Source organism: Actinomycetospora sp. CA-101289 (genome assembly GCF_050955895.1).
Lineage (GTDB): Bacteria > Actinomycetota > Actinomycetes > Mycobacteriales > Pseudonocardiaceae > Actinomycetospora.
Window position 1 is genome coordinate 5,680,981 of the sequence record NZ_CP192093.1, and the last position, 112,454, is coordinate 5,793,434.

Sequence of the window (112,454 nt, forward strand, 5' to 3'; positions counted from 1 at the left end):
CCCGGCGGCGGCGGGGTTGTCGCCGGTCAGCAGCACCGGGCGAAGCCCGCGCGCCCGCATCCGGGCGACGGCCTCCGCCGATCCCTCGCGCACGGCGTCGGCGACGGCCAGGACCGCGCGGGCCCGGAGCTCTCCGTCGCCGTCGTCCCACGCCACCAGCACCGTCGTCGCGCCCCGCTCGGCGGCGTCGTCGAGCGCGCCCTGTAGCTCGTCGGGCACCTCGACACCCTGCTCGTCGAGCAGGCGGCGGCGGCCGGCGAGCACGCGCGTCCCGTCGACGGTGCCGACGACGCCGAGCCCGTCGAGCGTCCGCACCTCGCGGGCCTCGGCGAGCGGGGCGGACAGCTCCTCGCGCGCGGCGGCCGCGATCGCGCGGGCCACCGGGTGCTCGAGGCGCGCCTCGAGCGCGCCGGCGCGGGCGAGCACCTCGTCGCGCCCGACGCCGCCGGTGGTGCGGACGGTCTGCAGCGCCATGCGCCCGGTGGTGACCGTGCCCGTCTTGTCCAGCACGATCGTGTCGACGCGGCGCGTGGACTCGAGCACCTCGGGCCCGCGCAGCAGGATGCCGAGCTGGGCGCCGCGCCCGGTGGCCACCGCCAGCGCGGTCGGCGTGGCGAGCCCCAGCGCGCACGGGCAGGCGACGACGAGCACGGCCATGCCGGCGGCGATCGCGAAGCCCCAGCCCGCGCCCGAGACGCCCCAGAACAGCAGGGTGTTGAGCGCGACGAGCATGACGACGGGCACGAACCACGCCGAGATGCGGTCGGCGAGGCGCTGGATCGCGGTCTTGCCGGCCTGGGCGTCCTGGACGCGGCGGGCCATGCGGGCCCACTGCGTGTCGCCCGAGGCCCGCGTGGTCTCGACGACGACGCGGGCGGTCTCGTTGCGGGTGCCGGCGAGGACCTCGGCGCCGGGCTCGACGTCGACGGGCGCCGACTCGCCGGTCATCGACCCGGCGTCGACGCTCGAGCGGCCCGCGACGACCCGGCCGTCGAGCGGGAAGGGCTCGCCCGCCTCGACCGCGATGTGGTCGCCGGGCTGCACGCGATCGACCGGCACCGGCAGCTCGCGGTCGCCGACCACGACCCGCGCCTCGGTGGCCGGGGGCGCGAGCATCGCCGCCGAGACCCCGAGCGCGCGCCGCCGGCCCCGGCGCTCGATCCAGCGCCCGAGCAGCGCCGCGGTGGTGATCGCGGCCGCGGTCTCGAGGTAGACGGTGCGCGCCCCGTCGAACTGGTCGGGGGTCGGCAGGAGGTAGAGCCCGTGACGCATCCCGCCGAGCCCCGCGCCGCCGAAGAACAGCGTCCACAACGACCAGCCGAAGGCCGCGAGCGTGCCCACCGAGACGAGCGTGTCCATCGTCGCCGAGAAGTGACGCAGGTGGCGCGCGGCGTTGCGGTGGAACCGCCAGCCGCCCCAGACCACCACGGGCGCGGCGAGCACGAGCGAGAACCACTGCCAGTACCGGAACTGCCAGTCGGGGTTCATCGCGACCGCGATGACCGGCAGCGTCAGCGCGAGGCAGACCAGCGCGCGGTGGCGCAGCTCGCCGATCTCGGGGTCCTCGGCCGCCGGAGCCGGGTTCGCCGTCGCCGCCTCGGGCGCGCGACGCGGCGCCGGCACGCTCGCCGCGCCGGCCGCGCCGGCCGCGCCGGCCGCGGGGACGAGGGGCGCGACGGGCGCGGCCCCGAAGCCCAGGGCGGTGACGGCCGCGACGAGCTCGGCGGGGTCCTGCTCGGCGGGGTGCGTCACGCGGGCACGGCCGGTGGCGTAGTTGACGCTGGCCTCGACACCGGGCAGGCGGCCCAGGCGCCGCTGGATGCGCGCCGCGCAGGTCCCGCACGTCATGCCGCTCACGGCCAGCTCGGTCGTCAGCGCGGTGTCCGCACCGCCGACGGCCGGTCCCGCACTCTCCGCGACGTCCGTCGCCACGCCACCATCTCCTCGGTGTCCGGATTCGACGGCGCGACGCTAGGGGTCGCCTCAGCGCGCGCACCCGGAGCTGAGAACCGCCCACGGCCCGTCCGCCGACCGCCGTGATCGGGCACGACGAGCGGTCGTCCGACACGCCGGACGGGTGGCCGGGCGCCGCCGAACGGACCAGCCCCGGTTCTCAGCCGCGGTGTGGGCCGCCCCTACCAACGGGTAGGTACGGCACGACCGTCGAACACCCCGACCGAGGGAGCCAACCATGGCCGAGGACACCGCTGCCGAGGACCTGAAGGGTCGCGCCAAGGAGGCCGTCGGCGCCGTCACGGGCCAGGACGACTGGGCCCGCGAGGGCAAGGAGCAGCAGAAGAAGGCCGACGCCGAGGACACCGCCCGCGACAAGGAGGCGGAGGCCCAGAAGGCCCGCGCCGAGGCGGACAAGAAGGAAGCCGACCAGCGCAAGCAGCAGTAGGCCGGCACGGGTGCCGGGCCGTCCGCGGGGGCGACCCGGCACCGTTCCGCCCATCACGGGCACGCGCGATAACGAAACCTCCTTCACCCCGATGAGGCGACCCGTCACGTCGGGTCGTCGAAGGGGCAACGGTGCTGGTGCTCGTCGTGCTGGGTGCGGTGGCGGTGGGGCTCGCCCTGGCCTGGGAGCTGCGCTTCGTCGCCCTCTGGCTGATGGTGCGCGCCGTCGACGCGGTCGAGGGTGTCGATTCCCCGGGCCGCCGCCGCTACGCCGACTTCCGCCGCGTCGTCGCCGAGCAGGGCCCCTCCGGCCTCGACCTGACCTGGCGCCAGGAACCCGACGACGAGCGCACCGGCGTCGCCGACCGCGCCGACTGGCAGGTGCGCAGCGCCTGCTGATCCGCGACCGGCGGTCCCGGCACTGGGATCGCGGAACGCACCGGGTGTGTACTTCAACGATGACCCTCGATCCCGCCGGCGACACCTCCGACTCCGGCGAGCGGATCGGCGCCGCCCTGGCCCGGGTCCTCGACCGGTCGGCCCGCGACCTCATGGCCCGCGGCGACGACGACGTCGAGCACACGCTGGACGTCATCGTGCGCGGCGCCATCCGCACCGTGCCGCACGCCGAGCAGGCCGGCATCTCGCTCGTCGAGCGCCGCGGTGGCGTGCAGTCCACCGCGCCGAGCAGCCAGGTCGTGCGCGACCTGGACGAGCTGCAGAGCTCGCTGCGCGAGGGACCGTGCCTCGACGCGATCTGGAACGAGCGCCGCACCGTCGTCCACGACATGGCCGCCGCCCACGACCGCTGGCCCCGCTGGGCCGTCGCCGCCCGGGAGCGCGGGGTCGGGTCGCTGATCGCGTTCCAGCTGTTCGCGACGGCGGGCAGCGCCGGCGCGCTCAACCTCTACGCCGCCCGCCCGCACGTGTTCGACGACGACACGGCGGACACGGGCGCCCTGTTCGCCGCCCAGGCCGCCCTCGTGCTCCAGGGCGCCCAGCGCGCCGCCGGCCTGCTGGTCGCCCTCGAGAACCGCGACGTGATCGGGCAGGCCAAGGGCATCCTCATGGAGCGCTTCGGCGTCGGGCAGTCCGCGGCGTTCGCGATGCTCGTCGAGTCGTCGCAGCACACGAACATGAAGCTCGTGGACGTCGCTTCGTGGCTCGCGACGGAGGCCGAGCACCGCGGCAGCAAGCGCGTCCCGGCACGTTAGTGAGGCTTCCCTGCGCGGGTACCACCGCGCGCAGGTCGGCTAGGACCCGCGGGTGCAACGTCGATCCAGGTCCCGCCGGTTCTCCTTCACGTGCCGGCGGGACCGCCCCCCACCTCGCGAGACGCACCGACGGGCCGCACCCTGCCCGGTGCGGCCCGTCAGCCCGTTCGGTGTCCGCCGCGACACGGCGGAACTGCTCCGGGAGTCGCCCCGCAGGCGCCGGCTGTTAGCCGCCGTTCAGGTGAAGCAGATGGTCCTGATGCCGACGACTTCGCGGCCGGACGGCGTCGGGGTTTCGCGACGCAGTAGGAGTCAGGGCCGCGGGTCCGCCGTGCCGAACAGGCGCGTCGACCGTGCCTGGAATCGGCGCTCGGTGACCGCGAGGATCCCCCGCAGCGGCGGCGGGGCGTCGGCGACCAGCGCCCGGCGCTCGTCCGGGGTGGCGTGGCCGACGACCCACGGCACGACGAACGTCAGCACCGCGAGTCCGAGGGTGCCGCGGAACCGTTCCTGCAAGCGGGCGTAGTCCTCGACGGTGACCCGCTCGGCGATGATCGGGAAGACGTCGCGTTCCTCGTCGGCGATGTGGCGGGCGAGCAGGTCGGCGAGCTCGTGCAGGACCGCGGCGAGCTCCGGGGTCGCGGTGCCGCCGGCGAGATCGCCGGCGCGGGCGAGCAGGGGGTCGAGGCGCTCGTGGTCCTCGGTCAGCGCGACCAGCGCGGTCAGGTCGCCGGCGACCGCCTCGAGCAGGGGCCAGACGTCGTCGTCCTCGACGCGGTGGTGGTTGACGATCTCGGCGGTCACCCCGCGCAGGTAGCGGCGCAGCAGCCGCAGACGCCGCCGGTCCGGGGACCGGACGAGCTCGTCGGCGACGGTGGCGAGCCGGGCGAGGTCGCGGGTCATCGCGCGGTGCACCACCCGGTAGTCGACCAGGTCGGGCACGGGCTGCCCCGGCCCGCGGGGCGTGGCGGTGGGGATCTCGCGTGTGGTGTCCATTCGTCGAGCGTCGCCACGCGACGAGGCGCGCGAATCCGTGCAGCACACGGAGTCAGGGGGCGACGACGACCACGGGGAGAGCCGGTGGCACCGCCCGAGCGCCTACGCTTCCCGACGTGAAGGCCCTGCTGCTGGAGAACATCCACCCCGTCGCCGCCGAAGCCCTAGGTGGCCAGGGTCTCGAGGTCGACGCGCGCGCGGCCTCGATGAGCGGGCCCGAGCTCGCCGACGCGCTGTCCGGGGTCTCGCTGCTCGGGATCCGGTCCAACACCACGATCACGCCCGAGGTGCTCGAGGCCGGCAAGGACCTCCTCGCGGTGGGGTGCTTCTGCATCGGCACCAACCAGGTCGACCTCGCCGCCGCCGCCGAGCGCGGGGTCGCGGTGTTCAACGCGCCGTTCTCGAACACGCGCAGCGTCGTCGAGCTGGTGCTCGGCGAGATCATCGCGCTGGTGCGGCGGCTGCCGGAGAAGACCCAGCGCATGCACGAGGGCGTCTGGGACAAGTCGGCGCGCGGCAGCCACGAGTTCCGCGGGCGGACCCTCGGCATCGTCGGCTACGGCAACATCGGGACCCAGCTGTCCAACATCGCCGAGGCCGTCGGCCTGCGGGTGATCTTCTACGACACCGCCGACCGCCTCGCCCACGGCAACGCGCGCAAGGTCGGCTCCCTCGAGGAGCTGCTGGCCGAGGCCGACGTCGTGAGCCTGCACGTCGACGGCCGGCCCGGGAACGCGGGGCTCTTCGGCGCCGAACAGTTCGCGCTGATGAAGCCGCGCTCGATCTTCATCAACGCCTCGCGCGGCATGGTGATCGACGACGAGTCGCTGCGGGAGAACATCCTGTCCGGACACCTCGCCGGCGCCGCAATCGACGTCTTCCCGGTCGAGCCCAAGGCGCAGGGCGACACCTTCGAGTCACCGCTGCGCGGGCTCGACAACGTCATCCTGACCCCGCACGTCGGCGGCTCCACGCAGGAGGCGCAGGAGGAGATCGGCGGCTTCGTCGCCACCAAGCTGCTGAGCTTCGTGAACACCGGCGTCACCGCGCTGTCGGTGAACCTCCCGGAGGTCGCCCTGCCCGCGGTGCCGACCTCCTTCCGGATGGGCTACCTGCACGTGAACACCCCGGGCGTGCTGGCCGGCATCAACCAGGTCCTGCTCGACAGCGGGGTGAACGTCGTGAGCCAGGCGCTGTCCACGCGCGGCGAGCGCGGCTACGTCCTCACCGACACCGAGACCGCGATCCCCGAGGAGGCGCTCGCCGAGCTGCGCCGCTCACCCCACACCGTGTGGCTGCGGACTTGGGGCCCGTGACTCCACCAGCACCGGCGTCCGGCGGTATCTTCACCTTCCCCTCGACCCCAGGAGGAGCGTCATGGTCATCCTCGGCCTTGCCCTGAAGGCCCTCGGCTTCGGCTCGCGCGTCGCCGCGATGGTGGCGGCCCCGGTGGTCGCCGTCCTCGCGTGGGGAGCGATCGAGGACGGGATCGACAAGCGCAAGAACAAGACCATCGAGACCGGCGAGGGCTTCTGACCACGGTCACTGGCTGGAGAAGCCGCCGTCCATGACGAGCGTGGTCGCCACCATGTAGCGCGCCGCGGGGTCGAGCAGGAACCGGACCGCGGTGGCGAGCTCGGGCATCGGCAGCATCCTCCGGGCGGGGATGGACGCGAGCGCCTGCTCCGGCGTCGCGTCGACGTGCTCGAAGAAGCGCTGGAACATCCCGCCCGGCACGTCGGCGGCGATGAACGCCAGCGAGTTGACGCTGATCCCCTCGGCGGCGAGCTCGATGCCGGCCGACTTCGTCAGCGCGTCCACGCCGCCCTTCGACGTCCCGTAGAGGCCGTTGCCGACCGCGGCGGTCAGCCCGCTGGTCACCGACGAGACGTTGACGATCGCCCCGCCGTCGCCCTGGCGCCGCATCGCCAGCGCCTCGTGCTTGAGGCAACGGAAGACGCCGATCAGGTTGACGTCGAGCACCTCCTGGAACGTCGCGACGTCGGCGTCGAGCAGGGCCATCGGCGCCTCGGTGCCCGCGTTGTTGACCGCGCCGTCGAGGCGCCCGAAGCGCTGCACCACCTCGTCGACGGCGGCGGCGACCTCGGACTCGACCCGCACGTCGGCGTGCCGGTAGAAGGCCTGCCCGCCCGCGTCGGCGATGTGGGCGACGGTCTCGTCGCCGTGCGCGTCGTCCACGTCGATCACGCCGACCGACGCCCCGTGCGCGGCGAGGTCGATGGCCAGGGCACGGCCGACGGCCGTCGCACCCCCGGTCACCAGCACCGCGCGACCCTCGACTCCCGCCACATCGCCCCCTCCGCAGGGGACGCCGCCACGGGGTCCCGGCGAGCTGATCCTCACCACCGGTGATCTCGGGCGCAAGCGTCGTCGGCGCGACCTAAACCAAGATCGACTCGGCGGCCCTCCTGATCGAATCCAACGCGTGGCCGATCACGGGCTGCGCGGCGCCGCCCGCGCGGGTCATGGCCACGATCCGCCGGACCGGGGCCGCCGTCCCGCTCAGGCGCAGGCGCACCACGTCGGTGCCGGGGTGCACCGGGGCCAGCCGGGGGAGCATGAAGATCCCGAAGCCGTGCGCGACCAGCGCCGTGCCGGCGTCCCACTCGTCGGCGTAGTGGGCGACGTGCGGGCGGAAGCCGGCCGCCTGGCACGCGGACAGGGTGAGGCGGTGGTACGCGCTGTCGGGACGGCAGGTGATCCACGATTCGGACGCGGCGTCGCGCAGCGTCACCTCGGGCTGCGTGGTCAGGTGGTGCCCCACGGGGACGGCGAGGTCGATCGGGTCGTCGAGCACGGGGTGCTGCTCGAAGCGCTGGTCGGTCTCGGGCGGGACGCGGTCGTCGACCACGAGCAGCGCGAGGTCGCAGTCGCCGGCGAGCAACAGGTCGATGCAGCGCGCCGGCTCCGCCTCCACGACCTGGATCACCAGTCCGGGATAGCGCTCGCGCAGCACAGAGGCCGTGGGGACGAGGAACCTCGCCGCGGCGGTGGAGAACCCGCACAGACCGATCATGCCCGGCGAGTCCTCGGCGCCGGCCAGCTCCGCGCGCGCGACCTCGGCGCGGGCGTGCAGCGCCTCGGCGTGACGCAGCAGGATGTGGCCGGCCGCCGTGGGTTCCATGCGCCGCCCGACCTGTCGCACCAGCGCCACCCCGAGCTCGTCGGAGAGCCCGCGCAACTGCTGGGACACCGCGGACGAGGTGAAGTGCAACGCCCTGGCCGCCGCGCTCACCGAGCCGTGGTGGGCCACGAGCTGCAGCGTCCTCAACCGCGGATCGATCATGAAGTGATGCTACGCGCTCGGTGAAGAAGCGTGCGCTGGTGCTGAACGATCGCGGCACGCATCGTCGGGGTCATGAGCGCCGCTGCGTCCCACCCGGTCACGACGGATGCTTCGCGAAGTCCGTCGTGGACACCGTCACGCGCCGCGCGGGCGTGGGCACTCGCGCTGCTCGCCCTGGGCGCCGCCGGCGCCGGCATCCCGAGCCCGCTCTACCCCGCCTACCAGGCGCAGCTCGGCTTCAGCGACGCGACGCTGACGGCCGTCTACGCCGTGTACCCGCTGGTCAGCGTGCCCGCGGTGTACCTGCTCGGCCCCCTGGGCGACCGACTGCCCCCGCGCCGGGTCATGCGCTGGGGCATCGCCATCGCCGCCGCCGGATCGGTCGCTCTCGCCCTCGCGACGAGCACCGGCTGGCTGATCACCGGTCGTGTCGCCTACGGCGTCGCGCTCGCCGTCATGACCGGTGCCGGCGTCGCGGTCGCGACCAGCGGGGCGGACAAGGTGCGCGCAGGCCTGGTGTCGGCGACGGTGTTCATCCTCGGCACGGGCCTGGGCCCCGTCCTCGGGGGCGCGCTCACCCGGTACGGCCCGGGTCCCGGCGTCCTGCCCTTCGGCGTGAACCTGGTGCTGCTCGCCATCGTGTTCCTCGGGCTCGGCACCGTGCGCGACCCCGAGTCCCGGCCCTCGAGCGACGGCGCGGCGCCCGCCGGCGACGACGAACCCGGGATGACCCGCACCGTCCGGCGGGCCCTCGTCGTCGCCGCCGTCAACGGATTCCTCGGCTGGGCCGTGGTCGGCCTCTTCCTCGGGCTGATCTCCTCCGTCGCCGAACGCTTCCTCGGTCTGCGTGACCCGCTCGTGGCCGGAGGTCTCGCCGGGGCGCTCCTGGTCTGTTCGACGCTGACCGTCCCCGCGGTCACCCGACTCGGACCTCGCCGCGCCCAGCTCGTGGGCCTGGTCGCCCTGGCAGTGTCGCTCGTGGTCCTCGCGCCCGGCGTGAACTCCCTCCTCGCGGTCGTGATCGCCTGCGTCATCGCGGGTCTGGCCAACGGCCTGCTCTACAGCGGGGCGACCACCATCGTCGCCACGATGGCCCCGCCCCAGCGAGCCAGTGGCACCGCCGCCGCCGTCTACTCCGCCTTCTTCCTGGGCGCCGGGCTCCCGGCCCTGCTGGTCGGCCTCCTCACGAACGCACTCCCCCTCGACACGGCGCTGGCGACCATCGCCGTCGGGACGCTCGCACTCACCGCGGTCATGATCGTTCTCTCCGCCGTCGACAGCCGCCGCGCCGGACGACGTCGGGCACCCGCACTCCGGTAGGGCCGGGCATCGGTGTGGCGGCTCATCCGGCGACGAGGGGGCGGACGCGCTCGGCGACGACCTCGAGCTGCCCGAGGGGGTCGCGCAGGGGCCAGAGCAGGACCGCCCCGGCCCCCGCGGCGGCGTACTCCGACAGTACGGACGCGCAGTGCTCGACGGAGCCGATCGGTAGGTGCGCGGCGAGGCCCTCGGCGTCGCGCCGGAGCAGTGGCGCGAGCAGGTCCTCGACCATGTGGTGGGCGGCGGCGGGGTCGTCGGTGACGTACAGCCACGTGGTCGCGACCAGGTCGCCGAAGACGGTCGGGTCGCGGCCGGCCGCACGCAGATGGGTATCCAGCTCCGCCCGTGTTGCCCGGAACCGGATGGGATCGGTGTTGTAGGCCGAGGCGACCCAGCCGTCGGCCTCGCGGGCCAGCGTCCGCAGGCGCACCGGGGACCCCCAGCTGGCCGACCAGACCGAGACGGCACCCGTGACGGGCTCGAGTCGGGCCTCCGTGCTGCTGTAGAAGTGCCCCTCGGCCACGGCCTCGCCCGCGATCAGCGCCCGGACCACGCGGAAGGCCTCGTCGAACCGCGCCCACCGCTGCTCGAACGGGACCCCGACCAGCTGGTGGTCCTCCCGCGACGATCCCGCGCCCAGCCCGGCCACGACCGGTCCCTGCGCGAGTGTCGCCAGCGACGCCAGCGCCTTGGCGAGCACCACCGGGTGCCGGATCACCGGGAGAGCCACGCTCGTCACCAGCCGCGCATCCGCGGTGTGGCCACTGACCACCGCGAGGGCGGTGAGCCCGTCGAGCCACGGCGTGCGCCAGACGAGGTGGTCGTTGGCGGCGACCGCGGTGAAGCCCAGCTCGACGGCCGCCGCGGCGTAGGTCCGCAGCTCCGGCCCAGTGGGCAGACCTTCACCCAGGTCGGCGAGCGGCAGGTGGACCCCGAGCTCCATCCGGCCCACCTCCGCCCCACCACGGTCTGAGCAGCATCGATGCCGCCGCGGCTCGCGACAAGCGGGTCGGGCACACGCCGCGCTCAGCCGTCCGTGCCGGGCCCCGCGATCTCGTGGGTGCGCTGCTCGCGGAGGGCCCGGAGGTGGACGACGGCCCAGGTGCGGAACGGGCGCCACGCCTCGGCGACCTCCGTGAGGTCGCGTCCGGGTCCGTAGCGTTCGGCGATCTCGGCCTCGACGCGGCGTTCGTGACGGGGCAGGGCGTCGGGAGCGTTGGCGCCGCGCAGCACGACGAGCTCGGCGGCGAACGGTCCCAGGCCCTGGATCTCCCGGACGCTGCGGACGGCCACGTCCGGGTCGGACAAGCGCAGGGCCGCGGCGTCGAGCCGTCCTTCGAGGGCGGCGTCGGCGACGGCGCGCAGGTACTCGGGCTTGCGCCCGGGCAGGTCGAGGTCGGCGCCGCGCAGCGCCGCCGGCGCCGGGAACGCGCCATCAGCGCCGAACCGTGCGACGAGGTCGGCGCGCAGGGCGGCGGCCTGCACGATGCGCACCCGCTGGGAGAGCACCGCCCAGGCCGCGGCCTCGTAGGGGGAGTGGAAGCCGCACGGCCGCAGGCCGGGGAGCCGGCGCTGGGCGTCGGCGATGACGGGGTCGCGTCGGGCGACCTCCGGCCACCCGCGGGCGTCGACGTCGAGGGAGAGGAACCGGCGGACCTGGGCCACGGCGGCGTCAGGGTCCCCGTCGCCGCGGACCGCGATGTGGGCCTGGTCGTCCTGCTGGGTCACGACGACCTCGGCGCGCCGCCAGTCGCCCTCGACGCAGAACACCGACCGCAACCCGGTGGTGGAGGCGGGCTGGGCCATGAGCGCGGAGGGCGCGAAGCCCTCCCAGAACGCCCGGCTCGTCGCCAGCGACCACGGCCCGAGGACCTCGACGCGGGTCTCGTACTGGTTCACGGTGTCACGGCTCGCCGTGGAGGGTGATGGCGTAGCCGTCGGGGTCGGTGAAGGTGAATTGACGACCGAACGGGCCGTCGACGGGCGCGGCCACGATCGGGACGTCGGCCTCGCTGAGTCGGTCGTGCAGGGCCTGGGCGTCGTCGGTGCGCAGCCACAGCGCGACACCGAGACCGGGGCGGGGCGAGGCCGCGTCCAGGTCGACACCGGGCAGCGGCTCGCGCACGGCGAACGCGATCGGGGCGGTGGCGAACACGACGGCACCGGGCGGGCCGGCAGCCCGCGTCAGGCCGAGGTGGGTCTCGTAGAAGGTGGCGGCGCGTTCGAGGTCTCGCACCTGCAGGGCGACGAAAGACGGTCCCGTCACGGTCATCGGAGCCTCCTTATGTCAGTTTGTTGACATGCATGAGTGTGTCAGGATGTTGACATGCGTCAAGGGGAGGCTGTCGGAGACCTCGAGGTGTCGGTGGGCTACGTCCTCAAGCAGGCCCAGGCCGCTCTCCGCGTCGCGATGGACGAAGCGCTGGGGCCCGTAGGGCTGACCGTGTCCCAGTACTCGTGTCTCGAACTGCTCGGGCAGCGCCCGGGCCTGTCCGGCTCGGAGCTCGCTCGCGGCGCGTTCGTCAGCCGCCAGTCCATGAACCAGGTCCTGCGCGGGCTCGAGGACCGCGGCCTGCTCGCGCGGCCGCCCACCGCCGCCCACGGTCGGGCGCTGCCCACCGAGCTCACGAGCGCCGGCCGAGCCGCGCTGCGCACCGCGAGCAGCGCCGTCGCCGACGTCGAGCAGCGGATGCTCACGTCTCTCGACGAGGAGCGACGGCGGCGCCTGTGCCACGACCTCGCGGCCTGTGCCCGCGCCCTCACCGAGGGCCGTGGTGTCGCTGGGCGGGACGGTGTCGGCGTCGCGCACCCCACGCCGACGGAGCAGGATGCGGCGCCATGACGGTGGCACTGGTGCACGGCAATCCGGAGAGCGCGGCCGTGTGGGACCCGCTCGTCGCCGAGTTGGCCCGCGCAGGCGTCGACGACATCGTCCGGCTCTCCCCGCCCGGTTTCGGCGTGCCGCTGCCGGCCGGCTTCCCCGCGACCGTGACGGCGTACCGCGACTGGCTGATCAGCGAGCTGGAGCGCTTCGACGGGCCTGTCGACCTCCTGGGCCACGACTGGGGCGGTGCCCACGTCGTGACCGCTCTCATGCAGCGCCCGGAGCTGGTGCGCAGCTGGGCCAGCGACGCCCTGAGCCTCTTCGAGCCCGACTACGTGTGGCACGACCTCGCCCAGACCTGGCAGACGCCCGGCGACGGTGAGGCCAGCCTCGACGAGATGCTCGGCGGGACCATCGAGCAGCGGGCCGAGCAGATGCAGGCCTTCGGCATCGGTCGGGCCGAGGCCCTGCAGATCGCCGGGGTGCAGGGCGAGGAGATGAAGCAGGCGATCCTCGCGCTCTACCGCTCCGCCGCCCAACCGGCGATGGCCGAGCTCGGCAAGGGATTGTCGGCCCTGGCGGCTCGCCCGGGCCTCGCGCTCGTCGCCACCGCGGACCCCTTCGGCGGCACCGAGGAGCTCCGTCGACGCGCTGCGGAGCGTGCAGGCGCCGAGGTCTCGGTGCTCGACGGGCTGGGCCACTGGTGGATGGCCGAAGACCCGGCCCGCGGCGCGCGCGTGCTCACCGCCTTCTGGCGCGCTCGGGCCTGGAGCCCTGGGAGCCACACCAGCTGATCGCGCTCGGCGGCAGGCCGGCGGGCACTGAATGCCCGTCAGGTCTCGAAGGCGCGGGCCGCGGGTCATGCTGCGGGCGGGAACTCGCTGCCGTCACCGCGTGCGCAGGGGACGAGGTAGAACGCGGGCGCGAGTTCGACCCACCGGCTCCGGACCGTCCCGCCGGAGGGTCATAAGGCCGACCTTCTCCAACCAGTGGCGTTGCGCATCGGCCGCGTGCCGCCGTGCCGGCCCGCCGAGGGCGATCCTGGGGCCGTTGCTGACGCGGAAGCGAGACCGTGATGACCGTTCCCCAGGCGATGCCGGAGTCCCACCGCGGTCCCGGCCTGAGCGCGCGACTGGCGGCCGGGCCGGTGGTGTGCGGCGAGGGCTACCTGTTCGAGCTCGAGCGGCGGGGCTACCTGCAGGCCGGGGCCTTCGTCCCGGAAGTGGTCCTCGACCATCCCGAGGAGGTCGCCGCGCTGCACCGGCAGTTCGTGCACGCCGGCTCCGACGTCGTCGAGGCGTTCACGTACTACGCGCACCGCGAGAAGCTGCGTGTGATCGGCAAGGACGGGATTCTCGAACCCCTCAACCGCCAGGCGCTCGAGATCGCCCGGGAGGTGGCCGACGGCAGCGGCACGCTGCTGGCGGGCAACATCTGCAACACCGGGGTCTACGACCCGGCCGACCCGGCGACGCACACCGCCGTCCGTGAGATGTTCACCGAGCAGGTCGGCTGGGCCGCCGAAGCCGGCGTGGACTTCGTCATCGCCGAGACGTTTCGCTTCCTCGGGGAGGCCCGCATCGCCCTCGAGGTGATCCGCGAAGCGGGGCTGCCCTCGGCGGTGCTGCTGGTCGCCGGGCACGAGCCGGTGACCCGTGACGACGTGCCGGTCTCGCAGGCCTGCCGCGAGCTGGCCTCCCGGGGCGCGGACGTCGTCGGCCTCAACTGCGTGCGCGGCCCGGCCACGATGCTGCCGTTGCTGGCGCCGATCGTCGCCGCGGTGGACGTCCCGGTCGCCGCGCTGCCGGTGCCCTACCGCACCCACCCCGAGCAACTGACCTTCCACGCGCTGCGCGACCCGGGTCCGACACCGCCGCCCGAGGGGCTCCCGTTCCCGACCGCGCTCGACCCGTTCACCTGCCACCGGTACGAGATCGCCGACTTCACCCGCCGAGCCCGGGCCGCCGGTGTGCGCTATTTCGGCCTGTGCTGCGGGGCAGCCCCGCACCACCTGCGGGCGATGGCCGAGACGTTGGGTCGCACCCCACCGGCGAGCAGGTACTCCCCGGACATGTCCAAGCACGTCTACCTCGGCGCCGACCCCCGGCTGCGGGCAGCGAACCAGGAGTACCGCAGCTTGCTGTAGCGGGCTCGGGCGATGCCGACCCCTGATCGGCCGCGCGACGGGTGGCCGTCACCGACCGTGCGATCAGGGCCCGCCACGGGCCGGCCCGGACGGCGTGGGAACCTCCGGTCATGCGCGTGGGCATCCTCACCGGCGGCGGCGACTGCCCGGGTCTCAACGCCGTCATCCGGGCGATCGTGCGCCGCGGGGTCCCGGAGTACGGCTATGAGTTCCTGGGTTTCCGGGACGGCTGGCGCGGGCCCCTGGAGGCCGTCGCCCGGCCGCTGGACATCCCGGCCGTGCGTGGTCTGCTCCCGCGCGGGGGCACGATCCTCGGGTCGTCGCGGACCAACCCCTTCGCGATCGAGGACGGGGTCGGACGCATCAAGAAGAACCTCCAGGACCTCGGGGTCAACGCGCTGGTGGCCATCGGCGGGGAGGACACCCTCGGCGTCGCCAGCGAGCTCCACGACGCGGGCGTCAACGTCGTCGGGGTGCCGAAGACGATCGACAACGACCTCTCGGGCACCGACTACACCTTCGGCTTCGACACCGCGGTCAACATCGCGACCGAGGCGATCGACCGCCTGCACACCACCGCCGAGTCCCACCACCGCACGCTCATCGTGGAGGTCATGGGCCGCCACGCCGGCTGGATCGCGCTGCACTCCGGCATGGCGGGCGGCGCCAACGCCATCCTCATCCCCGAGGTCCGCTTCGACATCGACCAGGTCTGCGAGTGGGTCCAGAACCGCTTCCGGCTCGACTACGCGCCGATCATCGTCGTCTCCGAGGGCGCGATGCCCCAGGACGGTGAGGAAAGGCTGCTCACCGGGGAGAAGGACGCCTTCGGCCACGTCCGGCTCGGCGGTGTCGGCGAGTGGTTGGGCCGCGAGATCGAGGCCCGGACGGGCAAGGAGGCCCGCACGACCGTGCTCGGGCACGTCCAGCGCGGCGGCACCCCCACCGCGCGCGACCGGTGGCTCGCCACCCGGTTCGGCCTGCACGCGATCGACGCGGTCGCGGCCGGGCAGTGGGGCCAGATGACCGCCCTGCGCGGCACCGACATCGTCACGGTCCCGCTGCACGAGGCGACGCAGCAGCTCAAGCTCGTCGACCCGGCCCTCTACGCCGAGGCCGCGGTCTTCTTCGGCTGAGGCGTCCTGGAACCCGACGCGGGCGGTGTCGAGAACGTGACGCCGGCTCCGTCCCCGGCACACAGCGGCCACGCCGGCCGCGCCAGGACGAGGAGACCGCCATGACGATGAGTGCCGACGCCGTCGCCGCCGAGCTCGACAAGCCCCTGGCCGGGCAGCTCCTGCGCGGCTCGCCCCTGATGCGCCTGGCCTACGTGGGCCTCGACGCCGCGCCCCGCGTCGTCCCCATCGGATTCGTGTGGCGAGACCGCCGCATCGTGGTCTGCACGATCCCGACCAGCGCGAAGGTCCGGGCGCTCCGCGTCAACCCCTCTGTCGCGATCACCATCGACACCGACGGTCAACCGCCGCGAGCGCTCCTGCTGCGGGGCCGGGCCGACATCGAGATCGTCGACGGCGTCCCGCAGGACTACCTCGACGCCAGCCTCAAGACACAGAGCGCCCGCGGCGCCGAGGACTTCGCCGGCGGCGTCCGTGCGCTCTACGACCAGATGGCGCGGATCACGATCAAGCCCACCTGGGCCCGCCTCAACGACTTCGAGACCACCCTGCCCCGGGACGTCGAGCGGGTCGTGGCCCGCAAGGGTCTCCACAGCTGACCCGAGCGTCGCCGCCGAGGTGCGGGCGGGCGCCGACGGCCGAACGTGGAGTCCGCCCGATGGTCACGACGAGAGTGTGGGCCCCGTGGGACTCGAACCCACAACCAACAGATCGAGAGATTCCCGTGCTCGGCCACACACAGCCTCTACCAGCAACTCTGGTTGCCGCGCGAGCCTCGCTGACCTCCTCCACGCACACCAGTTGACACCGCTGTTCTCCACGCGCGCGGTGCCACCCACGACGGCCCGTCTGGGCCGACTTGACCATGCGACGTAGCCCTCACGATGAAGGCGGGTGCCCGGGCCCCTCTCAGCGGCACCCATTGCCGCTACCAGGGTGGCCGACTCGTCAGCCTTCGCCGCCCCCACGGCTGTAGACACAGTAGATTCCTATCGGCAGGATTGCCGGCTACGTAGGCCAAGAAACAATGGAAACTGAGGTATCCCTGGGAGGTGTGAATTGGCTGAGGACGAGACTCGCGAACTGATCAGCAAGGTTGATCAAGCGATAAATCGGTTCGTCAACGGAGACGCTGAGCCCTACAAGGCGTGCTGGCTCCGTGAGGCGCAGGTGAGCATTTTCGGGGGGCGAGGCGCTCACGAAGTGGGGTGGGAGCAGGTCAGTGCCCGCTTGGAATGGGCCGCGTCCGGGTTCAAGAGCGGCTGGACCGTGCAGGAGGTGATCGCAAGTGACTTCGGGCCTGATTTCGGCTACACCGTCAGCCTGGAACGGGGCGAGCAAACTGTGGTCGGACGCGCCGAGCCGTCGCCGAGCGTCTTGCGAGTCACGCACATCTTCCGTCGAGGCGGCGGTGGCTGGGGAATCGTCCATCGGCACGCTGATCCGGTCATCGAGAAGACCGCACCCGCAGCTGTCCTCCTCCCTGGCGAGGCCTAGTCCACTCAGATGACTGGCCGTCCTCGCCCATTCGGTGATATCCGAACGCCATCACCTCGCGAGGTGCTACAGGGCAGACCGAGAGCACCTCGTCTCGCGCACGAGCACATCGCCTTCGGCAGCGGACATACAAGCCGGTCATCGGGCTGAGCCGGTCCTACTGGAGCCTTCGCCACCCGTGTCCGGCAGTGGTCGGCCCGACGCCTCCAACTACCGCCGCCCACGAAACCGGCATCTTCAGGACGGATCCGGTGGTCAGCTCCCGGGGCCGAGAAAGCGCCGGACTTCGGCGTTGAATGCCTCGGGCACCTCGAGGTTGACGTAGTGACCCACCCCAGGGAGCACGACGAGCTCGGAACCGGGGATGCCGGCGTGCAGCGCCTCCGCGACACGGCGAGGCGCGCGAACGTCGGACTCTCCGTAGAGCAGAAGGGTGGGAACGGCGATGGTCGGCAACACCGCCGTGAGATCGGCCTCGGCGAACGCGGTCAGCATCGCCAGCAGCCCAGCCGGTCGGACATCCGACATCATCGAGCGAACATCGTCGATCACCTCGGCGGGCATCGTGCGGGCGAAGAACCCAGGCAGGTAGCCGTCGATCCATTCCGCCGGCGGCCGCTCGCACTCGACCTGCGCCCGCCGCAGGCGGGCCTCGACCTCCTCGGGAGCTAGAGAACCCTTCCAGCCGGCGTACGCCCCCGCAGCGATGAGCGACCGAATCAGCTCCGGGTGGCGCTGGTACACGGCCAACGCGAGGCCACCGCCGAAGGAGAGCCCGCCCAGGTGCGGCCGATCCACGTCGAGGGCGACGATCAGATCGGCCACAGCGTCGGCGTAGTCGGCGATCGTCGGCCGACCGGGGAGCTCGTCCGAGCCGCCGCAACCAGGGGCGTCCCACGCGATCACATCGAAGGCATCGGACAGCCCCGCAAGCTGCGGTCGCCACGCACGGCCGTCGCTCCAGCCCCCGTGCAGCAGCACGAGCGGCGGCCCGTCACCGGCGCGATGATAGGCGACCGATCTGCCCGCGACCCTGACCGCCACCATCGCTCCGGCCCCTGTCCTCGTCCGCTCCCCGGCGTCGGACCGACCACACATCCGACGTCCTCGGACTGTGGCCCGCCAGCACCCCCGCCACAACCAAGGTCGGCGAAGCCGGACCCACGACGGCCGTAGTCCGGGGTCACCCTCACGCGCCAGCGGTTCCTCGCCCGCGGGCACCGCAGCCCGCACCACGCGTTCTCGGCGCAGAGTTCGAGCGCGCCGAGCTCCCCCTGAGAGCGAGAACACAGCTGCGCCTGACTCGCAGTCAGATTCGCAGTCATCTAATCGATCATGCAGCGAGGGCCGGCCCGTGGAACTGCCACCCAAAGCAGCGTGCAGTCCGCGGTGGGAGCACCCACATGGTGCTATCCCTCTGGACTGTTGGCCTCGATACCAATGCGCGACCCTGCCACCCCGACTCGCCGACTCCTCGGCGCACCCACCACGCCGCGAGCCGTCTGGCAGGCGGCGACAGTCACCCTGTTCGCGACCGATCCGGACGACATCACCGGGCCTACTTCCACCACGTCAAAGACCCCCGACTGGCCCGGTTCTGAGAACGCCCTACTGCAAGACCGGCAGCCGCACTTCGCGGGCGTGATCGTCGAGCTCGGCCACCGGCAGCCCGTCGTGGCGCAGGGCCGCCAGCGCGACCGCTTGGGCGTCGATCGGGTCGTACCTGCCTGGCTCGCGTCCGTCGCGGCGGGCGCCGGCCAACAGCCGCGTCGGGACGCTCACCACCCTCGCGCCGGCGCCGAGCAGGTCACGCTCGAGGCGACGGGTCAGGCGCCGGCAGCCCTCGAGCGCGAAGCTGACCTGGTCCCACTGTCCGGACCACGCGAGCAGCTTCAGGATCCCCTCCGCGTTCGCTGGGACCGTCAGCTCTCCGAGCCGATCTCCGACGTCGTCGAGCGCGACGACGGTTTGGGGTGCGCTTATGGGAGTGGCTCCGATCATCACCACGTGGGCTGCTCCAGTAGGGACGCGTCCTCAGGATCGTCCGGGAGCGGGCACGCCTCAGTCGGGCCGAGCGCACGCCGCGTGTCCCTCGCCGGGTGGGAGTGGGCCACGGGAAGTGCTGCCGACGTCGTCCGAACTCAGCGGCGCAGAGTGGTCTCCCGCTCCAGATGCGACAGCTTCTCGGGATTGCGCACGGCGTAGAGCCCGGTGATGAGGCCGTTGTCGATGCGTACCGCCAGCACGGTGTCGATCCTGCCGGCGAGCCGGATGACCAGCGCCGGGTGACCGTTGACCTGTGTCGGCTGCAGTGGCGCCGCGACGGCGCCCTCCCCGCTGAGCCGGCTGGTGACCAACAGAGGGGCCACCCGGTCGGCCCCCACAATGGGCGACAGCGCCGCTTGCACCACTCCGCCACCGTCACCCAAGAAGACGACATCCGGCGCGAGGATGTCGAGCAGTCCCTGCAGATCGCCTGTTTCGACCGCTCGCCGGAAAGCCTCGATCGCGTCTCGGGTCTCGGCCGGAGAAGTGGCCCCGCGCGGACGGCGAGCGGCCACGTGGGTCCGTGCCCGGTGGGCGACCTGGTAGACGGCGGCCGGGGTCTTGTCGACGGCCTCGGCGATCTCGTCGTAATCGAGGTCGAACACCTCGCGCAGCACGAACACCGCCCGCTCGGTCGGCGTGAGTGTCTCGAGCACCAGCAACATCGCCATCGAAACGCTGTCGGCGAGTTCGACGTCCTCGGCCACGTCGGGCGCGATGAGCAGCGGTTCGGGCAACCAGGGCCCGACGTAGGACTCCTTGCGACGGCCGAGCGTGCGCAGTCGGGTGAGCGCCTGGCGGGTGGTGGTCCGGACCAGGTATGCGCGCGCGTCGCGAACCGCAGCGAGATCAACGCCGATCCACCGCATCCAGGTCTCCTGTAGGACGTCTTCGGCGTCGGCGGCCGAGCCGAGCATCTCGTAGGCGACGGTGAACAGCAGGTTGCGGTGGGCAACGAACACGCCGGTTGCGGGGTCCGGGCCCCCGTCGCGGCTCGCTCCGCGCTCGTTGGGCATCGGTGGCTCCTGCTCGTTCTCGACGGTGTTGCCCAGCAGACGCCGGTCCGCATCGTTCCCTGACACTGCGCGGTTGTGGCGCGCGTCACGTGGCCTGGCTGTCAGAAGGTTCGGGTCGTCGGCATCTCTTGTCGTCCGCTTCAGCACGCGCCACAACGAGTTAGGACATGTCATGGACACCCGTCTCGACCTGAACGACAACGAGCTCGGCGCCAAGATCGGCAAGAGGTTCGCCAACGTCAGTACGGCGATCATGGAGTCGACGCTGCCGAAGTCCACGCAAAAATTGGTGGAGCTGCGCGCCAGCCAGATCAACGGCTGTGGCTTCTGCGTCGACGCCCACGCCAAGGAGCTGGCGGCCGCCGGTGAACCCGCGCTCCGGATCAACCTGGTCGCCGCGTGGCGCGAGTCCACCGTGTTCACCAAGGCCGAGCAGGCGGCGCTGGCGTTGGCCGAAGAGGGGTCCCGGCTCGCCGACGCCCACCTGGGTGTGTCCGACGAGACCTGGTCCCAGGTGCGCAAGCACTACGACGACGACCAGATCGCCGCGCTGGTCTACCTGGTCGCTGTGATCAACGCAGCCAACCGGCTCCTCGTGATCACCCACACCAAGGGCGGTTCTTACGAACCCGGCACGTTCGCCAAGACGGCAAGCTGATCGTCGGCCGGGAGTCCCGGCCCGGCCCGACGCCGGCCGGTGAGCTACACCGAAGCGGCCCCGCCGGCCCCAGGACCTCACAGGAACGCCTCGGATAGGCGCCGGATTTCGGACTGCATCCACAGGACCTCGGACGGGAGCGACCGCGGACAGTGCCCGGCCGCGCGATGTTATGCAGACTCCGATGGCACGTGAACGTCCAATGCGACGGAAAGGGAACAGATGAACACGCCGCCTGCCGTTTCCCCGCTGACGTGGGAGCACGCGCATCAGCAACTGCTGGTCAAGGAGAAGGAGATGACGCGGGCCCGCGACGCGCTCGCCGCCGAGCGTCGCCGGATGCCCTGGATGGAGGTGGAGAAGGACTACCAGTTCGCCGGGCCCCAGGGAACCATGCGACTGATCGACCTGTTCGAGGGGCGCCGTCAGCTGATCGTCTACCGCGCCTTCTTTGAACCCGACGTGCACGGCTGGCCCGAGCACGCCTGCATGGGATGCTCTTTCGTCACCGCCGACCAGATCGGCAATCTCGCGCACCTCAACGCTCGCGACACAACATTGGCCTTCGTTTCGCGCGCTCCCCAACCCGACATCGAGAGACTGAAGGCGCGAATGGGCTGGACGATGCCCTGGTACACGATGCTCAACGGGTTCGACACCCACTTCGGGGTCGACGAATGGCATGGAACGAACGTCTTCATCCACCACGACGGCCGGGTGTACCGAACCTACTTCGTTAATGGCCGAGGGGACGAGGCTCTGAGCAACACCTTCAGCTACCTCGACATCACCCCGCTCGGGCGCCAGGAACTCTGGGAAGACTCCCCGGAAGGCTATCCTCAGGGCCCCGCCTACGAGTGGTGGAACTGGCACGACGAGTACACCGCCAACGGCTCGGAGCCCTCCGAGGAGTACCTGGTCCAGATTCGCCGGGGCGTCCAGGCGCAACAACGGTAAGCGCCGCGCGGGCCTCTCGATTGCGGTTCCCGCTTCCGCGCTTCCGGCATCAAGGCGACCGACGGCTCATGCCCAAACAGGAGATTGTCCAGAATGCGTGCAGTCATCATCCCGACTTTCGGTGGTGCCGACGTACTCACCGTCACCGACCTCCCCGCCCCGAGCCCCGCTCCCGGTCAGGTCGCCGTTGATGTCACCCACGCCGGAGTGAACTACGCCGAGATCATCTTCCGCCGCGGCGTCGTCCCGGTCGACCTGCCCTACGTCCCCGGCATCGAGATCGCGGGATACGTATGGGAACTCGGCGACGGTGTCACCGGCCTCGCCGTGGGTGAACCCGTGGCCGCGTTGACCATGGTCGACGGCGGGGGCTATGCCGAGGTTGCGGTCACCGATGCTCGTTTGGTCGCTCGCCTCCCCGGAGAGCCGACCGACCAGCAGCGTGCGGAATACGCCGCGACCGGCTCCAACACCACCACCGCGTTCCTCGCCCTCGAGCAGGTCGCCCAGCTGCGGCTCGGCGAGCACGTTCTCGTGCACGCCGCGGCAGGTGGGCTAGGCAGCCAGGTCACCCAGGTCGCTCGCCGTCTCGGGGCCGGCCGGGTGGTCGGCACGGTCGGCAGCCTGGCTAAGAGCGGCGCGACCCGTGCCTGCGACGAGGTTCTGCTCCGCGGCGAGCTCGCCGGCCATCACGACCGATACGACGTCATCGTCGACCCCGTCGGCGGCACAGCGCGTGCCCAGAGCCTTCGGCTGCTGCACCTGGGTGGACGGCTTCTCGCTGTGGGGAACGCGTCGGACGCCGAGGACACCCGCGTGGGCACCAACGACCTGTGGTTCGCCAGCTCTGGGGTTCTCGGCCACCAGACCGGTGCCTGGGCGGCCGGGCGCCCCAGCGACGTCGGCGCAGCCCTCGCCCGAGCCGTCGCTGCGGTTGCCGCGGGCGAGATCATCGTCGACGTCACCTCTCACCTGCCGCTCGACAGGGCTGAGACCGCCCACCGCGAGCTCGAGCGGGGTAGGACCACCGGCAAGCTGGTTCTCGAAACCGGACGTCGTGCACTGTCGTGACTCGATGCGCAGCACGACGCTCTTCTGCCCTCGCGCCGCCGCGAATGTCGGCGCCGCCCGCGAATCGTCGAGATCAGATCTTCCTCGACGACGACGGTTCCGATCCGGCTTTCTTTCAGGGTCCGCGGTACAACGATGCGAGACGAGGTCAACTGAAGGAGGCCAACGAGTGATGGCTACCAGGCGATCCGACCAAACGAACTCCAGTCGATCCTCACCGAGCCGCAGCTGGATACTTTTCCTTACGTGTCTCGCCATGCTGATCGTATCGCTCGACCAGTACATCGTGATCGTCGCACTGCCGGATATCGGGCGCGCCCTCGGCTACTCTGTTCAGACGTTGCAGTTGGTGGTGTCCGCTTACGCCATCGCATCGAGTGGATTTCTCCTGTTCGGGGGGCGTGCCACCGATCTGCTTGGGCGACGGCGGGTACTCGCGGCCGGACTCGTCCTGTACGGGCTGGCCTCCTTCGCCGGCGGTGCCGCAACCAGTCCGGCGGCTCAGCTCGCTGCGAGGTTCGTCCAGGGGGTCGGTGGGGCGCTGGTATTCCCTGCGACCCTCGCTGTCATCAACACGACCTACGAACAGGGCCAGGACCGCAACCGGGCTCTGAGCATCTGGGGCGCCTCTGGTGCGGCGGGGCTGGTCGTCGGTGTCTTGTTCGGTGGGCTGCTGACGAGGGCTTTCGGTTGGTCGTCGGTGTTCTATGTCAATGTCCCCCTCGCTGCGGCCGTCTTGTTGGGTCTGCTCGTGGTGGCGCCGAAGGACCCCGCGCGTGAGACGGCACGACGTTTTGACCTGGCCGGAGCGCTCACAGCGACCGCAGCGGTGGTGTGTGTCGTATGGGCCCTGGTCCGGGGCCCCGAATTCGGGTGGAGCACCCCGACGGTACTCGGGCCAGTGGTGGGTGGAGTGGCCTTCGCGGCGCTGTTCGCCGCCGTCGAGCACCGAGCCATCGATCCGCTGCTTCCCACCGTCCTGGTGACCAACGCCTTTGTGCGCTTGTCGGTGATGTTGGCGTTCATGTTCATGGCGACCTTCGGGTCGCTGTTGTACTTCGTCTCGATCTACCTGCAGGACGTCTTGAACTATGACGCGCTGCAAACTGGGCTCGGCTTCCTCGCGCCCACCGTCGCCGTGGTCGTCGCCTCCGCGCTGGCAGGCCCGATCTCCACGCGAGTCGGCCTGAAGGTGGTGTGTATCGGCGCCCTGTCGGTTGGAGCCCTGGGCGCGCTCGCGCTGTGGCTGGCCATGAGAGCGGACAGTCGCTACGTGGATCTGCTACCCGGCCTGCTACTGATCAGTATCGGCGACGGCTTGATGTTCACAGCGATGTTCATCGCCGCGGCTATCGGCGTGGCGCCCTCCTCGCAAGGGGTGGCCTCCGCGATCTCATCGACTGGCGCCGGTACGGGCGCGGCGATCGGGCTGGCGCTGTTGATGATGGTGGCCAACCCGGGCAACGAGTTCGTCGATCCCGAAGCTGTTCGCGTCGCGACCGCCGAGGGCATCCGTAGCGCAGTGCTCGCCATCGCGTGCGGCATCGCCGCCACGATATGTGCGACGTTCGCTCTCTACCCGCATACGCCTGATCAAATACAGGTCCTGACGCCCAGAAGTCCAGCTCCGGCCTGCGGGCCGAGCGCTGGCATCACCTGCCCCGAAGGGGAAGGCAAGGCGTGAGGCCGGCATCGCAACTGAACGGCGAGCGCGATGACCGAGGTCATCGGGCGCCATCTACGGCTGACAGGGATCGAGCCGGTCGGTCTTGCTCGCGCTCGTTGATGTCATGGAACCGGGTGATCGGTCGTAACCCACCCGACGGCTCTTCTTGTTGGGCGAGCGCACGTACGGTTACCGCTTCGACAACGTCCTTGGGCTGGCGGGCCGCACCGGGGAGAGGATCACGGTCCCGACGGCGGGGTCAGGCCGAAGCGGGCGACGATGTCCGGCAGCCACGGAGGGTTCCCGAACTCCAGCCCGTAACGCGTGGCGAGTTCGCCCATGATCTCAGGTGTCGGGGGACCAGACTCAACGATGTCGGCCATCTCGCGGAAGAAGTCCTCGAACCCCGCCGGGCTGATGATCTCGATCATGCGTGCCGGTACTGCGCCGGCATTCCACATCGTGTGCATCTCTCCGCGCGGCTTGGTGATGTAGCCGCCAGCGGGTAGGACGACCTCACGATCGCCGGACCGGAACCCGATCTCGCCCTCAGTAACGATGGAGTACTCGTCCTCGCGGGTGTGAAGGTGTGGGGGTACTAACGCGCCGACCGCGAAGGGGTGCTCGACCACCGATACGGCGCCACCCGTATCCTGGGCCCACAGCTTGAACACGACGCCGATCGTTCCGAGGCTTCCCTCCCGCCCTTCGCCCGGCGGCACAACTGTGAGCGAAGGGGCCACATCGGACGTCAATTCGATCACCTCTCCCATCGGCACTGATCCAGCACATGGTCCTCGCGGTCGGCCCGTGCCAGGAAGGGCTGCAGCGCAATCGAAATCGCCCGATAGCAGCTGGCTGTCAGCTGGCTACTCCCTGCTACCGTGCAACCCCTTCCGCCGCGTCCGGCTGGGCGGCGTGATGTGCACGCCGACGACGGGCGCGTCGGCGCCGGTGCCGCCCTTGACGAGCTTGACCGCGCCGGCGGTCTTGAGGATCTGGGACTTGCCGTTGCCGGCGAGGTAGTGGGTGAGGGTCTCGACCTCGCCGTGGACCTCCTTGGCCTGGGCCTCGGTGAGCCCCACCGACGCGACCTCGGGCTCGCATTTCGCAGGGTCGTCGCACAACGCCTCCAACGCGTCCCGGCGTTGTGCAGGAGGGCTCGTAGAACGCGTCAATGTCTCCCGACACGATCGGGTAGGCGCCGACCGTCGACGACAGACAGATTTGCGCCGGAGCGCCCTCCGCGGAGTTCTGGCCTCACGCGGAGCGCCGGGCCAGGTGCAGTCGACGAAGCCGGCACGCAGTTCTCCGACTTGGGCAAGCGGTCACGTCGCTGTATCCATCCCTCCCACTTTTCTCGGGACAAGGCGGGAATGGACCGGGCGGCCTCGTCCACGGTTGCCTACAACCACGACATCGAAGATCATCTGTTGACCGATCGTTCCTTGCCCGTAACCTCTTCCAGCGCGACGCCACCGCCCCGTCCATCACCCTGACGGTGAGGCGTCGGCGACGGCACTGGGGGCGCACGTCAGCGGTGCGTGACCGGTCAGCACGAGGGGGTGAGCGTGGTCGAGGCAGTGTCGTCGCCGCGTACGTCGACGCGGACGTTCCCGGGCCAGGGTGCGAGCGTGCGCCCGACGTTCCTCGAACGGTACGAGCTCGGTCGGAGGCTTGAGCGGAACCCGGCCGGGGAGGTGTACGCCGGCTACGACCACCTCCGGCAACGGGCGGTGGCCATCGAATTGTTCACCGTCCCCGAGACCGGCGTGGTCCGCTACCGGCGCCGACGACACGTCCAGCTCCTGGCCGGATTCGACCACCCCGCTCTGCTGTCGGTCCACGACGTCGGCCAGGACGAGGACGGCCGCGACTACGTCGTCTGGCAGCTCGTCGAGGGGCTGACCCTCGCGGAGCGGATCGCGCTCGGGCCCCAGCCGCTGCCTCGGGTCCTCGGCATCGGCGCCGCTCTGGCCGACGCCCTCGCGCACGTGCACGCCGCGGGCCTGATCCACCGGGAGGTCACCCCCGCAGCGGTCCGCCTCCAAGGCGCCGACCGCCCGGTCCTGCACGACCTGCGCGGCGCCGCGCGCAGTGACACCGACGCCGTGACTCTCGAGGGGCCCCTGCGCTTCCAGGCCCGGTATCTGGCCCCCGAACAGACCGCCGGCGGCCATGTCGGAGCCCCCGCCGACATCTACGCCCTCGGCCAGGTGCTCCTCGCATGCCTGCACCACGAGCCGGGCGAGCTCGAGCACCCCGCGCCCACCCGACGGGCCCGCCCCTGGTGCGTTCCCTCCACGCCGGTGCCGGCCCCGGTCGCCGCGCTGCTGGCGGCCATGACCGCCGCCGACCCCGCGGAACGGCCCACGGCCGCCGAAGCCGCCGCGGAGCTCGACGCCCTGGCCCAGGCCCGACTCACCGCCCGTTCGGAATCAACGACCTCCCACGACGACCCACCGGCCACAGGAACGCCCGACCCCGACCAGACGGCACCCGGCGGCGGCCCGGGACACCCAACGACCGGTCCCGCCGGCTCCGATCCGCCGCCCGATCGACCTGTCAAGGCTGCCCCCGCAGGCCGACCGCGGCGCGCCGCAGCCGGCCGCTCGTCCCGCCGCCGGCGCGGTACCGCGGTCGCGCTCATCGTCGCGGCCTTCGCCTTCGGGTTTGCCGGAAGCGCGCCCACCCCCCACCCATCCGCGCCTGTTCCCGGTGCTCCGCACTGACCCGTCGACCTTCGCGAGCCTGAAAACCCCTCCGATGAAGCAGGTTCCTGCCGCCCGTGAGGGTCGCGGGACAACGACACGGTCGGGCCCGGCGTGGTGGTGTTCCCGGACCGGTGGGCGCCGCCGGCGACGACCATTGCGTCGATCAGCCGGTCGTTAAGATCGTCTACGCCCGTGCGGCGCAGACGCCGCTGAAGGCGTCTCTGGCTGGCGGCCCGGCACTACGATCCGGCCCGTGCCACGGAGCGTCCTCGTCGTCGGCGCTGGCATCGCCGGCTCGGCCCTCGCCGCCCTGCTCGGCCGCGCCGGGCACCGGGTCACGCTCGTCGAGCGGGACAGCCGGCAGCGTTCCAGCGGCAGCCCGGTCGACGTCCGGGGCGCCGCGCTTCCGGTGGTGGATCGGCTCGGTATCACCGACGCGCTGCGCAAGGCCGACACCGGCGTCGCCTACGTCGAGTTCGTCGACGAGCGCGGCCGCCGGCGGGCTCGCGCGGCCATGCGGCGGAACTCGGCCATGGACGTCGAGATCAGTCGCAGCGCGCTGAACCGGGTCCTCTCCGACGCTGCCGCCGACGTCGCGGATCTCGTCTACGGCGATGGCCCGGCGGGTCTGGAGGCCAGCGCGGCCGGCGTCGACGTGGCGTTCGAGAGCGGGCGCCGATCCCGGTTCGACCTCGTCGTCGGCGCGGACGGCCAACACTCGACAATCCGCCGCCTGGCCTTCGGCCCGGAGTCGCAGTACGCGAGCCCGGTGGGGCTCCTCATCGCCACCACCCCGGTCAACGACACCCTGGTGCCGGAGCGGGACGCGGTGCAGATGTGCAACATGCCGGGCGCGTCCCTGAGCGTCCACCCCGCCGGCGGCCACCCCGTCGCGGCGTTCATCTTCCGCGCCGGCACCAGCCGGCCACGCGACCGCGAAGGGCAGCAACGCGAGCTGGAGCAGCGCTACGCCGGCGGCTGGCTCTCAACCGAGCTGCTTGCCGCCGCGCGCGAGGCCGAGGACCTCTACTTCGACGCTGTCAACAGGGTGTCGGTGCCGTCCTGGTCGCGCGGGCGGATCGTGCTGTTGGGGGACGCGGCGTCGAGCATCACGATCCTCGGTGAGGGCGCCAGCATGGCCCTCGCCGGGGCCAACGCCCTCGCCGACGCGATTGCCGAGACGCACGACGTCGACGACGCTGTCGCCGCTTACGAACGCGAACACCGGCCGCGCGTCACCGCTGCACAGCGCGGCGCGGGCTACGGCGCATCGATGCTGGTACCGAAGACCGCGCGCGGTATCGCGCTGCGCAACCTCCTGGTCCGGGTGGCCCGGCGGGTCTGACATGGAGCCTGAGTTCCGCGAAACCTCGTATCGACCCAGCACTGTCGCCATCTTCGCGTCATGACATCCGAGCGACCCAATCTCGCTCAATCACCTGGTAGCCCACTGGCATTGAAGCCGGTTATCGGTGCTGCGAGTGGGCCCCGTGGGACTCGAACCCACAACCAACGGATTAAAAGAGCGCAGTCCGGTGCACGCTGCGGCGGTCGTTGCTGCTCACGCTGACCTACGCGCTGGCGATGCTGCCTGTGCTGCCCACAGACGCATCTGACTCGCAGTCAGTTTCGCAGTCATCAAATCGATCATGCTTCGGCGCGGGCGCTCGTGAACCACGACGGTGACCGTGCTGCCCCGCGACGGAGGCGCGTTACGGGCACGCCGTGACGGACTCGCTTGGACGGGCATGGTTCCACCGATGACACACAGCCCTGGCCGTCACCGGTACGGGTGACGCCGGCACCCTGCCGTCTGGTCTTCAACACCGGAGGGGCGGACTCGGCTGTGCAGCCGGCGATGGCCGTCCGCCGGTCGGGCGCACGTCTTCGTTCCGGCCCCGCGATCGCTAGCCTCGCGCCCCGTAGCTATCCAGCGACAACCGGCCCCGAAGAAGGAGTCGCTTGCGTCCTCCGTCGCGCTCCGCCCGAGACACGTCGATCGGTGACGTGATCAGCCGTGACGGCACCGGTCTGCGCACCTGGAGCAACGGCGCCGACGGCGTGCCGCTCGTGATCAGCAACGGGTTCGGGGCGCCTCCGGCGGCGTGGCCGCGGCTGGCCGAGGCCGACTGCGGTTTCGCGGCCGTGTCCTGGTGGCACCGCGGCCTCGGTGGATCCGAGCGCCCCCAGGACCCGAAACGTATCCTCGTCGAGGACCACGTCGCTGACCTCGAAGCGACCATGGACGGCGCGGGCTTCGAGCGCGCGGTGTTGCTCGGGTGGTCGTTCGGGGTCAACGTGGCCTTCGAGTTCGCCCGCGCCCATCCCGAACGAGTGGCGGGCATCCTGGGGGTGGGCGGTGTGCCCGGCGGGTCGTTCCGGGCGTTCGGCGCACCGGTGGCGCCCGGGGTCCTGCGTGAAGGGGCCGGCCGGGCCGCCGCGTGGCTGCTGCGCCTGGTGGGGCCGCCCGCCGCGGCGCTGGCCTGCCCGACGGTGGACTCCGCACGCGCGCTCGGGGCCGGCCACGTCCCCCCGCTGCCCGACCCGGCCACCTCGGCAGCGGTTGCGCGGCAGTTCGCGGCACACCCGTGGACCTGGTACTCCGAACTCCTGCTCGCCGCCGGAGATCACCCCGCGATGGACACCGGCTTCGTGTCCTTCCCGGTCACCCTGGTGGGCGGCACCTTCGACGTCGCCGCCGCGGCCCCCGACATCCGCGCGGCGACCACGACCATCCCGCACGCCCGGTTTGTGCCCCTCGTCGGAACCCACTTCCTGCCCCTCGAACAGCCCGACCGTCTCCACCAGGAACTCGTCGCGCTCGCCGCAGGTGCCGGACTCCCCCGCGTCTAGCACCGACCCTCGGCACCGGGCACCGCTTGTCTCGCTCAGCAACTGATAGCGGGCCGCCAGTTCCTCCGCGTCACAGGGCTCGACACTGCGCACCAACGTGGTGCCATCCGACAGGGCCACGTCCTCCGACACCACCCGCGCAGGACCGTCACCGGCACTTGGCGCGCCGTCGTCGTCGCCGTCGATTGCCGACGGGTCCGGGACGGGCACCGGAAGCCGGGAGGTTCGGCACTCGACCGTCAGACGGCCCCCAGGACAAGGACACGGCGCCCGCGAGGCGGGGACCGAGGTCCTCAACCAGACCGGCCACTGGAGACGCTGGGGCAGACGTGCCGGGTCCCGCGAAGGCATGAGACCCGCTGTTCGGCGGCGCCAGGCGGATGATCTCGCGGCCCGACGAGTGGCGACAGGCCGTGAGTTCGCCGCGCCGGGATGGTCGAGCCGGCCCCGCCGGTCGGGCTCCCGGTGGGGGTACTGAGAGGCCAGGGGCTGGGGCCGACTCACCATCACTGTCCCCGGTCCCTGACCGGTCCGCGAGGCCCGAACAGTCGCTCTTCCGCACGATGCCGACGTCTCGCGGGCTCGTGACCGTCACCCGTTCGGTGGTGGTCGCCGCCCGCCCGGACGGCTGGGAGGGGTGGGGCGACGCCCCGGCCGAGGGGCAGGATCGCACGGTGCGTGTTCGACCGATCGCTGCACGTTAGGTACCGTCGAGCCTTCGACATCACGGTGTCGCCCCGGTCCCCGGCGACCCGCCCACCCTCGGGGTGGGGTCCTGGGGAGATCTTTTGAGACACCAACACCCGACGCACAGCCGACTCGCCGTCACGGGCCTCGTCGGGCCTGAAGTCGACGGCCCCGAGCAGGCCCTGACCGCGCGACGCAGCGACACCTCCATCGTCGCAGGAGGTCAGCAGGCCGATCCGGGTCGGACGCAGTGACCGGGCTGAACACCTCGTGGCGGGTGACGGCCGACGTGCTCGACGTCGGGGCCGAAGCCAGCACCGCGCTCGCCACCCTCACCGCCACCGCGCTGACCGCGCTCCTGGCACCCCCGAACCACACCACCCTCACAGGGGTGCCGGACCTGGCGGGCGGCTTGGACCGACACCCGTCCCGCCCCGGAGAAGACATCCTCGCCATGCCGTCCCGTGTCCCGACGCGCCCGCCCCGCCGGCCGGGGCCTACGCGCGAGCGTGGCGCCGAGACGGTCGCCGCGATCGTCCTGCACGCCGCCGCGCTCGCGGTGGGCGCCGCCGCCGCCCTCGCTTCGCCGGTGCAGACCACCGTCCGGGTGGCGACCTGGCCCCTGCGCGCCGCCACCACAGACCCCGACCCGGTGCCCGACCCGGTCCGTGCCGCCGCCCATGTCACCGACCTCGCCGCGGCGAGGATCGAGCGGTGGGCCCACCCCTCCACCACACCAGTGGCGACATCAACACCGCCCGACCGCGCACCCGGGGGTCTGACCGTGGCCGCCCTCGGCGCGGTCGCCGGCACCGTGCAGCGAGTTCGGAGGAACGCCCGATGAGCAACGACGACAAGCGCCCGACGCTGGGCTTCGACGGCCGCACGGTGAACCCGAGCGACCTCGAGCGGATGGCGCTCGAGCAGCTGGCCGCCGAGGTCGCCGGCGAGCAGCAGAGCGACGACAACACCGTCGAGGTGGTCGTGACCCGCGGAATGCTGCGCCGCTGAGCCCTCGAGCTCGACCGTGGCGCCGAGTTCGAGGGCGGCGGGCCGGCCGCGAAGGCCGCAGACGTCGTGGCCCGCGGGATGCGCGCGGTGCTCGCCGACCAGCCGGAGTTGACGAGCGGATGGCCTTCGGTGACTTCAGCGCCGGCACGATCGCCACCACGCGCAACGTCGAGAGCGGCACCGACGACGGGACGATCGGCGCAGGAGCCGGCGACCGACAGCGTGCCGCCGAGCGTCCCCACCGGCAGCATGTTCGCGCGCCGAACAAGGGCCGCGCCGTCGTCGTCCTGCCGATCCTCGGGTGACCCGGCAGGTTTGTCCCGCTCGCGAATCACCCACCTTGTCCACCGGTCGTGAACGCACCCCTCGACCCCGTGGAGGATCGATGAGCCAGGAATCGAGCCAGGACACCGACGACACCCAAGACCAGGACCCGGACTCCGGCCACGAGGGCGAATCGATGACCCTCGCCCTCGGGAACCAGGAGCTCGTGCTGCGCCAGCGCTACGAGCTGCTCAGCGTCGTCAACGACATCGGCATCTTCCTGGCCTTCACCATCGGCAGTGTCGCCTTCTTCTGGACGGAGCTGTTCAATGTGGGCGTGACGCTGTTCGTGATCGGCAGCGTGATGCTCGGCTTCCGGCCGATCATGCGGCTGTCCCGCCGCATCCAGCTGCGCGGGTTGACACAGGGCACGCCCAACGAGGTCGCCCGGGACTTTTGACGGGCCGTTGCGGCGTCGCCGGCGTCGAGTGAGCGACCGGGCCGCCGCCGGCCCGGCGCCGGCACCAGCTCAACGTCCGCCCGACCTGCGGTGCCGGCCGTGCTCGCCGTCGTCTACGGCGGGCTCCGGCTCGTCGAGGCGTCGCTCCCGGCGCCGATCGCGTCGGCCTGTGCTGCGGCGCGGCCCCGCACCACCTGCGGGCGATGACCGAGACGTTGGGCCGCATCCCACCGGCGAGCAGGTACTCCCCGGACATGTCCAAGCACGTCTACCTCGGCGCCGACCCCCGGCTGCGGCCGACGAACAAGGATTACCGCAGCTCGCTGTACCGATCACGCCGGGATGCTGGCCCTGCCGCCGGTCGCGCCGAGCTCGGGGTGGACCACCAGTCTGCGGCTGCCGCGGGACCACTACGTCCGTCTCGACGGCAACGACTACTCCGTGGACCCGGCCGCGGTCGGTCGCCGCGTGCTGGTCAGCGCCGACCTCGAGCAGGTCGTGGGCACCCTCGACGGGGCCCGGGTCGCCAACCATGTCCGCTGCTGGGCGCGGCACCAGACCATCACCGCCAAATATCTCACCTCATTCCTCGGCCCACCAGGAAGTCCAGACCGAGTTGTCGAACCCGAAGGCGAACAGATCGATGTTGCCCGGCGCCCGCGACACCACGGCCACCTGCTGGGAGGCGTGGTCGAACTGAGTCTCCGGGTGCAACCGAATCCACCCCTCAGGATTCCAACCGCCACCGGCCTCGTTCCAGAAGGTCGTATAGAGGGCGTTGTCGAACCCGAAGGCGAACAGATCGATGTTGCCCGGCGCCCGCGACACCACGGCCACCTGCTGGGAGGCGTGGTCGAACTGAGTCTCCGGGTGCAACCGAATCCACCCCTCAGGATTCCAACCGCCACCGGCCTCGTTCCAGAAGGTCGTATAGAGGGCGTTGTCGAACCCGAAGGCGAACAGATCGATGTTGCCCGGCGCCCGCGACACCACGGCCACCTGCTGGGAGGCGTGGTCGAACTGAGTCTCCGGGTGCAGCTGGAACCACCGACGCCACGGCTGATATCCTTGCTCCGGGGTAACCGGGATATCTATTGACGCCCACTCCGAGCAGTTCGAGTGAAAATCGATGAGGCCCTTCCTGCACCTTTGGATGGAGAATCTGTAGGTTCGACCGCCCTGAACCTTCCGCTCCGTGAACGACCGGTCCCCGCCGTCTAGCTCCCTCTGTCCCTCGAATGGCTCTCCAGGGAAAGAGCCTCCAATAGGTGTGAGTCTTACATTGAATTGATTCGTCTCAAATGCATCCCAGGTGATGGTAACTCTGCCAGTATCCACCTTCGTGCCAGTGATGCGGGGAGCGGCTACTTGTGCGGCTGGTGTTGCAGGTCGGGCTTTGTCCAAACACAGAGATTGAACCTTATTCTCAGCACTCGCTCGCTCGAAGGTGAACGTTTTGTTGACATAGCCGCCGCCTTCAACGAACACCGTGTACTGACTAAAGATGTCTGGCACGACAACCGTGAATTGACCGGAGGAATCTGACGCCCACGTCGTTTGCCCATCGGTCACCAGTGCAACCACCTTCTTGCTGGATGCGCAGTCCGTCACAGATAGTGAAGCCTTCCACGGCATGGGTCCTCCATCGGTAGCTTTAGTGCAACTATTTCGTTAACGCGGAGAACGAGCAAGCTCTTCACTCACCTGTTACCAATCGTCCATTAGCTGTGCGGCTCAAGTTGCCGAGAACAAGGTCTGCCACTCTTGAGGAGGCATACAGGCCCTCCTGATCGGTGGCAGACGTGCTGGCCGAAAGGTGGGTCCTGTCATCTAGCGGAGTGCTCAGCTACAAGGCCTCGGCCTCCACCTTTAGGATGGGACCCGGAAGATCGGTCACCTCGACCGTGAAGCGGACGTTCCCGGCAGGTTCAACGCCGGTCGCGCCGGCCCCGACTTTTTGCTTGAACTGCAGCGCCATAAGGTAGGCCGGGCGCTCGCCGGTGCCGGGTATGTCGACCATCCGACGGATCAGGAGGTAGGGGCTGCCCGGGACACCTTGATTCCATCCGGTTGGGGCGCAGAACTCGAGGTAGTAGTCCCAGGGCGGGCTTGCCCGCACGTTCGAAAGACGTATTCCGAGATTGGCGGCCGCTTCCGGGTGTGCGATAGGAGCTAGCGGGATTGTAGCGCCGACGCTCATCCAGTGACCGTCATCCACATAGAGGCGGCCCGGTAACAACCAATCCTTCTCGACGAGATGAGGCAGACATACGGCTGGACCGAACGCTACGTTCCACGGGGGTCTACTGAAGGGGCCGTTCTGGCTCATGATGCAAGCAGGGTCCGAGTAGTCTGATGCAGTCGTGAGGTCGGGGCCGACATCGTGGTTCATCCCGAAGCCGTGGCCCATCTCGTGAGCCGTGATGTTCCCGTTGAAAGGTGGGGTGAGGCAGACCTTTCCCCGTGAGTCGGCACTACCGTCGATCCAGTATGGCGCCCATTCCGGATTCCTCCAGTCGGCGCCCGAGGGTGCCCGTCTTTCGCCCAGTTGTGGGGATAGACCGCCATTTGGCTGTGGAATCCCGAGAGCGGGTCATCACCACCGAGTCGAACTGCCCGTATCGCGGCATCGATCAACGCAGTTCTGCCGATGCCTCCAGCCTTGATTCTCGGGATGTCGATCTCGACCCAATCGATGACCCGACTACCAGTGACATCAATCGACCCTAGGGAGACATCGCGCCAGTACTCCACGAGCCCACCGGCCCCCGGCGTGAACGCCTCTCGGAAGAAGTTTGCTACGGGAGCCTCCCGCGTGGCGTCCGGCGCCTCGCCCTGGAATCGGCAGAGTATAATGGACCACGGTCGGTCAGCCCGATGTTGGCCCCAGTACTGGGTCCAGATGTGGTTGTCGAAGCCGACCACAAACAGGTCGAGATTGCCCTCGGCCCGCGACACCGCCGCCACCTGCTGCTTGTCCCGATCGAACACCGCCCCGCCGGGCAGCACGGTCCAGTCCGTGTTCCAACCGCCGGCGTCGGTCCAGTACTGGGTCCAGACGCGGTTGTCGAAGCCGACCACAAACAGGTCGAGATTGCCCTCGGCCCGCGACACCGCCGCCACCTGCTGCTTGTCCCGATCGAACACCGCCCCGCCGGGCAGCACGGTCCAGTCCGTGTTCCAACCGCCGGCGTCGGTCCAGTACTGGGTCCAGACGCGGTTGTCGAAGCCGACCACAAACAGGTCGAGATTGCCCTCGGCCCGCGACACCGCCGCCACCTGCTGCTTGTCCCGATCGAACACCGCCCCGCCGGGCAGCACGGTCCAGTCCGTGTTCCAACCGCCGGCGTCGGTCCAGTACTGGGTCCAGACGCGGTTGTCGAAGCCGACCACAAACAGGTCGAGATTGCCCTCGGCCCGCGACACCGCCGCCACCTGCTGCTTGTCCCGATCGAACACCGCCCCGCCGGGCAGCACGGTCCAGTCCGTGTTCCAACCGCCGGCGTCGGTCCAGTACTGGGTCCAGACGCGGTTGTCGAAGCCGACCACAAACAGGTCGAGATTGCCCTCGGCCCGCGACACCGCCGCCACCTGCTGCTTGTCCCGATCGAACACCGCCCCGCCGGGCAGCACGGTCCAGTCCGTGTTCCAACCGCCGGCGTCGGTCCAGTACTGGGTCCAGACGCGGTTGTCGAAGCCGACCACAAACAGGTCGAGATTGCCCTCGGCCCGCGACACCGCCGCCACCTGCTGCTTGTCCCGATCGAACACCGCCCCGCCGGGCAGCACGGTCCAGTCACCGTTCCACCGCTGGCTCATGAGTCCTCTCCCGTCAAATCTGGATCGTTCCAAAGATTGCTAGCGGTTCACCGCGCCGGCATCTTCGCCAACCCCGTCACTGGTCGTAGTGCTTGTTCGTCGGAGGTAGTCGGACTATCGCTCGTGGTGCTCCTCCGCCTCCATGAGGGCTGTCAGGTTCGGCGTGCGCGAATGTCAACCAGCCCAACCGACCACCGTGAGCGGATTCTGCGGCTGTCGGAGTACGTCGCCCCACGATCGACGGTCCCTGGATCGCGCGTGTGCAGCGCCGTGGAGAGCCGTGAGGGCCGTGAGGGCCGTGAGGGCCGTCGCGCTAGCTGACTCAGAACGCTGGTCCTCGGCCCAGATTCGAGCCCGTTGCAGCTTTTCGTAGGGCGAATGGTGCCCGCCCGGGGTCCTGTATGCCCCTCTTTCAAAGAGCGCTGTCGCTCGGCGGAGCCGTTGCGGGGTAAGCGTCAGGCTGTGGCCGGCACGCCGACCGCCGACCAGAATCGGGTGACGTTCTCGCGGTCGGTGTCGAGGGTCCGCAGCTCGGTGTAGCGGGCGTCGCGGATCCGCATGAGGTAGATCGCGCGGTTGTCGTAATGTTGCCCGCGTGCGCTCCCGTGCTCGTGGATGAACAGCACGACGCGGTCGTCCTCGGCGAAGACGTTGGTGATGTCCTGGCGGAAGGTGTTGTCGAACAGCTCCATCCAGCGGGTCCAGAAGTCGAGGACCGCCGCCTTGCCATGCAGCTCTCGCCAGGGTCCTGCGCCCTCGTCGTTGACCATCAGGAAGTCGTCGGTCATCCGGGCGAACACCGGCTCGATGTTCCCCGCGGACAGGGCGGCGAAGTCGCCTCGCACCAGGTCGGCGTTCGGGTGTTCCATGGTGGTCTCCTCGGCCTCGGTGGGTCGAGACCCAGGCTAGGAAGACCGCCCGGGTGGAACATCTGCCGATCGGCAGAGGGAGTTCACCGGTCGAGCCGGGCGAGGCGCGCGGCAAGTTCGGTCCGCCCAGTGACTCCGAGCTTGCCGAACACGCTGCGCAGATGGGTCCGCACGGTCCCCACAGCGATCAGGAGGTGCTCGCCGACGACCCTGTTGCTCAGCCCCCGCCCGACGAGTTCGGCGACGGCCTGTTCGGTCGGGGTGAGGCTGTCCCATCCCACGCGGGGACGTTGCCGCCGGCCCCGGGCGCGGGCGGCGTAGGCGACCGCGGCCGGAAGGTCGAGTCGGGCACCTTCGATACGGGCGCAGGCCGCCTCCCTAGTGTCGAGGGCCTCGGCGACGGCACGCTCGTCCTCGGGGCGGACGAGCAGCACCAGGGGCGACCGCTCGGCACCGTCTTCCTGTCGGATGCGGTCGGCGGCGGTGTGCAGGCGGGCGGCGTGCCCTGGCCGGCCGGCGTCGAGGGCCTTGCCCGCGATGAGGTCGAGGGCGTCGGGCACGACTACGCGCAGGCCGAGCGCGGCGAGGTCGGCCAGCGCGACGTGAACCTGATCGCCTGCGTGCGGTCGTTCCGCAGCACAGCGCACCAGCTCCGCGGCCGCGACGGCTCCGCGGTCACCGATCGCCGCCGCGGTGTTCGCCGCCTCCCCTGCGGCCCGGACCGCGCCCGCTCGGTCGCCGCGGGCCAGCGCGGATACCGCGAGCAGCGTGCCGATCTCAGCGGCCGTCGACGGCAGCTCGCGCGTGCCGTCGCGCAGTGCCTTGAGGTCGTCGTGGGAGGCCGCGGGGTCCGCCCAGCACGCGGTGATCGCGGTGGCGAGGCAGAGGGAGGCCTCGGTCGCGGCGGCGGGCCGCTCGGCGAAGAACGGTCGCAGGCTCTCGACGAGCTCGCTCGCCTCGCCAGCCCGGCCCAAACGGACGAGGGCCCGGACCAGCGGCATCAGCGCGCCACCCGTGCTCACCGGCTCCTGAACGGCCAGCGCCCGATCGAGCCCGCGACGAGCGTGATCGCGGGCGGCGGTAAGGCGCCCGTCCCGCACGGCCAGCTCCGCGCGGATGGCGTCATCCCAAGCCCACAGCTGGTCATGTCCTAGTCGTTCCAGGGCGGCTGCCGAGGCGTCGACGCAGGAGAGGGCCTCAGTGGCCTCGGACCGAAAGAGGTGGCAGTACGCGAGCATCTGGCGGCCCTCGACACGGCCCCAGTCGTCGCAGGCTGCGTCGGCGAGGGCGACCGCCTCGGTCAGAACGGGGTGCGCCCCCGCGGGATCCACAAACATGACGATCATGCCGACGAGGATTAGGCAGCGCCCGCGGGTGCCGGGATCGTCCTGCTCGGCGGCGAGGTCGGCGGCGGCGAGGGCAAGCTCCACGCCCGCCTCCATGTCACCCGCGTACGCAGTGAGGAAGGCCGTGGCCCACGCGAGCCGGTGCGGCGGATCGGCGAGGTGGTCGCCGACTCGCCGCGCGTGGTCGCGACCGACCGCGCAGCGCCCACGCAGCGACCAGGCGAACGCGAGGTCAACCACGATTCCCGCGGCGGTCTCGGGGCGCGCCACGGCGGCATGCTCAAGGGCGGCCCGCAGCCCGGACTCGTCCCGGTCCACACGGTGGAGGGCCTCGGGATCGGCGTGATCGAGACCGTTGCTCACCCCCTGGGCAAGGTCGGCGGCCCAGTCAACGAGCCGGTCGTGCACCGCGTCGACCTCGGGCGAGCCGGCCAACGTCCGCCGCGCATGCTCCCGGATGGTGTCAAGCAGGAGGTACCGCCCGTCGTCGGCGGTGAAGACGACCAGCGAGTGGGCCACCAGCGTCTCGAGCACCGCGCGCTCGTCGGCGGTGACGGCCAGCGCCGCCCCGAGGCTGAAGCGCCCGCCCAGCACCGACAGCGCCGCCAGGGCCCGCCCGGCCCGGGCGCCGGCCAGGTCCACGCTCCAGGCAACGCACGCCTGCAGCGACCTGTGCTGAGGGATCGCCCCGGGATCCCGCGAGACCAGGAAGCGCGTCCGGTCGGCCATCCCCGCCTCGATCTCGGGCAGCGACAGAGCGAGGGCGTGCGCCGCGGCAAGCTCGATGGCCAGCGGCAGCCCGTCGGTGAGCCGGCAGATCGCCCAAGCGGTGTCCCGGCTCGCCGGGCCCGCCGGCAGGCCCGGCTGAACCCGCCGAGCACGGTCGAGGAACAGGACGACCCCGTCGGCGTCGATGTCGGCGACCGGGAGACCGCCAACCGCGAGGATCGTCTCCGCCGTCCCACCTGTCGCCACCCGGCTGGTCAGCACCACCCGCAGCCGGGGACAGCGGCGCAACAGCTGGCCGACCAGATCGGCGACCTCGTCACGCACCTGCTCGCAGTTGTCCAGGACCAGCACGTCCTCGCAGTCGCGCCAGCGGTCGGCAAGCCGGTCGAGAGGCCCGCGCTCCGGATCTTCCCAAATGCCGCACTCGGCGAGCACCGTGGCCGCCAAGTCATCGCCGGCGTCGACGCCCGCGAGTTCCACGAAGCCGCACGGCACCAGCACGCCCCGCCGTGCGGCCTCGACCGCCAGCCGCGTCTTGCCACTCCCGCCCGGACCGAGCAGCGTCACCCACCGCTCGCGCTCAATCAGGTCAACGAGAACCTTCAGCTCAGAAGCACGCCCCACAAAAGACGACGGCACCTCTGGCGCGGCCTGCATGCCCCCCATCCACGGGAGTCTGCTCCCGAGGCTGGGGCAACGACAGGGCCCGCGGTCCGGGCTCTCTTCGTGATCGACGGCAGAACGGCCGATTAGTCCCAGGTTATGACCGGACGCCCGGTTCCCGATGCGGAGGCGCGCGCGCCCTCAGCGGAAACCAGAAGTAGGCCGCGCTCGACGGTGTGGCCGGGTCGTGGAACACGCGCGGAGAACTCCATCGAGCCTGGGCGGACACCGACAGCTCAGTGAGCTCACACGGGCAGCCCCAATCAGCACCTCGGCGCCCCTCGTGGCAGCGCACCACCACGAACTCGACCTCAGCATTCGTTCAAGCCTGATCAGCTGCCATGGGACGCCACCCCACGAAGTGGCGATCACTAACCGGCGGTATCCCACCGACCTATACGCGATCGCGGTCGGAAGGTCAAGCCGCACGATCACCGACATAGAACCGGGTTATCGGCCGGCCTCGTCCTGTCCTTGACCTGGCCTTCGACCTGCCAGACGGCGGCGGATCTATCCGCGACGTCGAGACGCGCCAGTTCCAATGACGACGAGCGGTCCTACGAAGGCGCCGCCCCAACACGCCAGTTGGATAGTCAGCTCCCGTCGAGCGCGTCCCCGTACTGCTTGGCCTGGTCCGGGGTCAGGGTCTTCGTGACGCGCACGAGTACCGGGCCGGACACATAGTCGTACTCAACCGCGATTGGCAGTGTCGTCGCGAGCTCCTGGATGCGGTCCCGGCGAGCGCTGGCCTCTTCTTCGCTCGGAAAGATCTCGACCCTGCCGCCGTTGTCGGCCGAGAGCGGGTCGGGGTTCCTGTCCTCGCCCGGGACACGCGAGTCGGTGAAGTATGCGGCCGAGGTGTACTGGCCGGGACGGCCCAGGAGCTTGTTTGGGTCGTTCTCAGCAGTCCCCACCGGACCAGGAGCCGCGGGCGGCACCCTCGCAACCAGGTCGGCGACTACCTGCTCTGCGGTGCGCGGCGGAGCCTCCGAGGACGAGCAGCCAGCCAGGAGGAAGGCCATCGCTACAAACAGGACGGAGACGAGGCGACCAGGAGGAAACGACACGCACGCCCTGTCTCTACTAAGGCTCGCTGTGTTACTTCCTGCTTCTCAGGCGCAGGACCACCATGCCCCCCGACGACGGCGAGGCTGTCGACCTGCGCCCGCCGCGCCTTCCCGATGGAGCACGGCTGAGGCCGGACGGAAGCAGAGCCTCCTGGCAGCGTGGCCGCCCGAGGTGTTGACGCACGGCCTGCGACGCTCGATCGTTCGACCACGACGGCGCATCGGGGGGCACGAATGGATGAGGTCCGGCAGTTCCGCTTCGACCGCATCAGGGCGCAACAGTTCGCGGCGGATCACAGGTATGAGGAGATGCGCGAAGCGCGGGAGAACGCGACGGCCCGGTACCTCAACGACCCGACCGAGGAGAACCGGCAGGCGGCCCTCGTCGCGGTGCGCGCGACGATTGAGGCGCTGGAAGACCTCTACTCGCTGGACCTGCACGTCGCCGCGCTCGCGAAGGGCGTGGACCCGGAGTGGGACCGGTTCGCCGAGGAAGGCATCGAGGCAACGGAGGTCCGCCTGGTCCTCAACTACAGCTACTTGCTGCCAAGCGGCAGCTTAGGCTTCACCTTGGCAGACCTCTGACCCGACGCCGCGCGCGTGCGAGCGGTCGGTGCACGGGCTATAACCACGCGCGCCGGAAGCAGGTCCTGAGGGGGAGCTGCCTGAGGGAGACGACCCTCGACCTAGGTGATCGGCGATCTGGGTGGCCGCCTGCTCGGTGAGCAGGACATGGTGCGGTTTCGAATGAACATCAGCGGCGTGCGCGCGCAGGCCGCACGCGACCTCGACCCCGTTGACATGAGCCCTTGTGAGACCGAGCCGACGGGCACCACCTTGCAAAGGTGGCCGATCGCCTTGACGGAGGCCTCTACCAGCAACGACGTCCTCGAACAGCGGCACACCGTCCTCCTGGGCAACACCGCTACACCACGTTTCGTGTCACGAGCCGTGTCACGACCCCGGGGGTCGGCCAGCGACGCTCAGCCGCCAGCGAATCGGACTCTCGCCGCCGCTTCCATGAACCGGGGGCCAGCGATGCGATTAGCTGCTACTTGTGGGCGGCGTCGTAGGCCTCGACGACGTTGCTCGGCAGGCGGCCGCGGTCGCTGACCGCCCAGCCACTGCTCTTGGCCCAGTCACGGATGGCCTTCATCGCTTCGCGACCGCGGCCCGCAGCGTTCGACACGGCACCGCTCGACGCCGAGGAGCGGCCTCGGCTGCCTGTGCCGGAGCGAGCGCGACCGCCCGTGCGGCGGGCGGCAGCGACGTAGGGGGCGAAGACCTCGCGCAACGCCTCGGCGTTGTCCTTGGCAAGGTCGATCTCGTAGGTCACCCCGTCGAGCGCGTACTCCACGGTCTCATCAGCTTCGGACTGCCCGTCCAAGTCGTCAATCAGCGAAACGACCGTCTTCTGCGCCATAACCGAGATCATCCGCGTGAAGATGGAGTTGTCAAGCTTCCTGCTTCCGCATTCAGCCGGGCGGTCGGAGATCGAGGACGAGAGGAAGGCGAGCCGCAAGCGCTTCGGCCTGGTGTCCTCAGCAGCGGCATGTAGAGCAACGGTTCTTGGTGCGGAACGTCCGCCAGCTCGCATGAAGTGCCGGTCATGGAGCGGGCCGCACCAACGGCGGCGAGGTCGGATGAGGGGCCGACGCTGCGCACCTCGGAGGTAGGACCTGCGAATTAATAGATCGCAGGAGTTCGGCTACTGCAACCTCTACCAGCAACAACACTGGCGTCGGCCTCACCGACCGGACCACGGAGCATCGTTAGCCGCCGGTTCGCACCACGACCCGCACCACGAGCCGTCGCGCATCCGCGGCGCCTGTCGGCTTCTTTCGACTGCGGTGGATTTCGGTGGGTCGCATGGGCTGGGCACCTGCTCACCCGCGTCAGTCGTGGACGGTCGAGGATGTCGAGCACGTCACCAGGGCGCGACGATCAGTGAGCTGAAGATGAGGCTGCGCGTGTTCGCGGCCTGGAAGGGAGCCCTCGATGGAGCTCGGCCGGCTGCGGGAGGTCCCGCTGCGGGAGGTCTGGAACCACGAGGCGCTGGACCTGACGCCCTGGCTGCTCACCCACGCGGACACCCTCATGGACGTGCTCGGCATCGATCTCGAGCTCTCCGGGTCGGAGCACCCAGTCGGCTCGTTCGCCGTGGACCTCGTCGGGCGGGACCAGACACATGACTGCGTCTTGATCGTAGAGAACCAACTGACCCCCACCGATCACGATCACCTCGGGAAGTTGGTGACGTACGCGGCCGGGACCGACGCCAAAACCGTCGTCTGGATCGCGCCGACGTTCCGCGACGAGCACCGGCAGGCCCTCGACTTGCTCAACGACCTCGCCGGTGACCGGGCTCGCTTCTTCGGCATCGAGCTCGCCGTGGTCGCGATCGGGGACTCGGCGCCCGCCCCGCTGCTGCGACTGCGGGCTCAGCCCAACGGCTGGCACGCCCGAGTCGCGACCGCGGCCCGCGCCGCCGCCCCGTCCTCCGCCCGCGCAGATCTATATCAACGCTTCTGGGTCCGCTGCCTCGAGCAGGTCCACCAGCGCCACCCGGGTTGGACCAGGAACCGACGACCCGGCGCCGCTAACTGGCTGCAGCTGCCCAGCCCGTTCCGAGGCGAGTCCTATTACGCCTTCACCTTCGTCGCCCAGCGCCGTGTGCGCGCCGAGCTCTACCTGGACGCCGCCGGCGACCCGACCCGCGTCGCCGATCTCTACGCCGCGCTGCACCATCACCGCGCGGAAATCGAAGGCGACTACGGCGGCCCGCTGAACTGGGAGGAACTACCCCACCGCCGAGCCAGCCGCATCGCCGATTACACCGATGGCGACATCACCGACACCGCCTCACACGATTTTCTCATCGCCTGGTTCGTCGACCACGGCGCGCGCTTGCGCACCGCGATCGACAGGGTCTCGACCCGCGTCCTCGCCGACATCGAGACATAGAAGCCGGTTATCGGGCCCGCTCGCGTGATGGGTGGTCGTCGGGCTACCTCGGGCGGGCCCCGGTGGCGGGAGGAGACGCTCGGTGCTGCCTCTCGGCCTCCACGCCCGCGTCCCTGGTTCAGGACGGCTCGGAGCCAGTGGGCGACAAGGGGCGGGGACCTCGTGGCAGCCGAGAGCCCCCACGACCGGCGCTGCCCGAGTCATCTCCCGCGGGGCCACCACGCACACACACGCCCACCGGCGCCATCCGCGCGTCACGCACACACACGCCCACCGGCGCCGTGCGCGCGTGCGGGCGCGGGTCCTGCCCGCGAACGACCGCCGCCCCTGGCGCCGGCGGCGTCCGGTTGCTGAGGTACCTGACTTGAGCGGCCCATCGGTGACGGCCGCGGAAGACGCGGTGCTCGAGGCGTGAGCCGAGGTGCCAAGACCGGATACGGGGAGATGCCGGATGAGGGCGATCGTGGTGACGGATCAGGCCGCGGGAACGGCTGGGATGACGCTGGCCGAGCGTCCTGAGCCGGAGGCTGCAGGGAACGACGTCCTCGTCGAGGTTCACGCGTCGGGATTCACCCCGGGTGAGCTGTCGTGGCCGTCGAGCTGGACGGATCGCCTCGGCCGTGACCGGACACCGTCGATCCCAGGGCACGAGCTGGCCGGGACGGTCAGCCGCCTCGGCTATGGAACGACGGGGCTGTCGGTGGGGCAGCGGGTGTTCGGCCTCACCGACTGGACTCGCGACGGCACCCTCGCGGAGTACGCGGCTGTCGAGGCGCGCAACCTCGCGCCGCTGCCGGGCGACGTCGAATCCACGGTGGGGGCGAGCCTGCCGATCTCGGGTTTGACGGCATGGCAGGGACTATTCGAGCACGGCCGTCTTCAGTCGGGCCAGAGCGTGCTTGTGCACGGTGCGAGCGGAGGCGTCGGCTCGATGGTGACCCAGCTCGCGCGAGAAGCCGGTGCCTACGTCATCGGTACCGGCCGGGCTGCCGACCGTCAGACCGCACTCGACTCCGGCGCGGCGGAGTTCGTCGACCTCGACAACGACCCGCTGGAAGACGTCGGCAAAGTCGATCTGGTGTTCGACGTCATCGGTGGAGACATCGGGAAGCGCTCGGCGGGGCTGGTCCGAGCCGGAGGAACACTGGTGACCATCGCCGGCCCGCCGGAGGTGCGGCCCGCGGGCGCCCTGGCGATCGACTTCGTCGTCGTGTCCGATCGGGCCCAACTGGTTGAGGTCGTCCAGCGGGTGCGGGACGGACGCCTGCGAACGGTCCTCGGCAACGTCGCGACCCTCGACGATGCCGTTGCGGCGTTCAATCCCACCGAGCGGGTGAAGGGAAAGACGATCATCCGCGTTCGCTCTTGAGGACTCGGCACACCCAAGCAAAGGACGACCCCGCTGAGCGAGAAGTCATCATTGCTCGGCGATCTCTCGGGCCGCGCCCGGTGGTCCGGCACAGCCCGCCCGCAGGGCCGTCGACGCGGCGCAGCCGGAAGATGTTCTGCGGCCCACGCTGGTGAGCGACGGGCGGATCAAACCCCGTGCCCGAGAACACTGAGCGACATAAGCCCCTGCTCATGATGGGTGGGCCCCGTGGGACTCGAACCCACAACCAACGGATTAAAAGAGCGCGGCTTCGTGGCAACTGCGGTGGTTGTGCCTGCTCAGGCTGACCCACACGACGGCGGTGCTGCCTGCGCTGCCCACAGTCGAGTGTGACTCGCAGTCAAACTCGCAGTCACTCAGTTAATCATGCCGGGCGGCGGCGCCCCGCGGGCGTCCTCGGCCCCGTCAGGGAAGCTCGATGAAGGGCAGGCCCACCGCGGCGAGCTTGTTCTGCAGGTGGAGGTCACTGGGTGGCGACGTAGCGCGCCAAGCCGGGATGGTCGGACTGCAGGCGCATCGCGGCGGCGACGAAGCGGTCATCGGGGACGTCGAAGTCCAGCCAGCCGGGGAGCCCCTCGCGGGCAGGCTCGCGGAAGTCGAATACCGCGTACACCTCGCCAACAACGCGCGCCCCGGTCCGGACGTCGCCATTGTCGCGCAGGCCCTTTTAGTTCCCCGGCGGCCTTCGGCTTGTTCTTCGCGGACGAATGCTGTCCTCCAAAGCCTCCTCCCGCCGGCGCTTCCGCGCGGCTTCCAGCCCCAGCACGGTCAGCGCGTACACGGCCCCGAGGATCAACAGGAAGATCCCTGTCTTCGTGATGACCAGCTGGACGCCGCCGAGTCCGAGGTCCGCGGCGGACACCAGGGTCAGCAGACCCAGCGCGAACAGATAAAACAGGGTGACCAGCAGGGCGTTCAGCGAGGTCGCCATCGTTCGGTCGCCGTAGACCTCGCGGAGGAAGTCGCGTCCGAGCCGGCGCAGGAGCTGACCCACCACCAGGACGACGATGATGCCGATGACCACGGTCACCACGTAGCTGGCTGTCGAGGCCGCCATCGATCACCGCCCTCGCCGAGGTCCGGAGCGCGATGGGTCCAGCAGCGACAGTGCCGGAAAGGGCTCAGAGCGCGCGACGCACCTCATCGAACACCCCCATCGTCGCCCCGCTCAACCGCCGTGCGGCCGCGGCACTACACCGCAGCCCGGGATCGGTCGCCTCGCCGGCCCCGGCGACGCTGCGCGCGCCCGCGAGGGAGGGCAGTTAGTCGCGTCTGGCGCCCTTCCACCCTGGCACCGCGAAGAGTCACCATGGGGACTGCGAAGGGCCCCACGTGCGACAGAGGGGATGACCCGTGATCGATCGCAGCACGCTTCGACTCTCGGCCGCGCTCCTCGTCGTCGGCTTCGTTCTCTACGTGGTGGTGGGCCTCTTCCATCCCGACGGTCCGGCCAACGACCACCCCGTGGTGTTCCTCGAGTACGCCAGCAGTCCCAGCTGGACCGTGGTGCACCTCGGCCAGTTCGCTGGCATGTCCGCGCTCATCGTGGGACTTATCGTCCTACGAGTCGCCCTCGGCGTGCAGGGAGGTGGTGCAGCATTGGTGGCACGGCTGGGAGCTGTCTTCGCGGCCATGGCACTGGGGCTCTACGGCGTCCTGCAGGGCGTGGACGGAGTCGCCCTGAAGCAAGCCGTTAATGCGTGGGCGACGGCGCCGGAGGCAGAGAAGGCTGCACGCTTCGCGAGCGCCGAGACGATCCGCTGGCTGGAGTGGGGCACGAGGAGCTATCACTGCTTCACGTTCGGCATCGCCTTGATCCTCCTCGGCGCCGCAGTGGCCATTTCGGCAAGGTTGCCGAAAGCCCTCGGGTACTTAATGGCACTGTCCGGTCTTGCTTATCTCGTGCAAGGTTGGGTGCTCGGCGCCGAGGGCTTCCCCGACAGCAACACGGTCGCAATCCTCGTCGGCTATGCCCTCCTCCTGGCGTGGACGGTCTTGCTCGTCGTGGTCGCCTCGAGAGCCAGGGGATCGCTCGAACCGAACACGCAAGAGCGAGCGATCTAGCCGCCCAGGCCGGGATCGATCTCTGCTCGGGTTGAAAGGGTCCCGATGGATGGCTGGACTCCCCGAGCCGGGCAGGCGATACGTTCGCTGCACTCATCCGTTCGGCCCTCTCTGGCCTTGACAGGCCGTGAGCAATGAGCGGAGAGTAATTAGTGGTTCGAGGTCGTTAGACCCGATACGAGCCGACGTCGACCCAGACCTCCGCCGGCGCCTTCTGCGGCGGCGGGGAGTCATGGTGGCCCATCGGGAGACGTCGCGACCCCCTCGCCGGCGGTTGGCGATCGTGGCCATCGATGCTTCGCGGTCCGCGCGCCGACCTGGTCGGTGCGCGGCGGCGCCAGGACCAGTGCGTTACCCCTGCGTGCCTCGCCTTCCGAAGCCGCCGACTTCTCCGCTTGGTCCTGGCTCTTGCTCCACCAGCCCACATGTCTCGCCGGACATGATTCCGTCGGCGCCCACGGCCCCAGGGTTCCCGGTGCGGGGCCCAGGGCTCCGAGGCAGGACCAACGACCACCGCCACGTCCTGCGCTCTGCGCGGCGACGCCAGCGCTTTCTGTCGAGGGGAACCCGATGACGGACCGCATCCAGAGACAGCCGATGCACCGCGACGACAGACCGGAGGGGATGTCGGACGCACCAGGATCGGGGGCGCACGATTCGATGCGCATGGCCAGCATCATCGCGGGCGTCGGGCTCCTCGTGATGTCCGCCCTCGCGGCCTTCGGCAAAGTCGTTGTCCTGGATGGTCTGGTCACCCCGGGAGACGGAGGCGCAACAGCCCGGGACATCACGGCGTCCGACGGTCGGTTCCGGCTCAGCATCCTGAGCCTGTTCTTGGTGATCGCCCTCGACGTGGTCGTCGCGTGGGCGCTGTACCGCGTCTTCAGCCCGGTCAGCAGAAGCATTTCGCTGCTCGCCGCGTGGATGAGGATCGTCTTCGCCGCGGTCTTCCTGGCCGCCGTCGGCCATCTCACCGGGGCGCTTCGCCTCCTCACCGGCGAGGAGTACCGCAGTGTGTTCGGCACTGACCAGTTGCAGGCGCAGGCGCTCCTGCAGATCAACACCTTCACCGACGTCTGGGGCGCTGGACTGTTCCTGTTCGGCCTTCACCTGCTGCTCCTCGGCTACCTGGCCTACCGGTCGGGCTCCGTTCCCAAGCTCCTGGGTGTCCTGCTCGCCATTGCCGGTCTCGGCTACGTCGTCGACAGTTTCGCCGCCGTCCTCTACGGCGAGTCCTGGACCGACGTCTCGAACTTCACGTTCCTCGGCGAGTTCCTGTTGGCGCTGTGGCTCGTGATCTTCGGGCGACGCCTGCTTGTGGACCGACCGCGGCGCCGCGAGGGATCTCGTTCCCTGGACAGCCATGACGTGACCGGCCCCGGCGCCCGGAGCATGACGGAGCGCCTGTCATGAAGGTCTGTGTCGTCGGCGCCTCGGGGAAGCTCGGCCAGTACATGATCCGACATGCGCTGGACCGCGGCCACGACGTGGTCGGCGTGTGCCGCGAGCAGAGCGTGCCGAAGCTCGACGCGTTCCGAGATCGCATCACGATCGTCCCGGGACCCACCGACGACCCCGCGGTCATCGCGCGAGCGGTGGCCGGATGCGCCGGGGTGCTGGTCGTGCTGGTGCCGCGAGGTGTCCACGGCTACGCGTCGGGGACGGCCCAAGCCGTTCTCGACCACGCGCCGGCCGGGGCTCGATTGATCTTCTCCTGCGGGTGGCACATCACCCGCGACGGCCAGGACGTCTACTCCTGGAAGCTCCGGGCTCTGGTGCGCATCGCCGGCCCGCTCGCCCGTCTCGCGCGTTTCGCTGACCTCGACGATCAGGTCGAGGCGTGCCGGCGGGTGTTCGACAGTGACACGCGCTGGACCGTCGTCCGCGGTAGCGACCTCGAGGAGGGCGAGAGTGAGGGCCCGCCGGTGTGGAGCCGCCACGTCGGCGACCCGGTGCTGGCGAGCAACCGCACGCGCCGTGTCGACTTCGCCCTGTTCATGGTGGACGCCCTCGAGAACGACGAGCTCGTCCACGAGACCCCTGCGATCGTCGGCAGGAGGACGCCCTCAGCCCTCGCGCACGCCGACACCACGTGACGCACTCGTCGATCCACCGGGGACGCGGAGACAGCCGCTGCCGGCCTCATGGAGCGCCCCGCCCGGTCACCTCTCACCCTGCACCGCGATGCGAGATCGCACGACCGTCGCGGTTGGTCCCACCACGATCCATGAAGGAGTGTTGTGATGATGGGTTCTCGAATCGTCGGGGCAGCGCGCCGCGAGGAGCACCGGCCCAGCGCCGGCGATCAGGTGTCGCTCGTTCGCCTGTACTTCCTGCGGGTTGGGTATCTTATCTTCGCCGTCGGGCTCGCCCTGACGAAATGGCCGCTGTTGTTCAACCACGCCCAGCCCTGGCCCCTGATGGACGGCGTCGAGACCTCCATGCTGGTGGCGTTGTCCCTGCTCGCGTTCCTGGGAATTCGATATCCCCTGAAGATGCTGCCCGTGCTGTTGTTCGAGTGCGGCTGGAAGCTGGTCTGGCTGCTTGCCGTAGTGCTACCGCTGTGGACCGCCGACCAGATCGACCCGGCCACTCTCAGGGTGGTCTCTACCTTCCCCTGGGTCCTGATCGTCGTCGTCGTCATTCCCTGGGGTTACGTGTTCCGGCAATACGTGACGAACCGCGGGGACCGGTGGCGCTCGACGCCGTCGCGCTCGATCGACGAGGACGGCCCCCCACGGTCCCGAGGCGCTCAGCCTGAAGTCGACGCCGGGGTCTGAATCGTGGACCTCGACACCGACCACCCTCAGATCGTGGGACGGGCACCGGCGCGGCGCCGCCGAACCATACGGGCGCCCAGGTCGGGGAGCCTCCTCATCGCTGCGCTTCGGACGGACAACCCATGACCTCGACCGCTCCACCCCGCTTGGCCGGCTCCCGCCCCGGCGGCGCGCGCTCGATGACCCTGAGCTGGGCGCTGTGGACCGCGGGCTTCCTGGCGTTCCCCCTCGCCGGACTGGCGGGAACGGGCGTCGTGGGCCGCGTCGACGGCCCCGTCGCCGCCCTGCTCGGCGGGACCGTCACGGGACTCGTCGTCGGTGCCGGCCAGGCCCTCATGGCGCGACGGCGGCTGCCCGCGCTGCGCTGGATCACCGCGACCGCAGTCGGGATGGGGGTGGGCTTGCTGCTGGGTGCCACGGCGGTCAGCTACGGCACCACGCTGCGTGAGCTCGCCGTCCAGGGCGCGCTGACCGGTCTGGTCGTCGGCCCGGCCCAGGCCCTCGCCCTCCACGGCCGCACCGGACGACGACTCCGCTGGACGTGGGCGGCCGCGGCACCGCTGCTGTGGGCACTGGGTTGGGCGGTCACCACCGTGGGCGGCATCGACGTCGAGGCGCAGTACACCGTCTTCGGTGCGTACGGCGCGATCACCTACAGCGCCCTGGCGGGGCTCCTGGTGATCCGCATCCCTCCCCGCTCGGGCGCCGAACCTCCACTCACGTCCTGATCCCACCCGTTCGGCACCGAACAGATGTCGGAGGTCCACCACACCGAGGAGAAACCCGGACATGGCCACGTTGAACATCCCACCCGCGAACGACCCCACCACTCGCCCCACCCGATCGGCAGCTGACGGGGCGACGACCTCGGCTGCGCCGGAATCCGGCGGCCCGATGCCCCTGGGCGGGCCGACGAGAGCATCCACGAGAAGGACCGCGATTCTGGTCGGACTGCTCTTCCTCACCGCCACCGCCGCGTTCATCGGCGCCGGCACGCTCACCGGCGGGGTCCTGGGCCGACCCGATTTCCTGCTCGGCGCCTCCGCCGACACGCCCGCCCTGGCCACCGGCGCACTGCTCGTGGCCGGACAGTTCGGCGTCGTCGGCATCGCTGTCCTGCTGTTCCCCCTGCTGAAGCCCTACGGCGCGTCGCTGGCCCAGGCCCACATCGGCTTCCGGGTCGCCGAGCTCGCGGCGAGCCTGTTCTACCTGGCCGTCCCGCTGCTGGTGATCGAGCTCGGAGCCGGACTCCGCGACGGCAGCATCGACCCCTCGATCTCGACCTCACTCGAGGCGCTGTTGCAGGCGCAGTACAGCGTGGCGCTGATCATGATCTACCTGGTCAACACCGCGGCCGGGATGTGCATGGCGACGCTGCTGTACCGCTCGAGGGTGATCCCGCGCTGGCTCGCGGTCCTCGGCTTGATCAGCTACCCGACGTTGCTGGCGGGCTGCGTCCTCGACCTGTACGGCCTCGTCGACGTGACCCAGGGCGTCGGCCTCGTGGCGCTGCTCCCTGGCGCCCTGTTCGAGCTCATCCTCCCGATCTGGCTCATCGTCAAGGGCTTCACCTTCCCCACCGGCCCCGCCGGACGCGTCACCCCGACACTCACCTGAGGCGTCCAGCACGTGTCGGTTGCGCCGGCCCACGATCCCCTGGCGAATCGTGGGCCGCCGATCCCGGATGAGGTCGTGTGGGCCCAGATCAGCCGTTTCTGAGCGCAGACGGCAAGGGCAGGCCGTTTCGTGGCCACGACAGGTGATCAAGGGATCGTGATCGCGAACGCGCGGGCTCGTGGCGGGACCTACCCGAGCCGTTCGTGGCCACGTCGTGGCGTGCTGCAGCCGAAGCCGACGCCCTCAGCCGGATGTGACTGGCCGGTCAGCATGGCCTCCGACTCGCGGGTGCACCGCCGGGCCACCGCAAGCGGTCCTGCGAGTCGCCCTCCTCGGGCTACACGTGCACAGGCCGCGGGTCCAGGTCCTCTTCCATGTAGGACCCAAGCTCGGCAGCCTCCAGACAGATTGCAACTGATCCATTGCGCTAACTCACGCTGTCGGCGTCTTGACCGTCTCGTGTCGAGAGTTGAGTCGAACGGCGGATAGGCGTTGACAGCGCCGAGCGAGACCTTGGTTGACTCACCTGAACGAACGGAAGCCATCTTCGAACTAATCAGCCCTATTTGCCAAGCGAGGATCCAAAGATCACCACATCTCCATTCGTTGCCTTCAACCGAAACTCGCACCAGGAGGACGTATGACGACTGCTCCAGTGGACACGACGGAGCGACCCCCGCTGAACACGAGGAAGATCGCCACGCTGACGGGTTGGTTGATGGTGGTCACCTTCGTGACCTCGATCCCCGCGTACTTCATCCTCTACGCCCCAGTGCGGGATGACCCCGGGCTCATCACCGGAGCTGGAGCCGACCCCACCGCGAGCGTGGCTCTGGGTGCTGTCCTCGAACTCATCCTCATCGTCGCCGGCGTCGGCACGGCCGTCGTGCCGTACGTGGTCTTCAGGCGGTATAGCGAAGGTCTCGCTCTGGGCTACGTCGCCGCGCGCCTCGTCGAGGGCACCTTCATCGCCATCGGGATCATCAGCCTCCTCACGTTCCTGTTCATGCGACAGGAAGCCACGGCTGCCACTGACCCCGCTCTCGGCGAGGCTTTCGTCGCGATCTACGATCGGGCGTTCCTGATCGGGCCAGGCATCTTCGCCGGCGTCGCGAACGGAATGATCCTGGGCTTCCTGATGTATCGCACCGGCTTGGTGCCACGAGGCCTGGCGATCCTGGGCCTCATCGGAGGACCACTACTCGTCGCCTCGGCAATCCCCATCATGTTCGGCGTCATCGAGCGTGGGTCCATATGGCAGGGCCTCGCAACGATCCCGGAGTTCATCTGGGAGCTGTCATTCGGGATCTACCTCATCGTCAAGGGATTCAAGCCAGCCCCGGTGCCGGCTGGGGCCAGCGGACCCGTCGCACGGGGTGCCGGATCGTAGTCGACCCTAACCAGCGGGGTCCTGGCCACGACTGCCGAGTCCCAGAGCACAGAGCACCTCCGGTGCTCGGGGTACCGGTCGGGCCCCGACGCGTCGTCACGTGCGGAGGCGATGGCCCACCGCTCCACATCTTCAAGCGAAACACGTCCCATAGCGGATGCGCCGCCCAGCCCGCGACGAGCCGCCACCGCGAGCCGCGACGCGCCCAGTCCCCGTACACGATCACGCCAGCCGCCTCAGCGGTGATTCAGCCGCCGCCGGCGTTGGCGGCGAACCCGATGTAGACACCGGCGGCGACATGACTCACAGCAGCCTGATTCTGAGGCGACCTCGCCGACGTGCTCCGCGGTGTCCCGCTGACCTCGAGCCCGAGCGCCGCGTCGGCGATCGCGCACCCGGCGAACGCTCCCCAGTGCCGCTGCGATCGCGGCTGCCTTCACTCCGGTCGTCATTCGTTCCTCCTCTGGTCGTGAGTCGGTTCGTGTTTTCGGACGGGTCAATCGACGTCGCTACGGACGAGGCGCACGCCGGTCGCGAGCAGCCAGACGAGCCAGGCGGCTAGCCCGAGGAGCCCGACGAAGATCAGCGCCGAGCCGTCGGCGATCGCGAGGTTGCCGAGCCCCGCGGCGAGCAGCAGGCTCCCGCCCACCAGGCCCAGCAGGCGCTGCCAAGCCGGAGTCAGCCCGCTCGCGTGCGCGGCGAGGGCCGCGCCGATGAAGGTGGTGCCGAGCGTCGGCAGCGCCAGCGCGAACGCCGCCGCGTGAACCTGCCAGACGAGCTCGAACGTGGGCGTCGGCTCGGCGAGCCCGTCGGCGGAGAGCGCGAGCCCGATCTGCAGGGCGTCGCCAAGCGCAAAAATGGCCGACAGCGTCGCGCCAGCAGCCAAGACGAGGCGCGACCAGTCGGCGCCCGCCCCACCGCGCCGCTCCACGAGGCCGTGCAGGCCCGTCACGAACACGAGCAGCAGCGGCAGGCTCAGGCCGATCGCACTGGACGCGATCGCGACCGAGACGCGGTTGGCCGCATAGTAGGCCAGCACTTCCTCGATCGGATAGCCGAAGGCCGGCGCGCCCGTTCCCGCCAGCACCGCGTTCTCTACCGCCACCGACACCGCGAACGCGATCGCCGCGGCGCCGACGAGCCGGCCTCGAACGAACCGACTGCGGGCGTTCTCCCTGGTTGCCCCTTCCACGCTCATCGCGACTCCTCGCGCGGAGTGGGTCTGAGGTGTTCTCATCACAATGCTCCTTGGCTTGATCGGGTGGGTGCTCCACCTTCACGGATGCCAGCGGCGGGCACATCAGCCCCGGGAGCCTCATTCAACCTGGCCGTTGGCCCAGCCGAGCTCTTGTACTTTCGGCGGATATCTTGCTAGTCACGCAGCATTCGAGGCCTATCGGCTACGGCGCCAGCCCAGGACCGCGCGATCGACGTAGGTGCTGATGCTCTCGACAACGTCGGTGGAGGATCGAGGAGCCACTGAAGCCCGATCCCGTCGAGGACAGCGGTGCGACCAGGCGTACCTCGACGTCGATCTGCCGTACCGGGGGCGGTCCGAGCGGCTCGGGCTGCGTCGGGTCCTGCGCGATGATCTCTAGGTACCTTGTCGGTCCCAGCGCCAGCAGATTGTTGTGTGTGCCTTGACCCAACTCACCCTGACACATAGGGGCACCCGAAGTGTCCGACGCTAGCCCTCAGAACCGCGCGCTGTATAGCCCGTCATCCGGTGAGAGGACGCAGCGTCCCTCCGAGGGGTACACGCCGCTTTGCGACGCTGTGGGGGGTTGCGGCGAACGGCGGCGGGAGCCTTTGCGGCGTCAGATGCGGCCGGTCTCGTGGGCCCACATGGCGACCTCGACGCGGTTTCGGGCGCCGAGCTTTCGCATGAGGCTGGCGAGGTGGGCTTTGACGGTGCTCGGGGTGATGTAGAGCTCGCTGGCGATCTCATTGTTGGTGCGGCCTTGGGCTACCGGCACGAGGACTTCCTCCTCGCGGGCGGTGAGCGGTTCTATCGGCTGCCTCGGTGGTGAGGTCTGTGCGTGGGCGAAGGCTGCGAGCAGTCGGACAGTCACGCTGGGTGCGATCAGTGCGTCGCCGTCGGCGGCGGCGTGGATGGCCTGGGTCAGCAGGGCGGGTCCGGCGTCCTTGAGCAGGAACCCGCGGGCGCCGGCTTTGAGCGCCCCGTGGACATACTCGTCGAGGTCGAAGGTGGTGATGACCACGATCGGCAGGGGGTCGGTGACGTCGGGGCCGGCGAGGCGTCGGGTGGCTTCGATGCCGTCCATCAGCGGCATGCGGATGTCGAACAGGCCGACGTCGGGGCGCAGCTGGAGCGCCAGGCGGACTGCCTCGCGCCCGTCGGCGGCCGCGCCGACCACGTCGATGTCGGGTTGGGCGTCGAGCAGCATCGTCAGCCCGGTGCGCACGATGGGCTGGTCGTCGGCGATGAGGACCTTGATGCTCATCGTGGCGTCCCGGTTCTGGGCAGGACCGCCTCCACCCGCCAGCCCCGCTCGGCGGCGGGGCCGGCGTGAAAGGTGCCGCCGAGCAGTGAGGCGCGTTCCCGCATGCCCACCAGGCCGTAGCCTGCTGGGGCGCGGCCGCCAGCGGCGGAGCCGTCGTCGTCGATGGTCAGCCGTACCTGGTCGGGGTCGCCTGTGACGGCGACGGTGACCTGGGTCGCGTGGCGGGCGTGCCGCCGAGCGTTGGTGATGGACTCCTGGGCGAGGCGGTAGATCGCGGCCCCGACCGCCGGGCTGAGACCGTCGAACTCGCCGGAGAGGTTCACCTCGACGCAGGGACGCGTCTGGCCATCGGTGGCGAGCTGCTCGACCTCGGCCACGCCGGGCTGGGGCGCGAACTCGGTGTCCTGTGTGGCGCGGAGCACGCCGACGATGGCGCGCAGCTCGGTGAGGGTGCGGGTCGCTGCGTCCTCGATGACGACCAGGGCCTCGACGGCACGCTCGGGGTGGGAGGCCGCGATGGCACGACCTGCTTGGGCCTGGATGGCGATGCCCGAGACGTGGTGGGCGACGATGTCGTGGAGCTCGCGAGCGAGCTGTTCGCGTTCGCGGGCCTTGGCGTGGTCGATGTCTCGGAAGCGGATCTTCGTCCGATAGCGGATCGCGGCGCCGAGCGCGGCGGCGAACAGGAAGAACGCATACCCCGCGACCGTCTCCGCCAGGCTCATGGGGTCGGCGACGGTGGTGATGGGCAGCCAGAGCAGGATGAGGCCGAGGCCGCTGGCGGCTTCCCTACCGGAGCCCCACCGGAACAGGGCGTAGGCCAGGATCAGCGTCGCGGAGATGCTGTTCAGCAGGGCGCCGCGTGACTCGGTGAGGATTCTGACGATGTCGACGATCGTCAACGTGCCGAAGGAGACCGCGACCGCGACGAGCGGGTGCGTGCGTCGCCACGGCAGGGGGCCGAGGACCGCGAGCACCGCGAGCAGCAGCAGCGGGCGCGGCGCCAGGTCCTGGCGAAGCACCACTTCCGCCACCGACCAGCAGGTCAGTGCTGCGACCAAGGCCCAGTCCCGCGGCCCCCGATTCGGGGCATTCGTGGGTCGAGGTTCGGCCCACAGCGAGCGGAGTGCGTGGGTGGCCACCTGGTCAGCCTAGGCAGCCCGCGTGCTCGGCGTATCCGCCGGAAAGTACAACAGCTCAGCTGTGCCTGTTCATTCCGGCCAGACGTGGTGGGCCCCGTGGGACTCGACCCACAACCAACGGATCAGAAGATCGCCGCACCCCGACGCCTACGACCTCTACCACCGACAACAGCATCAGTTCCGGTCTCACTGAACCGCCCCGGCGTGTCCGGAGAGCTATGGGATTGAGTGCTCGGGCTCGGGTTGGGCGTGGTGTTGACGGTAGTGGGCGTGCTCGAGCTCGACGGGTGGGATGTCGCCGGCGGTGCTGTGTAGTCGGCGGTGGTTGAACCAGTCGACGTACTCGAGGGTGGCGATCTCGACTTGCTCGACGGTGCGCCAGGGCGCCCGCGGCTTGATCAGCTCGGTCTTGAACAGTCCGATGGTGGACTCGGCCAGCGCGTTGTCGTAGGCGTCGCCGACCGAGCCGACCGAGGGTGCGGCACCGGCCTCGGCGAGGCGTTCGGTGAAGGCGATCGAGGTGTACTGGGAGCCGGCGTCGGAGTGGTGCACCAGGCCTCCGAGCTCGGTGATGCCTTCCTGCCGGCGGGTCCAGACGGCTTGCTCGAGGGCGTCGAGCACGAGGCTGGTGCGCATCGTGGTGGCGGCGCGCCAGCCGAGGATGCGCCGGGAGTAGGCGTCGAGGACGAAGGCGACGTAGACCATCCCGGACCAGGTCGGGACGTAGGTGAAGTCCGCGACCCACAACCGGTCCGGTGCGGCCGGGTTGAAGCGCCGGCCCACCAGGTCGCGGGCTCGGGCTTGATCGCCGGGGATGGTGGTGCGGATCCGGCGGCCGCGGCGGACTCCGGCCAGGCCCTGGGCGCGCATCAGCCGCTCCACGGTGCAGCGGGCGACCGGGATGTCCTCGCGGTTGAGCTGGGCCCAGACCTTGCGGGCGCCATAGACGCCGTAGTTCTCGGCGTGCACCCGGGCCACCTCGACGCTCAGCTGCTCGTCGCGACATGCCTGGGCGGTGGGCTCGGCCGCAAGAGCCTTGCGGGCCTCGTAGTAGGTGGACGGGGCGATGGACACACCGAGCTCGCCGAGCACGGTGCAGATCGACTCGACGCCCCACCGCCGGCCCGCACTGCTGCGGGCGGCGTGCTCGTCAATGAACTTCACGAGCGTCGCGGTGGCCGGTCGATCTCGGCCGCGAAGAAAGCCGAGGCCGCCTTCAGGATGTCGTTGGCCCGCTTGAGCTCGGCGTTCTCCCGGCGCAGCCGCTTGAGCTCGTCAGACTCCTCGCTCGTCGCGCCTGGGCGCACACCACCGTCGATCTCAGCCTGACGGACCCACTTGCGCACCGTCTCCCCGGTGCCCACCCCGAGCTTCTCGGCGACCGCGTTCATCGCCGCCCACGGCGACTCGTAGTCCGCCCGAACCTCGGCGACCATGCGCACCGCCCGCTCCCGCAACTCCGGCGGATAGGGCGGCTGGGACCGACGTGTCATGACCAGATCTCCTCAGACGATCAGGTCTCCGGACACGCCGGGGCGGTTCAGTTCATTGAGCTGGTTGAAGCCTCGTTCGACGACGTTGCGGCGCCGGTAGCGCGCTGAGTTGAAGCCGACCGGTCGTCCACCGCGGGAGCCGCGGCGGGCACGGTTGGCGGCTGGTCGCGGGGTTCGGGGATGGTGTGGGCGATGCCGCGGCGGCGCAGCAGCTCGCGGTTGGCCCGTGAGCTGCCCCGCCGGTCCACGTCGCCCGCGGACCCGCCCTGACTACGTGCAGGGCGACAAGGGCTACGACGTCGAGGGAAACACCGACCGTCGCGCTCCAGAGCCGCAGCAGGACGGTGAGCCCCGCGGCACTCATGACCCCGACGACAGCGACATCGAGCCGGATGCGTCCGGGACGACGGTCCAGCACCGCGCGTAGCGCCGCCTCCAGGCCCGGCGCGGTGAACGCGTCGACGTCGCCGGTCACCGCGACCCGCACTGTCGCCGGACATCGTCTCGTGCTCTCCGACCGCGATCCGCATGCCACTCCCCGGCGTCCGGCGCCGGGCCGTCGGAGTTCGGCCGGTGGCCACGGGAGTTGGACGCCGCGCGGTCGAGCTCCTCTCACACACCCCCAGCGCCGACGGGCATGGGCGGCGTCGAGATCAAATGAAGACGTCGTCGATGACCACGGAGACGGTGACGGGACGGAGCCCGGTCACCGTCGCGATCTGGCGGGCGACATCGGCACGGATACGTTCGCCGAGGGTCACAAGATCGACCCCGTATTGGGCTGCGAGGGTGATCTCGACGGCGGTGCTGCGGCCTGCCACCCCGGCCACGACCCGGGGCTTGTCGTCTCGAGCCGGACCTTCGACGCGCGCATCGGTCATCGGATCGTCCGACCGATCCTCGTCGTCAGCCTCGGGGTCGCCGGGAGCGACTGCCCCGGGGTCGACGATCTTGCCAAGGGCGACCCGCACGCCCTCGGCGTCCTCGGCGGTCTCGCGGGCGGTCACGACGACGACGCGGGCGGAGATGCGCGTGGTGCCGTCAGGTCCGGGGATGCTGGCGAAGGTGGGGTCGGACGTGGTGCCGCGGAGGCCGCGGAGGGTCTCGTCGAGCAACGTGTCCGGGGCCTTCACGTCGTCGGCGGCCAGCTCCCGGACCGGGGTCCAGAGCCGGTCATACTCGGCCAGCGCGGCCTGGCAGTGCGGACACTGTTCTTGGTGAGTGGTGCGGTCGGATGCGGTTCCCGCCGAGACCTGGTCGAGCAGCCGGTCGATCGGCGCGCCGCACGGCAGCCGGTCGGTGTCCGGCTGTTCGTCGCCCTCGTAGGGGCGCGCGGGCGGCGTGGTCATGACCAGTCCTGCAGATCGTCGACGAGCTGGCGGCGCGCCCGGTAGATGCGGCCGCGCACCTTGGGTTCGGAAAGGTTGAGGATGGCCGCCACCTCCCGATAGCTCAATCCTTCCATTTCGTGGAGCACCAGCGGCGAGCGCAACGGACCCGGTAGACGAGCCAGTGCGTCAGCGGTGGCCTCGACCCGCTGGCGGGCGAGCACAGCGTTTTCTGGGCCCGGGGTGCTGGGGTCGTCGCCCTCGCTCAGAGGACGCGTTGGCCGATGTCGGCGCTGATGGCTGATGCAGCGGTTGACCACGATCCGGTAGAGCCACGTCGTGAAGGCCGACGCTCCGGAGAACCCGGCAATCACGCTCCACACCTGGATCACGACCTCCTGGGTCACGTCCTCGGCATCTTCGCGACTGCCGAGCATCCGCAGCGCAATCCGGTAGATCCGGTCGCGGTGGCGCCGGATCAGGACCTCCATAGCCTGCGGATCACCGCTGCTCGCCTTGTCGACCAACCACTGGTCGGCTTGCGTGTCGAGGCCTCCGACGCCGTCGGGGGACATCTGCTCCGAGCTACCGGTGGCCCCGATCAACTGGTCGTCCGCGTCCGACGAGCCCGTGGGGCGGGTGAGGCTCGAGAGCGAGGACCCGGACGGCGAGGACGGACCGTCGTTCATCGACCGAGGAGCCCTTCCGCTCGTCCGTGCCACGAGATCGAGCTGATGCGACCCAGCCGGCGCCCTCTAGCTGCCCTGCAGGCGCAAGAGGTCCTGCGCAAGGCCAGTGCCCGCGCCGCTATTGCAGCAGGCCCCGAAGGGTTGTGGCGCAGCGCACACTCTTCGCGCGTGAGCCCCCTTCGCTGACGACGTCCAACGTTCGTGTCCGCCGCATGCGGACCGCCGCGGCAGCCGACCGTTCAACGTCGCGCTGTGTCCTCGTCCAGCCTCAGGCGAGCCGCGCCGTGACCCCACCGCTGTGCCGGCCAGGGTTGCGGAGCCCAGATGCATCGACCGCACGGCCGCCGTCCTCGCACGGGCCATGCGGATATCTAGGAGTTGGTTCGGCTATGGCCGTCAACGTCAGCGACCCTCGTGAACTCAGCGGCGCCACTGTCACCGGCAGCCACGGGGAGAAGCTCGGCAAGGTCGACACGGTGTACCTCGACAACGAGACCGAGCGCCCCGAGTGGGCCGCGGTGAAGACCGGCCTGTTCGGTAGCCACGTCTCGCTGGTCCCCCTGGCCTCCGCCCAGTACCAGGGCGGGTCGCTGCAGGTGCCCTTCACCAAGGACGACGTCCAGCACGCCCCGCATCACGACCCGGGTCAGGAGCTGTCGGTCGAGCAGGAGAAGGAGCTGTTCGACCACTACGGCATCGAGTACGCCGGCGACACCGCCACCGCGCGCACCGAGGCCACCCCGACCGGTGGCGAGCAGGACGGCGACTCGTCCGCATCGACCGTCAGCGCCACCGGACCTGAGACCCACGACCAGTCCCGGCAGACCCAGGGCGAGCGATCTGGGCAGCAGGAGCACCCAGGCGCCGTCGGCCACGACACGTCAGGACCGACCACCGACGAGGCGATGACGCGCTCCGAGGAGGAGCTGCGCGTCGGCACCGAGACCCGGGAACGTGGCCGCGCCCGCCTGCGCAAGTACGTGGTCACCGAGCAGCAGACCCAGACCGTGCCGGTGTCCCGTGAAGAGGTCCGCGTTGAGCGGGAGCCGATCACCGAGCAGAACGCACCCGCCGCGCACGACGGGCCGGCCATCTCCGAGGAGGAGCACGAGGTCGTCCTGCACGAGGAACGCCCCGTGGTCGCCAAGGAGGCCGTGGCCAAGGAGCGCGTCCGTCTCGACACGGAGACCCAGCGGTCCGAGGAGCAGGTCTCCGACGAGGTCCGCAAGGAACAGATCGAGGCCGACGACAGCAGCGCAGGCCGCGACTCCGGGTCCGGACAGACCCGTCGCTGAGACCGACGCGGGATGGCGGCGTCTTCCCGACGCCGCCATCCCCCCAGCCGAGAAGTTCGTCAAGGAGTAGAGAACAAATGATCGTCAACCAGGCCGCCCCCGGCGGTGGCGGGTTCAACATCCTCCAGAGCCTGCAGGGCGCGTTCACCACCCTGCTGAACTACGTGCCGAACGTGATCGGCGCCCTGCTCGTCCTGATCATCGGCTACATCATCGCCCGGCTCATCCGAGCCGGGATCAGCCGTCTGCTGCGCAAGGTCCGCGTCGACGACAAGCTCACCCACGGCTCCGGCGGCGAGTACGTCGCCCGGTTCTCCCCGCGGGGCAAGCCCTCCCAGCTCGTCGGGCTGGTCGTGCAGTACGTGCTGATGGTCTTCGTGATCGTCTCCGCGGTCGGCACGCTGAACATCCCCGCGGTGTCGGCGTTCATGACGCTGGTGCTGTCGTACCTGCCCAACGTCATCGCCGCGCTGCTGATCTTCCTGGTCGCCGCCGCGATCGCCGCCGCCGTCGGCGGCCTGGTGCACCGCACCATGGGCGACACCCCGACCGGGCGCGTTGTCCGGTCCGCGGCCCCGACGCTGGTCATGGCGATCGCCGTGTTCATGATCCTCAACCAGCTCGGGATCGCGGAGACGATCGTCACCGCGACCTATATCGCCCTCATCGGGGCGGTCGCGCTCGGCTCGGCGCTGGCCTTCGGTCTCGGTGGCCGCGACGCCGCCGCCGACCTGATCAACTCCGGGTACCGCAAGGCCCAGGACCAGTCCGACCAGGTCCGCGCCGACATGCAGGCCGGCCAGCAACGCGCCCGGGCCGAGGCGCAGCAGTACACCCAGCAGTACTCGCCCAGCGATGGATCGGGCGCTGACGGCGGCGGGGCCCACGCCGCGGGCAACGCCGAGCAGAAGACCATCCGAGTGACCCAGCCCGACGACTCCTACAGCCAGCCCGGCACAACCCCGCGGGGCAACCGGCAGCGCTGATCACCAAGCCTCCTCCCTGCCCGAGCAGGGGGAGGTCGACAGCGCCCCGGCACCTCCTCGCGAGGCCGGGGCGCTGTTGTGTCTCAGCCCCTTTAGCCGAACCCACTTGCGCACCGGCCCGCTCACGGCGCTCTGCCCGATAGGGCGCGGGGACCGACGTGTCATGCCCCCGGAGCCTCCACCGGACCCCGGTGCGCTTGACATCGCCGGTCTGGCCGCGCGCCGCCCCGAATAGATGATGCCGGCAGATCAAGTGCCGTGACGTGCCACTCCGCGGTGTCCGATGGTGCTCACGCCACCGCGAACAGGCGCGAGGTCCCGCCGGTCCGCGTGGTGCGTGTGCGCCAGGCGGAAGACCACCCCCGGTTCAAACAACGAGATCAACGGACGCCACCGGCACCAGCGGTCGGTACAAGGGCACCAGCACCAACAACGCGTGCCATCGCGTGACCCATCGACCGCCTAGACCAACTCGCCCCTCACGGTCCCCGACGGGGCACTGCTGCTACCGCGAGACCGCCCCAGCTGCTCGCCAACAAGGACCGGAGCGAAGCTGAGATGGCCCGTAACAAGAAGTGCGCCGTCGCCGACGACATCTCGGGGCCCGCCGCAGCGAGCGAGGGCGCGGTACGGGCGCGAGAGGCAGGTCACGATGCAGCTGTCGGTGTCGGTCCACGCGCTCACCGGCATGCTCGCGGTCGGATGGAGTGAGCCCGGCCGTGCCCTACCGGAAGAAGTACGAGTCGTGGAATACGACGTTGGCGAGCTCGTAGCCGAAGGCATATCCGCGAGACTCACCAGCGCCACGACGTGCACAGCGGTCTCGTCCATCGATCTCGACGAACTCGTCGCCCACGCGGAATCGATCGTTCGGTGGCGATCCGCCGCTCCAGATCAAGCCCGGCCGCCGAGACAGACCCAGGAGACAGAGCGCGGCCCGTCGACATAGAAACCGGCTACCGGTCAGCGCGTGGGGTGAGGGCGAAGTGGGCGGCGACGGCGGCCGCGACGCGGAGGGCGACGGGGGCGAGCGCCCGCGATCGCCGCGGATGTGGGAACAGGCGGCCCGCGCCGCGCAGCGCTTGTGCACGACCCGATCCGCGATCCGGCGCCGCAGTTCCCCGGCCCGCTACCCCCGGGCTACGAGAGCTCGGTGAGCCGCCCCGACGTCACCGACCACCCGCTCCAGAGCCGGCTGTTGTGCAGCGGTGCCCTCGAGGAGCGGCTTCCCCTCGATCAGCGGCCGGAGGATCAGCGGCCAGGTCGTCGGGGCGGCGGTCGGGGCGCAGCCCCCGCCAGGAGGAGCGGGCAAGACCCCGTCGCCGGACCAGGACTGGAAGCGGCGAGCGCCATGTGACGCAGGCGGCTCGTGGCGACAGCGGGGCGGAGGTGCTGTGCTTCCCACGAGGTGGCGCGGTTTCTTGTCCGTCGGTCGGTGAGCGAGTAGGCACGGTAGGTGATGGCCAACTCGCAGCCCAAGCAGGAAGCCGACGGCATCGGGGACCAGGTCGCAGGCGATCTGGCACGGACGCTTGACGAGGCCGCGCGGGGCTTGATCGAACGCGGCGAGGAGGGCGTCGAGCACACGCTCGAGCTGATCGTGCGGGGCGCGATCGACACGGTTCCCCATGTCGAGCAGGCCGGCGTCTCGCTCGTCGAGCGCCGTGGAACCGTGGAGTCGCACGCGCCGAGCTCCGAGGTGGTGCGTGATCTCGACCGGTTGCAGAGCGAGCTGCAGGAAGGCCCATGCCTCGACGCGATCTGGCACGAGCAGCGGACGCTCATCCAGGACATGGCTGCGGCAAGTGAGCGGTGGTCGCGCTGGGCCCCGGCCGCCGCGGAGCGCGGGATCCAGTCCCTGATCTCGTTCCAGCTCTTCGCCAACACGGGCAGCGCCGGCGCGCTGAACATGTACTCCGGCACGGCGAAGGTGTTCGACGATGACACGGCCGAGATCGGGGCGCTGTTCGCCTCCCAGGCCGCGCTCGTGCTGCACGGCGCCCAGCGCATGGCCGGGTTGAACATCGCGCTGTCGAGCCGGGACGTCATCGGTCAGGCCAAGGGCATCCTCATGGAGCGCTTCGACCTCGGCCAAGACCAGGCGTTCGCCATGCTCGTCAGGTCCTCCCAGCACACGAACATGAAGCTGGTGGACGTCGCGACGTGGCTCGCCGAGGAGAAGGAGAAGAATCGGAAGCGGCGCCCCTGACGTCGTGAGCGTCGCGCGGAGGGCCTGGCGGTCCAAAGTGCCAGGACGTGGGCTGTACGGGGTGGTTTACGGGTGAGCGACCTTGACGATCCCCGCGGTCGTCGAGCTCCGACGTGGTCCACCAACTGGCGCCGTCGTGAGCAGCTCCCGCGAAGGACGATCCGTCTTCCGGAGGGAAGCTCGTCACCGGGATGCGAGGACACGTTGGCTGACCTGGGCGAACTGCGCGAGGCCGTGGCGCTCGCGCTGCGCGGGCCCGATCCCGTCGAGGCGCTGCGCGTCGTCTGTCGCTCGACGGCGGAGGCGTTGCCGGTCGACGGCGCCGCGATCTCCACGATGACCGGCACGCAGCACCGGGAGACGCTGTGCGCGAGTGACCAGGCCGCCGACGGGCTCGAGGAGATCCAGTTCACTCTGGGGGAGGGACCCTGCTTCGAGGCGTTTGACGCCGGGGTGCCCGTCCTGGTCCCCGATCTCGACACCGCATCCGGATCCCGCTGGCCGATCTACGCCTCACGCGTGGTGGAGCAATCTCGCGCGCGTGCGGTGTTCGTGTTCCCGCTGATCTTCGGGTCGCTGCGCGTCGGCACCATGAGCACCTACCGCACCGCGCCAGGACCGCTCGACACCGAAACCCTCGCAGCGGCAGGCGAGCTGGCCGCAACCGCAACCCTGGTCCTTCTGAGTCTCCAGGACCCGGTCGGTACCGCAGCCCGGCTCCAACGCGAGGCCTCGACCGGATCCCTCGGGGTGCGGGTGTCCCCGCACGAGCAGGTCCACATCGCCGCCGGCGTGGTCGCCGAACAGCTCGGCCTACCTCCAGACGCGGCGTTCGACCGGATGCGCGGGCACGCCTTCGTGCAGAGCCGACTGCTCATCGACGTCGCTGCCGACATCCTGGCCCACCGGCTGCGCCTCGACGGGCCACCGCCCGAGCAGCCCCCCACCTCTCCCACCGCGTCGGAGGGGTGAAGCCGGCGCGGCGCACCCTCGACCCGGGCCTTTCCGGCCCGCCGACAGGCAGCCGTCTACTGCTCGGCGACCTCGTACAGCTGCAGTCGGACCCCCTGGCGGCGCGGGGTACTGATCCCCACCCACAGCGACTCCCCCGACCGGGTCCCCGCCGCGGACCCACAGGGTGGGCCCGGGCGCATTGGCGGGCCTTCTGGACGGCGGGCTCAGGCCGGCCGGGCTCGGCGCAGCGGATGCACCAGAGGTCCCAGGTGATCAGCCCGGCGAACGTCGCGAGCATCATCGCCTCGGACACGCCGACCATCACCGGGACCAACAGCAGGGACACCAACGGCACCCGCACGATCGACTCGAGCAGCAGCCCGCCACCCCAGACCACCGTGCTGAGCCGGTCCCGTGGCGGACCTCGGGCTCCGCGACGTACTCGGCCGCAAGCTGGGCGGCCCGCGTGAGTTCGAAGCTCTGCTTACCCGCCGAGCGAGGGCGGGTGGCGCCACAGTCGCATCGGCATGCCGACGACGAGGTTCACCCCGGCGGGTAGCGGCGCTCGTTCGCCTGGACCTGGTTAGCCTCCGCCTCGAGCTGCACGAAAGGCCCTCCCAATATTGCTCAGTGTTCCCGCACAGCGGCGCCACAGGCGCCGGGCGTCCACGGTTCGTCCGTCGCTGCCGTCACTGGTGCGTCGCGATTGGAAGGGGGCGATGATCGTGACCCCGCGCCCGCCCATGTCCGCGGTCCAGTTCTCCACCGCATGCGGTTTCCGAGAACTTCGGCGGCGCGCCGATCCGCTTCGCCGACCCAAGCCGCGTAGACGCGCAGCGTTGTCGCGCCACCCCCGCCGTGTCCGAGACGGCCCGCGACCGTTCTCAGGTCGACGCCAGCGGTCAAGAGCTCGGTGGCCGAGTAGTGCCGAAGCGCGTGGAAATGGCTGTCGATCCCTAGTCTGCGGCACATATCGCTGTACCGATGGCTGACCCGGTCGGGGTCCGCAGGCGCGTCGTGCAACGGACGATGCGAGAATACGAAGGCACTGGCCGACGGCTCGGCGGCAAGCTCCGCAGACCGCTCCTCATAGCGCTGGCGATGTTCCAACAGAACGACGACGGTCTCGGCGTCGAGCGCGAGGCGCCGCATCTGATGTGTCTTGGTGTCTTTCTCGAACCCTCGCCCTCCGGATCGAACGTAGTTCCGTCGAATAGCGACCAGTCCCGACACCAGGTCGACGTCCGACCAGCGAAGTGCGAGAACCTCTGCTCGCCGCATCCCGGTCACCATGACCAACCACACCAGTGTCGCCCAGTCAGCGTCCTCCGACCAGGCTGCTTCGAGGATGCGTCCGGCTTCATCGACGCTCGGCGGCTGGGGCTGCGGCGCCCGCTGCTTGGGCTTGCGGGCGATCTCTGCAGGATTAGAGCGAATCCACCCCCATCGGACAGCCGCCGCCAGTGCGGCGCTGAGAATCCAGTGCACCTGACGAATGGAGGACGAGGCCATCGGCGTGCAGCGATGCGCAGGGCACTCGATCACGGTGCAACCGGCCGTCGAGCAGTCGTGCGGCTCCTTTCCCGGGCGGTCCGGCCGGCGCTTGTGGCGGACGGACTTGCACTCGTGAGCGGCAGTCGTCCGGTGGTCGACCGACGGCAAGCCATCCCGGCAACGCCGCCGGCAACGACGAAGCTCGGCGTAGAACTCTTCCAGCACCTGGGCGCTGACGTTGCCGATCGGAACCTCACCGAGGGCGGGCGCGATCGTGCGGCGGACGTATCCGCGATAGCCCTCGAGGGTCGTCTCCTCGGCCTCGTGCGTCCGTAGCCAGGCCTCGAGGGCAGTCCCGAGGGTGGCCCGTGTCCTGGCGTTGCTCTCGCTGTCGACTTGGGCAACGAGCTGCTTCCGGAGGCGCTCGGCCTCGCGTGCATCTCTCGCGCTGTCGGTGAGGTAGTGCCTCCGACCGGTGAGCGGGTCGACACCTGCGTAGACGCTGACCTGGTACGAGTTGCCACGCTTGCGGATCGTGCCGCGTTGGCGACGCTCCCCGGTCTTAGCCACGAGCCAGGATCGTACTCGCAGTCAAACCCGCAGTCATTGGTCGACTCCGGAGCTGTCCTGCACCACATATTCCCTACTCAGGATGGGTGGGCCCCGTGGGACTCGAACCCACAACCAACGGATTAAAAGTCCGATGCTCTGCCCATTGAGCTAGAGGCCCGGCCGGTGTGGCCGGGGACGATCCTAGGGCTCGGCAGCGAGCCGGACCTCAGAGGCGGGCGGCGGTCCGGGGGCGGGCGAGGGCCGGGCGGACGAGCACGACGCCGACGATCGTCGCCACGATCACCACCACGAGCACGATCTGGACGCCCGCCGACACCCCGTCGATGAAGGCCGGGACGGCGAAGAGGGCGGAGATCACCCGGAGCACGACGGCCACCCACATCGCTGCGCGCGAACCCCGCGCGGCCCAGACGGCGAGGGCGACGAGGGTCGCGAGGCCGAAGACGAGCGCGAGAGGGTCGGCGAAGGCCGGCGCGCCGGGCGGCGCGGGCAGGAGCCACGGGCTCAGGGCGTCCAGCAGGCCGAGCACCCCGAGGACGACGGCGCCGATGTCGGCGGTGCGCTGGCGCATGGCGTTCCTCTCTCGATCGACGGGCCCGGTGACCCGCCGTCCACCCGGAGCGTCCGCCCCGCGACCGCCCCGGTCTGCCGTAGTGCCCTACGGCATCTCGCGACTCGTCACCCCTCTCGTTGGTCCGTCCGGCGCAACCACTGCTCCGCTCGGCGACCGCCACGCGCGGAGAACGACAGGCGGTCGGAGAGCCGTCGACACCCCGCCCGGCGCAGCCCGACGTCCCCGAACGGGTGAGGCGCGGTCACCGCGCCACGGCCCGTCGGAACATCGTCGCTGGTCAGCGGCTCGCGCCGTCGCCACCCGAACGGGCCGGGCGCGACACGCCGGGACGACGCGCAGTCAATGCCGATGACGGTGGGTACTCGCCCGTCACCGTCGAGTCACTGTCGTGCTCCGGCCGGGAAACGAGTACCAAACACACAACGCCGGAGGGAGCCCCCGCCGGCGGGCACGACCGGTGCGGCGGGATCGAGCGCTCCCCGGCAACACAGCTCCTCCCCACCGCGCGCCGCACGGTTCCCCCGTGGGCCCCGACCGCAGGGAGAGGAGGCCTCGACGTGTCGATGGCCGTCGTCATGTCCGAGATGCCCGACGTCTGGCGCAGGGTGCTCGCCGAGCACGTGCCCGACGGGTACCAGAACTGCCGCGCCTGCTTCCACGCCGGTGGCCGCGCGAGCTGGCCGTGCCAGACCTACCGCATCGCCCAGGAGGCGAAGTGGGTCGCGGAGGGCGGCCTGCCCGGTACCGGGCCCCACGGTCCCGGCCCGAGCCGCACGCGCCTCAGCCCCCCGGAGCCGCTACCCGTCAGCGGGCACGCCGCACCGGACGGCTTCGCGAGGCGCCACAGCGACCCGCTGGGCGACCCCGACCCCCTGGGCGGGCCCCTGCCGCCGAGCCACCCGAGCACCGGTGGCTGGGCGTCGTCGTCGGTGCCCGCGGGCTTCGACCTCGACGAGCGCCCGCTGGCCGGCGACCCGCGCGCCGACCACGTCGGCCACGCCCCCACGAGCACGGGCGAGCGGCCCTACGGCTCGACCTTCGACGCGCCGTACGGCGCCTCGTTCGGCGTCGACGACCGGCCCTACGCCCGCCGGTGACCACCCTGTCGTAGAGACAGGAAGGCCCCCGGAGCGATCTCCCGACCATCCGGCGCTGCCGGTTGGTCGGGCCCCGACTGGACGAGGGTCAGGGGCTCCGGGGGCTGGTGTCCTGCCTGGATTCGCTGGCCGCCCTGCCGCGGGCTCTCCGCCCGCGGACCGGCCATTCCACGGCCTTCGAGCAGCTAGCTGACGGACACCTCACGAGTCCTGTCGTTCATCAACGCTGGACCACCTCCTCTCCCGTGTACCTCCACGCTAAGCGCGCGGCGATCACCCCGCAAACGGCTTCCGTCACACCGCTTGACGCGCAACCCGATGGTTCCCTATCGTCGGACAGGTAACCAGATGGTTGCGTGATCGGAGCGGTGATGGACGAGGTGTTCCGCGCGCTCGCCGACCCCAGTCGGCGGGCCCTGCTCGACGCGCTGCACGCCCGCGGCGGGCAGTCACTGCGCGAGCTCGGGGAGGGGCTGGCGATGACGCGCCAGGCCGTCGCCAAGCACCTCGGCGTGCTCGAGGTGGCGGGGCTCGTCGTCACGTCCTGGCACGGGCGCGAGAAGCACCACCACCTCAACGCCGCCCCGATCAACGACGTCGCCGACCGGTGGATCCGGCGGTACGACCGGGCGCGGGCGCAGACCCTCGCCGACCTCCGACAGGCTCTCGAGGAGAACGACGTGTCCGACGACTTCGTCTACGTCAGCTACATCCGTACGACCTCGGAGAAGCTGTGGCAGGCGCTCACCGACCCCGCGTTCATCACCCGCTACTACGGCGGCGGGGGGCCGACGTCGGACTGGGGTGAGGGGTCGCCGGTGTACTGGTCGATGGGCGGCGAGGAGCCGCACGACTGGGACCAGCACGTCCTGGAGGCCGACCCGCCGCGGCGTCTGTCGTACACCTGGCACAACTACCAGCCCGAGATGCAGGAGATGTTCGGCTGGAGCGACGAGCAGTTGGCCGAGATGCAGCAGGAGAAGCGCTCGAAGGTCACGTTCGACATCGAGCCGGCGGGCAGCGCGGTGAAGCTGACCGTCACCCACGACGACTTCGCGCCCGACAGCGTGATGCGCGAGGGCGTCTCGCAGGGCTGGCCCGGAATCCTGTCGAACCTCAAGTCGCTGCTGGAGACCGGCGAGGTCGCGGTCGAGGGATGATCGTGGCGGATTTCCAAGCGGTGAACGCCAGCGTGGCCCCCACGCTGGCTCAGCCGCGGGTGCGCCAGGCGGCGAGGTCGTCGGCGCCGCGGGTGTTGACGATCCGCTCTACCGGCACCTCGCACTCCTCGGCGCGCTCGCAGCCGAACGGCTGCCAGTCGAGCTGGCCCGGCGCGTGGGCGTCGGTGTCGACGACGAACTCGCAGCCCGAGGCCAGGGCCTGGCGCAGCAGTGAACGCGGGGGATCGAGGCGCTCCGGGCGCGAGTTGATCTCGACGGCGACCCCGTTCTCGATGCAGGCGTCGAACACCGCCTCGGCGTCGAAGGTCGACGGCGGGCGGGTCCCGCGGCCGCCCGTGACGAGCCGGCCCGTGCAGTGCCCGAGCACGTCGACCAGCGGGTGCGACACGCCCGCCACCATGCGCGCGGTCATCACGTCGCTCGGCGCCCGGAGCTTCGAGTGCACGCTGGCGACGACGAGGTCGAGCTCCTCGAGCAGGTCGTCGGGGGCGTCGATGTCGCCGTCCTCGAGGATGTCGACCTCGATGCCGCGCAGCAGGCGGAACGGTGCCAGCTCCTCGTTCACCGCCGCGATGACGTCGAACTGCCGGCGCCGGCGCTCCGGGGTGAGGCCGTTGGCGACGGTCAGGTTCTCGGAGTGGTCGGTGAGCACCATCCACTCGTGACCGAGGTCGCGGGCGGTGCGCGCCATCTCGAGGATGTCGCTGCCGCCGTCGGACCACGTCGAGTGGGTGTGGCAGTCGCCGCGCAGGGCGGCGCGGATCCCCGTGCCGCCGGCGACGGGCTCGGTGTGGCGGCCCTCGAGGTCGGCGAGCGTGGTCGACGTGCCGCCGTCGAGGACCTCCGTCACCACCGCGGCCGTCTTCTTCCCGACGCCCTTGAGGTTGGTCAGCGTGCCGGCGCGGGCGCGGCTCGCGACCTCGTCGGGGTCCAGCTCGGCCAGGCGGTCGGCGGCCGAGCGGTAGGCCTTCACCCGATAGGTCTCGGCGCGCTCACGCTCGAGGTAGAAGGCCACGGCACGCAGTGCGGCGATCGGGTCACCGTCGACGGGGAGCACGGTCACGTGGTCAGGGATACCCCACCCGAGGCGGCCGTGGGCCGCACCACGACGGACAATCGACGGCGAGCACTGTGATGGAGGTGGTCTGCTCGTGCGGGTGACCGGAGTCGGGCACGCGGGGATGCGGTTCGAGACGACCGGCGGGAGCGTCCTGTGCGACCCGTGGGTCAACCCCACGTTCTTCGCGTCGTGGGTGCCGTTCCCGGACAACACGCAGCTGGACTGGGACGCCCTGGGCGACTGCGACTACCTCTACGTGTCGCACCTGCACCGCGACCACTTCGACGCGGAGCACCTGCGCGTCCACGTCTCGAAGGACGCGCGGGTCCTGCTGCCGGACTACCCCACCGACGAGCTCGAGCAGGAGCTGCGCGAGCTGGGGTTCCGGCACTTCGTGCGCACCGAGAGCGGCGTGCCGCAGGAGCTTGACGGCGGCCTGCGATTCATGATCACGTCGCTGAAGGGCCCGGGCGACGGGCCCATCGGCGATTCGGCGATCTCGCTGGACGACGGCACGGCGCGCATCGTCAACCAGAACGACGCGCACCCGCTGGACATCCCGCAGCTGCTGGAGTTCGGCGCCTACGACGCGCACTTCACGCAGTTCTCGGGCGCGATCTGGTGGCCGATGGTCTACGACCTGCCCAAGGCCGCGAAGCGGGAGTTCGCCCGCCGCAAGCGCGTCGGCCAGGAGGACCGGGCGATGCGCTACATCCGCGAGGTCGGGGCGCCGCACGTGTTCCCGACCGCGGGCCCGCCCTGCTTCCTCGACGACGAGCTGTTCAAGTGGAACGGCCTGGGCTACGAGGGCGTCGAGGGCGAGTCGATCTTCACCGACCAGTGGGAGTTCCTGGGGCGGATGCGGGAGCTCGGCCACGACGGCGGCCACCTGCTGCTGCCCGGGACCACCGCGGAGATCGGCCACGGCACCGTCGAGGACCTGACGCACCCGATGTCCGACGCCGACATCGAGACGATCTTCGGGGACAAGGAGCGCTACCTGCGCGACTTCGCCGAGCGCGCCCGGCCGGCGATCGAGGCGCAGAAGGCGCGCTGGGCCGCGCCGCAGCCGGACATCCTGCGCCAGCTCAAGGAGTGGATCGAGCCGCTGATGAAGCGCGCCGACCACATGTGCGACGGCATCGGGGGCGCGGTCCGCATGGACCTGCACGGCATGCCGGCGGACACCCCGGGCGTCGACGAGGACGGCACGCTGTCGCTGGCGTTCGACTTCGCCGCCCGCGAGATCCGCGTCTACAACGGTGAGCAGGCCCGCTACCGCTGGGGCGTGCCGGCGACGCTGGTGCAGACCAACATCGCCACCGGCGAGGTCGACTGGTCGAACTCGCTGTTCCTGTCGGTGCGCTTCACCGCGACGCGCGTCGGCCAGTACAACGAGTACCTCTACACGTTCTTCAAGTGTCTGTCCGAGGAGCGGATGGACTACGTGGAGAACTGGTACGACGCGCAGAACGACGACGGCCGCGACATCGAGCTCGACGGCTGGCGCGTCCAGGCCCGCTGCCCGCACCTGTCGGCGGACCTGTCGAAGTTCGGCGCCGTCGACGGCGACGTGCTCACCTGCACGCTGCACAACTGGAAGTTCAACCTCGCCACCGGCCGGTGCCTGACGTCGGCAGGCCACGAGATCCGGGCCGAGAAGCTGGGAGAGTAGGGATCGTGCTGCGCATCGGTCCCCTCGAGCTGCCGACGCCGGTCGTGCTCGCCCCGATGGCGGGCATCACCAACGTCGCCTTCCGCCGCCTGTGCCGCGAGCAGGGCGCGGGGCTCTACGTCTGCGAGATGATCACGGCGCGGGCGCTGGTGGAGAAGCACCCCGGCACCGCCGAGATGATCGCCTTCGACGCCGACGAGTCGCCGCGCTCGATGCAGCTCTACGGCGTCGACCCCGTGACGATCGGGCGCGCGGTGGACCGCATCGTCGACGAGGACCTCGCGGACCACGTCGACCTCAACTTCGGCTGCCCGGTCCCCAAGGTGACGCGCCGGGGCGGGGGCGCGGCGCTGCCCTACAAGCGGCGGCTCTTCGCCTCGATCGTCCGGGCCGCCGTCACCGCGGCCGGGCGCAACGGGAGGCAGCTGCCGCTGACGGTGAAGATGCGCATCGGCATCGACGACGACCACGTGACGTTCCTCGACGCCGGGCGCCTCGCCGCCGAGGAGGGCGCGGCGGCGGTGGCCCTGCACGCGCGCACGGCAGCGCAGCGCTACTCGGGACACGCCGACTGGGACCGCATCGCCGCGCTGCGCGACGCCGTGCCCGCGGGGGTCCCGGTGCTCGGGAACGGCGACATCTTCGCCGCGACCGACGCCGTCGCCATGATGGAGAAGACCGGCTGCGACGGCGTCGTCGTCGGGCGCGGGTGCCTGGGCCGGCCGTGGCTGTTCGGCGAGCTGGAGGCCGCGCTCGCGGGCCGGCCGATCCCGACGCCGCCCACGCTCGGCGAGGTCGCCGGCGTGATGCGCCGCCACGTGGAGCTGCTCATCGCCCACCACGGCGAGCGCAAGGGCGTCCGCGACTCCCGCAAGCACATGTCCTGGTACCTGCACGGCTTCGCGGTGGGCTCGGAGCTGCGCCGCGAGCTCGGGATGATCGACGGGCTCGAGCGCCTCGACGAGCTGCTCGCCCAACTCGACCACGATCTGCCGTTCCCCGCCGACGCCGACGGCCCCCGCGGCCGCCAGGGCTCGCCGGGCCACGTGACCCTGCCCGAGGGCTGGCTCGACGACCCCGAGGACGACACCGTGCCCGCCGGCGCGGACGTCATGCACTCCGGCGGCTGACCGCTACGCTTCGTACTCGTCGGACCGGGACCCCGACGTCCCGTCACCGGCCGCGATCTCCCCCCGCCGCAGGACCACCGTCGCGGGCGACTCAAGGTGGGCCGAACGGGTCGAAATGTCGTACATCTACGCAGCGTCACCTGCGCCGGACGACTGAAGTTGCCCGCGAGGTGGCGAATGACCGTTACAGCGCGGGCTCCGGGGGCGACACTGGAGGCAGGACGGAGGTGGTGTGCGTGCGGCTGGCCGGGTTGCGCCCAGGGCGCGGGAGCACGGCGGTGGCGACCGCGCCACCGGAGCGCGACGCCACCCCCGACGCGCCGGTCGTCGCGAGCGCGGCGATCGAGACGTCCGTCACCTGCGGTTTCCCCACCTCGCCCATCATCGGCCTCGACGCCGTGCCCGTCGGTGCGCCCACGCCCGACGGCCGCGTCGACCAGGCCCGCGCCCACGAGGCCGCCGCCGAGGTCCTCGCCGACCGCGGCGACTGGCGCCGCGCGTACCAGCACCTCAAGGCCGCCGTGTCCCTCGTCCGGGACGAGCGGACGATCCCGGCCGATGTGCCCGATCAGTTACGCCTCGAGGTCGATCGTCTCCGCCGCGAGCGGGCCGAGGCGCGCGAGCAGAGCCGCCGTGACACCGTGACGGCCACGTGGAACCGGCGCTACCTCGACGAGCGGCTCAGCACGCTGCGTGGTGACGGGTCGGCCTCGGCCGCGCCGGTCTGCGTGGCCCTCGCCGACGTCGACCACTTCAAGGCCGTCAACGACACCCACGGGCACGTCCTGGGCGACGAGGTGCTGCGGCGCCTGGTCGACGTCATGAGCGAGGACCTGCCCGAGGACGGCTTCTGCGCCCGGTACGGCGGCGAGGAGTTCGCGCTCGTCCTGCCCGGGCTCGCCCCCGCCGAGGCGGTGCGCGTGTGCGAGGAGGCCCGGGCGCGGGTGGACGCCCACCCGTGGCACGAGGTCGCCGCCGACCTGCGCGTCACGGTCAGCGTGGGCGTCGCGTGCCTGGGAGACGCCACGCGTCCCGGCGCGCCGGGCCTCGACGCCGCCGACTCCCTGCTCTACGTCGCCAAGCGCGCCGGGCGCAACGCCGTCGCCTACCGGGACGGCGCCGACGGCACGGTCCGGCTCGCGGGGCCCGCCGCCCGCCGCCGGGGCATCGAGGCCGCGGCGCGGGGCGCGTTCCCCGTCTCCTGAGCCGGACCTGAACGATCGGGTCGCCGAACGGGTCCCGGGCGTCGCCCGGTCGGGTGGTGTCCGTTGTGTCCGGAGCCCCGCGTGGCGTAGTGGCCCCGGCGGTGAGAGGGCCGTCACGGGCCGTACGATCCGGCTGCTGACCTCCCCGGACCGCGCGCCCGCGGTTCGACGTCACGAGCCGCGAGGAGATCCGTGACCGACGACCGCGCCGGCGACCCGGCCCGGGGCTCCGGCCCCGGTGCCGACGGGGCCGACGCCGGTCGCGCGGACGGGTCCGCCCGCTCCGGGCCGCCCCCGTCGGTGCCGTTCCGGATCCCGGTCAACACCCCGGTCCGCGTGGGCCGGGCGCCCACGATGGTGCCGCTGACCCGCAAGCGGGGACCGCGCCTGGGCCTGCGCCCGCCCGGGGCCGCGCTCGTCACCGCGCCGACGCCGCTGGCCACGGAGGCCGACGGCGGGGTCCCGCCGCCGCCGTCGAAGCGCTCGCCCGTCGACGCCGTGACCCTGCCCGCGGGCCGGCACCCGGTGCTCCCGTCGGCGCCGCGCCCGGAGGAGCCGCCGACCGTCGTGACGGCGCACCCGGCGCGCGCGCCGCTGGTGCTGCGTCCGGCCGCGCCCCGCGTCCCTCCGCCGCCCGACGACGTCGAGGACGACCCGGAGCCCGAGGATCTCGACCAGCCGGCCGACGAGCAGCCCGACCAGGACGAGGCGCACGAGCCGCACGACCCCGAGCCGGGCGATCCCGTCGAGTCCCCGGCCGTCCGCCACGTCCGCGCCGCGTCGGCCGCGGCCGCCGCCCGCCCGGTCCTCGGGCCGCCGCCGGTCCCGCACGCGCCCGCCGAACCGCCGCCGGTCACGACGGCCGCGGCGACCACCACCGCCGGCGCGACGAGCGCCGCGACCACCGCGGCGCCCCGCCGCGCGACCGCGACGCGCGCCGACGCGACGGACTGGGCGGCGACGTCGGCGGTCCTCGCCTCGGCCGGCGCGCGGGTGACCCGGTGGCGGCGGGGCTGGACGTGGCCCCGAACCCTGCGGGTGTTCACCGCGACGTGCGCGGTGCTCGTCGTCGTGGTCTGCGGCCTGGCGTGGGGCGCCGCGTCGTGGGTCGAGGCGGCCGTGCGGCAGATCGGCGCGCTCGACCCCGACTCGTCCGCCATCCAGGACGCCGCGGCGCAGGTCGGCGACCAGAACTTCCTCGTCGTCGGCTCCGACAGCCGCGCCGGCGCCCCGCCGTCGGAGGACGCGGGCGACACCGCCGACGTCCCCGGCGCGCGCACCGACACGATCATGATCGTCCACGTGCCCGAGGACCGCTCCGCGGTGACCGTGGTGTCGTTCCCCCGCGACCTGGAGATCACCCGGCCCGCGTGCGAGCGCTGGGACCCGGTGAGCGGCGCGTACTCGCCGCAGATGCTGCCGCCCACGCCGCGGGTGAAGCTGAACTCCGCGTACGCCGCCGGCGGTCCGCGCTGCGTGACCCGCGCGGTGCAGGAGCTCTCCGGGCTGGCGGTCAACCGCTTCCTCGGCGTCGACTTCCAGGGCTTCGAGGGCATGGTCGACGCCGTGCGCGGGGTGCCGATCTGCGTGGAGCAGCCCGTGCGCGACTCGATCCTCGGACCGATCGTCCCGCAGGCCGGCCCGACCGTCCTCAACGGACGCCAGGCGCTCGACTTCGTCCGGGCGCGGCACGTCGAGGGCGACCCGTCCAGCGACTACGGCCGCATCCAGCGCCAGCAGCGGTTCCTCGGCGCGCTGCTGCGCTCGGTGCTCTCGGCCGGCACGCTGCTCGACCCGTCGCGGCTCGAGGGCCTGGTCACGGCGATCTCGCGGTCGACGTTCGGCGAGAACATCGGCTCCGACCAGCTGCTCGCGCTCTCGCAGTCCCTCGGCAGCCTCGACCCGCGCACCGTCAGCTTCGTGACCGTGCCGACCACCGGCGTCGCCAACGACCGGGGCAACGAGGTGCTCCGCCGTGGCGAGGAGCGCGCGCTGTTCTCCGCGCTCATCGACGACCGGCCGCTGCCCGGGGCCGGCGCGACCGCTCCGGCCGCGCCCGCCGCCCCGGCGCCGGCGCCCGCCCAGGTGCGGCTCGTCGACGCCCGCTCCCCCGCCGGGGAGGGCTCCGACGGGGGCTCCCGAGACGGCGAGGAGTCCTCGGACCGGTCGTCCGACGGCGGGAACGACGGCGGTGACGAGGACCGCGGCGACGACGCCGGCGACGGGGACGGGGACGACGGCGGGGACGAGGAGCGGCGCTTCGCCGCGCCCGCCCTGCCCCGCGCCGACCGTTCCGAGGGCCCGTCCGCGGACGCCGTCGCCGAGCGCCTGCGCTCCGCGGGGTTCACCGTGGTCAGCGAGGGCACCGCGGCGGGCGCGGGGCGCGGCACGACCATCCGCTACTCCCCCGACCAGGCCGCGGCCGCGTCGGCGCTGTCGACCACGGTCCCCGGGGCCGCGCTGGAGCCGATCGCCTCCGCGCCGGGGACGCTCGTGCTGACCCTGGGCGACGACTTCGACGGCAGCGTGCGCGCGGACTCCGCGCCGGCGGGCGCCGGGAGCAGCGCGCCGGTCAACCCGACCATCACCGCCGCCGACGCGTCCTGCACCTAGATCGACACCGAGATCGCGTTCATCCCCGGTTCACGCCGTGGTCGGGTCCCCGACCGGGCGACCACGTAGGTTCCGCCCTATGCGCACGGCCTATCACGAGAAGCTCGATGCCCTCAGTGGCGAGCTCGCCGACATGTCCCTGCTGGCCGGCGAAGCCATGAAGAAGGCGACCACGGCGCTGCTCGAGGGCGACCTCGACCTCGCCGAGGACGTCATCTCGTCCGACACGAAGATCGACGCCCTGCGCAGCCAGGCCGAGGAGCAGGCGTTCGGCCTGCTGGCCCTGCAGGCGCCCGTCGCCGGCGACCTCCGCTCCGTCATCGCCGCGATCCACTCCGCGGGCGACCTCGAGCGCATGGGCGACCTCGCCCTGCACGTCGCCAAGGCGGCCCGGCGCCGGCACCCGGTGAAGGTGCTGCCCGACGACGTCGCCCCCTACTTCGCCGAGATGGGCCGCGTCGCGCTCGACCTCGCGCAGGACGCGCGCCAGGTGATCCTCACCCGCGACATCGAGCTCGCCTTCACCATGGAGTCCGACGACGACGCCATGGACGACCTGCACCGCCACCTGTTCACGGTGCTGCTGAGCAAGGAGTGGCCCGGCGGCGTCGCCCCGGCCATCGACGTGACGCTGCTCGGGCGCTTCTACGAGCGCTTCGCCGACCACGCCGTCGCCGTCGCCCGCCGCGTGGTCTTCATGGTCACGGGCAAGATGCCGAACACGCCCGAGGCCTGAGCCTCCACGCACGCGAAAGAGCCCCTCCCGCAGCCTGCGGGAGGGGCTCTCGTGCGTTGGCGCGACTAACCGAAGCGGCCCGAGATGTAGTCCTCGGTGGCCTGCTCCTTGGGGTTCGAGAAGATCGTCGAGGTGTCGTCGATCTCCACGAGCTTGCCCGGCTTGCCGGTGGCCTCGAGGTTGAAGAACGCCGTCTGGTCGCTCACCCGTGCCGCCTGCTGCATGTTGTGGGTGACGATGACGATCGTGTAGTCCTTCTTGAGGTCGTCGATCAGGTCCTCGATCGCCAGCGTCGAGATCGGGTCGAGCGCCGAGCAGGGCTCGTCCATGAGCAGAACGTCGGGCTGCACGGCGATCGCGCGGGCGATGCACAGACGCTGCTGCTGACCGCCGGAGAGGCCGCCGCCGGGCTTGTCGAGCCGGTCCTTGACCTCCTTCCAGAGGTTGGCGCCGCGCAGGGACGCCTCGCAGACCTCGTCGAGCTTCTTCTTGTCCCGCACGCCGGCGAGCTTGAGCCCGGCCACGACGTTGTCGCGGATCGACATCGTCGGGAACGGGTTCGGGCGCTGGAACACCATGCCGATCGTCTTGCGCACCGACACGGCGTCCGAGCCGCGCGCGTAGATGTCCTCGCCGTCGAGGAGCACCTCGCCGTCCACCCGGGCGCCCGGGATCTCCTCGTGCATGCGGTTGAGCGTGCGCAGCACCGTCGACTTGCCGCAGCCCGACGGGCCGATGAACGAGGTGACGCTGCGCGGCGACACCGAGAGGTTGACGTCCTGCACGGCGTGGAAGTCGCCGTAGAAGATGTCGACGGCCTTCAGGTCCAGTCGCTTGGCCACGGGGATTCCCTCTACTTCGAGATGGCGGAGAAGCGCGAGACGACGCTCGCCCCGAGCTGCAGGATCATGATGATGAGGATGAGCGTCAGGGCCGCGCCCCAGATGCGGAACTGGCCCGAGGGCTCCGGGTTCGACAGTTCCGAGAACATCAACAGGGGCAGCGAGGCCATGTTCCCGGAGAACGGGTCGAAGTTGATGGACTGCGAGTAGCCGACCAGCACGAGCACCGGTGCCGTCTCGCCCATGACGCGGGCCAGCGCCAGCATCACGCCGGTCACCGTGCCCGACAGGGCGGTGGGCAGGACGATCCGCAGGATCGTCTTCCACTTCGGGATGCCGAGCGCGTAGGCCGCCTCGCGGAGCTCGTCGGGCACCAGCCGCAGCATCTCCTCGGTGTTGCGGATGACCACCGGGAGCATGAGCAGCACCAGGGCCAGCGACACCATGAAGGCGCTCTGGGTGCCGCCGAGGATCGAGATGAAGGCCGCGAAGACGAACAGCGCGGCGACGATCGACGGCACGCCGGCGAGGATGTCGACCATGAAGCTCGTGGTGGTGGCGAGGCGCCCGCGGCCGTACTCGACGAGGTAGACCGCGGCGAGGATGCCGATCGGGACGGCGATCACCGCGGCGAGCAGCGCCTGGATCAGCGTGCCGTAGATCGCGTGGTAGACGCCGCCGGCGAACGACTCGGGCAGGACGCCCGAGAGCGACTTGCCCCACCAGTCCGAGGACAGGATCGCGCCGATCCCGCGGCCCACCACGGTGACCAGCACCCACACCAGGGGCACCAGGGCGATGACGAACGCCAGCACCACCAGCACGGTGGCGAGGCCGTCCTTGACCTTGCGGCCGGTGCTGAGGGGCTGGAACGTCGGGCCGTTGGCCGGACGGTCGGGGGCGTCGAGCCCCGTCGTCGTGCTCATCAGCCGTTCACCTTCCCGCCGGCGACCACGCGGGCGATCGCGTTGACCACGAAGGTCAGGACGAACAGGACCAGGCCGGCCGCGATGTAGGCGCCGGTCGGCAGCGGCTGGCTGAACTCCGAGGCCGCCGACGCGATGAGCGAGGCGAACGTGTAGCCGCCGTCGAAGAGGCTGAAGCCCGACGGCGTGGTCGCCGCCCGGATGACGATGAGGACCGCGATCGTCTCGCCGAGCGCCCGGCCGAGGCCGAGCATCGAGCCGGCGATGTAGCCGCTGCGCCCGTAGGGCAGCACGGCCATGCGGATGACCTCCCAGCGCGTGGCGCCGAGCGCCTGCGCCGCCTCGATGTGGAAGCGCGGGGTCTGGGAGAAGACCTCGCGGGTCACGGCGGTGATGATCGGCAGGATCATCACCGCGAGGACGACGCCGCCGGTGAAGATCGTGCCGGTGAGCACCGGCAGGTTCCCCGGCGCGAACAGGAAGATCCAGCCGAGGTTGCCCTGCAGCCACGTCGCGATCGGCAGCAGCGCCGGCGCGAGCACCGCGATGCCCCAGAGGCCGTAGATGATCGACGGCACGGCGGCCAGCAGGTCGATCACGTAGGCGAACGGCCGCGCCACCCGCTTCGGCGCGTACTGGGTGAGGAACAGCGCGATGCCCAGCGAGATCGGCATCGCGATGGCCAGCGCGAACAGCGAGGACAGCACCGTGACCACGAGCAGGTCGCGGATGCCGAACATCAGGTTCGCCGCGTCGCGGGTGTTGAACACCGGCGACGTGAAGAAGTTCGCGTTGTTGGCCAGCAGCGAGGGCACCGCCTGCACGAGCAGGAAGAGCCCGATCGCCGCGACGGCCACGACGACGAGGAGGCCGGACCCGGAGGTCAGCCCCCGGAAGACGCGTTCGCCGCGTCCCCCGGACGAGGACCCGCGGGTCCTCCCGCCGGGAGCGGGTTCGGAGTCGGTCACGGTGTTCAGGGTGGCCGACCCGGCCCCGGGTTCCTCGTCACGAGGACCCTCGGGTGGGGCCTGCTCCGTGGTGCGTTCGGTCACAACGGGTTCCGTCCGCCTCGTCGTCGATCGGTGGGCCGCCGCTGCTTACTGGATGGCGTTCACCGCGGTGGTCAGGCGCTGCTTGAACTGCTCGGGCAGCGGCACGTAGCCCGCGTCCGGCAGGGCCTGCTGCGCGCCCGGGGAGAGCGCGGTCTGCAGGAAGGCCCGCACGGCGCCGGCCGTCGCGTCGTCGGCGTAGTTCGAGCAGACGATCTCGTAGGTCGCCAGCGCGATCGGGTACGCGCCCGGGGTGCGGGTCTGGTACAGGCTGTCCAGGTTGAGCTTCAGGTCGTTGCCCTGGCCCGTGACCTGCACGTTGTTGACCGCGGTGGCCACCGACTCGGTGGACAGCGGCACGGCCTGCCCGCCGCCGGCGTTGATGATCTGGGCGACGCCCAGGCCGCCGCGCTGCGCGAACGACGACTCGACGTAGGTCACCGAGTTCGGGGTGTTCTTGGTGGCGTCCGCGACGCCCTGGCTGCCGCGGGCACCGGCGCCGACGCCGCCGTTGAACGTCTGGGCGGCCGGCTTGCCGTACGCGCCGTTCGAGGCGGCGACCAGGTACTTCTGGAAGTTCTCGGTGGTGCCCGACTCGTCGGAGCGGAAGTTCACGACGATCGGCGCGGCCGGCAGCTGCTTGCCCGGGTTGAGGGCGGCGATGGCCGGGTCGTTCCAGGTGGCGACCTGGCCGTTGAACACGCGGGCCGCGGTCGGGCCGTCGAGCACCAGGTCGGTGACGCCGGGGAGGTTGTAGGCGATCGCGACCGGGCCGAAGACCAGCGGGAGGTTCCAGGCCGGCGAGGCGCAGCGCGCCTGGGCGCGGGTGGCCTCGTCGCCGTCCTTGAGCGCGGAGTCCGAGCCGGCGAAGTCGGTCTGGCCCCCGAGGAACTCGTTGCGCCCGGCGCCCGAGCCGCTCGGGGTGTAGTTCAGCGTCTGCCCCTGGCAGGTCTGCTGGTAGGTCGCGACGAATCGCGTCATGGCGTTGTTCTGGGCGGACGAGCCGCTGGAGCGCAGGTCGGGCTTGCCGCCGCAGGTGACGCCCGGGGCCGCGGAGACCCCGCCGCCACCGGCGTTCTCGTCACTGCCGCACGCGCTGAGCAGGAGCGCCGAGGCCGCGATCAGACCGATCGCCGCCGCGCGCCGCTGATACCTCACAGAGAGTCCTCCGAGTCCGTCGGCCCACCGCCACGGGGGCACGCTGCGGCGCGGGGATCGCGCCACGGTTCGGAGGCTAGGCAGGCAGGGTGGACGGTCGGAGCTGGAAGGGTGAACGCGGGATGAACGGGTCCCGTGGCGTACAACTCACCGGGTGACCGGCGGCAACACCGGTCACGCGGAGCGATCAGCGCTGGTAGGAGACGTCCACCGCGTCGCGCTCGAAGCCGAGCCGGCGGTACGTAGCGATCGCGGCGGCGTTGTCGCCCTCCACGTAGAGGATCGTCGTGCGCAGCCCGCGGTCGGCGAGGTGGTGCAGCCCCGCCAGCGTCAGCGCCCGTCCCAGCCCGCGGCCCTGGGCGTCCGGGTCGACGCCCACGACGTAGACCTCGCCGACGGGTTCGGGCGCGCCCGCGGTCGCGGCGTGGACCTTGGTGAAGTGGAAGCCGAGCAGCTCCTCGCTCGCGGTGTCCCACGCCAGCAGGACCCCGTCGGCGTCGAACCAGGACTCGGCCTCGATCTCGGCGACGTCGGCGCGGGTCCAGCCGCTCTGCTCGGGGTGCCAGGCGAAGGCGCGGTTGTTCACGGCGATCACCGCGTCCTCGTCGCGGCCGACGCGCAGCGGGCGGATCGCGACCCCGTCGGGGACGGCGAGCGCGGGCAGGGGCGTCGCCTCGTGGCCGGGCGCGGGCCGGCGCATCCGCCACAGCTCGCGGGCACGCCGCCAGCCGATGCGCGCGGCCAGCGGCGCGGCGCCCGGGTGGTCGCCGTGCGCCCAGAACCGCGCTCCCGGCGCGGCCTCGAGGACGGCGTCGACGAGCAGCGCGCCGACCCCGTGGCGGCGGCGATCGGGGTGGACGGCGAGCTCGGCGACGGGGTCGTCGCGGTGCTCGCCGTCCAAGAGGGCGTGGCCGACGAGGTCGTCACCGTCGTGGACCAGCAGGTGGCGGGTGCTCGGCCGGCCGCCGCCGACCCCGAGCGCGGCGAGGTCGCGGCGGGCCGGCTCGGCGTACGCGTCGACCCCGTCCGCCGCGGCGACGGCGGCCGCGAGGGCCCGGACCTGCTCGGCGTCGCCGGCCGTGGCCGTCGACACCCACCGCTGCGTGAGCACGGCGGGACCGTAGCGCTCCCGCGCGGGACCGGTCAGCTGCCGCGGGCCCAGGCGGTCGGGCGCACCACCCGCGCGTCGTCCCACGACGCCCCGGTCCGCGGGAGCCGCGGCGCCGGCGGGGGTGTCGGGGGCCGTGCCGGGGCGTCCTCCTCGTCGACCTCGGCGCGTCCCTCGGGCGATCCGGCGCCGACGGAGCCCGCCGTGCCGAGCACGCCGCGCACCGGGCGGACGAACTTGTAGCCCACGTTGCGCACGGTGCCGATGAGCTGCTCGTGCTCCGACCCGAGCTTGGCGCGCAGCCGCCGGACATGGACGTCCACGGTGCGGGTGCCGCCGAAGAAGTCGTAGCCCCAGACCTCCTGGAGGAGCTGGGCCCGGGTGAACACGCGCCCGGCGTGCTGGGCGAGGTACTTGAGGAGCTCGAACTCCTTGTAGGTGAGATCGAGCGGGCGCCCGCGCAGGCGGGCGGTGTAGGTGGCCTCGTCGATGACGAGCTCGCCCAGCACCAGCGCGCCCTCGGCCCCGGCGCCGTCGGGGGCGCGGCGGGCCTTGAGCAGGCGCAGCCGGGCGTCCACCTCGGCCGGGCCCGCGCCGGGCAGCAGGACCTCGTCGACGCCCCACTCGAGGGACACGGCGACGAGGCCGCCCTCGGTCAGGACGGCGATCACCGGCACGTCGAGCCCGGTGGAGCCCAGCAGGCGGCACAGGCTGCGGGCGGCGGCGAGGTCGTGACGGGCGTCGACCAGCACGGCGTCGTGCGGACCGGCATCGAGCAGGGCCGCGACCTCGGGGGCCGCGGTCCGGAGTCCGTGGGGTAGCAGGGCCAGCGACGGCAACACTGACGTCGGCTCGGGGTCGGCGGTGAGCAGCAACAGCTCCACGCGTGTCTCCCTCCGCGATCGTGAGGGGGACGATAGACCAGTTCACCGCGCCGTCACCCGCCCGCGCGTTCCACGTCACGTCGCCCGCGCCACGCCTCCCGCCGGCGCACCGGCCGGTCACGAGCGCCCCACACCCCCCGGCTACGCTGCGGGAACGCTCTCGGCCGGGCGGCGGTGCCCGCGCTGGCGGGGGTGCTGACGGTCGACCGGGCGGGGGGATGCGGGTGTCGGGCGGGGTGCTCCTGGTCGCGGTGGTGGCCCTCGCCGTGGTGCTCCTGGTCGGGCTCGCGCTGGCCGTGCTCCGGCTCCGGCGGCTGCGCGCCGCCCCGGACGACACCCCCGACGCCTCCGGAGCCTCCGACCTGCCCGTCCACGACCCGGGCCCCGAGGGCACGCGGCGCGACCTGCGCGCGGTCGGCTCGCAGCGTCCCGGCCCGCCGGTCAGCGGCGTGCTGCCCCGCGACCTCGCCGCCCCGCCCGGCGGCCTCGCGCTGCTGCAGCTCTCGTCGCAGTTCTGCGCCGAGTGCCGGGCGTCGCGCTCGGTGCTCACCGACGTCGCGTCCGAGCACCCGGGGGTCACGGTGCGCGAGGTCGACGTGGCCGTGCGCCCCGAGCTGGTGCGGCTCCTGGGCATCCGCCGCACCCCGACGACGCTCGTCGTCGACCCCGCCGGGGTCGAGCTGGCCCGCACCGTCGGCGTCCCGCGGCGCAGCGACCTGCTCGGTCTCCTGGCGCCGTTGCGCCGGACGGGCTGACCCCGGGCGACGGACGGATGACATCACCCTCGGACGGGGGCGCTTCGTTCGGTAGCGTGAGGCCCGTGGACGGCGGGCTCACCCAGCGACGTGCGGTGGACCTGTGCCGCGTCGACTCCAGCCTCTGTCGCTGATCCGGCCTTCCCGGCCCTCTCGACGCGGCGCCTACCGCCCACCTGCACCCCGCTCCAGGTCGACCGCGGGTCGGGCCGCGTGTGTCGCCGCCCCCGTCCGAACCACGAGAAACCGAACCGAGGAGCACCACACATGAGTCGCCAGGACGCCCTGGTCAGTGCCGACTGGGCCGAGCAGAACCTCGACGCCCAGAACACCGTCTTCGTCGAGGTCGACGAGGACACCACCGCCTACGACGGCGGCCACATCCCCGGTGCGGTGAAGCTGGACTGGAAGACCGAGCTGCAGGACCCGGTGCGCCGCGACTTCGTCGACAAGGCGGGCTTCGAGAAGCTGCTGTCGTCGAAGGGCATCGGCAACGACGACACCGTCATCCTCTACGGCGGCAACAACAACTGGTTCGCCGCGTACGCGTACTGGTACTTCAAGCTCTACGGCCACGACGCGGTCAAGCTGCTCGACGGCGGCCGCAAGAAGTGGGAGCTCGACGGGCGCAAGCTCGACACCGAGGTCCCGCAGCGCCAGCAGACGCAGTACACGGCCAAGGAGCAGGACACCGGGATCCGCGCGTTCCGCGACGAGGTCGTCAACGCGATCGGCACCAAGAACCTGGTCGACGTCCGCTCGCCCGACGAGTTCTCCGGCAAGCTCCTCGCGCCGGCGCACCTCCCGCAGGAGCAGGCGCAGCGGGGCGGCCACATCCCCTCGGCGCTCAACGTGCCGTGGTCGAAGGCCGCCAACGAGGACGGCACGTTCAAGTCGGACGACGAGCTGCGCAAGCTCTACGAGGAGCAGGGCCTCGACTCGTCGCGCCCGACCATCGCCTACTGCCGCATCGGCGAGCGCAGCTCGCACACCTGGTTCGCGCTGCACGAGCTGCTGGGCGAGCAGGACGTCAAGAACTACGACGGCAGCTGGACCGAGTACGGCTCGCTCATCGGCGTGCCGATCGAGACCGGGCCGGCTCAGAGTGGCAGTGGGAACTCCTGATGTGCGGCGCGCCTGAGCAGACCGCCGAGCTGCCGGCCGGCACCGACCTGTCCAAGGAGTCGGTGCTCGTCGGCAAGGTGACCGCGTCCGGCTCCCCCATCGGCGGGGCCTACGTGCGGCTCCTGGACGCCACGGGCGAGTTCACCGCCGAGGTCGTGTCCTCGGCGTCCGGTGACTACCGCTTCTTCGCCCGCCCCGGCACCTGGACCGTCCGCGCGCTCTCGCGCTCGGGCAACGGCCAGACCGAGGTCACCGTCGGCGGCCCGGGACTGTTCACCACCGAGGTGTCCGTGGGCTGAGTGTCAGCGGAGCGGCTCCGCTGACGTTCAGTGTCCGCAACTCCGCTCCGTCGACCTCGATCGCGACCCGCCCGCCCCGCCCACCAGGGTGGGGCGGGCGGTGTCGTTAGGCTGGGCCGGTGGCGTGGTTCTACACCGTCCTGCTCGCCGCGTGCAGCGCCGGGATCCTGGGCGCCGGCATCGCGCTGACGCGTCGGCTCTTCCGTGACGAGCTCCTGACCAGCGGCGACGAGGAGGCTCGATGAACGCCCCCTTCGCCGACGAGGGCGGCGACCTGCCCGAGGGCAGCAGCGGCAACGAGGCGATCCGCGCGGCCGCCGAGCGCGCCGCGCGCACCCGCGACGCGAACGTCCCCGGCTGGCCGGATCTCCCGGTCCCCAACGACACCGCGAACCTGCGCCTCGGCCCCGAGCTCAACGACGCGCTGCTGAGCCTCCTGCCGCTGGTCGGGGTCTGGCGCGGGGAGGGCGAGGTGGTCTACCCGACCATCGAGGGCCCGTTCCACTTCGGCCAGCAGATCACCGTCGCGCACGACGGCCGCCCCTTCCTGTCCTGGGAGGCGCGCTCGTGGCTGCTCGACGGCCCGGGCGGCGCCGTCGTGCGGCCCGCCGCGCGCGAGACCGGCTGGTGGCGCGTCCAGGAGGACGGGACGATCGAGCTCCTGCTCGCCCACCACACCGGGATCATCGAGCTGTACTACGGCCAGAGCCGCACCCAGACGTCGTGGGAGCTGCAGACCGACGCGATCGCGCGCACCTCCAGCGCCAAGGAGGTCAACGGCGCGACGCGGCTCTACGGCATCGTCGACGACGGCGACCTCGCGTACGTCGAGGAGCGCGCCATGGTCGGCCAGCCCATGCAGCCGCACACCTCGGCCCGCCTGCGCCGCATCGCCGGCTGAGGCTGTCGGTGGAGGTCCTGCCCGTCGGGCCCGAGGCGCTGCTGGTGCACCTCGAGGATCTCGAGGCGGTGGCCGCCGTGGGCGCCGCCCTGCGCGACGCCCTCGACCGCGGCGAGCTGCCCGGCGTCGTCGACGTCGTGCCCGCGGCGCGGACGGTGCTGGTCACGGCACCCGGGGCGCGCGAGGCGCTGGGTGCCGTCCGCTCGCTGCTCGCGGGCGTCGACACCACCGCCGTGCCCGCGCGGGAGGCCGCCGGCGCCGTCGAGCTGGACGTGCACTACGACGGTGAGGACCTCGAGCTCGTCGCCCGCGACGCCGGCTGCGACGTCGCCGAGGTGATCGCCCGGCACACCGGCGCCACGTTGACGGTGGCGTTCGGCGGCTTCGCTCCCGGCTTCGCGTACCTCGCCGGCCTCCCGGAGTCGCTGCAGCAGCCGCGCCTGGACACCCCGCGCCCGCGCGTCCCCGCCGGGTCCGTCGGCGTGGCCGGCGAGTTCGGTGGCGTCTACCCGCGCACCTCGCCCGGCGGCTGGCGCCTGCTCGGCCGCCTGACCGCCGACGCGCCGACCCTGTTCGACCCCGACCGGGACCCGCCCGCCCTCCTGCAACCGGGGACGACGGTGCGGTTCCGGGACGCGGGGTCGGCGTGACCCGCGAGCTCGTCGTCGAGGAGGTCGGCCCGCAGGCGCTGGTCGTCGACCGCGGCCGGCCGGGCTGGGCGCACATCGGCGTGCCGCCGGCGGGCGCGCTCGACGGGCCCGCGCACGCCCTCGCGCAGCGCCTGGTGGGCAACGACCCGGACGCGGCGGGCCTGGAGATCCTGCTCGGCGGCCTCGCCCTGCGCGCCACCGCCGCGACGACCGTCGCCCTCACCGGCCCGCCCGGCGGGCTGCGCCTGCGCCGGTCCGGCGCGCGGGAGCGCGTCGTGGCGTCGCACCAGCCCGTGCACCTCGCCGCGGGCGACGTCGTCGTCGTGCCCGCCCCGACCTCGGGCCTGCGCGGCTACCTGGGGGTCGGCGGCGGCGTCGCGGTCGACGCGGTGCTGGGCAGCCGCAGCGCGGACACGCTCTCGGGACTCGGCCCGGCGCCGCTCGCGGTCGGCACGCGGCTGCCGGTGGGGCCGCCGACGGCGGTGCCGGCCGTCGGGACGGGGGCGATCGGGGTGTCCGCGGTGCCCGACGCGGCGGTCGTCACCCTGCACCTGGGCCCGCGGGCCGACTGGGTCGACGACGCGGCCGGGCGCCTGCGCGCGGGCACGTGGACGGTGGCGCCGACCGGCGACCGGGTCGGCGTGCGCCTCGAGGGCCCGGCCCTGGAGCGGGCGGCCGCACGCGCCGGCGAGGAGCTGCGCAGCGAGGGCCTGGTCGGCGGCGCGGTGCAGGTGCCCCCGGACGGACAGCCGGTGGTGTTCCTCGCCGACCACCCGACGACCGGCGGCTACCCCGTGGTCGGCGTGGTCGACCCCGCGGAGCTGGCGGTGTTCGCCCAGCTCCGGCCCGGGTCGTCGGTGCGGTTCTCGCCGGTGGCGCCCGCGACCTGACCGTCGGCGAGCAGCCCCAGGCCCTGGGCCACGACGGTCGCGAGCCGGTGCTCGTCGACGCCCACGAGGCGCGCGACCTGCGCGGGGGTCAGGCCGGCGCGCAGCAGGGCGGCGGCCGAGGGGCCGGTGTCGCGGTCGGCGGTGGCTAGCGCCTCGACCGCGGCGCGCGGGTCGTGCAGCAGCACCGCGAGCAGGCGGTCCTCGGCGGACTCGGGAGCGGGGGGAGGCGGCGCGTCACGGCCGGGCTCGTCGCTCGCGGCGTGGCGCGGGCGGCGGGGCTCCTCCCCGGTCGGTACCGGGTCCGGCGCGGGCGCCGCGGCGCCCAGCCGGGCCCGCAGCGCGTCGACGTCGATCGGTGCGGTCTCCGGCTCGGGATCCGGTTCCGGGGTCGCCGCCGCGGGGCGGGGCCGCTCCCCGAGCGCGGGCTCGATCGCCGGGGGCGGCCACGCCGCGGCGGCCGCGGCGCGCCTCGCACGGCGTCGGCGCAGCGCCGCGACGAGGAAGAGCAGGAGCGCGACCACCACGAGGACGGCCGCGAGCGTGATCCACGTGACCGGCGACTCGAGCACGCGCATGGGCTCGGAGAGTACGCCGTCCGGCCGCCGCTCGCGGACCGTCGGTCACCGTCCGTGGGACGCGGTCACCCGTCTGCCGCGCGCCCCGGAGTGGCGGCCGCGGGCCCACCGGTGGCGCCCGCGGGGTGAGCGCCGTCGGTGACCTCGGCCGCGGGGTCGATGCCCGCGCCCTCGCCCCCGACCGCGACGCCCCGGTCGTCGGTGTCGTCGTCGGTCATCTGCGCGGGCGTGGCGTCGACGGCGACCGTGTCCTCGACCGACCCGTCGCCCTCCGGACGCTCGGGACCGGCGGGCGGACCCATCGGCACCGGGGCGCTGGGCGGGCCGCCGTAGGGGCCCTGGGGACGCGGCCCGGGGAACGGCGGGCCGGGTGGGCGGGCGGGTCCGCGCCAGGGCCCGCCGGGCCGCGGCGGCCCGTGGTGCGCCGGCGGCGCGGACGACGGCCGCGCGGGCCCCGAGACGATCTCGTCGAGCCGCCCGCGCAGCCGCACGAGCTCGTCGACGACGGCGTCGCGCTGGGCGCGCAGCTCGGCGAGGGCTGCGCGGGACTCGGCGTGCTCGGCGAGCAGCGACTCGGCGGCCTTGCTGCGCACGAGCTGCGCCTCCTGCTCGGCGGCCTGGAGGATGCCGCGCAGGCGGTCGTTGAACGCCCCGACCATGTCCGGCCCGCCGGTGGCGCCCTCGTCGCCGTCACCGCGGGGCGACGGGCTGGGCGAGCGGCGGGCCTCGGGGATGGTGTCCGAGAGCGCGCCCTCGATGGCCGGCCCCGTGCTCGCCCCGGCCCGCCGGCGCTCGCGGACGGCGAGCTGGGCCCGGAGCTGGGCGTTCATGCGTCGCAGGCCGGCCACGTGCTCGTCGACCTGGCGGCGGTCGTAGCCCCGCAGCACGACGTCGAAGTGAGGGCCCGGGCTGTCCTCCTCGATCCCGGAGAGGTCCAGGTAGTGCTCGGCGTCGGGCGGTGTGCGTCCCTGCTCACCGGTCGTCATCGTCACCTACCTGCTGGCCGGGGCTCGGTGCGCCCGGCGTCGGACGCGGAGTCCCTGATCGTAGGGACCACCGCGGTCCGGCGCACGGGCCGGGACCCGCACACGCCCGGGTGGACGCACGGCCGGACGCCGCGCACGCCCGCCACCGGCCGGGCTCCGGGAGGCCTACGATCGGGGAGGTGGACACCGAACTGCGGCAGACGCTGCACCGCCGTGGCCTGCGGATGACGCCGCAGCGCCAGCTGGTGCTCGACGCCGTCACCGAGCTCGGCCACGCGACGCCGGAGGCCATCTGCACCCGGGTGCAGGAGACCGCGCCGGCGGTGAACATCACCACCGTCTACCGGACCCTCGACCTGCTCGAGCAGCTCGGCGTGGTCCGGCACACCCACCTCGGGCACGGGGCGCCGACCTACGCGACCTCGGAGCACGAGCACGTCCACCTCGTCTGCCACCACTGCGGCACCGTCGACGAGATCGACGTCGACGCGCTCGACGCGCTGGCCGACGCGCTGCGCTCGTCCCGGGGGTTCCGACTCGACGCCGCCCACGTCGCGCTCTCGGGCACGTGCCGCGCGTGCGCCGAGCGGGCCGACGCCGAGCTCACCGTGGACGCCGTCGACACCGAGGACGCACCGTGACCGATCCCTCTCCCGCCTTCGCCGAGTCCGGGGCCGTCGCGCCCCAGCCCGCGACCGACGAGGACGACGCCCCCGAGCCCCGCGACGCCGCGGTGCCCGCCCACTACGGCGACCCGTTCGGCGAGCAGAGGGCGCTCACCCGCCGCGCCGGGGTCGTCGACCGCTCCCACCGCGGCGTCGTCCGCGTCACCGGGCCCGAGCGCCTGAGCTGGCTGCACCTGCTGCTGACCCAGCAGGTCGCCGACCTGCCCGACGGCGCCGGCACCGAGGCCCTGGTGCTCGACGCCCAGGGCCGCGTCGAGCACCACGCCGTGGTCGCGCACGTCGACGACACCGTGTGGCTCGACGTGGAGCCGGGCGCCGCGGAGCCGCTGGCCACCTACCTCGACCGCATGCGCTTCTGGTCCGACGTCACCGTCACCGACGCCTCCGCGGACTTCGCGGTGCTCTCGGTGGTCGGCCCGTCCGTCGACGAGGTCCTCACCGCCGCGGGCGTCGCGGCGCCGCACGGCGACCACGCCGCGGCGGCCCTGCCCGGCGGCGGCGTGGTGCGGCGGATGCCGTGGCCCGGCCCGGGTCCCGAGGCGGCCGTCGACCTGATCGTCCCCCGCGGTGAGCTCGCGTCCTGGTGGTCGCGGCTGCGCGGCGCCGGGGCCCGTCCCGCCGGCCACGACGCGTTCGAGGCCCTGCGGGTCGGCTCGCTGCGCCCCCGGCTCGGCCTCGACACCGACGCGCGCGCGATCCCGCACGAGATGGGCTGGATCGGCGGCGCCGTGCACCTGCAGAAGGGCTGCTACCGGGGCCAGGAGACGGTCTCACGGGTCGCCAACCTGGGCCGCCCGCCGCGCCAGATGGTGCTGCTGCACCTGCAGTCCGGCGACGACCCGCTGCCCCCGCCCGGCACGCCCGTGCTGAACGCCGAGGGCGGGCGCGCGGTGGGTCGCGTGGGCACGGCCGTGCGCCACCACGAGCTGGGCACCGTGGCGCTGGCGCTGGTCAAGCGCTCGGCGGTCGGCTCGTCCCCCGCCGAGCTCTGGGTCGCGGCCGACGACGACGGCGCGCCCGGCCCCGCCGCCGTCGACCCCGACTCGATCCCGCCCGACACCGGCGAGCCGCCGGGACGCGCCGCCGTCCGCCGCCTGCAGGGATGACCGACCCGGCGCTGCTCGGTCCCGCCGACGTCGCCGCGGCGGCCGCCGTGCTCGAGGGCATCGCGGTGCGCACGCCGGTCGAGGACCTCGCGGCGGGCTTCGCGGTCAAGCGCGAGGACCTCCAGCCCGTCGGCGCCTTCAAGCTGCGCGGGGCCTTCCACGCCGCGAGCCGTCTCGACGCCGCCACCCGCGCGGCCGGGCTCGTCACCCACTCCTCGGGCAACCACGGGCGCGCGCTGGCCTGGGTCGCCCGCCGGCTCGGGGTGCCGTGCACGGTCGTGGTGCCCGACGACGCGGTGGCGGCCAAGGTCGACGCGATGGCGTCGCTGGGCGCGCGCCTGGTCCCGGTGCCCGCCGACGACCGGGAGTCGGCGGCGGCCGAGGAGGTCGCGCGCACCGGCGGCGCGTTCGTCCCGCCGTACGACCACCCCCACGTCATCGCCGGCCAGGGCACGGTGGGCGCGGAGATCCTGGCCGACCGCCCGGACGTCGAGCAGGTCCTCGTGCCCGTCGGCGGCGGCGGGCTGATCAGCGGGATCGCGGCCGCGCTGCGCGGGTCCGGGGTGCGGGTCCTCGGGGTCGAGCCGGAGCTCGCCGGCGACGCGGCGGCGAGCAAGCGGGCCGGCGAGCGTGTGCGCTTCCCGCGCGCGCAGGTCGCCGCGACCGCCGCGGACGGGCTGCGCGCCACCGTGCTCGGCGAGCTCACCTGGCCCCACGTCCGCGACCTCGTCGACGACGTCGTCACCGTCGACGAGGAGGCCATCGCCGACGCCACCCGGCACCTGCACGCCTGCGGCGTGCCGTGCGAGGCGAGCGGCGCCGTCGCCACCGCCGGGTACCGCGCGCTCGGTGACGCGGACCGCGCACGGCGCACCGTCGCCGTCGTCAGCGGCGGCAACGTCGACCCCGCCTGGCTGGCCCGGGTGCTCGCGGTCGGGTCCGGGATGCCGACGTCCGGGTGAAGCGTCCGACCGGCGCGCGCGCCGCACACACCTCTCGACGCGCGCCCCCGACCGGCGGCGTGACACCACGTGGGGCGTCGCGCACGATGGAGCGATGATCGAGTTCCGCCAGGGTGGACGTCGACGCCTCGACCGCGTCCTCGACGCCGCCTTCCTCGCGGACCTGCCCACCTGCCCCATGGACGACGTCCGGGCCCGCCGCGACGAGGCCGCGCAGGAGGAGACCGACCTGTCCTACCTGCGGCGACTGCTGCACGCGCGGATGGACATCGTGCGCTTCGAGCAGCGCCGCCGGGCCGCCCCGCACGGCGAGGACGCGCCGTCGCTGGTCGACGAGCTGCCCCGCATCCTCGCCGACAACGCGCTCGGCCCGTCGGCCGGACGCGGGCGCCACCACACGGTGCAGCCCTCACGGGCCGAGTCCCACCGCCGCCACGTCGAGGCGCTGCTCGCCGACACCGGCCTCTCCGACGTCGCGACGCTCTCCGACGACGACCTCACCGCCGCCGCCACGGCCTACGCCGACGAGGAGCGCGCGGTCTCGGAGTTCCGCGGGCGCGTGCAGCAGGTCATGGACGCGTGCAACGACGAGCTCGGCCGGCGCTACCGCGACGGCTCGGCGTCGGTGGACGACCTGCTGCGCCGCGAGATGCAGTAGGCGGTACGCGCCGGCGGTCGGTAGGCAGCGCGACGCAGGAGCGCTGACTGCCGCACCTCCTTGGCGCGAGTGACTAGTTCGCGCGCTGGCGGGCGGCCCGGGTCGCCCAGAAGTCGCGCAGGCGCCGGTAGCTCGCCATCGCCCGCTCCGGGTCGCCCTCGCGCAGCGCGTCGAGGGCCTCGGCCACGTCCTCGGCGGAGGTGTCCGCGGCGAGGGTCTGGTCGTCCATGAGCGCGACCAGGCCGCCGTAGTCGAGCTCGACGAGCGCGCCCGGGTCGAAGTGGCGCAGCCAGCGGGCGGTGTCGCGCAGCACCTCGGCCGGCCCGTCGTCGCCCAGGGTGTCGGCGAGGAGGTCGGCCGCGGCGTCGGCGCGGGCCAGGGCGTCGGCCACCCCGACGCGCCAGTAGCAGCGCCGCAGGGGCGCCTCGGGCGCGGTGACCGCGTCGTCGCTGGGCAGGACGAGGATCCGCTCGGCCGGGTCGACCAGCGCGAACCACGGCAACGGCACCGTCCAGTTCGCCGAGATGATGTGGGTGGCGGCGTCGCCGAGCTCGGCGACCGCGGCCTCGGCCCGCGAGCGGACCACCGACTCCTCGGTGGCGAGCGCCGCGCTGCGCAGCACCGGGGTCTCGCTGCCGAGGAAGCCGACCAGGGCCGCCGCCGCCCGCGGCCGCGTCTCCAGCGGGCAGACGAGCGTCTGCGGCCCCGCCGGCTCCTGCCCGGCGCCGGCCGGCGCCTCGGCCAGCAGCACGTCGGCGGGGAGGTCGAGCGGCGTGCCGTCGCTGCGCTCGCCGGGCAGCAGCCGCGCCGGGACGCCCAACTGTGCGCGGAGACACACTTCCCGGTCGCGGAGGCCCGCGTCGACCACCGGGACCGCCCCTCGGGCCAATCCGGCGCGCACCCGCGCGGCCAACGGCGCCCGCAGTGCACCCAGCGGCTCGTAGACGCGCAGGTAGCAGACGAAGGGGGCGGGCACGGCCGTCGATGGTGCCATGTCACGTCGCGACCCCGATCGGACACACGGTATTGTCGAAACCACGAGAGTCACCTCAGATTTCAGGGGGCCGTCGGAGATGCTCCGGCCGCCCCCGCCCTGTGCGAGGGGGTCCAGCCATGGGACGCGGACGAGCCAAGGCCAAGCAGACAAAGGTGGCCCGAGAGCTCAAGTACAGCTCCCCCAACACGGACTTCGACGCGCTGCAGCGCGAGCTGGGCAGCGGCGAGGACCCGTTCTCCCCCCGCTCCAGCTCCAGCGACGACGAGACGGTCGACCCGCGGTGGGGCGAGTACAGCTACGACGAGCGTTGACACACCACTGACGCACGGCCACACCCGCTCCGGGGGATGAATCACCGCTCCCGGGGCGGGTATCCGCGCGCGTCGGGCCGCCCGCCGGGGGCGGCCTCTCCGGCGAGGAGGAGCGGGTCGTGGCGAAGACGTTCAGCAAGGGCGACGACGTCAAGTGGAACTGGGGTCCCGGCCAGGCCGAGGCCACGGTGAAGGAAGTCCACACCGAGCGGGTCGAGCGCACGATCGACGGCAAGAAGAAGACCCGCAACGGCTCCGACGACAACCCGGCCTACGTGCTCGAGCAGTCGAACGGGCAGACGGTGCTCAAGCTCCACTCGGAGCTCATGCCGGACGACTGACCGTGCAGCTCGCGCAGGTCAACGCCGCGCGCCTGCGGTACCCGGTGGACGACCCCCGGCTCGCCGGCTTCCGCGCGGTGGTCGACCGCGTCAACCGTCTCGCCGACGTCACGCCCGGCTTCGTCTGGCGCGACCCCGACGCGCACCGGGCGCTCGACCGGCCGGCGGCGGACGGCGAGCTGCTCACCGTCGTCAACCTGTCGGTGTGGGAGGACTACGCGGCGCTCCACGGGTTCGTCTACCGCGGACCGCACGGTCAGCTGGTGCGCCGCCAGCGCGAGTGGCTCCTGCCGACGAGCGGGCCCACGACGGCGCTGTGGTGGGTCGGCGACGGCGAGCGCCCGACCCCGGACGCCGCCCTCGCGCGCCTGGCCCACCTGAAGGCGCACGGGCCCACCCCGCGCGCGTTCAGCGTGAAGCGCCGCTTCGACCCGTCGGGGTCACCGCCGACCTCCGGAGCGCGGCGGAGATCGCTCGGTAGCGCGACGGAGGAGCGCTGACGAGCGGATCTCCTTGCCGCGATGGGCTAGAAGCGAGGGTGGTCGCCCCGCAGCACCGCGTGCCCGCTGTCGGGCGCCGCGGCGTCGGCCTCGGTCGTCGCCCGTACCTCGCCGATCACCCACGACGGCACGTGCTTGGCGGTGAGCACCGCCATGGCGCGGTCGACGTCGTCGGGCGGGAGCACCGCCACCATGCCGACGCCCATGTTGAAGGTCCGCTCCATCTCGTCGCGGGTCACGCGGCCGCGGGAGGCGATGAGCTTGAACACCGGGGCCGGGGTCCACGTCGTGCGGTCGAGCTCGGCGGTCAGGCCGGTGGGCAGCACGCGGGCGAGGTTCGCGCACAGCCCCCCGCCGGTGACGTGCGCGAACGTGCGCACGTCGGTCTCGGCGGCGACGGCGAGGCAGTCGCGCGCGTAGATGCGGGTGGGCTCGAGCAGCTCGTCGCCGAGCGTGCGGCCGAACTCCTCGACGTGCCCGTCGAGCGACATCCGCCCGATCTCGAGCAGCACCTGGCGCGCGAGCGAGTAGCCGTTGGAGTGCAGGCCGGACGCGGCCATGGCGACGACGGTGTCGCCGGGGCGCACGCGGTCGGGCCCGAGCATCGCGTCGGCCTCGACGATGCCGACGCCGGTGGCCGACAGGTCGTAGTGGTGGGGCTCCATGACCCCGGGGTGCTCGGCGGTCTCGCCGCCGAGCAGCGCGCAGCCCGCCAGCCGGCAGCCCTCGGCGATCCCCGAGACGATCTTCTCGACCTTCTCCGGGACGAGCTTGCCGATCGCCAGGTAGTCCTGGAGGAACAGCGGCTCGGCGCCGCACACGACGAGGTCGTCGACCACCATGGCGACGAGGTCGCGGCCCACGGTGTCATGCTTGTCGGCGGCCTGGGCGACGGCGAGCTTGGTGCCGACGCCGTCGGTGGACGCGGCGAGGACGGGCTCGCGGTACTTGCCGGTGCGCAGCGCGAACAGCCCCGCGAACCCGCCGATGCCGCCGAGCACCTCGGCGCGCGCGGTCGACTTCGCCAGCGGCTTGAGGCGGTCGACGGCGCGCTCGCCGGCCTCGACGTCCACCCCGGCCGCGGCGTAGCTGGCCTGGCCGGACGAGCCGGCCTCGCGGGTGGTGTCGTCGGGGACGTGCGTCATCGGCGGGCCTCGCTGGGGGGAGTCAGGTCAGGGACGGGACGTCTACGGACGGCTGAGGGCGTCCTCGGCACCGTATCCGGGACTGCCCAGCATCTCGGCTCGCGCTCCCCGCGGCGCCTCGGCCGGCATCGCGGTGCCGTTCGACCGGCCGGTGTGCACGACGGGTCCACCCGCGGCGCCGCCGTCGCCGCAGCTGGCGCCGGTGACGTCCTCGAGCAGGTGCTTGCCGACCATCGCGTCGTCGGGCAGCGCGATGGGGTACTCGCCGGAGAAGCACGCCGTGCACAGCCGCGAGCGCGGCTGGTCGGTGGCCGCGACGAGACCTTCCTGCGAGATGTAGCCGAGGCTGTCGGCGCCCACCGAGCGGCGCACCCCGTCGGGCTCGAGCCCGTTGGCGATCAGCTCGGCGCGCGACGCGAAGTCGATGCCGTAGAAGCAGGGCCAGCGCACCGGCGGGCTCGCGATGCGCACGTGCACCTCGAGCGCGCCCGCCTCGCGCAGCATCCGCACCAGCGAGCGCTGGGTGTTGCCGCGCACGATCGAGTCGTCGACGACGACGAGGCGCTTGCCCCGGATGATCTCGCGCAGCGGGTTGAGCTTGAGCCGGATGCCCAGCTGGCGGATGGTCTGCGAGGGCTGGATGAACGTGCGGCCCACGTAGGCGTTCTTGACCAGGCCCTGGCCGTACGGGATGCCCGAGCGCTCGGCGTAGCCGATGGCGGCGGGCGTGCCCGACTCCGGCACGGGGATGACGAGGTCGGCCTCGGCGGGGTGCTCGTCGGCCAGGCGGCGCCCGATCTCGACGCGGGCGGAGTGCACGCCCCGGCCGGAGATCGAGGTGTCGGGGCGGGCGAGGTAGACGTACTCGAAGACGCAGCCCTTGGGCTCGGGCGACGCGAACCGCGAGGACCGCAGCCCGTCGGCGTCGATCGCCAGCAGCTCGCCGGGCTCGACCTCGCGGACGAACGAGGCCCCGACGATGTCGAGCGCGGCGGTCTCGGAGGCGACCACCCAGCCGCGGTCGAGCCGGCCGAGGACCAGCGGGCGCACGCCGTGGCGGTCGCGGGCGGCGTAGAGCGTGGTCTCGTCGCAGAAGGCGAGGCTGAACGCGCCGCGCAGGTCGGGCAGCAGGCGCAGCGCCGCCTCCTCGACCCCGAGGTCGGCGGCCGCGTCGGCGAGCAGGCCGGTGACCACGTCGGAGTCGGTGGTGGCCCCGTCGAGCGCGGACCGTCCGCGGCGCCGCGCGCCGACCGGCACGGCCGCGTCCCGGCGGCGCACCAGCTCGGCGGTGTTGACGAGGTTGCCGTTGTGCCCGAGCGCGAGCCCGGTGCCCGCCGCGGTGGTGCGGAACGTGGGCTGGGCGTTCTCCCACGTGGGCGAGCCGGTGGTCGAGTAGCGGGTGTGGCCCACCGAGAGGTGCCCGCGCAGCGACGAGAGCGTCTGCTCGTCGAACACCTGGCTGACCAGCCCGAGGTCCTTGAAGACCACGATCTGCCGACCGTCGCTGACGGCCATGCCCGCGGCCTCCTGGCCGCGGTGCTGGAGGGCGAAGAGCCCGAAGTACGTGAGCTTCGCGACCTCCTCGCCGGGCGCCCACACACCGAAGACGCCGCACTCCTCCTTGGGCCCCTCGTCGAACGCAGGGGTGTCGGAGGTGGTGGTAGGTGACGTGGGCCCGGGATCGCCGGCTTCGTCCACCGGGACGGCTCCTCTTCGACGGGGCGGCCTCGAGTCGTTCCGGTGGCCAGCCTACGCGCACCGACCGGCCCGCAGGGCCCCGCGACCGGCCGGACGGAGCGATCCCGCTCTCAGGTCGGCTCAGCCCAGCGGGAGCCCGCGGCGCAGCATCGTCGCGATGTCGGCGGCGGGCAGCGCGGGCGCGAACAGCCACCCCTGGCCCTCGTCGCAGCCCAGCGCGCGCAGCCGGGCCGCCTGCGGGGCGGTCTCGACGCCCTCGGCGGTGACGGTGAGGTCGAGGGCGTGACCGAGCGCGACCAGCGTGCCGACGATGCGCTCGTCGACCTCGTCGGAGAGCTCCTCCTCGCGCAGCCCCTCGCCGAAGGACCCGTCCAGCTTGATCACGTCGACGGGCAGTCGCCGCAGGTAGGAGAGGTTGGAGTAGCCGGTGCCGAAGTCGTCGACGGCGATCTTGATACCCATGGCGCGCAGGCCGTCGAGGGCCTTGAGCGGCGCGCCCTCGTCGGTGGTGAGCGCCCGCTCGGTGAGCTCCACCTGCAGCCGGTCGGCGGGCAGGCCGGTGCGGTCGAGCAGCGCGGCGACCTCGGCGACGAGGCCGGGCTCGTGGAGCTGGCGGGGGGCGACGTTGACGCTGACGAACGGCGAGGCGTCGCCGAACTCGGTGTGCCAGTCGCGGGCGTCGCGGCACGCGGCCTCGAGCACCTTGCGCCCGAGCGGCACGATGATGCCGGTCTCCTCGGCGGGTCCGATGAACAGCGACGGCGAGAGCACGCCGAGGCGGGGGTGCTGCCAGCGCACGAGCGCCTCGACGCCCCGGATGCGGTGGTCGGCCAGCGAGACCAGCGGCTGGTAGAGCACGAAGAACTCGTCGTGGGCCACCGCGGCGGGCAGGGCGGCCGACAGCGTGAACCGCGCGGTCTCGGCCTCGTCGCGGCTCGGGTCGTGCACGGCCCAGCGCCCGCGGCCCTCGGCCTTCGCGGTGTAGAGCGTGATGTCGGCGGCGCGCATGAGCTCGGAGGCCGTGGTCTCGGCCACCGCCTTCTCGACCACGCCGATGCTCGCGCCCGTCACGAGCTCCTGGCCCACCAGGCGGAACGGGGGCTCGAGAGCGGCGAGGACACGGTCGGCCAGGTCGACGAGGCGGTCGACGCCGTGGGAGTCCTCGACGAGCACGACGAACTCGTCGCCGCCGGTGCGGGCCACCATCTCGCCCTCGCCGGCGCAGGCCGCGAGGCGCCGGGCGACCTCCTGGAGCATGACGTCGCCGACGTGGTGCCCGAGGCTGTCGTTGATGGTCTTGAAGCCGTCGAGGTCGAGGAAGCAGATCCCCACCCGGCGCGTCGAGGACGGGCCGGCCTCGGCGAACACCCGCTCGAGGCGCTCGGTGAAGCGCGCGCGGTTGGCCAGCGTGGTCAGCGGATCGTGGTAGGCCTGGTACTGCAGGTGCTCCTGGAGGCGGTGGCGCTCGCTGACGTCCTCGAGCATCGCCACCTGGTACGCGGGCTCGCCCCGCTCGTCGCGCACCAGCGAGAGCGTCAGGTGCACGACGATCTCGGTGCCGTCGGCCCGGTAGAAGCGCTTCTCGACGCGGAAGTTGTCGAGGTCGCCGCGGACGAGGCGCTCGTAGCGCTCCCACACCGACGGGGCGTCGTCGGGGTGCATCTGCTGGACCACCGAGCGCTGCGTGAACTCCTCGGGGGTGTAGCCGAACATCGCGCACAGCGCGGGGTTCACCTCGATGATCCGGCCCTGCATGTCGCCCAGGCCGATGCCGATCGCGGCCTCGTGGAACATCGCGCGGAAGCGGGCCTCGCTCGCGTGCAGCGCCAGCTCGGTGTGCTGGCGGGCGACGAGCACCGCGCGCCGGATGGCCTCCTGCTCGTCGAGCGTGCGGTCGCGCAGGGCGGCCGCGTAGCCGGCGGCGAGCGCCCCGGTGAGGGCGTGTGCGGCCGCCCGCACCCGCGGCCCGTACAGCGCGGGCAGCCGCTCCCCGAGCAGCAGCACGGACCGCTCGACGGTCGCCGGCCCGGTGAAGTGCGCGAGCACGAGGCGGCGACCGACCTCGGCCCCGACGTCGGGACGTGCCGGGTCGGCGTGGACGGCCGCGACGACGAGGCGGGCGAGCTCGCGCAGGTGCGCACGCAGCTCGTCCGCGGCCATCGGCACGTAGCTCGTGCCCTCGACCTCCTCGGCCCACTCGGCGGCGAGCGCCTCGAGCGGGTCGGCGCCGGCCAGGCGCCCCGGCTCAGTCACGACGCGCCACGGCCGCGTACCCGGTGAACCGCTCGGGGTTCGCCGGGGGCAGGGGGTCGTCGGGGCGCCACTGCGGGAGGAAGACGATGCCCGGCTCGACGAGGCTGAACCCGTCGAGCAGGGCGGCGACCTCGTCGCGCGTGCGCATGGTCATCGGCGTGGCGGTGCGCCGGTAGAGCGACTGGTGCTCGTCGGCGCGGTCGGGTGCCCCGTCGGCGCTGGCGTGGCTGACCACGAGGTGGCTGCCCGGCGCCATCGCCGCGCGGTAGCGGGAGAGCACCTCGGCGGGGCCGCGGTCGTCGCCGACGAAGTGCAGCAGGGCGACCACCAGCACGCCGACCGGGCGGGACAGGTCGAGCAGCGAGCGGGTGATCGGGTCGCCGAGCACGGCGTCGACGTCGCCGAAGTCGGCCTGGACGACGCCGGTGCGCGGGTCGTCCGCCAGCAGGGCGCGGGCGTGCGCGACGGCGACGGGGTCGATGTCGACGTAGACCACGCGGGCGTCGGGGGTGGCGGCCTGGGCGACCTCGTGCACGTTGCCGGCGGTGGGGATGCCGGAGCCGATGTCGAGGAACTGGTCGATGCCCTGGGCGACGAGGTGGCGCACGGCGCGGCGCAGGAACGCCCGGTTCGCCTGCATGATCTTGGGCAGCTCGGGCCAGTCGGACACGGCGCGCGCGGCCATCTCGCGGTCGGCGGCGAAGTTGTGCAGGCCGCCGAGGTAGAAGTCGTAGACGCGGGCGGCACTCGGACGGTCGACGTCGACCTCATCGGGAGCCCAGTTCGGCCGCTGCACGCGCGCCCCTCCGTCTCGTCGACCCGACAGCCGGTCACCGTCGGGTCCCCCGATGGTACGGAAGTGACCGGTCCGGCTCAGCGCTTCTCACACTTTCGGTGCAGGTCCACCACCGGGAGCCATCGCGCGACCTCGCCGGCGCGGTGCCCGGACGCCGATACCCGATCCGCGGCCGCGTCCCAGTCGAGGAGCCCGAGGGCCAGCGCGAGCCAGGTCGCGGGGTCGGTCTCGACGACGTTGGGCGGGGTGCCCCGGGTGTGGCGCGGCCCTTCGACGCACTGGACGGCGCCGAAGGGCGGCACCCGCACCTCGACGGCGTGGCCCGGGGCCGTGTGCTCGAGCGTGCGCAGCGACGAACGCACCGCGGCGGCGAGCACGGGGCGCGCGGGACGGTCGACGCCGTCGGGGTCGCGGACCCACGGGGCCACCGCGAGCAGCTCCTCGCGCACCTGGGCGGGGTCGGGAGCACGTCGGGGCACGATCGCCCAGGATAGTGGCGTGACTAGCGTGGGCGCCGTGCCGCGCGTCCGCTCGTCCCTCCTGGTCGGTGCCGGCGTCGTCGTCGGCGGTCTCCTCGCGTGGCAGGCGCGCCGGCTCTGGCTCGCCACCACCATGGAGGACGACCACGCCGCCTACTGGCGACGCCGCGGGCGCAGCCCCGGCGACGTGGTGCTCGTGGCGCTCGGCGACTCGCTGGCCCAGGGTCTGGGCGCCCTGCACCCGGAGCGCTCGTGGGCCGGGCGGCTGGCCGACGCGATCGAGGCGCGCGACGGGGTGCGGGTGCGCGTGGTGAACCTCGGCGTCGTCGGCGCGACGGTGGCCGACGTCCGGGCGCACCAGCTGCCCGCAATGCCCGCGCCCGGTCCGCGCACGCTCGTCGCCCTCGCGGTGGGCACCAACGACGCCGCCCAGGACGTGCCGGCCGACGACTTCCGCCGCGACCTCGCCGCCGTCTGCGCCGCCCTGCCCGCGGGCGCGCTGGTCGCCGACGTCCCGGACCTGCAGCGCGGCGTGGTGCAGGAGCGCGGGCAGCAGCTGGCCGAGGTGGCGCGCGAGGTGGTCGCCGCCCACCCGGGCCTGCGCCCCGTCGCGCTCGAGGCCGCGACGCACGGCATCCACGTGTGGGAGGCGGGGCCGGACCTCGCCCACCCCAACGGCCGGGGCTACCGGCGCTACGGGCGCGCGTTCGTGGAGGCGCTCAGCCGGTAGTCGCCAGTGTCAGCGAAGTGGCTTCGCTGACGTCCAGTGTCCGTATCGGTACTTCGATCACCGGCGCGCTCAGTCCAGCGCCGCCGGCAGCGTCGCCTCGCCGAGGGCGCGGAGCTCCGCGAGCGGCAGCGGCTCGACGCCCTCGATCACCAGCGCGTCCCCGCCGACCTCGCCCAGGCGCGCCGCCGGCTGGCCCGCCTCGGCGCAGCGGCGGGCGAGCTCGGCCTCGTCGCCCGGGGCCACGGTGACGAGCATCCGCGCCGCCGACTCGGAGAACAGCACAGTGGCCGCGTCCAGGCCGCTCGGGCCGGCGGGCAGGTCGATCGTCGCGCCCCGGCCCGTGGCCACCGCCGCCTCGACGAGGGCCTGCGCGAGGCCGCCGTCGGACAGGTCGTGGGCGCCGGAGAGCAGGCCGTCGACCGCTGCGCCGGCCATCAGCTCCGCCAGGCGGGCCTCGGCGGCCAGGTCGACGCGCGGGGGGAGGCCGCCGAGGTGGTCGTGCACCACGCCGGCCCAGGTCGAGCCGTCGAGCTCGTCGCGGGTCTCGCCGAGCAGCCACACCGCGTGGCCCTCCGGCCCCAGCCCCGACGTGATCGAGCGCGTGACGTCCTCGAGAATCCCGAGCACCCCGACCACCGGCGTCGGCAGGATCGCGGTGGTCCCGGTCTGGTTGTAGAAGCTGACGTTCCCGCCGGTGACGGGCAGGCCCAGGGCCACGCACCCGTCGGCGAGGCCCGCGACCGCCTCGGCGAACTGCCACATCACGCCCGGGTCCTCGGGCGAGCCGAAGTTCAGGCAGTCGGTCACCGCGACCGGCACGGCTCCCGAGGACGCGACGTTGCGCACCGACTCGGCGAGCGCGAGCTGCGCGCCTGCGCGCGGGTCGAGCCGGCAGAAGCGGGCGTTGGCGTCGATCGACACGGCCACGCCCCGCCCGGTGGACTCGTCCACGCGCACGACGCCCGCGTCGGCGGGCGCCGCGGAGGTGACGTTGCCGCGCACGAAGCGGTCGTACTGCTCGGTGACCCAGGTCCGCGACGCCAGCGCCGGCGAGGCGACGAGCGTGCGCACCTGGTCGGCGATCTCGGCGGGCCCCGCCGGCCGCGGGAACCGGGCCGCCGTGTCGGCCTGCAGCGCGTCCTGGTCGTCGGGGCGGGCGTAGGGCCGCTCGTAGACGGGCCCGTCGTGGGCGACGGTGCGCGGCGGGACGTCGACGACGGTGGCGCCGCGGTGGGTGATGCGCAGCCGGTCGCCGTCGGTGACCTCGCCGATGACGGTCGCGGTGACGTCCCAGCGCCGGCAGACGGCCATGAACGCGTCGACGTTCTCGGGCGTGACCACCGCGCACATCCGCTCCTGCGACTCGCTGGAGAGGATCTCGGCGGCGGTCATGTTCTCGGCGCGCAGCGGCACGGTGTCCAGGTCGACGTGCATGCCGCCGTCGCCGGCGCTGGCGAGCTCGCTCGTCGCGCAGGACAGCCCGGCGCCGCCGAGGTCCTGGATGCCGACGACGAGCCCGCCGGAGAACAGCTCGAGGCAGCACTCGATGAGCACCTTCTCGGCGAACGGGTCGCCGACCTGAACGCTGGGCAGCTTCTTGCGGCTCCCCCCTCCAGAAGAAGACTCAGTCTCGGCGAACGTCTCCGACGCCAGCACCGAGACGCCGCCGATGCCGTCGAGCCCGGTGCGCGCGCCGAACAGCACGATCTTGTTGCCCGCGCCCGACGCGAAGGCGAGGTGCAGGTCCTCGTGGCGCAGCACGCCGACGCACAGGGCGTTGACCAACGGGTTGCCGGCGTAGCCGGGGTCGAAGACGACCTCGCCGCCGATGTTGGGCAGGCCCAGGCAGTTGCCGTAGAAGCCGACCCCGGAGACGACGCCGGGCAGCACCCGGGCGGTGTCGGGGGCGTCGAGCGGGCCGACGCGCAGCGCGTCCATCACCGCGACCGGGCGGGCGCCCATCGCCATGATGTCGCGCACGATGCCGCCGACGCCGGTGGCCGCGCCCTGGTGGGGCTCGACGTACGACGGGTGGTTGTGCGACTCGATCTTGAAAGTGACCGCCCAGCCGTCACCGACGTCGACCACGCCCGCGTTCTCGCCGATGCCGGCGAGCAGGCGGGCGCGCATCGCCTCGGTGGTGGTCTCGCCGAAGCGGCGCAGGTGGACCTTGGAGGACTTGTAGGAGCAGTGCTCCGACCACATCACCGAGTACATGGCCAGCTCGGCCTCGGTGGGCCGGCGACCGAGGATCTCCCGGATGCGGGCGTACTCCTCGTCGCGCAGGCCGAGGGCGGCGTGCGGCTGGGGCTCGTCGGGCGTCGCGGTGGCGTGCTCGACGTCGTCGACGGTCTCGGGTGGGGGCGCGGCGGGTGGCGCGGGGTCGACGGGGGCCGGACCCTGGGAGAGCGTCACCCCACCAGGGTAGGACGCCGGTGCGAGTGGGTCCCGGGGCCATGAGCACGGTCTCGCCAGGAACGCTCAGCGACGAGCGTGCGCCTACCCACGACAGGCGGTCACGAAACCGCTACCTCCGGGCGTCACCGTGTCCACCGACCGACGTCCGCCACACGCCCACCGTGCGCACCACCGTGAGCCCCAACCCGCTAGGCCGTTCATCCGATCGAATGGCCGCTCATGGTCCAACAAGGTCATTTCAGCGCGACACGGTGCGGGCGTGTCGCTCAATACCCGGGGGTGTCGGACCCTCGATACATAGTGGAGCCATGACCACCGCCTCCGTCTCCTCGGCGACCGGCCCGGCGTCCGGGGACGCGGTCCTCGCCGCCCCCGAGCGGGGTGCGGCCGACGGCCTCGCCCTGCTGCGCCTGGTGCTCGACCGCGAGCTGATCGGGGTGCGCCGCCACGAGCTCGAGCTCGCCGGCCGCGTGCCCGACAGCGTGCGTCCGCACGTGGACGCCGCGCAGGGAATGCTCGAGTTCCTGCTCGACGACGGTTCCGGCGGCGTCGTCGTGCTCGCGCTGGCCCCGGGGGCGCGGGGCGACACGGTGGTCCCGCTGCTGCCCGCGGTGCAGCCCACCGAGCCGGGCGGCCACGACGTCACCGACGACGAGCCGTTCGCCGAGGTCGCGGGCGAGGCGCTCGAGGACGTGTCGCGCCTGCTCACCCACGTCGAGCGCCCGGACGAGATGCGCGGCGTCGTGCTGCACCTCGGCGGCCGGATGCTGATGGTCTACGCCGACCTCTGGGAGCTCCGCGTCACGCTGCTGCCGTGAGCTGGGCCAGCACGGACGTGAACAGGCCCAGCCCGTCGGTGCCCGGCCCCGTCAGGGCGTCGATGGCGTGCTCGGGGTGCGGCATGAGCCCGACGACGCGGCCGTCGGCCGAGCTGACGCCGGCGATGTCGCGCAGCGCGCCGTTGGGTGCGGGCTCCGTGTAGCGGAACACCACGCGGCCCTCGGCCTCCAGCGCGTCGAGCGTCGCGGCGTCGGCGACGTAGCGGCCCTCGCCCGACTTCAGGGGAACGCGCAGCTCCTGGCCGACCGTGAACGCCGAGGTCCACGCCGTGGCCGCCTCGACGCGCAGCCCGACCTCGCGGCAGACGAAGCGCAGGCCGCCGTTGCGCACCAGCGCGCCGGGGAGCAGCCCGGCCTCGCAGAGGATCTGGAACCCGTTGCAGATGCCCAGCACGGGCATGCCCGCCCGGCCGGCCTCGACCACCGGGCCCATCACCGGCGAGCGGGCCGCGATGGCGCCGGCGCGCAGGTAGTCGCCGTAGGAGAAGCCGCCGGGCACGACCACGGCGTCCACCCCGTGCAGGTCGGCGTCGTCGTGCCACAGGGCGACCGGCTCGCCGCCGGCGTAGCGGACGGCGCGGGCCGCGTCGACGTCGTCGAGCGTGCCCGGGAACGTGATGACGCCGATCCGGCTCACGACGACACCCTCCGCACGACCCACTCCTCGATCACGGGGTTGGCCAGCAGCGTGCCGGCGATCCGCTCGAGCGCCGCGTCGTCGACGGTGTCGTCGACCTCGAGCTCGAAGTGCTTGCCCTGGCGGACGTCGGCGACGCCGGCGACCCCCAGGCGACCCATCGCCCGGGCCACGGCCTGGCCCTGCGGATCGAGGATCTCGGCCTTGGGCAGGACATCGACGATCACGCGGGCCACGCGTCCCAGGTTACCGGGCCCCTGCGGGGGTACCGGGGTGGCGTGGAACTCGTGCACCTCGGTCACTCGTGCGTCGTCGCGGACACCGGCTCGGCCCGCATCCTGCTCGACCCCGGCACCTTCTCCTCGGGCTGGGAGACGCTCGAGGGGCTGGACGCGATCCTCGTCACGCACCAGCACCCCGACCACCTCGACCTGGACAAGCTCCCGGCGCTGCTCGGCCAGAACCCCGGCGCCGAGCTGGTCGTCGACACCGGGACGGCGCAGCAGCTGCGCGAGCGCGACATCGCGCACACCGTCCGCGAGCCCGGCGAGACGTTCACCGTCGGCGGCGCGACGGTGGAGGTGGTCGGCGGCGACCACGCGGTGATCCACCCCGACATCCCGCAGATCGCCAACAACGGCTACCTGCTCGACGGGACGGTGCTGCACCCGGGCGACGCGTTCACGGTGCCCGCGCGCACCCCGGACGTCCTGCTGCTGCCCACCGCGGCGCCGTGGCTCAAGGCCTCGGAGGCCGTGGACTACCTGCGTGCGGTCGCCCCGCCGCTCGCGGTGCCGATCCACGAGGCCGTCCTGGCCAACCCGGACCTGCACTACCAGCTGTTCAGCAACCTGGCCCCCGAGGGCACCGAGGTCCGCATCGCCCCGCGGGGGGTGGCGTTCGCCACGTGAGCAGAAATCGGTGCTGGGGCACCGAGTTCTGCGCACGTGCGCGGAGCGCACCTACGCCGTGATCGACCACTGCTCCGGGTCGCCGGCGGCGCCGGGGCGGCGCGGGGTGCGCCGGAGCACGAGCTCGGACGCGGCGAGCGGCGTCGCGCCGCCGTCGAGGGCGGCGTCGACCAGGGCGCCGGCACGGGTGACCGGGGTCGTCGCGGTCAGCGCGAGGTGCACCAGGTCGGGCTCCGGACGCCGGCGCAGGGACCGGCGCGACGCCCGCCGGGGCTCGCCGGTCACCACCGGGCCGTGCCACGAGCGCACCGTCGCCCCGCCCACGCCGAGGCGGTGCAGACCGGTGTCGTCGAGGCAGAGGGCGACGCCGGCCGCGACGAGCGCGCCGCGGGTGCCGGGCGAGGTCGACCAGCCCGGCGCGGCGAAGCCGTCGACGGCGGGGCCGAGGGCGTCGCGGGCCCGCAGCGCGGCCGTCAGGCGCAGGCCGGCCTCGTGGGCGGCCAGCCGGCGGTAGGGCCGGCCGGCCTGCCCGACGCGGGTGCCGTGCAGCAGTGCCACGTCGCCGGCCCGGCGCCGGGCGCCCGCCCAGGCCGCCACCTCGGGATGGGGCTGCGGGCCCACGAGCAGGGTCAGCGGGACGCGGCGGGCGTCGAGGGCGTCGGCCAGCGCCACGGCGGCGTCGAGGGGCGCGCCGGGCGTCAGCCCGGACACGGAGACCAGCAGGCGCGGGGTCGTCTCGTCCACGTCCCCCATGGGGCCAGGCCGAGGTGCCGTCCACGAGACCGGGGGGTGAACACCGCGGCTCGCTCAGGCGGCGATGTTCCTGCAGCTCAGCGGCGGATCACACCGCCGGGGGCCACGGCGCGCCGGTCAGTCGCGTGTAGGCCTCGACGTAGCGGGCCCGGGTGGCGTCGACCACGTCGTCGGGCAGCGGGGGCGGCGGCTCGCCGGAGTGCCGGTCCCACCCCGAGGCGGGCGAGGTGAGCCAGTCGCGCACGTACTGCTTGTCGAAGCTCGGCTGGGGCGCGCCGGGTGCGTAGCCCTCGGCGGGCCAGAACCGCGAGGAGTCCGGCGTCAGCACCTCGTCGCCGAGCACCAGCGTGCCGTCGGGCGTGAGGCCGAACTCGAGCTTGGTGTCGGCGAGGATCAGGCCGCGCGAGGCCGCGTAGGCCGACCCGCGCGCGTAGATCGCGAGGGTCTGGTCGCGCAGCGCGCCGGCCAGGTCGTGGCCGACGGTCTCGGCGACGACCTCGAAGCTGACGTTCTCGTCGTGCTCGCCCTGCGGGGCCTTCGTCGCGGGCGTGAAGATCGGGGTGGGCAGCATGCTCGCCTCGACGAGGCCGTCGGGCAGCGGGACGCCGCACACCGCGCCGTCGCGCTGGTAGTCGGCGGTGCCCGAGCCGGCGAGGTAGCCGCGGGCGACGCACTCCACCGGGATCATCCGCAGCCGCCGCACGAGCAGCGCCCGGCCCCGGACCTCCTCGGGGATGCGCTCGTCGCGGGAAGCGATGAGGTGGTGCGCCAGGGGCGGTGTGGCGACGTCCGCTGACCCCGGATGCTCCTGGCTGAGCAGCCCGAACCAGAACACGCTCATCGCCGTGAGGACCCGTCCCTTGTCGGGGATCGGCGTGGAGAGCACGTGGTCGTAGGCCGAGATGCGGTCGGACGCGACGAGCAGCAGCGTCTCGTCGTCGACCTCGTAGAGGTCGCGGACCTTGCCCGACGCGAGGTGTCGGTAGGAGCTGAGGGCGACCACGGGCCGGGAGGCTAGAGGATGGGCGCCGGGCTGTACCCCGCCGCTCCGGGGTGGGCGTCGACGAGGGCGTCGACGCGGCGGGTGATCTCGGCGATCTGCGCGCCGGCGGCGCCGACGAAGGCGCGCGGGTCGCCGACGGCGGCATCGAGGTCGGCGGCGGACAGCCCGAGGCGGGCGTCGGCGCCGAGCCGGGCGAGCAGGTCGTTGCCCTCGGCGCCCTTCTCGCGCATGTCCAGCGCCACCGCGCGGGCGTGCTCGGAGATGATCTCGTGCCCGGTCTCGCGGCCGACCCCGGCGCGCACCGCGCCCATGAGCACGGCGGTCGTCGCGAGGAAGGGCAGGTAGCGGTCGAGCTCGCGGGCGATCACCGCCGGGTAGGCGCCGAACTCGTCGAGCACGGTCAGGATCGTCTCGAGCAGCCCGTCGATCGCGAAGAAGGCGTCGGGCAGCGCGACGCGGCGCACGACGGAGTCGGAGACGTCGCCCTCGTTCCACTGGGCGCCGGCGAGCTCGGCGACCATCGCCGCGTTGCCGCGCAGCACCACCGCGAGCCCGTTGACGCGCTCGCAGGACCGGGTGTTCATCTTGTGCGGCATCGCGCTGGAGCCGACCTGCCCGGCGCGGAAGCCCTCGGTGACCAGCTCCTGGCCGGCCATGAGCCGGATCGTCGTGGCCAGCGACGACGGCCCCGCGGCGAGCTGCACCAGCGCGGAGAGCACGTCGTGGTCCAGCGAGCGGGGGTAGACCTGCCCGACGCTGGTGAGCACCTCGCTGAAGCCGAGGTGCCCGGCGACGCGGCGCTCCAGCTCGGCGAGCTTGCCCGCGTCCCCGCCGAGCAGCCCGAGCATGTCCTGCGCCGTGCCGACCGGCCCCTTGATCCCGCGCAGCGGGTAGCGCTCGATCAGCTCGGCGAGCCGCCGGTGGGCGACGAGGGTCTCGTCGGCGGCGGTGGCGAAGCGCTTGCCCAGCGTCGTGGCCTGGGCGGCGACGTTGTGGCTGCGCCCGGCCATGACGAGCTCGCCGTACTCGCCGGCGCGCCGGGCCAGGCGCGCGAGCACGGCGACGGTCTTGTCGGCGACGAGGCGCAGCGAGTCGCGGATCTGCAGCTGCTCGACGTTCTCGGTGAGGTCGCGGCTGGTCATGCCCTTGTGGGCGTGCTGGTGGCCGGCGAGCGCGTCGAACTCCTCGATGCGCGCCTTCACGTCGTGGCGGGTGACCCGCTCGCGGGCGGCGATCGACGCCAGGTCGACGTCGTCGACCACCGCGCGGTAGTCCTCGATCACCCCGTCGGGCACGTCCACGCCGAGCTCGCGCTGCGCGGCGAGCACGGCGATCCAGAGCCCGCGCTCGAGGAAGACCTTGCGCTCCGGCGACCACAGCGCGGTCAGCTCCGGGGAGGCGTACCGGGCGGCGAGCACGTTCGGGACCATCGCGGCACTCACCCGGGCGAGCCTACGGCCACGACCGGAGCAGGCTTGACGGCCGAGGACGGCACGCACGAGCGGGCCGACTACCGTTCGTCCGGCAGCGTAGGAGGGAGTGCGCCGATGGAGCCGGTCGATCCGGACACGTCCGCACCCCTGCGCGTCCTGCTCGTCGAGGACGACGACGCCGACGCCCTCCTGGTCACCGAGCACTTCACGGACGCGGCCCTGACCGTCGACCTCCACCGCGCCCGCTCGCTGGGCGAGGCCGAGCGCACGCTGGCCGACGGCGACGTCCCCGACTGCGTGCTGCTCGACCTCGCGCTGCCCGACGCCCACGACTTCGAGGGCCTGCGGCGCATGCTGGCCACCGAGGGCCCCGCCGTCCTCGTGCTCACCGGACGGCGCGACGAGCAGCTCGGCGCCGACGCGGTGAGCGCCGGCGCGCAGGACTACCTGGTCAAGGACGCCGTCGACGGGCCGACGCTGGCGCGCGCGGTGCGCTACGCCGTCGAGCGCCGCCGCGCCGACCGGGTGCGCCGGGCCCTGCGCGACGCCCACCTGCGCGCCGACGAGAACGCCCGCCTCGAGCGGGGCCTGCTGCCGACGCCCCTGCTCACCGACCCCGACCTGCGGATCATCGCGCGCTACGAGCCGGGCACCGAGCAGACGCTGCTGGGCGGCGACTTCTACGACATCGTCGAGGGCACCGACGGCGCGCTGCACGTCGTCATCGGCGACGTCTGCGGGCACGGGCCGGACGAGGCCGCGCTCGGGGTCAGCCTGCGCATCGCCTGGCGGACGCTGGTGCTCAGCGGC

General features: G+C 72.2%; 111 protein-coding genes, 1 tRNA gene and 2 pseudogenes (2 of these 114 only partly in view). 63 read left to right on the forward strand and 51 right to left on the reverse strand.

Features of this window, described 5'->3' with window-relative positions; translation table 11 throughout:
• Positions 1–1,932 carry the 5' portion of a heavy metal translocating P-type ATPase gene (locus tag ACQPX6_RS28295; RefSeq protein WP_433784086.1) on the reverse strand. Its footprint begins 441 nt before the window's first position, so the window shows 1,932 of its 2,373 coding nt (coding positions 1–1,932); it begins with the start codon at positions 1,930–1,932; its stop codon lies beyond the left edge, outside the window.
• Between the two features lie 259 nt (positions 1,933–2,191).
• On the opposite strand from ACQPX6_RS28295, the gene ACQPX6_RS28300 reads away from it, so the two are divergent.
• From ACQPX6_RS28300 to ACQPX6_RS28310, 3 genes are all read left to right on the forward strand, one after another.
• Positions 2,192–2,401: a CsbD family protein gene (locus ACQPX6_RS28300; RefSeq protein WP_433784088.1), complete on the forward strand. Its 210-nt coding sequence runs from the start codon at positions 2,192–2,194 to the stop codon at positions 2,399–2,401.
• A 131-nt stretch (positions 2,402–2,532) separates the two neighbouring features.
• A complete protein-coding gene (locus ACQPX6_RS28305; protein ID WP_433784089.1) occupies positions 2,533–2,799 on the forward strand; it encodes a hypothetical protein in 267 nt (88 codons plus the stop codon).
• Positions 2,800–2,858: 59 nt separating this feature from the next.
• Entirely contained in the window at positions 2,859–3,614 is a 756-nt protein-coding gene (locus ACQPX6_RS28310; protein ID WP_433784090.1) for a GAF and ANTAR domain-containing protein, read from the forward strand.
• A gap of 312 nt (positions 3,615–3,926) precedes the next feature.
• Here the strand turns inward: ACQPX6_RS28310 and ACQPX6_RS28315 are convergent, their stop codons facing one another.
• The gene (locus ACQPX6_RS28315) at positions 3,927–4,610 is read right to left on the reverse strand and encodes a hemerythrin domain-containing protein (protein ID WP_433784091.1); all 684 of its coding nucleotides are present in this window, start codon (positions 4,608–4,610) and stop codon (positions 3,927–3,929) included.
• A gap of 116 nt (positions 4,611–4,726) precedes the next feature.
• On the opposite strand from ACQPX6_RS28315, the gene serA reads away from it, so the two are divergent.
• Together serA and ACQPX6_RS28325 are read left to right on the forward strand one after the other, a co-directional pair.
• Positions 4,727–5,926 carry a phosphoglycerate dehydrogenase gene (gene serA / locus ACQPX6_RS28320; RefSeq protein ID WP_433784092.1) on the forward strand — a complete coding sequence of 400 codons (1,200 nt, stop codon included), beginning with the start codon at positions 4,727–4,729 and terminating at the stop codon, positions 5,924–5,926.
• 61 nt (positions 5,927–5,987) lie between these two features.
• The gene (locus ACQPX6_RS28325; protein ID WP_433784093.1) at positions 5,988–6,146 is read left to right on the forward strand and encodes a hypothetical protein; all 159 of its coding nucleotides are present in this window, start codon (positions 5,988–5,990) and stop codon (positions 6,144–6,146) included.
• Positions 6,147–6,152: 6 nt separating this feature from the next.
• Here ACQPX6_RS28325 and ACQPX6_RS28330 read toward each other — a convergent pair whose 3' ends face one another.
• Both ACQPX6_RS28330 and ACQPX6_RS28335 read right to left on the reverse strand, forming a co-directional pair.
• Complete coding sequence (locus ACQPX6_RS28330; RefSeq protein ID WP_433784095.1) at positions 6,153–6,896, reverse strand: SDR family NAD(P)-dependent oxidoreductase; 744 nt, start codon at positions 6,894–6,896, stop codon at positions 6,153–6,155.
• Between the two features lie 115 nt (positions 6,897–7,011).
• Positions 7,012–7,917 carry a LysR family transcriptional regulator gene (locus ACQPX6_RS28335; protein ID WP_433784097.1) on the reverse strand — a complete coding sequence of 302 codons (906 nt, stop codon included), beginning with the start codon at positions 7,915–7,917 and terminating at the stop codon, positions 7,012–7,014.
• A gap of 72 nt (positions 7,918–7,989) precedes the next feature.
• Between ACQPX6_RS28335 and ACQPX6_RS28340 the strand changes: the two genes are divergently transcribed.
• Complete coding sequence (locus ACQPX6_RS28340) at positions 7,990–9,237, forward strand: MFS transporter (RefSeq protein ID WP_433784098.1); 1,248 nt, start codon at positions 7,990–7,992, stop codon at positions 9,235–9,237.
• Positions 9,238–9,259: 22 nt separating this feature from the next.
• On the opposite strand, the gene ACQPX6_RS28345 is transcribed toward ACQPX6_RS28340, so the two are convergent.
• The 3 genes from ACQPX6_RS28345 to ACQPX6_RS28355 form a co-directional block, all read right to left on the reverse strand.
• Positions 9,260–10,180 carry an LLM class flavin-dependent oxidoreductase gene (locus ACQPX6_RS28345; protein WP_433784100.1) on the reverse strand — a complete coding sequence of 307 codons (921 nt, stop codon included), beginning with the start codon at positions 10,178–10,180 and terminating at the stop codon, positions 9,260–9,262.
• An 83-nt stretch (positions 10,181–10,263) separates the two neighbouring features.
• Complete coding sequence (locus ACQPX6_RS28350; protein WP_433784102.1) at positions 10,264–11,136, reverse strand: DNA-3-methyladenine glycosylase family protein; 873 nt, start codon at positions 11,134–11,136, stop codon at positions 10,264–10,266.
• A gap of 4 nt (positions 11,137–11,140) precedes the next feature.
• Positions 11,141–11,509, reverse strand: a complete 369-nt coding sequence (locus ACQPX6_RS28355) for a VOC family protein (RefSeq protein ID WP_433784103.1) — start codon at positions 11,507–11,509, stop codon at positions 11,141–11,143.
• Between the two features lie 54 nt (positions 11,510–11,563).
• On the opposite strand from ACQPX6_RS28355, the gene ACQPX6_RS28360 reads away from it, so the two are divergent.
• The 6 genes from ACQPX6_RS28360 (at position 11,564) to ACQPX6_RS28385 (ending at position 16,840) form a co-directional block, all read left to right on the forward strand.
• Entirely contained in the window at positions 11,564–12,079 is a 516-nt protein-coding gene (locus ACQPX6_RS28360) for a MarR family winged helix-turn-helix transcriptional regulator (protein WP_433784104.1), read from the forward strand.
• Positions 12,076–12,855, forward strand: a complete 780-nt coding sequence (locus ACQPX6_RS28365) for an alpha/beta fold hydrolase (RefSeq protein WP_433784105.1) — start codon at positions 12,076–12,078, stop codon at positions 12,853–12,855. The genes ACQPX6_RS28360 and ACQPX6_RS28365 overlap by 4 nt, the downstream gene beginning before the upstream one ends.
• A 281-nt stretch (positions 12,856–13,136) precedes the next feature.
• Positions 13,137–14,207 carry a homocysteine S-methyltransferase family protein gene (locus ACQPX6_RS28370; RefSeq protein WP_433784106.1) on the forward strand — a complete coding sequence of 357 codons (1,071 nt, stop codon included), beginning with the start codon at positions 13,137–13,139 and terminating at the stop codon, positions 14,205–14,207.
• 110 nt (positions 14,208–14,317) lie between these two features.
• Positions 14,318–15,343, forward strand: coding sequence for a 6-phosphofructokinase (locus ACQPX6_RS28375; protein ID WP_433784107.1), 1,026 nt, complete (start codon positions 14,318–14,320; stop codon positions 15,341–15,343).
• Positions 15,344–15,444: 101 nt separating this feature from the next.
• Positions 15,445–15,942 (forward strand): pyridoxamine 5'-phosphate oxidase family protein, encoded by a 498-nt coding sequence (locus tag ACQPX6_RS28380; RefSeq protein ID WP_433784108.1) that lies wholly within the window; start codon positions 15,445–15,447, stop codon positions 15,940–15,942.
• A gap of 460 nt (positions 15,943–16,402) precedes the next feature.
• Complete coding sequence (locus ACQPX6_RS28385; protein ID WP_433784110.1) at positions 16,403–16,840, forward strand: YybH family protein; 438 nt, start codon at positions 16,403–16,405, stop codon at positions 16,838–16,840.
• 255 nt (positions 16,841–17,095) lie between these two features.
• Here the strand turns inward: ACQPX6_RS28385 and ACQPX6_RS28390 are convergent, their stop codons facing one another.
• From ACQPX6_RS28390 to ACQPX6_RS28400, 3 genes are all read right to left on the reverse strand, one after another.
• A complete protein-coding gene (locus tag ACQPX6_RS28390; protein WP_433784111.1) occupies positions 17,096–17,884 on the reverse strand; it encodes an alpha/beta fold hydrolase in 789 nt (262 codons plus the stop codon).
• Positions 17,885–18,448: 564 nt separating this feature from the next.
• Entirely contained in the window at positions 18,449–18,841 is a 393-nt protein-coding gene (locus ACQPX6_RS28395; protein ID WP_433788385.1) for an IS110 family transposase, read from the reverse strand.
• A gap of 140 nt (positions 18,842–18,981) precedes the next feature.
• Complete coding sequence (locus ACQPX6_RS28400) at positions 18,982–19,902, reverse strand: RNA polymerase sigma-70 factor (RefSeq protein ID WP_433788386.1); 921 nt, start codon at positions 19,900–19,902, stop codon at positions 18,982–18,984.
• A gap of 172 nt (positions 19,903–20,074) precedes the next feature.
• On the opposite strand from ACQPX6_RS28400, the gene ACQPX6_RS28405 reads away from it, so the two are divergent.
• The 4 genes from ACQPX6_RS28405 (at position 20,075) to ACQPX6_RS28420 (ending at position 24,272) form a co-directional block, all read left to right on the forward strand.
• A complete protein-coding gene (locus ACQPX6_RS28405) occupies positions 20,075–20,560 on the forward strand; it encodes a carboxymuconolactone decarboxylase family protein (RefSeq protein WP_433784112.1) in 486 nt (161 codons plus the stop codon).
• A gap of 222 nt (positions 20,561–20,782) precedes the next feature.
• Entirely contained in the window at positions 20,783–21,517 is a 735-nt protein-coding gene (locus tag ACQPX6_RS28410) for a DUF899 domain-containing protein (protein WP_433784113.1), read from the forward strand.
• Positions 21,518–21,610: 93 nt separating this feature from the next.
• Entirely contained in the window at positions 21,611–22,588 is a 978-nt protein-coding gene (locus tag ACQPX6_RS28415) for a quinone oxidoreductase family protein (RefSeq protein WP_433784114.1), read from the forward strand.
• A gap of 256 nt (positions 22,589–22,844) precedes the next feature.
• Positions 22,845–24,272 (forward strand): MFS transporter, encoded by a 1,428-nt coding sequence (locus tag ACQPX6_RS28420; RefSeq protein ID WP_433784115.1) that lies wholly within the window; start codon positions 22,845–22,847, stop codon positions 24,270–24,272.
• Between the two features lie 221 nt (positions 24,273–24,493).
• On the opposite strand, the gene ACQPX6_RS28425 is transcribed toward ACQPX6_RS28420, so the two are convergent.
• Together ACQPX6_RS28425 and ACQPX6_RS28430 are read right to left on the reverse strand one after the other, a co-directional pair.
• The gene (locus tag ACQPX6_RS28425) at positions 24,494–25,027 is read right to left on the reverse strand and encodes a cupin domain-containing protein (protein WP_433784116.1); all 534 of its coding nucleotides are present in this window, start codon (positions 25,025–25,027) and stop codon (positions 24,494–24,496) included.
• Between the two features lie 147 nt (positions 25,028–25,174).
• A pseudogene (locus tag ACQPX6_RS28430) lies at positions 25,175–25,360 on the reverse strand (dihydrolipoyl dehydrogenase); the annotation flags it as partial.
• A gap of 528 nt (positions 25,361–25,888) precedes the next feature.
• Here ACQPX6_RS28430 and ACQPX6_RS28435 point away from each other — a divergent pair.
• The 8 genes and pseudogenes from ACQPX6_RS28435 to ACQPX6_RS28470 all read left to right on the forward strand — a co-directional run.
• A complete protein-coding gene (locus tag ACQPX6_RS28435; RefSeq protein ID WP_433784117.1) occupies positions 25,889–26,986 on the forward strand; it encodes a protein kinase domain-containing protein in 1,098 nt (365 codons plus the stop codon).
• Between the two features lie 235 nt (positions 26,987–27,221).
• Entirely contained in the window at positions 27,222–28,313 is a 1,092-nt protein-coding gene (locus ACQPX6_RS28440) for an FAD-dependent monooxygenase (protein ID WP_433784118.1), read from the forward strand.
• Between the two features lie 662 nt (positions 28,314–28,975).
• Positions 28,976–29,821: an alpha/beta fold hydrolase gene (locus ACQPX6_RS28445; RefSeq protein WP_433784119.1), complete on the forward strand. Its 846-nt coding sequence runs from the start codon at positions 28,976–28,978 to the stop codon at positions 29,819–29,821.
• Between the two features lie 937 nt (positions 29,822–30,758).
• On the forward strand, positions 30,759–31,352 hold the full coding sequence (locus ACQPX6_RS28450) for a hypothetical protein (protein ID WP_433784120.1): 594 nt from the start codon (positions 30,759–30,761) through the stop codon (positions 31,350–31,352).
• Positions 31,349–31,519 (forward strand): hypothetical protein, encoded by a 171-nt coding sequence (locus ACQPX6_RS28455; protein WP_433784122.1) that lies wholly within the window; start codon positions 31,349–31,351, stop codon positions 31,517–31,519. Before ACQPX6_RS28450 ends, ACQPX6_RS28455 begins: the two co-directional genes overlap by 4 nt.
• A gap of 119 nt (positions 31,520–31,638) precedes the next feature.
• Entirely contained in the window at positions 31,639–31,824 is a 186-nt protein-coding gene (locus tag ACQPX6_RS28460; RefSeq protein WP_433784123.1) for a hypothetical protein, read from the forward strand.
• Positions 31,825–31,904: 80 nt separating this feature from the next.
• Positions 31,905–32,243, forward strand: a complete 339-nt coding sequence (locus ACQPX6_RS28465) for a YrhK family protein (RefSeq protein WP_433784124.1) — start codon at positions 31,905–31,907, stop codon at positions 32,241–32,243.
• A gap of 288 nt (positions 32,244–32,531) precedes the next feature.
• Positions 32,532–32,873: pseudogene (locus ACQPX6_RS28470) on the forward strand (Mu transposase domain-containing protein); the annotation flags it as partial.
• On the opposite strand, the gene ACQPX6_RS28475 reads toward ACQPX6_RS28470, so the two are convergent.
• The 6 genes from ACQPX6_RS28475 to ACQPX6_RS28500 form a co-directional block, all read right to left on the reverse strand.
• Positions 32,826–33,878, reverse strand: coding sequence for a hypothetical protein (locus tag ACQPX6_RS28475; RefSeq protein WP_433784125.1), 1,053 nt, complete (start codon positions 33,876–33,878; stop codon positions 32,826–32,828). The pseudogene ACQPX6_RS28470 and the gene ACQPX6_RS28475 overlap by 48 nt on opposite strands.
• A 211-nt stretch (positions 33,879–34,089) precedes the next feature.
• Complete coding sequence (locus ACQPX6_RS28480; protein WP_433784126.1) at positions 34,090–34,572, reverse strand: hypothetical protein; 483 nt, start codon at positions 34,570–34,572, stop codon at positions 34,090–34,092.
• 59 nt (positions 34,573–34,631) lie between these two features.
• A complete protein-coding gene (locus ACQPX6_RS28485; protein WP_433784128.1) occupies positions 34,632–36,062 on the reverse strand; it encodes a hypothetical protein in 1,431 nt (476 codons plus the stop codon).
• A 455-nt stretch (positions 36,063–36,517) separates the two neighbouring features.
• On the reverse strand, positions 36,518–36,931 hold the full coding sequence (locus tag ACQPX6_RS28490; protein WP_433784129.1) for a nuclear transport factor 2 family protein: 414 nt from the start codon (positions 36,929–36,931) through the stop codon (positions 36,518–36,520).
• Between the two features lie 83 nt (positions 36,932–37,014).
• Positions 37,015–39,672: a helix-turn-helix transcriptional regulator gene (locus tag ACQPX6_RS28495; protein WP_433784130.1), complete on the reverse strand. Its 2,658-nt coding sequence runs from the start codon at positions 39,670–39,672 to the stop codon at positions 37,015–37,017.
• Positions 39,673–40,262: 590 nt separating this feature from the next.
• Entirely contained in the window at positions 40,263–40,691 is a 429-nt protein-coding gene (locus ACQPX6_RS28500) for a hypothetical protein (RefSeq protein ID WP_433784131.1), read from the reverse strand.
• Between the two features lie 279 nt (positions 40,692–40,970).
• On the opposite strand from ACQPX6_RS28500, the gene ACQPX6_RS28505 reads away from it, so the two are divergent.
• Positions 40,971–41,321: a hypothetical protein gene (locus tag ACQPX6_RS28505; RefSeq protein ID WP_433784132.1), complete on the forward strand. Its 351-nt coding sequence runs from the start codon at positions 40,971–40,973 to the stop codon at positions 41,319–41,321.
• Between the two features lie 466 nt (positions 41,322–41,787).
• Here ACQPX6_RS28505 and ACQPX6_RS28510 read toward each other — a convergent pair whose 3' ends face one another.
• Positions 41,788–42,159 (reverse strand): histone-like nucleoid-structuring protein Lsr2, encoded by a 372-nt coding sequence (locus tag ACQPX6_RS28510; protein WP_433788387.1) that lies wholly within the window; start codon positions 42,157–42,159, stop codon positions 41,788–41,790.
• A 575-nt stretch (positions 42,160–42,734) separates the two neighbouring features.
• On the opposite strand from ACQPX6_RS28510, the gene ACQPX6_RS28515 reads away from it, so the two are divergent.
• Both ACQPX6_RS28515 and ACQPX6_RS28520 read left to right on the forward strand, forming a co-directional pair.
• Entirely contained in the window at positions 42,735–43,700 is a 966-nt protein-coding gene (locus ACQPX6_RS28515; RefSeq protein WP_433784133.1) for a DUF4268 domain-containing protein, read from the forward strand.
• 451 nt (positions 43,701–44,151) lie between these two features.
• The gene (locus tag ACQPX6_RS28520; RefSeq protein WP_433784134.1) at positions 44,152–45,069 is read left to right on the forward strand and encodes an NADP-dependent oxidoreductase; all 918 of its coding nucleotides are present in this window, start codon (positions 44,152–44,154) and stop codon (positions 45,067–45,069) included.
• 484 nt (positions 45,070–45,553) lie between these two features.
• On the opposite strand, the gene ACQPX6_RS28525 is transcribed toward ACQPX6_RS28520, so the two are convergent.
• Together ACQPX6_RS28525 and ACQPX6_RS28530 are read right to left on the reverse strand one after the other, a co-directional pair.
• Positions 45,554–45,703, reverse strand: coding sequence for a hypothetical protein (locus ACQPX6_RS28525; RefSeq protein WP_433784135.1), 150 nt, complete (start codon positions 45,701–45,703; stop codon positions 45,554–45,556).
• Between the two features lie 54 nt (positions 45,704–45,757).
• Complete coding sequence (locus tag ACQPX6_RS28530; RefSeq protein ID WP_433784137.1) at positions 45,758–46,123, reverse strand: hypothetical protein; 366 nt, start codon at positions 46,121–46,123, stop codon at positions 45,758–45,760.
• Between the two features lie 320 nt (positions 46,124–46,443).
• Here ACQPX6_RS28530 and ACQPX6_RS28535 point away from each other — a divergent pair, with 320 nt between their 5' ends.
• From ACQPX6_RS28535 to ACQPX6_RS28565, 7 genes are all read left to right on the forward strand, one after another.
• Positions 46,444–47,154 carry a hypothetical protein gene (locus tag ACQPX6_RS28535; protein WP_433784138.1) on the forward strand — a complete coding sequence of 237 codons (711 nt, stop codon included), beginning with the start codon at positions 46,444–46,446 and terminating at the stop codon, positions 47,152–47,154.
• A 666-nt stretch (positions 47,155–47,820) separates the two neighbouring features.
• Complete coding sequence (locus tag ACQPX6_RS28540) at positions 47,821–48,567, forward strand: DUF4386 domain-containing protein (RefSeq protein ID WP_433784140.1); 747 nt, start codon at positions 47,821–47,823, stop codon at positions 48,565–48,567.
• A complete protein-coding gene (locus ACQPX6_RS28545; RefSeq protein WP_433784141.1) occupies positions 48,564–49,250 on the forward strand; it encodes an NAD(P)-dependent oxidoreductase in 687 nt (228 codons plus the stop codon). The genes ACQPX6_RS28540 and ACQPX6_RS28545 overlap by 4 nt, the downstream gene beginning before the upstream one ends.
• A 147-nt stretch (positions 49,251–49,397) precedes the next feature.
• Positions 49,398–49,934, forward strand: coding sequence for a hypothetical protein (locus ACQPX6_RS28550; protein WP_433784142.1), 537 nt, complete (start codon positions 49,398–49,400; stop codon positions 49,932–49,934).
• A gap of 122 nt (positions 49,935–50,056) precedes the next feature.
• Complete coding sequence (locus ACQPX6_RS28555) at positions 50,057–50,662, forward strand: hypothetical protein (RefSeq protein WP_433784143.1); 606 nt, start codon at positions 50,057–50,059, stop codon at positions 50,660–50,662.
• Between the two features lie 166 nt (positions 50,663–50,828).
• On the forward strand, positions 50,829–51,551 hold the full coding sequence (locus tag ACQPX6_RS28560; protein ID WP_433784144.1) for a DUF4386 domain-containing protein: 723 nt from the start codon (positions 50,829–50,831) through the stop codon (positions 51,549–51,551).
• A 655-nt stretch (positions 51,552–52,206) separates the two neighbouring features.
• Positions 52,207–52,941, forward strand: a complete 735-nt coding sequence (locus tag ACQPX6_RS28565) for a DUF4386 domain-containing protein (RefSeq protein ID WP_433784146.1) — start codon at positions 52,207–52,209, stop codon at positions 52,939–52,941.
• A gap of 496 nt (positions 52,942–53,437) precedes the next feature.
• Here ACQPX6_RS28565 and ACQPX6_RS28570 read toward each other — a convergent pair whose 3' ends face one another.
• The 6 genes from ACQPX6_RS28570 to ACQPX6_RS28595 form a co-directional block, all read right to left on the reverse strand.
• Positions 53,438–54,139: a hypothetical protein gene (locus ACQPX6_RS28570; RefSeq protein ID WP_433784148.1), complete on the reverse strand. Its 702-nt coding sequence runs from the start codon at positions 54,137–54,139 to the stop codon at positions 53,438–53,440.
• A 619-nt stretch (positions 54,140–54,758) separates the two neighbouring features.
• Positions 54,759–55,406, reverse strand: a complete 648-nt coding sequence (locus ACQPX6_RS28575) for a response regulator (protein ID WP_433784149.1) — start codon at positions 55,404–55,406, stop codon at positions 54,759–54,761.
• Positions 55,403–56,467, reverse strand: coding sequence for a sensor histidine kinase (locus ACQPX6_RS28580; RefSeq protein WP_433784150.1), 1,065 nt, complete (start codon positions 56,465–56,467; stop codon positions 55,403–55,405). The genes ACQPX6_RS28575 and ACQPX6_RS28580 overlap by 4 nt, the downstream gene beginning before the upstream one ends.
• Positions 56,468–56,764: 297 nt before the next feature.
• A protein-coding gene (locus tag ACQPX6_RS28585) for an IS3 family transposase (RefSeq protein ID WP_433782182.1) occupies positions 56,765–58,041 on the reverse strand; the annotation gives its coding sequence in 2 pieces (ribosomal slippage) (positions 56,765–57,753 and positions 57,753–58,041; 1,278 coding nt in all).
• 653 nt (positions 58,042–58,694) lie between these two features.
• Complete coding sequence (locus tag ACQPX6_RS28590; protein WP_433784151.1) at positions 58,695–59,390, reverse strand: Asp23/Gls24 family envelope stress response protein; 696 nt, start codon at positions 59,388–59,390, stop codon at positions 58,695–58,697.
• On the reverse strand, positions 59,387–60,058 hold the full coding sequence (locus tag ACQPX6_RS28595; RefSeq protein ID WP_433784153.1) for an RNA polymerase sigma factor: 672 nt from the start codon (positions 60,056–60,058) through the stop codon (positions 59,387–59,389). The genes ACQPX6_RS28590 and ACQPX6_RS28595 overlap by 4 nt, the downstream gene beginning before the upstream one ends.
• Positions 60,059–60,447: 389 nt before the next feature.
• On the opposite strand from ACQPX6_RS28595, the gene ACQPX6_RS28600 reads away from it, so the two are divergent.
• The 4 genes from ACQPX6_RS28600 (at position 60,448) to ACQPX6_RS28615 (ending at position 65,520) form a co-directional block, all read left to right on the forward strand.
• Entirely contained in the window at positions 60,448–61,353 is a 906-nt protein-coding gene (locus tag ACQPX6_RS28600; RefSeq protein WP_433784155.1) for a DUF2382 domain-containing protein, read from the forward strand.
• A gap of 77 nt (positions 61,354–61,430) precedes the next feature.
• Positions 61,431–62,339 carry a mechanosensitive ion channel family protein gene (locus tag ACQPX6_RS28605; protein ID WP_433784156.1) on the forward strand — a complete coding sequence of 303 codons (909 nt, stop codon included), beginning with the start codon at positions 61,431–61,433 and terminating at the stop codon, positions 62,337–62,339.
• A gap of 1,459 nt (positions 62,340–63,798) precedes the next feature.
• The gene (locus ACQPX6_RS28610) at positions 63,799–64,548 is read left to right on the forward strand and encodes a GAF and ANTAR domain-containing protein (protein WP_433784158.1); all 750 of its coding nucleotides are present in this window, start codon (positions 63,799–63,801) and stop codon (positions 64,546–64,548) included.
• A 204-nt stretch (positions 64,549–64,752) separates the two neighbouring features.
• Positions 64,753–65,520, forward strand: coding sequence for a GAF domain-containing protein (locus tag ACQPX6_RS28615; protein ID WP_433784159.1), 768 nt, complete (start codon positions 64,753–64,755; stop codon positions 65,518–65,520).
• A gap of 609 nt (positions 65,521–66,129) precedes the next feature.
• On the opposite strand, the gene ACQPX6_RS28620 is transcribed toward ACQPX6_RS28615, so the two are convergent.
• From ACQPX6_RS28620 to ACQPX6_RS28630, 3 genes are all read right to left on the reverse strand, one after another.
• Entirely contained in the window at positions 66,130–67,566 is a 1,437-nt protein-coding gene (locus ACQPX6_RS28620) for a tyrosine-type recombinase/integrase (protein ID WP_433784160.1), read from the reverse strand.
• Positions 67,567–67,653: 87 nt separating this feature from the next.
• Positions 67,654–67,726, reverse strand: a tRNA-Lys gene (locus tag ACQPX6_RS28625).
• Between the two features lie 48 nt (positions 67,727–67,774).
• Complete coding sequence (locus ACQPX6_RS28630) at positions 67,775–68,140, reverse strand: hypothetical protein (RefSeq protein WP_433784161.1); 366 nt, start codon at positions 68,138–68,140, stop codon at positions 67,775–67,777.
• A 560-nt stretch (positions 68,141–68,700) separates the two neighbouring features.
• Between ACQPX6_RS28630 and ACQPX6_RS28635 the strand changes: the two genes are divergently transcribed.
• Entirely contained in the window at positions 68,701–69,240 is a 540-nt protein-coding gene (locus ACQPX6_RS28635) for a hypothetical protein (protein WP_433784162.1), read from the forward strand.
• 371 nt (positions 69,241–69,611) lie between these two features.
• A complete protein-coding gene (locus ACQPX6_RS28640) occupies positions 69,612–70,400 on the forward strand; it encodes an ArsR/SmtB family transcription factor (RefSeq protein ID WP_433788388.1) in 789 nt (262 codons plus the stop codon).
• Between the two features lie 49 nt (positions 70,401–70,449).
• Here the strand turns inward: ACQPX6_RS28640 and ACQPX6_RS28645 are convergent, their stop codons facing one another.
• The gene (locus ACQPX6_RS28645) at positions 70,450–71,484 is read right to left on the reverse strand and encodes a PHP domain-containing protein (RefSeq protein ID WP_433784164.1); all 1,035 of its coding nucleotides are present in this window, start codon (positions 71,482–71,484) and stop codon (positions 70,450–70,452) included.
• Positions 71,485–71,572: 88 nt separating this feature from the next.
• Between ACQPX6_RS28645 and ACQPX6_RS28650 the strand changes: the two genes are divergently transcribed.
• The 5 genes from ACQPX6_RS28650 to phoU all read left to right on the forward strand — a co-directional run bounded on the left by ACQPX6_RS28650 (position 71,573) and on the right by phoU (position 78,840).
• Positions 71,573–73,156, forward strand: coding sequence for a Rieske 2Fe-2S domain-containing protein (locus tag ACQPX6_RS28650; protein ID WP_433784165.1), 1,584 nt, complete (start codon positions 71,573–71,575; stop codon positions 73,154–73,156).
• Between the two features lie 5 nt (positions 73,157–73,161).
• Positions 73,162–74,286 (forward strand): tRNA dihydrouridine synthase DusB, encoded by a 1,125-nt coding sequence (gene dusB / locus ACQPX6_RS28655; RefSeq protein WP_433784167.1) that lies wholly within the window; start codon positions 73,162–73,164, stop codon positions 74,284–74,286.
• A gap of 278 nt (positions 74,287–74,564) precedes the next feature.
• Positions 74,565–75,491, forward strand: coding sequence for a GGDEF domain-containing protein (locus ACQPX6_RS28660; protein ID WP_433784168.1), 927 nt, complete (start codon positions 74,565–74,567; stop codon positions 75,489–75,491).
• A gap of 192 nt (positions 75,492–75,683) precedes the next feature.
• Positions 75,684–78,104, forward strand: coding sequence for an LCP family protein (locus tag ACQPX6_RS28665; protein WP_433784169.1), 2,421 nt, complete (start codon positions 75,684–75,686; stop codon positions 78,102–78,104).
• Positions 78,105–78,183: 79 nt separating this feature from the next.
• Entirely contained in the window at positions 78,184–78,840 is a 657-nt protein-coding gene (gene phoU, locus ACQPX6_RS28670; RefSeq protein ID WP_433784170.1) for a phosphate signaling complex protein PhoU, read from the forward strand.
• 65 nt (positions 78,841–78,905) lie between these two features.
• Here the strand turns inward: phoU and pstB are convergent, their stop codons facing one another.
• The 6 genes from pstB to ACQPX6_RS28700 all read right to left on the reverse strand — a co-directional run bounded on the left by pstB (position 78,906) and on the right by ACQPX6_RS28700 (position 84,807).
• The gene (pstB, locus tag ACQPX6_RS28675) at positions 78,906–79,682 is read right to left on the reverse strand and encodes a phosphate ABC transporter ATP-binding protein PstB (protein WP_433784171.1); all 777 of its coding nucleotides are present in this window, start codon (positions 79,680–79,682) and stop codon (positions 78,906–78,908) included.
• Between the two features lie 11 nt (positions 79,683–79,693).
• Positions 79,694–80,608, reverse strand: coding sequence for a phosphate ABC transporter permease PstA (gene pstA, locus ACQPX6_RS28680; protein ID WP_433784172.1), 915 nt, complete (start codon positions 80,606–80,608; stop codon positions 79,694–79,696).
• Positions 80,608–81,576 (reverse strand): phosphate ABC transporter permease subunit PstC, encoded by a 969-nt coding sequence (gene pstC / locus ACQPX6_RS28685; protein ID WP_433784173.1) that lies wholly within the window; start codon positions 81,574–81,576, stop codon positions 80,608–80,610. The genes pstA and pstC overlap by 1 nt, the downstream gene beginning before the upstream one ends.
• Before the next feature lie 129 nt (positions 81,577–81,705).
• Complete coding sequence (gene pstS / locus ACQPX6_RS28690; RefSeq protein WP_433784174.1) at positions 81,706–82,815, reverse strand: phosphate ABC transporter substrate-binding protein PstS; 1,110 nt, start codon at positions 82,813–82,815, stop codon at positions 81,706–81,708.
• A gap of 187 nt (positions 82,816–83,002) precedes the next feature.
• Positions 83,003–83,926 (reverse strand): mycothiol synthase, encoded by a 924-nt coding sequence (gene mshD, locus ACQPX6_RS28695; RefSeq protein ID WP_433784175.1) that lies wholly within the window; start codon positions 83,924–83,926, stop codon positions 83,003–83,005.
• Positions 83,927–83,958: 32 nt separating this feature from the next.
• Positions 83,959–84,807, reverse strand: coding sequence for a winged helix-turn-helix transcriptional regulator (locus ACQPX6_RS28700; protein ID WP_433784176.1), 849 nt, complete (start codon positions 84,805–84,807; stop codon positions 83,959–83,961).
• 224 nt (positions 84,808–85,031) lie between these two features.
• On the opposite strand from ACQPX6_RS28700, the gene ACQPX6_RS28705 reads away from it, so the two are divergent.
• The 7 genes from ACQPX6_RS28705 to ACQPX6_RS28735 all read left to right on the forward strand — a co-directional run bounded on the left by ACQPX6_RS28705 (position 85,032) and on the right by ACQPX6_RS28735 (position 89,427).
• A complete protein-coding gene (locus tag ACQPX6_RS28705) occupies positions 85,032–85,562 on the forward strand; it encodes a TlpA family protein disulfide reductase (RefSeq protein WP_433784177.1) in 531 nt (176 codons plus the stop codon).
• Positions 85,563–85,829: 267 nt separating this feature from the next.
• Entirely contained in the window at positions 85,830–86,687 is an 858-nt protein-coding gene (locus tag ACQPX6_RS28710; protein WP_433784178.1) for a sulfurtransferase, read from the forward strand.
• The gene (locus tag ACQPX6_RS28715) at positions 86,687–86,986 is read left to right on the forward strand and encodes a DUF1416 domain-containing protein (RefSeq protein ID WP_433784179.1); all 300 of its coding nucleotides are present in this window, start codon (positions 86,687–86,689) and stop codon (positions 86,984–86,986) included. The genes ACQPX6_RS28710 and ACQPX6_RS28715 overlap by 1 nt, the downstream gene beginning before the upstream one ends.
• 119 nt (positions 86,987–87,105) lie before the next feature.
• Entirely contained in the window at positions 87,106–87,231 is a 126-nt protein-coding gene (locus ACQPX6_RS28720) for a hypothetical protein (RefSeq protein ID WP_433784180.1), read from the forward strand.
• A complete protein-coding gene (locus tag ACQPX6_RS28725) occupies positions 87,228–87,887 on the forward strand; it encodes an FABP family protein (RefSeq protein WP_433784181.1) in 660 nt (219 codons plus the stop codon). The genes ACQPX6_RS28720 and ACQPX6_RS28725 overlap by 4 nt, the downstream gene beginning before the upstream one ends.
• 8 nt (positions 87,888–87,895) lie before the next feature.
• Positions 87,896–88,537 (forward strand): 5-oxoprolinase subunit B family protein, encoded by a 642-nt coding sequence (locus tag ACQPX6_RS28730; protein ID WP_433784183.1) that lies wholly within the window; start codon positions 87,896–87,898, stop codon positions 88,535–88,537.
• Positions 88,534–89,427 carry a biotin-dependent carboxyltransferase family protein gene (locus ACQPX6_RS28735; RefSeq protein ID WP_433784185.1) on the forward strand — a complete coding sequence of 298 codons (894 nt, stop codon included), beginning with the start codon at positions 88,534–88,536 and terminating at the stop codon, positions 89,425–89,427. Before ACQPX6_RS28730 ends, ACQPX6_RS28735 begins: the two co-directional genes overlap by 4 nt.
• Here the strand turns inward: ACQPX6_RS28735 and ACQPX6_RS28740 are convergent.
• The gene (locus ACQPX6_RS28740) at positions 89,325–90,002 is read right to left on the reverse strand and encodes a hypothetical protein (RefSeq protein WP_433784186.1); all 678 of its coding nucleotides are present in this window, start codon (positions 90,000–90,002) and stop codon (positions 89,325–89,327) included. The genes ACQPX6_RS28735 and ACQPX6_RS28740 overlap by 103 nt on opposite strands.
• Before the next feature lie 65 nt (positions 90,003–90,067).
• On the reverse strand, positions 90,068–90,988 hold the full coding sequence (locus tag ACQPX6_RS28745) for a DivIVA domain-containing protein (protein ID WP_433784188.1): 921 nt from the start codon (positions 90,986–90,988) through the stop codon (positions 90,068–90,070).
• A 179-nt stretch (positions 90,989–91,167) separates the two neighbouring features.
• Here ACQPX6_RS28745 and ACQPX6_RS28750 point away from each other — a divergent pair, with 179 nt between their 5' ends.
• The 4 genes from ACQPX6_RS28750 to ACQPX6_RS28765 all read left to right on the forward strand — a co-directional run bounded on the left by ACQPX6_RS28750 (position 91,168) and on the right by ACQPX6_RS28765 (position 94,400).
• Positions 91,168–91,629 carry a Fur family transcriptional regulator gene (locus tag ACQPX6_RS28750; protein WP_433784189.1) on the forward strand — a complete coding sequence of 154 codons (462 nt, stop codon included), beginning with the start codon at positions 91,168–91,170 and terminating at the stop codon, positions 91,627–91,629.
• Entirely contained in the window at positions 91,626–92,780 is a 1,155-nt protein-coding gene (locus ACQPX6_RS28755) for a YgfZ/GcvT domain-containing protein (protein WP_433784190.1), read from the forward strand. The genes ACQPX6_RS28750 and ACQPX6_RS28755 overlap by 4 nt, the downstream gene beginning before the upstream one ends.
• A complete protein-coding gene (locus ACQPX6_RS28760) occupies positions 92,777–93,742 on the forward strand; it encodes a threonine ammonia-lyase (protein WP_433784192.1) in 966 nt (321 codons plus the stop codon). The genes ACQPX6_RS28755 and ACQPX6_RS28760 overlap by 4 nt, the downstream gene beginning before the upstream one ends.
• 94 nt (positions 93,743–93,836) lie before the next feature.
• On the forward strand, positions 93,837–94,400 hold the full coding sequence (locus tag ACQPX6_RS28765; protein ID WP_433784194.1) for an RsiG family protein: 564 nt from the start codon (positions 93,837–93,839) through the stop codon (positions 94,398–94,400).
• Between the two features lie 73 nt (positions 94,401–94,473).
• Here ACQPX6_RS28765 and ACQPX6_RS28770 read toward each other — a convergent pair whose 3' ends face one another.
• A complete protein-coding gene (locus ACQPX6_RS28770; RefSeq protein ID WP_433784195.1) occupies positions 94,474–95,376 on the reverse strand; it encodes a hypothetical protein in 903 nt (300 codons plus the stop codon).
• Between the two features lie 137 nt (positions 95,377–95,513).
• Between ACQPX6_RS28770 and ACQPX6_RS28775 the strand changes: the two genes are divergently transcribed.
• The 3 genes from ACQPX6_RS28775 to ACQPX6_RS28785 all read left to right on the forward strand — a co-directional run bounded on the left by ACQPX6_RS28775 (position 95,514) and on the right by ACQPX6_RS28785 (position 96,549).
• Positions 95,514–95,708, forward strand: a complete 195-nt coding sequence (locus ACQPX6_RS28775; RefSeq protein WP_433784197.1) for a DUF3073 domain-containing protein — start codon at positions 95,514–95,516, stop codon at positions 95,706–95,708.
• Positions 95,709–95,827: 119 nt separating this feature from the next.
• Positions 95,828–96,049 carry a DUF2945 domain-containing protein gene (locus ACQPX6_RS28780; protein ID WP_433784198.1) on the forward strand — a complete coding sequence of 74 codons (222 nt, stop codon included), beginning with the start codon at positions 95,828–95,830 and terminating at the stop codon, positions 96,047–96,049.
• Positions 96,050–96,051: 2 nt separating this feature from the next.
• Entirely contained in the window at positions 96,052–96,549 is a 498-nt protein-coding gene (locus ACQPX6_RS28785) for a DUF3291 domain-containing protein (protein ID WP_433784199.1), read from the forward strand.
• Between the two features lie 26 nt (positions 96,550–96,575).
• On the opposite strand, the gene purM is transcribed toward ACQPX6_RS28785, so the two are convergent.
• From purM to ACQPX6_RS28810, 5 genes are all read right to left on the reverse strand, one after another.
• The gene (purM, locus tag ACQPX6_RS28790) at positions 96,576–97,694 is read right to left on the reverse strand and encodes a phosphoribosylformylglycinamidine cyclo-ligase (protein ID WP_433784201.1); all 1,119 of its coding nucleotides are present in this window, start codon (positions 97,692–97,694) and stop codon (positions 96,576–96,578) included.
• Between the two features lie 42 nt (positions 97,695–97,736).
• Complete coding sequence (gene purF / locus ACQPX6_RS28795) at positions 97,737–99,293, reverse strand: amidophosphoribosyltransferase (protein ID WP_433788389.1); 1,557 nt, start codon at positions 99,291–99,293, stop codon at positions 97,737–97,739.
• Positions 99,294–99,512: 219 nt separating this feature from the next.
• Positions 99,513–101,645 carry a putative bifunctional diguanylate cyclase/phosphodiesterase gene (locus ACQPX6_RS28800; RefSeq protein WP_433784203.1) on the reverse strand — a complete coding sequence of 711 codons (2,133 nt, stop codon included), beginning with the start codon at positions 101,643–101,645 and terminating at the stop codon, positions 99,513–99,515.
• Positions 101,638–102,441, reverse strand: a complete 804-nt coding sequence (locus ACQPX6_RS28805; RefSeq protein WP_433784205.1) for an SAM-dependent methyltransferase — start codon at positions 102,439–102,441, stop codon at positions 101,638–101,640. The genes ACQPX6_RS28800 and ACQPX6_RS28805 overlap by 8 nt, the downstream gene beginning before the upstream one ends.
• A 77-nt stretch (positions 102,442–102,518) precedes the next feature.
• Positions 102,519–102,923, reverse strand: coding sequence for a sterol carrier family protein (locus ACQPX6_RS28810; RefSeq protein ID WP_433788390.1), 405 nt, complete (start codon positions 102,921–102,923; stop codon positions 102,519–102,521).
• A gap of 16 nt (positions 102,924–102,939) precedes the next feature.
• On the opposite strand from ACQPX6_RS28810, the gene ACQPX6_RS28815 reads away from it, so the two are divergent.
• Positions 102,940–103,650, forward strand: a complete 711-nt coding sequence (locus ACQPX6_RS28815; RefSeq protein ID WP_433784206.1) for an SGNH/GDSL hydrolase family protein — start codon at positions 102,940–102,942, stop codon at positions 103,648–103,650.
• 69 nt (positions 103,651–103,719) lie between these two features.
• Here the strand turns inward: ACQPX6_RS28815 and purL are convergent, their stop codons facing one another.
• Positions 103,720–106,065, reverse strand: a complete 2,346-nt coding sequence (gene purL, locus ACQPX6_RS28820; protein ID WP_433784207.1) for a phosphoribosylformylglycinamidine synthase subunit PurL — start codon at positions 106,063–106,065, stop codon at positions 103,720–103,722.
• 311 nt (positions 106,066–106,376) lie between these two features.
• On the opposite strand from purL, the gene ACQPX6_RS28825 reads away from it, so the two are divergent.
• Positions 106,377–106,886: a hypothetical protein gene (locus ACQPX6_RS28825; protein WP_433784208.1), complete on the forward strand. Its 510-nt coding sequence runs from the start codon at positions 106,377–106,379 to the stop codon at positions 106,884–106,886.
• Here the strand turns inward: ACQPX6_RS28825 and purQ are convergent.
• Both purQ and purS read right to left on the reverse strand, forming a co-directional pair.
• Entirely contained in the window at positions 106,870–107,544 is a 675-nt protein-coding gene (gene purQ / locus ACQPX6_RS28830) for a phosphoribosylformylglycinamidine synthase subunit PurQ (RefSeq protein WP_433784210.1), read from the reverse strand. The two genes, ACQPX6_RS28825 and purQ, sit on opposite strands and share 17 nt — an antisense overlap.
• Positions 107,541–107,780, reverse strand: coding sequence for a phosphoribosylformylglycinamidine synthase subunit PurS (purS, locus tag ACQPX6_RS28835; protein WP_433784211.1), 240 nt, complete (start codon positions 107,778–107,780; stop codon positions 107,541–107,543). The genes purQ and purS overlap by 4 nt, the downstream gene beginning before the upstream one ends.
• 42 nt (positions 107,781–107,822) lie before the next feature.
• On the opposite strand from purS, the gene ACQPX6_RS28840 reads away from it, so the two are divergent.
• The gene (locus tag ACQPX6_RS28840; RefSeq protein ID WP_433784213.1) at positions 107,823–108,455 is read left to right on the forward strand and encodes an MBL fold metallo-hydrolase; all 633 of its coding nucleotides are present in this window, start codon (positions 107,823–107,825) and stop codon (positions 108,453–108,455) included.
• 51 nt (positions 108,456–108,506) lie between these two features.
• Here ACQPX6_RS28840 and ACQPX6_RS28845 read toward each other — a convergent pair whose 3' ends face one another.
• The 3 genes from ACQPX6_RS28845 to purB form a co-directional block, all read right to left on the reverse strand.
• A complete protein-coding gene (locus ACQPX6_RS28845) occupies positions 108,507–109,199 on the reverse strand; it encodes a hypothetical protein (protein ID WP_433784214.1) in 693 nt (230 codons plus the stop codon).
• 97 nt (positions 109,200–109,296) lie between these two features.
• On the reverse strand, positions 109,297–110,211 hold the full coding sequence (locus ACQPX6_RS28850; RefSeq protein WP_433784215.1) for a phosphoribosylaminoimidazolesuccinocarboxamide synthase: 915 nt from the start codon (positions 110,209–110,211) through the stop codon (positions 109,297–109,299).
• An 11-nt stretch (positions 110,212–110,222) separates the two neighbouring features.
• Entirely contained in the window at positions 110,223–111,641 is a 1,419-nt protein-coding gene (purB, locus tag ACQPX6_RS28855; RefSeq protein ID WP_433788391.1) for an adenylosuccinate lyase, read from the reverse strand.
• Between the two features lie 117 nt (positions 111,642–111,758).
• Here purB and ACQPX6_RS28860 point away from each other — a divergent pair, with 117 nt between their 5' ends.
• On the forward strand, positions 111,759–112,454 hold the 5' portion of the coding sequence (locus ACQPX6_RS28860; RefSeq protein ID WP_433784216.1) for a PP2C family protein-serine/threonine phosphatase. Its footprint extends 492 nt past the window's final position; 696 of the gene's 1,188 nt are visible here — the first part of the coding sequence; it begins with the start codon at positions 111,759–111,761; its stop codon lies beyond the right edge, outside the window.

What these genes read in the sequence shown, in the direction of transcription:
- ACQPX6_RS28375 (WP_433784107.1), top strand. Translation starts at nt 14,318, where the DNA reads ATGCGCGTGGGCATCCTCACCGGCGGCGGCGACTGCCCGGGTCTCAAC.
- ACQPX6_RS28405 (WP_433784112.1), top strand. Translation starts at nt 20,075, where the DNA reads ATGGACACCCGTCTCGACCTGAACGACAACGAGCTCGGCGCCAAGATC.
- ACQPX6_RS28485 (WP_433784128.1), bottom strand. Translation starts at nt 36,062, where the DNA reads ATGAGCCAGCGGTGGAACGGTGACTGGACCGTGCTGCCCGGCGGGGCG.
- ACQPX6_RS28460 (WP_433784123.1), top strand. Translation starts at nt 31,639, where the DNA reads ATGGCCTTCGGTGACTTCAGCGCCGGCACGATCGCCACCACGCGCAAC.
- ACQPX6_RS28400 (WP_433788386.1), bottom strand. Translation starts at nt 19,902, where the DNA reads ATGCCCAACGAGCGCGGAGCGAGCCGCGACGGGGGCCCGGACCCCGCA.
- ACQPX6_RS28490 (WP_433784129.1), bottom strand. Translation starts at nt 36,931, where the DNA reads ATGGAACACCCGAACGCCGACCTGGTGCGAGGCGACTTCGCCGCCCTG.
- ACQPX6_RS28570 (WP_433784148.1), bottom strand. Translation starts at nt 54,139, where the DNA reads ATGAGCGTGGAAGGGGCAACCAGGGAGAACGCCCGCAGTCGGTTCGTT.
- ACQPX6_RS28520 (WP_433784134.1), top strand. Translation starts at nt 44,152, where the DNA reads ATGAGGGCGATCGTGGTGACGGATCAGGCCGCGGGAACGGCTGGGATG.
- ACQPX6_RS28760 (WP_433784192.1), top strand. Translation starts at nt 92,777, where the DNA reads ATGACCGACCCGGCGCTGCTCGGTCCCGCCGACGTCGCCGCGGCGGCC.
- ACQPX6_RS28550 (WP_433784142.1), top strand. Translation starts at nt 49,398, where the DNA reads ATGATGGGTTCTCGAATCGTCGGGGCAGCGCGCCGCGAGGAGCACCGG.
- ACQPX6_RS28725 (WP_433784181.1), top strand. Translation starts at nt 87,228, where the DNA reads ATGAACGCCCCCTTCGCCGACGAGGGCGGCGACCTGCCCGAGGGCAGC.
- ACQPX6_RS28590 (WP_433784151.1), bottom strand. Translation starts at nt 59,390, where the DNA reads ATGACCACGCCGCCCGCGCGCCCCTACGAGGGCGACGAACAGCCGGAC.
- purM (WP_433784201.1), bottom strand. Translation starts at nt 97,694, where the DNA reads ATGACGCACGTCCCCGACGACACCACCCGCGAGGCCGGCTCGTCCGGC.
- ACQPX6_RS28605 (WP_433784156.1), top strand. Translation starts at nt 61,431, where the DNA reads ATGATCGTCAACCAGGCCGCCCCCGGCGGTGGCGGGTTCAACATCCTC.
- ACQPX6_RS28600 (WP_433784155.1), top strand. Translation starts at nt 60,448, where the DNA reads ATGGCCGTCAACGTCAGCGACCCTCGTGAACTCAGCGGCGCCACTGTC.
- ACQPX6_RS28595 (WP_433784153.1), bottom strand. Translation starts at nt 60,058, where the DNA reads ATGAACGACGGTCCGTCCTCGCCGTCCGGGTCCTCGCTCTCGAGCCTC.
- ACQPX6_RS28480 (WP_433784126.1), bottom strand. Translation starts at nt 34,572, where the DNA reads ATGAGCCAGAACGGCCCCTTCAGTAGACCCCCGTGGAACGTAGCGTTC.
- ACQPX6_RS28365 (WP_433784105.1), top strand. Translation starts at nt 12,076, where the DNA reads ATGACGGTGGCACTGGTGCACGGCAATCCGGAGAGCGCGGCCGTGTGG.
- ACQPX6_RS28560 (WP_433784144.1), top strand. Translation starts at nt 50,829, where the DNA reads ATGCCCCTGGGCGGGCCGACGAGAGCATCCACGAGAAGGACCGCGATT.
- ACQPX6_RS28500 (WP_433784131.1), bottom strand. Translation starts at nt 40,691, where the DNA reads ATGGCCTTCCTCCTGGCTGGCTGCTCGTCCTCGGAGGCTCCGCCGCGC.
- ACQPX6_RS28415 (WP_433784114.1), top strand. Translation starts at nt 21,611, where the DNA reads ATGCGTGCAGTCATCATCCCGACTTTCGGTGGTGCCGACGTACTCACC.
- ACQPX6_RS28315 (WP_433784091.1), bottom strand. Translation starts at nt 4,610, where the DNA reads ATGGACACCACACGCGAGATCCCCACCGCCACGCCCCGCGGGCCGGGG.
- ACQPX6_RS28340 (WP_433784098.1), top strand. Translation starts at nt 7,990, where the DNA reads ATGAGCGCCGCTGCGTCCCACCCGGTCACGACGGATGCTTCGCGAAGT.
- ACQPX6_RS28715 (WP_433784179.1), top strand. Translation starts at nt 86,687, where the DNA reads ATGTGCGGCGCGCCTGAGCAGACCGCCGAGCTGCCGGCCGGCACCGAC.
- ACQPX6_RS28395 (WP_433788385.1), bottom strand. Translation starts at nt 18,841, where the DNA reads ATGATCGGAGCCACTCCCATAAGCGCACCCCAAACCGTCGTCGCGCTC.
- ACQPX6_RS28420 (WP_433784115.1), top strand. Translation starts at nt 22,845, where the DNA reads ATGCTGATCGTATCGCTCGACCAGTACATCGTGATCGTCGCACTGCCG.
- ACQPX6_RS28710 (WP_433784178.1), top strand. Translation starts at nt 85,830, where the DNA reads ATGAGTCGCCAGGACGCCCTGGTCAGTGCCGACTGGGCCGAGCAGAAC.
- ACQPX6_RS28555 (WP_433784143.1), top strand. Translation starts at nt 50,057, where the DNA reads ATGACCTCGACCGCTCCACCCCGCTTGGCCGGCTCCCGCCCCGGCGGC.
- ACQPX6_RS28370 (WP_433784106.1), top strand. Translation starts at nt 13,137, where the DNA reads ATGACCGTTCCCCAGGCGATGCCGGAGTCCCACCGCGGTCCCGGCCTG.
- ACQPX6_RS28325 (WP_433784093.1), top strand. Translation starts at nt 5,988, where the DNA reads ATGGTCATCCTCGGCCTTGCCCTGAAGGCCCTCGGCTTCGGCTCGCGC.
- ACQPX6_RS28380 (WP_433784108.1), top strand. Translation starts at nt 15,445, where the DNA reads ATGACGATGAGTGCCGACGCCGTCGCCGCCGAGCTCGACAAGCCCCTG.
- ACQPX6_RS28335 (WP_433784097.1), bottom strand. Translation starts at nt 7,917, where the DNA reads ATGATCGATCCGCGGTTGAGGACGCTGCAGCTCGTGGCCCACCACGGC.
- pstA (WP_433784172.1), bottom strand. Translation starts at nt 80,608, where the DNA reads ATGAGCACGACGACGGGGCTCGACGCCCCCGACCGTCCGGCCAACGGC.
- ACQPX6_RS28740 (WP_433784186.1), bottom strand. Translation starts at nt 90,002, where the DNA reads ATGCGCGTGCTCGAGTCGCCGGTCACGTGGATCACGCTCGCGGCCGTC.
- ACQPX6_RS28505 (WP_433784132.1), top strand. Translation starts at nt 40,971, where the DNA reads ATGGATGAGGTCCGGCAGTTCCGCTTCGACCGCATCAGGGCGCAACAG.
- phoU (WP_433784170.1), top strand. Translation starts at nt 78,184, where the DNA reads ATGCGCACGGCCTATCACGAGAAGCTCGATGCCCTCAGTGGCGAGCTC.
- ACQPX6_RS28515 (WP_433784133.1), top strand. Translation starts at nt 42,735, where the DNA reads ATGGAGCTCGGCCGGCTGCGGGAGGTCCCGCTGCGGGAGGTCTGGAAC.
- ACQPX6_RS28775 (WP_433784197.1), top strand. Translation starts at nt 95,514, where the DNA reads ATGGGACGCGGACGAGCCAAGGCCAAGCAGACAAAGGTGGCCCGAGAG.
- purB (WP_433788391.1), bottom strand. Translation starts at nt 111,641, where the DNA reads ATGGTCCCGAACGTGCTCGCCGCCCGGTACGCCTCCCCGGAGCTGACC.
- ACQPX6_RS28540 (WP_433784140.1), top strand. Translation starts at nt 47,821, where the DNA reads ATGGCCAGCATCATCGCGGGCGTCGGGCTCCTCGTGATGTCCGCCCTC.
- ACQPX6_RS28545 (WP_433784141.1), top strand. Translation starts at nt 48,564, where the DNA reads ATGAAGGTCTGTGTCGTCGGCGCCTCGGGGAAGCTCGGCCAGTACATG.
- ACQPX6_RS28300 (WP_433784088.1), top strand. Translation starts at nt 2,192, where the DNA reads ATGGCCGAGGACACCGCTGCCGAGGACCTGAAGGGTCGCGCCAAGGAG.
- ACQPX6_RS28510 (WP_433788387.1), bottom strand. Translation starts at nt 42,159, where the DNA reads ATGGCGCAGAAGACGGTCGTTTCGCTGATTGACGACTTGGACGGGCAG.
- ACQPX6_RS28360 (WP_433784104.1), top strand. Translation starts at nt 11,564, where the DNA reads ATGCGTCAAGGGGAGGCTGTCGGAGACCTCGAGGTGTCGGTGGGCTAC.
- ACQPX6_RS28575 (WP_433784149.1), bottom strand. Translation starts at nt 55,406, where the DNA reads ATGAGCATCAAGGTCCTCATCGCCGACGACCAGCCCATCGTGCGCACC.
- ACQPX6_RS28410 (WP_433784113.1), top strand. Translation starts at nt 20,783, where the DNA reads ATGAACACGCCGCCTGCCGTTTCCCCGCTGACGTGGGAGCACGCGCAT.
- ACQPX6_RS28425 (WP_433784116.1), bottom strand. Translation starts at nt 25,027, where the DNA reads ATGGGAGAGGTGATCGAATTGACGTCCGATGTGGCCCCTTCGCTCACA.
- ACQPX6_RS28495 (WP_433784130.1), bottom strand. Translation starts at nt 39,672, where the DNA reads ATGGGGGGCATGCAGGCCGCGCCAGAGGTGCCGTCGTCTTTTGTGGGG.
- ACQPX6_RS28455 (WP_433784122.1), top strand. Translation starts at nt 31,349, where the DNA reads ATGAGCAACGACGACAAGCGCCCGACGCTGGGCTTCGACGGCCGCACG.
- ACQPX6_RS28465 (WP_433784124.1), top strand. Translation starts at nt 31,905, where the DNA reads ATGAGCCAGGAATCGAGCCAGGACACCGACGACACCCAAGACCAGGAC.
- ACQPX6_RS28345 (WP_433784100.1), bottom strand. Translation starts at nt 10,180, where the DNA reads ATGGAGCTCGGGGTCCACCTGCCGCTCGCCGACCTGGGTGAAGGTCTG.
- ACQPX6_RS28630 (WP_433784161.1), bottom strand. Translation starts at nt 68,140, where the DNA reads ATGCGCCAGCGCACCGCCGACATCGGCGCCGTCGTCCTCGGGGTGCTC.
- ACQPX6_RS28355 (WP_433784103.1), bottom strand. Translation starts at nt 11,509, where the DNA reads ATGACCGTGACGGGACCGTCTTTCGTCGCCCTGCAGGTGCGAGACCTC.
- ACQPX6_RS28745 (WP_433784188.1), bottom strand. Translation starts at nt 90,988, where the DNA reads ATGACGACCGGTGAGCAGGGACGCACACCGCCCGACGCCGAGCACTAC.
- ACQPX6_RS28475 (WP_433784125.1), bottom strand. Translation starts at nt 33,878, where the DNA reads ATGCCGTGGAAGGCTTCACTATCTGTGACGGACTGCGCATCCAGCAAG.
- ACQPX6_RS28610 (WP_433784158.1), top strand. Translation starts at nt 63,799, where the DNA reads ATGGCCAACTCGCAGCCCAAGCAGGAAGCCGACGGCATCGGGGACCAG.
- ACQPX6_RS28640 (WP_433788388.1), top strand. Translation starts at nt 69,612, where the DNA reads ATGGACGAGGTGTTCCGCGCGCTCGCCGACCCCAGTCGGCGGGCCCTG.
- ACQPX6_RS28825 (WP_433784208.1), top strand. Translation starts at nt 106,377, where the DNA reads ATGACCACCGCCTCCGTCTCCTCGGCGACCGGCCCGGCGTCCGGGGAC.
- ACQPX6_RS28765 (WP_433784194.1), top strand. Translation starts at nt 93,837, where the DNA reads ATGATCGAGTTCCGCCAGGGTGGACGTCGACGCCTCGACCGCGTCCTC.
- ACQPX6_RS28310 (WP_433784090.1), top strand. Translation starts at nt 2,859, where the DNA reads ATGACCCTCGATCCCGCCGGCGACACCTCCGACTCCGGCGAGCGGATC.